At 60.8% G+C, this 115,343-nt stretch carries 105 protein-coding genes; 29 read left to right on the top strand and 76 right to left on the bottom strand.

Features of this window, described 5'->3' with window-relative positions; genetic code table 11:
• Positions 1-20: 20 nt before the first annotated feature.
• The gene (gene hrcA, locus G1C98_RS04030; RefSeq protein ID WP_169079494.1) at positions 21-1,193 is read right to left on the bottom strand and encodes a heat-inducible transcriptional repressor HrcA; all 1,173 of its coding nucleotides are present in this window, start codon (positions 1,191-1,193) and stop codon (positions 21-23) included.
• A 258-nt stretch (positions 1,194-1,451) separates the two neighbouring features.
• Here hrcA and tkt point away from each other — a divergent pair, with 258 nt between their 5' ends.
• Both tkt and tal read left to right on the top strand, forming a co-directional pair.
• Positions 1,452-3,560 (top strand): transketolase, encoded by a 2,109-nt coding sequence (gene tkt / locus G1C98_RS04025; RefSeq protein WP_169079492.1) that lies wholly within the window; start codon positions 1,452-1,454, stop codon positions 3,558-3,560.
• Between the two features lie 88 nt (positions 3,561-3,648).
• Entirely contained in the window at positions 3,649-4,752 is a 1,104-nt protein-coding gene (gene tal / locus G1C98_RS04020; protein ID WP_169079490.1) for a transaldolase, read from the top strand.
• A 190-nt stretch (positions 4,753-4,942) separates the two neighbouring features.
• Here the strand turns inward: tal and G1C98_RS04015 are convergent, their stop codons facing one another.
• The 18 genes from G1C98_RS04015 to G1C98_RS03930 form a co-directional block, all read right to left on the bottom strand.
• On the bottom strand, positions 4,943-6,472 hold the full coding sequence (locus G1C98_RS04015; protein ID WP_277347563.1) for an aminotransferase class I/II-fold pyridoxal phosphate-dependent enzyme: 1,530 nt from the start codon (positions 6,470-6,472) through the stop codon (positions 4,943-4,945).
• Positions 6,473-6,602: 130 nt separating this feature from the next.
• A complete protein-coding gene (locus G1C98_RS04010) occupies positions 6,603-7,442 on the bottom strand; it encodes an HAD family hydrolase (protein WP_169079488.1) in 840 nt (279 codons plus the stop codon).
• Positions 7,443-7,456: 14 nt separating this feature from the next.
• Positions 7,457-8,407 (bottom strand): L-lactate dehydrogenase, encoded by a 951-nt coding sequence (locus tag G1C98_RS04005; protein ID WP_169079486.1) that lies wholly within the window; start codon positions 8,405-8,407, stop codon positions 7,457-7,459.
• Positions 8,408-8,492: 85 nt separating this feature from the next.
• Positions 8,493-8,741, bottom strand: a complete 249-nt coding sequence (gene secG, locus G1C98_RS04000) for a preprotein translocase subunit SecG (protein ID WP_169079484.1) — start codon at positions 8,739-8,741, stop codon at positions 8,493-8,495.
• 98 nt (positions 8,742-8,839) lie between these two features.
• A complete protein-coding gene (tpiA, locus tag G1C98_RS03995) occupies positions 8,840-9,634 on the bottom strand; it encodes a triose-phosphate isomerase (protein ID WP_169079482.1) in 795 nt (264 codons plus the stop codon).
• 93 nt (positions 9,635-9,727) lie between these two features.
• Positions 9,728-10,933, bottom strand: a complete 1,206-nt coding sequence (locus G1C98_RS03990; protein ID WP_169079480.1) for a phosphoglycerate kinase — start codon at positions 10,931-10,933, stop codon at positions 9,728-9,730.
• Positions 10,934-11,057: 124 nt separating this feature from the next.
• Positions 11,058-12,005: a DNA-binding protein WhiA gene (whiA, locus tag G1C98_RS03985; protein ID WP_169079478.1), complete on the bottom strand. Its 948-nt coding sequence runs from the start codon at positions 12,003-12,005 to the stop codon at positions 11,058-11,060.
• A gap of 181 nt (positions 12,006-12,186) precedes the next feature.
• Complete coding sequence (rapZ, locus tag G1C98_RS03980) at positions 12,187-13,143, bottom strand: RNase adapter RapZ (RefSeq protein WP_169079476.1); 957 nt, start codon at positions 13,141-13,143, stop codon at positions 12,187-12,189.
• Complete coding sequence (locus G1C98_RS03975) at positions 13,143-14,084, bottom strand: shikimate dehydrogenase family protein (protein WP_169080126.1); 942 nt, start codon at positions 14,082-14,084, stop codon at positions 13,143-13,145. The genes rapZ and G1C98_RS03975 overlap by 1 nt, the downstream gene beginning before the upstream one ends.
• 68 nt (positions 14,085-14,152) lie before the next feature.
• Positions 14,153-16,471 (bottom strand): excinuclease ABC subunit UvrC, encoded by a 2,319-nt coding sequence (gene uvrC, locus G1C98_RS03970; RefSeq protein WP_169079474.1) that lies wholly within the window; start codon positions 16,469-16,471, stop codon positions 14,153-14,155.
• Positions 16,468-19,476: an excinuclease ABC subunit UvrA gene (gene uvrA / locus G1C98_RS03965; protein ID WP_169079472.1), complete on the bottom strand. Its 3,009-nt coding sequence runs from the start codon at positions 19,474-19,476 to the stop codon at positions 16,468-16,470. Before uvrA ends, uvrC begins: the two co-directional genes overlap by 4 nt.
• Positions 19,477-19,640: 164 nt before the next feature.
• Positions 19,641-21,494, bottom strand: a complete 1,854-nt coding sequence (locus G1C98_RS03960) for an AMP-dependent synthetase/ligase (RefSeq protein ID WP_169079470.1) — start codon at positions 21,492-21,494, stop codon at positions 19,641-19,643.
• Between the two features lie 110 nt (positions 21,495-21,604).
• Positions 21,605-23,206 (bottom strand): ABC-F family ATP-binding cassette domain-containing protein, encoded by a 1,602-nt coding sequence (locus G1C98_RS03955; RefSeq protein ID WP_169079468.1) that lies wholly within the window; start codon positions 23,204-23,206, stop codon positions 21,605-21,607.
• 92 nt (positions 23,207-23,298) lie between these two features.
• On the bottom strand, positions 23,299-24,048 hold the full coding sequence (locus G1C98_RS03950) for a carboxymuconolactone decarboxylase family protein (RefSeq protein WP_169079466.1): 750 nt from the start codon (positions 24,046-24,048) through the stop codon (positions 23,299-23,301).
• A gap of 258 nt (positions 24,049-24,306) precedes the next feature.
• On the bottom strand, positions 24,307-25,356 hold the full coding sequence (locus G1C98_RS03945; RefSeq protein WP_169079464.1) for a zinc-dependent alcohol dehydrogenase family protein: 1,050 nt from the start codon (positions 25,354-25,356) through the stop codon (positions 24,307-24,309).
• Between the two features lie 67 nt (positions 25,357-25,423).
• A complete protein-coding gene (locus G1C98_RS03940) occupies positions 25,424-25,894 on the bottom strand; it encodes a MerR family transcriptional regulator (protein WP_169079462.1) in 471 nt (156 codons plus the stop codon).
• 74 nt (positions 25,895-25,968) lie between these two features.
• Complete coding sequence (locus G1C98_RS03935; protein WP_169079460.1) at positions 25,969-26,679, bottom strand: SGNH/GDSL hydrolase family protein; 711 nt, start codon at positions 26,677-26,679, stop codon at positions 25,969-25,971.
• Positions 26,680-26,767: 88 nt separating this feature from the next.
• Positions 26,768-27,106 carry a GtrA family protein gene (locus G1C98_RS03930; protein WP_240944922.1) on the bottom strand — a complete coding sequence of 113 codons (339 nt, stop codon included), beginning with the start codon at positions 27,104-27,106 and terminating at the stop codon, positions 26,768-26,770.
• Between the two features lie 265 nt (positions 27,107-27,371).
• Here G1C98_RS03930 and G1C98_RS03925 point away from each other — a divergent pair, with 265 nt between their 5' ends.
• From G1C98_RS03925 to G1C98_RS03910, 4 genes are all read left to right on the top strand, one after another.
• Positions 27,372-28,493, top strand: a complete 1,122-nt coding sequence (locus tag G1C98_RS03925) for a 5-methyltetrahydropteroyltriglutamate--homocysteine S-methyltransferase (protein WP_169079456.1) — start codon at positions 27,372-27,374, stop codon at positions 28,491-28,493.
• A 219-nt stretch (positions 28,494-28,712) separates the two neighbouring features.
• Entirely contained in the window at positions 28,713-30,500 is a 1,788-nt protein-coding gene (locus tag G1C98_RS03920) for a bifunctional ADP-dependent NAD(P)H-hydrate dehydratase/NAD(P)H-hydrate epimerase (RefSeq protein ID WP_169079454.1), read from the top strand.
• Positions 30,501-30,582: 82 nt separating this feature from the next.
• Positions 30,583-31,560 carry an AEC family transporter gene (locus tag G1C98_RS03915; protein ID WP_169079452.1) on the top strand — a complete coding sequence of 326 codons (978 nt, stop codon included), beginning with the start codon at positions 30,583-30,585 and terminating at the stop codon, positions 31,558-31,560.
• A 137-nt stretch (positions 31,561-31,697) separates the two neighbouring features.
• Entirely contained in the window at positions 31,698-32,693 is a 996-nt protein-coding gene (locus G1C98_RS03910; RefSeq protein WP_169079450.1) for a nuclease-related domain-containing protein, read from the top strand.
• 8 nt (positions 32,694-32,701) lie between these two features.
• Here G1C98_RS03910 and G1C98_RS03905 read toward each other — a convergent pair whose 3' ends face one another.
• Entirely contained in the window at positions 32,702-33,946 is a 1,245-nt protein-coding gene (locus tag G1C98_RS03905; RefSeq protein WP_240944901.1) for an MFS transporter, read from the bottom strand.
• Positions 33,947-34,140: 194 nt separating this feature from the next.
• Here G1C98_RS03905 and G1C98_RS03900 point away from each other — a divergent pair, with 194 nt between their 5' ends.
• Together G1C98_RS03900 and G1C98_RS03895 are read left to right on the top strand one after the other, a co-directional pair.
• On the top strand, positions 34,141-34,776 hold the full coding sequence (locus G1C98_RS03900) for an HAD family hydrolase (protein ID WP_169079446.1): 636 nt from the start codon (positions 34,141-34,143) through the stop codon (positions 34,774-34,776).
• Positions 34,777-34,881: 105 nt separating this feature from the next.
• Positions 34,882-35,805, top strand: coding sequence for a LysR family transcriptional regulator (locus G1C98_RS03895; RefSeq protein ID WP_169079444.1), 924 nt, complete (start codon positions 34,882-34,884; stop codon positions 35,803-35,805).
• Between the two features lie 142 nt (positions 35,806-35,947).
• Here G1C98_RS03895 and pyrE read toward each other — a convergent pair whose 3' ends face one another.
• The 7 genes from pyrE to pyrB all read right to left on the bottom strand — a co-directional run bounded on the left by pyrE (position 35,948) and on the right by pyrB (position 42,339).
• A complete protein-coding gene (gene pyrE, locus G1C98_RS03890; protein WP_169079442.1) occupies positions 35,948-36,643 on the bottom strand; it encodes an orotate phosphoribosyltransferase in 696 nt (231 codons plus the stop codon).
• Positions 36,644-36,749: 106 nt separating this feature from the next.
• The gene (locus G1C98_RS03885; RefSeq protein WP_045919846.1) at positions 36,750-37,703 is read right to left on the bottom strand and encodes a dihydroorotate dehydrogenase; all 954 of its coding nucleotides are present in this window, start codon (positions 37,701-37,703) and stop codon (positions 36,750-36,752) included.
• A 2-nt stretch (positions 37,704-37,705) separates the two neighbouring features.
• Positions 37,706-38,530: a dihydroorotate dehydrogenase electron transfer subunit gene (locus tag G1C98_RS03880; protein WP_169079440.1), complete on the bottom strand. Its 825-nt coding sequence runs from the start codon at positions 38,528-38,530 to the stop codon at positions 37,706-37,708.
• Between the two features lie 16 nt (positions 38,531-38,546).
• Complete coding sequence (gene pyrF, locus G1C98_RS03875) at positions 38,547-39,494, bottom strand: orotidine-5'-phosphate decarboxylase (RefSeq protein WP_169079438.1); 948 nt, start codon at positions 39,492-39,494, stop codon at positions 38,547-38,549.
• A gap of 26 nt (positions 39,495-39,520) precedes the next feature.
• The gene (locus G1C98_RS03870; RefSeq protein ID WP_169079436.1) at positions 39,521-40,954 is read right to left on the bottom strand and encodes a dihydroorotase; all 1,434 of its coding nucleotides are present in this window, start codon (positions 40,952-40,954) and stop codon (positions 39,521-39,523) included.
• 3 nt (positions 40,955-40,957) lie between these two features.
• Positions 40,958-41,377, bottom strand: coding sequence for an aspartate carbamoyltransferase regulatory subunit (locus G1C98_RS03865; protein ID WP_026645904.1), 420 nt, complete (start codon positions 41,375-41,377; stop codon positions 40,958-40,960).
• The gene (pyrB, locus tag G1C98_RS03860; RefSeq protein ID WP_205831901.1) at positions 41,377-42,339 is read right to left on the bottom strand and encodes an aspartate carbamoyltransferase; all 963 of its coding nucleotides are present in this window, start codon (positions 42,337-42,339) and stop codon (positions 41,377-41,379) included. The genes G1C98_RS03865 and pyrB overlap by 1 nt, the downstream gene beginning before the upstream one ends.
• A gap of 214 nt (positions 42,340-42,553) precedes the next feature.
• Here pyrB and G1C98_RS03855 point away from each other — a divergent pair, with 214 nt between their 5' ends.
• Positions 42,554-42,808: a hypothetical protein gene (locus tag G1C98_RS03855; protein ID WP_169079432.1), complete on the top strand. Its 255-nt coding sequence runs from the start codon at positions 42,554-42,556 to the stop codon at positions 42,806-42,808.
• Between the two features lie 137 nt (positions 42,809-42,945).
• On the opposite strand, the gene G1C98_RS03850 is transcribed toward G1C98_RS03855, so the two are convergent.
• The 8 genes from G1C98_RS03850 to G1C98_RS03815 form a co-directional block, all read right to left on the bottom strand.
• On the bottom strand, positions 42,946-46,050 hold the full coding sequence (locus G1C98_RS03850; RefSeq protein WP_169079429.1) for a bifunctional [glutamine synthetase] adenylyltransferase/[glutamine synthetase]-adenylyl-L-tyrosine phosphorylase: 3,105 nt from the start codon (positions 46,048-46,050) through the stop codon (positions 42,946-42,948).
• Between the two features lie 69 nt (positions 46,051-46,119).
• Positions 46,120-46,965: a methylenetetrahydrofolate reductase [NAD(P)H] gene (metF, locus tag G1C98_RS03845; protein ID WP_169079427.1), complete on the bottom strand. Its 846-nt coding sequence runs from the start codon at positions 46,963-46,965 to the stop codon at positions 46,120-46,122.
• Positions 46,966-47,119: 154 nt separating this feature from the next.
• The gene (metE, locus tag G1C98_RS03840) at positions 47,120-49,426 is read right to left on the bottom strand and encodes a 5-methyltetrahydropteroyltriglutamate--homocysteine S-methyltransferase (protein ID WP_169079425.1); all 2,307 of its coding nucleotides are present in this window, start codon (positions 49,424-49,426) and stop codon (positions 47,120-47,122) included.
• A 166-nt stretch (positions 49,427-49,592) separates the two neighbouring features.
• Positions 49,593-50,150 carry a SixA phosphatase family protein gene (locus G1C98_RS03835; protein ID WP_169079423.1) on the bottom strand — a complete coding sequence of 186 codons (558 nt, stop codon included), beginning with the start codon at positions 50,148-50,150 and terminating at the stop codon, positions 49,593-49,595.
• A 74-nt stretch (positions 50,151-50,224) separates the two neighbouring features.
• Entirely contained in the window at positions 50,225-51,259 is a 1,035-nt protein-coding gene (locus G1C98_RS03830; RefSeq protein WP_169079421.1) for a tRNA (adenine-N1)-methyltransferase, read from the bottom strand.
• A 3-nt stretch (positions 51,260-51,262) separates the two neighbouring features.
• Positions 51,263-52,141 carry a transporter substrate-binding domain-containing protein gene (locus G1C98_RS03825; protein WP_169079419.1) on the bottom strand — a complete coding sequence of 293 codons (879 nt, stop codon included), beginning with the start codon at positions 52,139-52,141 and terminating at the stop codon, positions 51,263-51,265.
• A 28-nt stretch (positions 52,142-52,169) separates the two neighbouring features.
• A complete protein-coding gene (locus G1C98_RS03820) occupies positions 52,170-53,120 on the bottom strand; it encodes a magnesium transporter CorA family protein (protein WP_169079417.1) in 951 nt (316 codons plus the stop codon).
• Between the two features lie 151 nt (positions 53,121-53,271).
• Positions 53,272-54,465 carry an Mbeg1-like protein gene (locus tag G1C98_RS03815; RefSeq protein WP_169079415.1) on the bottom strand — a complete coding sequence of 398 codons (1,194 nt, stop codon included), beginning with the start codon at positions 54,463-54,465 and terminating at the stop codon, positions 53,272-53,274.
• A gap of 82 nt (positions 54,466-54,547) precedes the next feature.
• On the opposite strand from G1C98_RS03815, the gene G1C98_RS03810 reads away from it, so the two are divergent.
• Positions 54,548-55,750: a THUMP-like domain-containing protein gene (locus G1C98_RS03810; RefSeq protein WP_169079413.1), complete on the top strand. Its 1,203-nt coding sequence runs from the start codon at positions 54,548-54,550 to the stop codon at positions 55,748-55,750.
• Between the two features lie 91 nt (positions 55,751-55,841).
• On the opposite strand, the gene G1C98_RS03805 is transcribed toward G1C98_RS03810, so the two are convergent.
• Positions 55,842-56,246: a pyridoxamine 5'-phosphate oxidase family protein gene (locus G1C98_RS03805; RefSeq protein ID WP_169079411.1), complete on the bottom strand. Its 405-nt coding sequence runs from the start codon at positions 56,244-56,246 to the stop codon at positions 55,842-55,844.
• A 288-nt stretch (positions 56,247-56,534) separates the two neighbouring features.
• On the opposite strand from G1C98_RS03805, the gene G1C98_RS03800 reads away from it, so the two are divergent.
• Positions 56,535-57,590 (top strand): hypothetical protein, encoded by a 1,056-nt coding sequence (locus tag G1C98_RS03800; RefSeq protein WP_169079409.1) that lies wholly within the window; start codon positions 56,535-56,537, stop codon positions 57,588-57,590.
• 117 nt (positions 57,591-57,707) lie between these two features.
• Here G1C98_RS03800 and G1C98_RS03795 read toward each other — a convergent pair whose 3' ends face one another.
• The 6 genes from G1C98_RS03795 to G1C98_RS03770 form a co-directional block, all read right to left on the bottom strand.
• On the bottom strand, positions 57,708-59,021 hold the full coding sequence (locus tag G1C98_RS03795; protein WP_417852291.1) for a chloride channel protein: 1,314 nt from the start codon (positions 59,019-59,021) through the stop codon (positions 57,708-57,710).
• 266 nt (positions 59,022-59,287) lie between these two features.
• Positions 59,288-61,561, bottom strand: coding sequence for an alpha-galactosidase (locus G1C98_RS03790; protein WP_169079405.1), 2,274 nt, complete (start codon positions 61,559-61,561; stop codon positions 59,288-59,290).
• 204 nt (positions 61,562-61,765) lie between these two features.
• Positions 61,766-63,436 (bottom strand): peptide ABC transporter substrate-binding protein, encoded by a 1,671-nt coding sequence (locus G1C98_RS03785; RefSeq protein WP_169079403.1) that lies wholly within the window; start codon positions 63,434-63,436, stop codon positions 61,766-61,768.
• Between the two features lie 318 nt (positions 63,437-63,754).
• Positions 63,755-64,264, bottom strand: coding sequence for a phosphohydrolase (locus tag G1C98_RS03780; protein ID WP_205831881.1), 510 nt, complete (start codon positions 64,262-64,264; stop codon positions 63,755-63,757).
• Positions 64,265-64,275: 11 nt separating this feature from the next.
• Positions 64,276-65,703, bottom strand: coding sequence for a C1 family peptidase (locus tag G1C98_RS03775; protein WP_169079401.1), 1,428 nt, complete (start codon positions 65,701-65,703; stop codon positions 64,276-64,278).
• The gene (locus G1C98_RS03770) at positions 65,696-66,451 is read right to left on the bottom strand and encodes a nucleoside triphosphate pyrophosphohydrolase (protein ID WP_169079399.1); all 756 of its coding nucleotides are present in this window, start codon (positions 66,449-66,451) and stop codon (positions 65,696-65,698) included. The genes G1C98_RS03775 and G1C98_RS03770 overlap by 8 nt, the downstream gene beginning before the upstream one ends.
• A 130-nt stretch (positions 66,452-66,581) precedes the next feature.
• Between G1C98_RS03770 and G1C98_RS03765 the strand changes: the two genes are divergently transcribed.
• The gene (locus G1C98_RS03765; protein ID WP_169079397.1) at positions 66,582-67,583 is read left to right on the top strand and encodes a GmrSD restriction endonuclease domain-containing protein; all 1,002 of its coding nucleotides are present in this window, start codon (positions 66,582-66,584) and stop codon (positions 67,581-67,583) included.
• Between the two features lie 194 nt (positions 67,584-67,777).
• Here the strand turns inward: G1C98_RS03765 and G1C98_RS09445 are convergent, their stop codons facing one another.
• Positions 67,778-67,906 (bottom strand): hypothetical protein, encoded by a 129-nt coding sequence (locus tag G1C98_RS09445; RefSeq protein WP_277347562.1) that lies wholly within the window; start codon positions 67,904-67,906, stop codon positions 67,778-67,780.
• Positions 67,907-68,115: 209 nt separating this feature from the next.
• On the opposite strand from G1C98_RS09445, the gene G1C98_RS03760 reads away from it, so the two are divergent.
• The 7 genes from G1C98_RS03760 (at position 68,116) to G1C98_RS03730 (ending at position 74,154) form a co-directional block, all read left to right on the top strand.
• A complete protein-coding gene (locus G1C98_RS03760; RefSeq protein WP_169079395.1) occupies positions 68,116-68,934 on the top strand; it encodes a potassium channel family protein in 819 nt (272 codons plus the stop codon).
• A gap of 5 nt (positions 68,935-68,939) precedes the next feature.
• A complete protein-coding gene (locus tag G1C98_RS03755) occupies positions 68,940-69,407 on the top strand; it encodes a D-aminoacyl-tRNA deacylase (RefSeq protein ID WP_169079393.1) in 468 nt (155 codons plus the stop codon).
• Positions 69,408-69,538: 131 nt separating this feature from the next.
• Complete coding sequence (locus tag G1C98_RS03750) at positions 69,539-71,692, top strand: UvrD-helicase domain-containing protein (protein WP_169079391.1); 2,154 nt, start codon at positions 69,539-69,541, stop codon at positions 71,690-71,692.
• 421 nt (positions 71,693-72,113) lie between these two features.
• Positions 72,114-72,581, top strand: coding sequence for a macro domain-containing protein (locus G1C98_RS03745; protein ID WP_169079389.1), 468 nt, complete (start codon positions 72,114-72,116; stop codon positions 72,579-72,581).
• A 535-nt stretch (positions 72,582-73,116) separates the two neighbouring features.
• On the top strand, positions 73,117-73,479 hold the full coding sequence (locus G1C98_RS03740) for a VOC family protein (protein WP_169079387.1): 363 nt from the start codon (positions 73,117-73,119) through the stop codon (positions 73,477-73,479).
• Positions 73,480-73,619: 140 nt separating this feature from the next.
• Complete coding sequence (locus G1C98_RS03735; protein WP_169079385.1) at positions 73,620-73,880, top strand: type II toxin-antitoxin system RelB/DinJ family antitoxin; 261 nt, start codon at positions 73,620-73,622, stop codon at positions 73,878-73,880.
• A complete protein-coding gene (locus G1C98_RS03730; protein ID WP_169079383.1) occupies positions 73,873-74,154 on the top strand; it encodes a type II toxin-antitoxin system YafQ family toxin in 282 nt (93 codons plus the stop codon). Before G1C98_RS03735 ends, G1C98_RS03730 begins: the two co-directional genes overlap by 8 nt.
• Before the next feature lie 11 nt (positions 74,155-74,165).
• Here G1C98_RS03730 and G1C98_RS03725 read toward each other — a convergent pair whose 3' ends face one another.
• The 6 genes from G1C98_RS03725 to G1C98_RS03700 form a co-directional block, all read right to left on the bottom strand.
• Entirely contained in the window at positions 74,166-74,321 is a 156-nt protein-coding gene (locus G1C98_RS03725) for a hypothetical protein (protein WP_169079319.1), read from the bottom strand.
• Between the two features lie 55 nt (positions 74,322-74,376).
• Positions 74,377-74,673, bottom strand: a complete 297-nt coding sequence (locus tag G1C98_RS03720) for a type II toxin-antitoxin system RelE/ParE family toxin (protein WP_026646052.1) — start codon at positions 74,671-74,673, stop codon at positions 74,377-74,379.
• A gap of 2 nt (positions 74,674-74,675) precedes the next feature.
• A complete protein-coding gene (locus tag G1C98_RS03715; RefSeq protein ID WP_169079381.1) occupies positions 74,676-74,948 on the bottom strand; it encodes a type II toxin-antitoxin system RelB/DinJ family antitoxin in 273 nt (90 codons plus the stop codon).
• Between the two features lie 128 nt (positions 74,949-75,076).
• Positions 75,077-75,250: a DUF6019 family protein gene (locus G1C98_RS03710; RefSeq protein WP_169079379.1), complete on the bottom strand. Its 174-nt coding sequence runs from the start codon at positions 75,248-75,250 to the stop codon at positions 75,077-75,079.
• A 189-nt stretch (positions 75,251-75,439) separates the two neighbouring features.
• The gene (locus G1C98_RS03705; protein WP_033509668.1) at positions 75,440-75,637 is read right to left on the bottom strand and encodes a hypothetical protein; all 198 of its coding nucleotides are present in this window, start codon (positions 75,635-75,637) and stop codon (positions 75,440-75,442) included.
• A 74-nt stretch (positions 75,638-75,711) separates the two neighbouring features.
• Positions 75,712-78,177 (bottom strand): GmrSD restriction endonuclease domain-containing protein, encoded by a 2,466-nt coding sequence (locus tag G1C98_RS03700; protein ID WP_169079377.1) that lies wholly within the window; start codon positions 78,175-78,177, stop codon positions 75,712-75,714.
• Between the two features lie 141 nt (positions 78,178-78,318).
• On the opposite strand from G1C98_RS03700, the gene G1C98_RS03695 reads away from it, so the two are divergent.
• The 4 genes from G1C98_RS03695 (at position 78,319) to G1C98_RS03685 (ending at position 83,654) form a co-directional block, all read left to right on the top strand.
• On the top strand, positions 78,319-79,293 hold the full coding sequence (locus tag G1C98_RS03695; RefSeq protein ID WP_240944900.1) for a restriction endonuclease subunit M: 975 nt from the start codon (positions 78,319-78,321) through the stop codon (positions 79,291-79,293).
• On the top strand, positions 79,290-79,679 hold the full coding sequence (locus G1C98_RS09265; RefSeq protein ID WP_205831880.1) for an Eco57I restriction-modification methylase domain-containing protein: 390 nt from the start codon (positions 79,290-79,292) through the stop codon (positions 79,677-79,679). The genes G1C98_RS03695 and G1C98_RS09265 overlap by 4 nt, the downstream gene beginning before the upstream one ends.
• A 250-nt stretch (positions 79,680-79,929) precedes the next feature.
• The gene (locus G1C98_RS09260; RefSeq protein ID WP_205831879.1) at positions 79,930-80,295 is read left to right on the top strand and encodes a hypothetical protein; all 366 of its coding nucleotides are present in this window, start codon (positions 79,930-79,932) and stop codon (positions 80,293-80,295) included.
• The gene (locus tag G1C98_RS03685) at positions 80,295-83,654 is read left to right on the top strand and encodes a DEAD/DEAH box helicase family protein (protein WP_169079373.1); all 3,360 of its coding nucleotides are present in this window, start codon (positions 80,295-80,297) and stop codon (positions 83,652-83,654) included. The genes G1C98_RS09260 and G1C98_RS03685 overlap by 1 nt, the downstream gene beginning before the upstream one ends.
• 79 nt (positions 83,655-83,733) lie before the next feature.
• Here the strand turns inward: G1C98_RS03685 and G1C98_RS03680 are convergent, their stop codons facing one another.
• The 3 genes from G1C98_RS03680 to G1C98_RS03670 form a co-directional block, all read right to left on the bottom strand.
• Positions 83,734-84,597: a hypothetical protein gene (locus G1C98_RS03680; RefSeq protein WP_205831878.1), complete on the bottom strand. Its 864-nt coding sequence runs from the start codon at positions 84,595-84,597 to the stop codon at positions 83,734-83,736.
• 846 nt (positions 84,598-85,443) lie between these two features.
• Entirely contained in the window at positions 85,444-85,815 is a 372-nt protein-coding gene (gene mntA, locus G1C98_RS03675; protein WP_169079371.1) for a type VII toxin-antitoxin system MntA family adenylyltransferase antitoxin, read from the bottom strand.
• A 53-nt stretch (positions 85,816-85,868) separates the two neighbouring features.
• Positions 85,869-86,993, bottom strand: coding sequence for a hypothetical protein (locus tag G1C98_RS03670; RefSeq protein WP_169079369.1), 1,125 nt, complete (start codon positions 86,991-86,993; stop codon positions 85,869-85,871).
• A gap of 115 nt (positions 86,994-87,108) precedes the next feature.
• On the opposite strand from G1C98_RS03670, the gene G1C98_RS03665 reads away from it, so the two are divergent.
• The 3 genes from G1C98_RS03665 (at position 87,109) to G1C98_RS03655 (ending at position 90,811) form a co-directional block, all read left to right on the top strand.
• A complete protein-coding gene (locus G1C98_RS03665) occupies positions 87,109-88,431 on the top strand; it encodes a hypothetical protein (RefSeq protein ID WP_169079367.1) in 1,323 nt (440 codons plus the stop codon).
• A 769-nt stretch (positions 88,432-89,200) separates the two neighbouring features.
• Complete coding sequence (locus G1C98_RS03660) at positions 89,201-89,989, top strand: hypothetical protein (RefSeq protein ID WP_240944899.1); 789 nt, start codon at positions 89,201-89,203, stop codon at positions 89,987-89,989.
• Between the two features lie 51 nt (positions 89,990-90,040).
• On the top strand, positions 90,041-90,811 hold the full coding sequence (locus G1C98_RS03655) for a YdcF family protein (RefSeq protein WP_335341282.1): 771 nt from the start codon (positions 90,041-90,043) through the stop codon (positions 90,809-90,811).
• A gap of 26 nt (positions 90,812-90,837) precedes the next feature.
• Here G1C98_RS03655 and G1C98_RS03650 read toward each other — a convergent pair whose 3' ends face one another.
• The 13 genes from G1C98_RS03650 to G1C98_RS03590 all read right to left on the bottom strand — a co-directional run bounded on the left by G1C98_RS03650 (position 90,838) and on the right by G1C98_RS03590 (position 105,498).
• Positions 90,838-91,494 (bottom strand): GNAT family N-acetyltransferase, encoded by a 657-nt coding sequence (locus tag G1C98_RS03650; protein WP_169079365.1) that lies wholly within the window; start codon positions 91,492-91,494, stop codon positions 90,838-90,840.
• Between the two features lie 18 nt (positions 91,495-91,512).
• Positions 91,513-91,992, bottom strand: coding sequence for a D-aminoacyl-tRNA deacylase (gene dtd, locus G1C98_RS03645; RefSeq protein WP_169079363.1), 480 nt, complete (start codon positions 91,990-91,992; stop codon positions 91,513-91,515).
• A 220-nt stretch (positions 91,993-92,212) separates the two neighbouring features.
• Positions 92,213-93,577 (bottom strand): trigger factor, encoded by a 1,365-nt coding sequence (gene tig, locus G1C98_RS03640; RefSeq protein WP_169079361.1) that lies wholly within the window; start codon positions 93,575-93,577, stop codon positions 92,213-92,215.
• A 54-nt stretch (positions 93,578-93,631) separates the two neighbouring features.
• Positions 93,632-94,939, bottom strand: coding sequence for an HRDC domain-containing protein (locus G1C98_RS03635; protein ID WP_169079359.1), 1,308 nt, complete (start codon positions 94,937-94,939; stop codon positions 93,632-93,634).
• Positions 94,920-95,561, bottom strand: a complete 642-nt coding sequence (locus G1C98_RS03630) for a DUF3000 family protein (protein ID WP_169079357.1) — start codon at positions 95,559-95,561, stop codon at positions 94,920-94,922. Before G1C98_RS03630 ends, G1C98_RS03635 begins: the two co-directional genes overlap by 20 nt.
• A gap of 162 nt (positions 95,562-95,723) precedes the next feature.
• Positions 95,724-96,605, bottom strand: a complete 882-nt coding sequence (gene pflA, locus G1C98_RS03625; RefSeq protein WP_169079355.1) for a pyruvate formate-lyase-activating protein — start codon at positions 96,603-96,605, stop codon at positions 95,724-95,726.
• Between the two features lie 124 nt (positions 96,606-96,729).
• Positions 96,730-99,105, bottom strand: coding sequence for a formate C-acetyltransferase (pflB, locus tag G1C98_RS03620; protein WP_169079353.1), 2,376 nt, complete (start codon positions 99,103-99,105; stop codon positions 96,730-96,732).
• A gap of 256 nt (positions 99,106-99,361) precedes the next feature.
• A complete protein-coding gene (locus G1C98_RS03615) occupies positions 99,362-99,550 on the bottom strand; it encodes a hypothetical protein (protein ID WP_033508195.1) in 189 nt (62 codons plus the stop codon).
• Positions 99,551-99,564: 14 nt separating this feature from the next.
• Positions 99,565-101,262 (bottom strand): NAD+ synthase, encoded by a 1,698-nt coding sequence (locus tag G1C98_RS03610; protein WP_169079351.1) that lies wholly within the window; start codon positions 101,260-101,262, stop codon positions 99,565-99,567.
• 39 nt (positions 101,263-101,301) lie between these two features.
• Positions 101,302-102,450, bottom strand: coding sequence for a M20 metallopeptidase family protein (locus G1C98_RS03605; RefSeq protein ID WP_169079349.1), 1,149 nt, complete (start codon positions 102,448-102,450; stop codon positions 101,302-101,304).
• Between the two features lie 144 nt (positions 102,451-102,594).
• The gene (locus tag G1C98_RS03600) at positions 102,595-103,275 is read right to left on the bottom strand and encodes a methionine ABC transporter permease (RefSeq protein ID WP_205831875.1); all 681 of its coding nucleotides are present in this window, start codon (positions 103,273-103,275) and stop codon (positions 102,595-102,597) included.
• A gap of 11 nt (positions 103,276-103,286) precedes the next feature.
• The gene (locus G1C98_RS03595) at positions 103,287-104,405 is read right to left on the bottom strand and encodes a methionine ABC transporter ATP-binding protein (protein WP_169079345.1); all 1,119 of its coding nucleotides are present in this window, start codon (positions 104,403-104,405) and stop codon (positions 103,287-103,289) included.
• A gap of 127 nt (positions 104,406-104,532) precedes the next feature.
• Positions 104,533-105,498, bottom strand: coding sequence for a MetQ/NlpA family ABC transporter substrate-binding protein (locus G1C98_RS03590; RefSeq protein WP_169079343.1), 966 nt, complete (start codon positions 105,496-105,498; stop codon positions 104,533-104,535).
• A 304-nt stretch (positions 105,499-105,802) separates the two neighbouring features.
• Between G1C98_RS03590 and G1C98_RS03585 the strand changes: the two genes are divergently transcribed.
• A complete protein-coding gene (locus G1C98_RS03585) occupies positions 105,803-106,606 on the top strand; it encodes a Cof-type HAD-IIB family hydrolase (protein ID WP_169079341.1) in 804 nt (267 codons plus the stop codon).
• Between the two features lie 157 nt (positions 106,607-106,763).
• Here G1C98_RS03585 and pcp read toward each other — a convergent pair whose 3' ends face one another.
• From pcp to G1C98_RS03535, 11 genes are all read right to left on the bottom strand, one after another.
• Complete coding sequence (pcp, locus tag G1C98_RS03580; RefSeq protein WP_169079339.1) at positions 106,764-107,414, bottom strand: pyroglutamyl-peptidase I; 651 nt, start codon at positions 107,412-107,414, stop codon at positions 106,764-106,766.
• A gap of 52 nt (positions 107,415-107,466) precedes the next feature.
• Positions 107,467-108,411 (bottom strand): DUF979 domain-containing protein, encoded by a 945-nt coding sequence (locus G1C98_RS03575; RefSeq protein ID WP_169079337.1) that lies wholly within the window; start codon positions 108,409-108,411, stop codon positions 107,467-107,469.
• Between the two features lies 1 nt (position 108,412).
• The gene (locus tag G1C98_RS03570; protein ID WP_169079335.1) at positions 108,413-109,117 is read right to left on the bottom strand and encodes a DUF969 domain-containing protein; all 705 of its coding nucleotides are present in this window, start codon (positions 109,115-109,117) and stop codon (positions 108,413-108,415) included.
• Positions 109,118-109,314: 197 nt separating this feature from the next.
• The gene (locus tag G1C98_RS03565; protein WP_169079333.1) at positions 109,315-110,184 is read right to left on the bottom strand and encodes a putative ABC transporter permease; all 870 of its coding nucleotides are present in this window, start codon (positions 110,182-110,184) and stop codon (positions 109,315-109,317) included.
• A 302-nt stretch (positions 110,185-110,486) separates the two neighbouring features.
• On the bottom strand, positions 110,487-110,903 hold the full coding sequence (locus tag G1C98_RS09330; RefSeq protein WP_335341291.1) for a DUF4417 domain-containing protein: 417 nt from the start codon (positions 110,901-110,903) through the stop codon (positions 110,487-110,489).
• Positions 110,904-110,924: 21 nt separating this feature from the next.
• Complete coding sequence (locus G1C98_RS09325) at positions 110,925-111,158, bottom strand: hypothetical protein (protein WP_240944897.1); 234 nt, start codon at positions 111,156-111,158, stop codon at positions 110,925-110,927.
• Entirely contained in the window at positions 111,155-111,538 is a 384-nt protein-coding gene (locus G1C98_RS03555; RefSeq protein ID WP_169079331.1) for a hypothetical protein, read from the bottom strand. The genes G1C98_RS09325 and G1C98_RS03555 overlap by 4 nt, the downstream gene beginning before the upstream one ends.
• A gap of 15 nt (positions 111,539-111,553) precedes the next feature.
• Complete coding sequence (locus G1C98_RS03550) at positions 111,554-111,901, bottom strand: hypothetical protein (protein WP_205831874.1); 348 nt, start codon at positions 111,899-111,901, stop codon at positions 111,554-111,556.
• A 2-nt stretch (positions 111,902-111,903) separates the two neighbouring features.
• Complete coding sequence (locus G1C98_RS03545) at positions 111,904-112,272, bottom strand: hypothetical protein (RefSeq protein WP_169079327.1); 369 nt, start codon at positions 112,270-112,272, stop codon at positions 111,904-111,906.
• Between the two features lie 198 nt (positions 112,273-112,470).
• Positions 112,471-113,037 (bottom strand): ImmA/IrrE family metallo-endopeptidase, encoded by a 567-nt coding sequence (locus G1C98_RS03540; RefSeq protein WP_169079325.1) that lies wholly within the window; start codon positions 113,035-113,037, stop codon positions 112,471-112,473.
• Positions 113,038-113,074: 37 nt separating this feature from the next.
• Complete coding sequence (locus tag G1C98_RS03535; protein WP_169079323.1) at positions 113,075-113,422, bottom strand: helix-turn-helix domain-containing protein; 348 nt, start codon at positions 113,420-113,422, stop codon at positions 113,075-113,077.
• Positions 113,423-113,837: 415 nt separating this feature from the next.
• Here G1C98_RS03535 and G1C98_RS03530 point away from each other — a divergent pair, with 415 nt between their 5' ends.
• Positions 113,838-114,482, top strand: coding sequence for a hypothetical protein (locus G1C98_RS03530; RefSeq protein ID WP_169079317.1), 645 nt, complete (start codon positions 113,838-113,840; stop codon positions 114,480-114,482).
• Positions 114,479-114,973, top strand: a complete 495-nt coding sequence (locus tag G1C98_RS03525; RefSeq protein ID WP_169079321.1) for a hypothetical protein — start codon at positions 114,479-114,481, stop codon at positions 114,971-114,973. The genes G1C98_RS03530 and G1C98_RS03525 overlap by 4 nt, the downstream gene beginning before the upstream one ends.
• Positions 114,974-115,343: the final 370 nt, after the last annotated feature.

Below are 115,343 nucleotides of genomic sequence, written 5' to 3'. Positions count from 1 at the left end.
AATTCTGTCACAAGGCACGGTCACTCGCCGGGGTCCTCGTGCGCAAGAAACGATGTCAGGTACCGTGCCACGGCATGCACCGCGGCGATGGTGGTCGCGTAATCCATATGGGTCGGTCCGATCGAACCGACGAAGGCGACCGGATCGTCCGTGGCATCATGGACGGCGGCCACGGCCGGTTCCTTCGCGCTCGCAGCGGCGTCGGCTTCTCCCGAGGCCGGATGCGATGCACCGCCGTCCGCGGCATCATGCGCCGTAACGGTAGACGCCGCGGCGTGACCGGCATGGCCGTACCCGCTGGTCACCACGGCCGCGTTCAGCAATCCCGGGGTATGGGTCTCCGAGCCGATGGCGACATTGACGCCGTCGCCGCGCAGGGATTCCTCGCTCAGCGCGCTCATGAGCTTCATGAGCACCACCTGCTCCTCAAGCGCGTCGAACAGCGGCGCCAGATCCGCCGCCGAACGCTGGTGGGCCAGATGGGAGGCACCCGACATATACAATTCGCTTGCGTTTTCGTCATCCGCCATCGAGACGAACGCATGTTCGAGCTGCACCGTCAACGGGGCGAGCCCGACGAATCGTTGGTCGTTCTCCAACGTCTGCATCCGCTGGGCGGCCTGGGCGAAGGAAAGCCCCGAGCATGCGGCGTTCAGCGCCTCGGTAAACCGCGTAATGGATTCGGTGGACGGCATGACCGCCACCGACAAGGTGTGCTGGGCGACCCTGCCGGTATCCGTGACCACTACGGCAAGCAGCACGTTCATGGCCACCGGCACGAGCTCCACATGGCGCAGCGCCGATTTCGACAGGGACGGCGAGGCGATCACGGCGACCTGACCGGTGATCTGGGCAAGCAGTCGAGCCGCGCGTTGCAACGTATCCTGCAGATTCGCCGACCCGGACAGGAACTCCCCTATCCCCCTGCGCTGGGCTTCGGAAAGCGGCACCACCGTGGCCAACTGGTCCACGAAGTACCGATACCCCTTCTCGGTGGGCACACGCCCGGCCGAGGTGTGGGGCTGGGTGAGATAGCCCTCATCCTCCAATGCCGCCATATCGTTGCGCACCGTAGCCGAGCTCACACCGAGATCATGTCTGTGCGCAATCGCATTCGAGCCAACAGGTTCCTGCGAACGAATGTAATCCTCGACGACGGCACGCAGCACCAACAATCTTCGGGATTGCCGCATGCGTACCTCCTTATGTATTAAGACCATCGTTCATTGTAGGCGAACATCTTCTCGGTCAGGGGAAAAAGTTCGTTCGCAGCGAAGCGCGGCCCGAACGAGAACGCTAACAGAACATGAATTACCAAAACACGCCAAATAGTGCACGATATTGCACGCAACGTCGTATCGCGACGCTAGCATGGTAACCGCAATGTGAGGGCGTCGTGCGCCCGGCACAAGCCGGATACGCGGCCCGACCAATTGGAAGGAAAGTAATCCATGACCGAATTCAAGGAGACCGAGCTCGACGAGCGTGCCATCAAGATGGCCAAGGTCCTCTCTGCTGACGCGGTTGAACGCGCGGGACACGGCCACCCCGGTTCCCCCGTTTCTCTGGCGCCGATTGCCTACACGCTGTACCAGCATTTCATCAAGCATGATCCGAACGATCCCAACTGGGAAGGCCGCGACCGTTTCATTCTTTCCGGCGGTCATGCCTCCCTCACCCAGTACGTTCAGCTCTACTTCTCCGGCTACGGCCTGACCCTGGACGATCTGAAGAACTTCCGCGGCGGTGCCGACACCCGCACCCCGGGCCATCCTGAGTACGGCCTGACCCCGGGCATCGAAATGACCACCGGTCCGCTGGGCCAGGGCTTCGCCTCCGCTATCGGTTTCGCCTATGGCCAGCGCTTCCAGCGCGGCCTGCTTGATCCGGAAGCCCCGGCAGGCGAGTCCCCGTTCGACCACAAGATCTGGGTCATCTGCGGTGAAGGCGATATCGAAGAGGGTATCTCCGGCGAAGCTGCCTCCCTTGCCGCCAACCAGGAACTCGGCAACCTGACCGTGATCTTCGATGCCAACCGCATCCAGATCGAAGGCGACACCAACCTGGTGCTGGCCGAGGACGTGCTCAAGCGCTTCCAGGCCTACGGCTGGTACACCGATGAGTTCAGCTTCATCCAGCCCGACGGCTCCTACAAGGAGGACGTTGAGGGCCTGGCCGACACCATCGCCAAGGCTCAGAAGGCCGCTCCGAACCAGCCGAAGCTGATCAAGGTCGACACCCTGATCGCTTGGCCGACCCCGGGCAAGACCAACGATCCGTCCGCTCATGGCTCCAAGCTGGGTGCCGAGGCCGTTGCCGGCCTCAAGAAGCTCCTGGGCTATGACCCGGAGGAGTCCTTCCACGTGGACGAAGAGGCCCTGGCTCACGCCCGCAAGGTCGCCGAGCGCGGTCTGGAAGCCCACAAGGAATGGGACGAGAAGTACAACGCATGGCGCAAGGCCAACCCGGACAAGGCCGCCCTGTACGACCGCATCAAGGCCGGCGAGCTGCCGGAAGGCTTCGACAAGGCCATCGATGACCTTGAGGCCACCTTCGAAGTCGGCAAGAACGTCGCCACCCGTGGCGCCTCCGGCTCCACCCTGAACGCCATCGCCGCTGTCATGCCGGAACTCTGGGGCGGCTCCGCCGACCTCGGTGGCTCCAACAAGACCGACCTCAAGGGCGCCGCGACCTTCGCCCCGGCGAAGTGCGCCACCAAGCAGTGGCCGGTCTGCAGCCCGTACGGCCGTCAGCTGCACTTCGGCGTGCGCGAGTTCACCATGGGTACCATCACCAACGGCATCCTGCTGGGCTCCCACACCCGTCCGTACGGCGGCACCTTCTTCATGTTCTCCGATTACGAGCGTTCCGCCGTGCGTCTGGCCGCCCTCATGCAGATCCCGAACCTGTATGTGTGGTCCCACGACTCCGTCGCCGTCGGCGAGGATGGCCCGACCCACCAGCCGGTGGAGCACCTGGCTTCCTTCCGCGCCATCCCGCAGCTTGAGGTCGCTCGCCCGGCCGATGCCTACGAGACCGCCGAAGCCTACCGTTACTTCTTCGAGAAGAAGAACGCCCTGCCGACCGCTATGGTCCTGACCCGTCAGGGCGTCCCGGTGCTCGCCGAGACCGCCGAGAAGGCCAAGGATGGCGTGCGCAAGGGCGCTTACGTGCTCGTCGACACCGAGGGCACTCCGGACGTCATCATCATGGCCACCGGTTCCGAGGTCCAGTGGGCCGTGGCTGCCGCCAAGACCCTGGCCGGCGAGGGCGTCAAGGCCCGCGTCGTGTCCATGCCGTGCCTCGAATGGTTCGAGGAGCAGGACGCCGAGTACAAGGAGGCCGTGCTTCCGGCCGCCGTCAAGGCTCGCGTGTCCGTCGAGGCCGGCGTTGCCATGCCGTGGTACAAGTACCTCGGCTCCTACGGCAAGCCGGTGTCCATCGAGCAGTTCGGCCTGCAGGGTGACGGCGCTCAGAACATGATCGACCTCGGCATCACCGCCGAGCACGTGGTGGAAGCCGCCAAGGCCTCCATCGCAGAAGCCGAAGCCGCCAAGTGATTCCACGGAGGGGCGTCACACGCAACGACGCCCCTCCCCTTCTGATATAACAGGATTTGTTCCATAACGGAATATAAGGAGAAAACAAATGACTGAAGCAACTCAGCGCACGTCCGATTCCGGCGTTTCCATCTGGCTGGACGATCTGTCCCGCTCCCGCATCGAGTCCGGCTCCCTGCAGGACCTGATCGCCAACAAGAACGTCGTCGGCGTCACCACCAACCCGTCCATCTTCCAGAAGGCTCTGCACGAGGTCGGCCCGTACGACCCGCAGCTGAAGGAACTGGGCAAGGTCGACGTTGAGACCGCCGTGCGCGAGCTCACCACCACCGATGTGCGTAACGCCACCGATATCTTCCGTGAGATCGCCGAGAAGACCGACTTCGTTGACGGCCGCGTTTCCATCGAGGTGGATCCGCGTCTGGCTCACGAGACCGAGGCCACCGAGAAGCAGGCCGAGGAACTGTGGGCAAAGGTCGATCGTCCGAACGCCATGATCAAGATCCCGGCAACCCTCGAAGGCCTGCCGGCAATCACCGCCACCCTGGCCAAGGGCATCTCCGTGAACGTCACCCTGATCTTCTCCCTGGAGCGCTACGAGCAGGTCATCGACGCCTACATCGAGGGCATCGCCCAGGCTGCTGCCAACGGTCACGACCTGAAGCACATCGGCTCCGTCGCTTCCTTCTTCGTCTCCCGCGTGGATACCGCCGTGGACAAGCTGCTGGAAGCCAACGGCTCCGACGAGGCCAAGGCCCTCGAAGGCAAGGCCGCTGTCGCCAACGCTCGCCTCGCTTACGAACTGTTCGAGAACAAGTTCGCCAACGATCCGCGCTGGGCTGAGCTCGAAGCCAAGGGTGCCAAGAAGCAGCGTCCGCTGTGGGCCTCCACCGGCACCAAGAACGCCGCCTACTCCGACTGCAAGTACGTCGACGAGCTGGTTGCTCCGTTCGTCGTCAACACCATGCCGGAGAAGACCCTGAACGCTCTCGCCGATCACGGCAACGGCGCTCCGTCCATCAAGGGCACCTACGAAGAGTCCCACGCCATCATGGACAAGCTGGCCGAGCTGGGCATCAACATCAAGGATGTCACCGACAAGCTGGAAGCCGACGGCGTTGCAGCCTTCATCAAGTCCTGGGATACCGTCCTCGCCGACGTCCAGGCTGGCATCGACCGCGTCAACGGCTGAATCATTCGCTGATGCAGCTCCGTTAAACGGTATATAAGAAGAATCCCGTCATCATTCGATGGCGGGATTTTTCTATATGAAAAAGCTGCGGAGTGCTCCGGAGGCAATTCGTCATTACACTCTAAAAAACAGCTTGCCGTTCAATCCCCTCTTTCGAAGCGATTGAACGGCAAGCTGGCAAAGCGGCCGATTACTGCCGATAGTACCCGAGGAAATCGGTCAGCTTTTCGGTAGCGTCCTTCAGGACCTCGATGCGCGGCAAATACACCACGCGGAAATGATCGGGATTCTTCCAGTTGAATCCACCGCCGTGCACCACCAGAAGATGCTCATCCTTGAGCAGGTCAAGGGCGAACTGCTCGTCATTGGTGATGTTGAATTTCTTGACATCGATCTTCGGGAAGATATAGAACGCGGCCTTTGGCTTTTTTGCGGAAATGCCCGGAATGGAATTCAACGCCTCGTAGATGTAATTGCGCTGCTCATAGATTCGGCCACCAGGGACAATATAGTCATTCACGCTCTGATGCCCGCCCAAAGCCGTCTGCACAATCGACTGCGCCGGAACATTGGAGCAGATGCGCATGTTGGTCAGCATGTTCAGACCTTCGATGTAGTCCTTCGCAGTACGCTTGTTACCGCTCAGCACCATCCAGCCGACGCGATATCCCGCAATCATATGGGACTTGGACAATCCGGAGAACGTCACGCAGAACAGATCCGGTGCCAGGGACGCGATGGAGGTATGGGTGAGACCATCCATGACCAGACGATCGTAGATCTCATCGGAGAAGATGATGAGCTGATGCTCCCTGGCGACCTGGACGATCTGCTCCAACACCTCCTTCGGATACAACGCACCGGTCGGATTATTCGGATTGATAATCACGATGGCCTTGGTCCTGTCGGTGATCTTGGCTCGCATATCGTCGATATCCGGATACCATTCGGATTCCTCATCACAGATATAATGTACGGCGGTGCCTCCCGCCAGATTCACGCATGCCGTCCATAACGGGTAATCCGGTGCCGGCACAAGAACCTCGTCACCGTTATCGAGCAAGGCGGACATGCTGAGATTGATGAGCTCGCTGACGCCATTGCCGGTATAGATGCCGTCGATGCTGACATTGGGCAGATTCTTCAGCTGGGCGTACTGCATAATCGCCTTGCGTGCAGCGAACAGTCCTTTCGATGGGGAATACCCCTCCGTATCGGGCAGCTGTTGCGCCATATCGTACACGACTTCGTCGGGGGTGCGGAATCCGAAGGGAGCCGGATTGCCGATATTGAGCTTCAGAATGTGGGTGCCAGCCGCCTCCATGCGGTCGGCCTCGTCCACGACCGGGCCACGGACATCATACAGTACATTGTCAAGCTTGTGGGATTTGGTAAAAGTACGCATGGGCTTGTGCTCCTCCGATTGCGGTGTCGTTTCAAATGGCTCGTCTGTCTGTTCCGTCGGCTCAGGCAATGCGGCGATATCGTGTTCCATAGGGACGTCCTCCCCCATCAGCCATTGCTCATTCACCCGCAGCACTGCGGCGAGAAAATGCGCGATATCAGGTCGGGGCACCGTCTTGCCACTGACATACTGGCTCATGTGGCTTTTGCCGAGTTTGACGCCGGATTGCTCGGCAGCGTGCACGAAATCAATCTGCTTCAGACCTCGGAGCGCCATGACTTCGTTGAGCCGTGTGGCAAAGGACTCATCAGCCATACTGTTCCTCCAGTTCAATTTGATGGAAACACTGGTTCAAAGTCTAGCACCGCGCTAACTTGCCGCACCGCAAAAGTTCAATTTTCAATGAATTTGAACTTTCAGAGGGACTGTGCCGGCGCATTTTGCGCTATAGCAGGTGGGTCTCAATCCATTGCGCCACGCCATCATCGTTATTGGCGGGGCAGACCTCGTCGGCGATGCTCAGCACCTTCGGATTGGAGTTGGCCACCGCCACTCCCCTGCCAGAGCAACGAAGCATGTCGATGTCGACCAGATCGTCACCGAAGGAAGCCGTCTGTGACAACGGCACGCTGAAATGATCGGCAAGAACCTGAAGCGCATGTTCCTTGTTAGCCTGCGGATTCATCAGCATCCACAACGATCCTTCGGAAATATGCACGTCGAAATCGGCGGGAATCAGCGTCCGCAGACGGTTCCACTGCTCCGGTTCCGGGAACATGATGATCTTGTCGCTGACGCCGTCGGGCACATCCTTGAAATCGGTGTATCTCCAGGTCTGCGTCTTCCAGTACACGCTGACATCGAAGTTGGTGTACCGCACATCGTCCATGACGATGCCGATCTTGAGTCCCGGCATCTCGCTCAGTAGGAACCGGCACACCTCGCAGGCCCGGCTTGAAGGGAAACCGATTTTCATCAAATGCCCGTCGGCCGGCATCTCGCCGCTGGTGAGCATCCCATAGTCAGACGATACGGGGGCGAAATCGATCAACGCGCCGTTGAGATAGGCCACGCCATCCACAGGGAGCTTTTCAACGAACTGATAGCCGGTGCTCACCGGACGCGCGGTCTCGATGATGAATTTCACACCGGTATCATGCAATCTGCGAATCGCATCGACCGACCGCTGCGTGATGAACCTGTCCTCGAACACCTGGGCGTCATGCAGCAATGTGCCGTCGAGATCGGCGACCAGCATCGATGTCGCGGCGGCATTCCCCCGCATTGAACCGTTCGTCGTCACAGCAACCCCTCGCAGTAGGAACGCACGATCTGCGCGGAACGATGAAGCTTGGCCTGCTCGTCATCGGTCAGCGTCAGTTCCACGATCTCATTGGCGCCGTTGGCACGCAGCTCGGTGGGAACGCCAAGGAACACGTCATGTTCGCCATACTCGCCATCGAGCAATGTGGAGACGGGGACGATGCGCCGTTCATCCCACAGAATGGTCTGGACGATTCCGGCAACCGTGGACGCGATACCGAAATTCGTTCCGCCCTTGGCATCCTTGATGACATTGCCGCGCTCACGGGTCTTGGCTTCCAGATCGGCAGTGGATACCGAGGAGAAACGGTCCTTGTTGTCGGCAAGGAACTGCGCGAAAGGCTTGCCGCCGAGGGAGACCGCAGACCATGGGACGAACTGGGAGTTGCCATGCTCCCCCATGACGAAACCGCCGACATTACGGGGGTCGAGTCCGGTCTCCTCGCCGATGATGGTTTTCAGACGGGAGGTGTCAAGTGCCGTTCCGGTGCCGAGCACCTGGGTTTTGGACAGCCCGCTCCGCTTCCACACGTACCACGACATCACATCCACCGGATTGGACACGACCACGATCACGCCATCGAATCCACTGGACATGATGCCGTCGGTGATGCCGCCGATGATATCCAAGGTGAACTGAAGCTCGCCCATCCTGTCGGAATTCTTCGGCGGGCGACGCCCAGCGGTGATGACGACGACATCGGCGTCCTTGCAATCGGCGTAGTCGCCCACACGCACTTTGACATGCCGGTTCAGAAACTCGCTGCCATCGTCAAGGTCACGGCACTCACCCATCGCCTTGGTCGTGGCGGGGTCGATGAGCACCAGTTCGTTGCACAGACCTTGTGTGATGATGCTGAACGCCGTGGTCGAGCCGACCTGACCCGTTCCGACCACGACAACCTTGTTGCTATTCACGGAAACCATCTGATACCTCTCTTCAATGACAACGGACAAACAAAAACGTCGGTTCACGGTAAATACCGCAAACCGACGCTTCACAACGAACGACTCAGATAAGACCGAACTTGGACATCAGGCCAAGGGCGATGATGATCGCCACCCACAGCAGCGCGATGATGACCGTCCAACGATTCAGGTTCTTTTCCGCAACGCCGGAAGTGCCCGCGTTTTGGGTCAGGCCGCCGCCGAACATGTCGGAAAGGCCGCCGCCCTTGCCCTTATGCATAAGAATCAGCAGTGTCAGCAGGCAGCTGAGCAGCACAACAACAATCTCCAGTGTGATCTTGACAGCAGTCACGAGTCGATTACCTCCGCGTTCCAATACAACTGTGCTCTAGCATAGCGCAACGTATTGAACAATATGGTTTTTGGTTTATATGTTGGGAACGGTCGCGATCATGCGCGCGATTCGACCGCTATACGGCATATCCTGGCGAATTCGTTCGCGTCGAGCGAGGCGCCGCCCACCAGGAACCCGTCCACATCCGGTTCCCCGATAAGCTCCGCGGCGTTCTTCGACGTCACCGAGCCGCCGTAGAGGATGCGCACGCTGTTGGCCACATCGGCATTGAACGTCTGCTCCAGATCCGCGCGGATCGCATGCGCGGCATCCTGTGCGGAATCGGGCGTGGCGACCATGCCGGTGCCGATGGCCCACACGGGCTCGTAGGCGACGATCAGCTTGGCGGCCTCATCCTCGTTGAGATCGCGGGTGACGTCACGTACCTGGCCGACAGCGAAATCAAGCTCGATGCCCTGCCGACGTTCCTCGAAGCTCTCCCCCACGCATAGAATCGGGCGCATGCCGGCAGCCAACACGGCCCTTACCTGATCGACGATGTTGGCATCGTCCTCGGGATGGTATTTTCTTCGTTCGGAATGGCCGATGATCACATAGGAGCAGCCGAGATGGGCAATCATATCGGCTGAGATATCGCCGGTGAACGCTCCCTGGTTGGTCACGGAAACCGCCTGGGCACCGTATTTGATGTGGATCTTGTCCGCTTCGACAAGAACCTGGACGCTGCGCAACGAGGTGAAGGAGGGAAACAGCGCGACCTCGCAGCGTCGGTAGTTGAATCGCGCGTCCTTGAGCAGCCAGGAAAGCTTCTGCACGAAATATGTGGCTTCGAGATGATCGAAGTTCATCTTCCAGTTGCCCGCCACCAGTGGCTTGCGCTTCGCCGCCATACGCACGACTCCTTCAACGGTAAAAGGGTGAGGGGCAGTTCGGAGAGCCGCCCCTCAGCCAATCACATCAATGGTTCCTCAGAACCGTTCTTTTCAGTCGAGCACCTTCAGGCCCGGCAGCTCCTTGCCCTCAAGGAACTCGAGGGAAGCACCGCCACCGGTGGAGATGTGGGAGAAGCCGTCCTCCGGGAAGCCGAGGTTGCGCACTGCGGAAGCGGAATCGCCGCCACCGACGATGGTGAACGCGCCGGCTGCAGTGGCGTCGACCAGGCCCTGGGCCACGGCCTTGGTGCCTTCGGCGAAGGTCGGGACCTCGAACACGCCCATCGGGCCGTTCCACACGACGGTCTTGGAATCGACGATCTTGTCGTGGAACAGCTTCTGGGACTCCGGACCGATGTCCAGACCCATCTTATCGGCCGGAATGGCGTCGGCGGCCACGACTTCCGGAGCGATGTCCTCATCGGACTTCGGGAAGACGGGGTTGATGACGACGTCGGTCGGCAGCACGAGTTCGACGCCGTTCTTCTCGGCGCGCTCCATGTAGCCCTTGACGGTCTCGATCTGATCCTCTTCCAGCAGGGAGGTGCCGACCTCGTAGCCCTTGGCCTTGAGGAAGGTGTACGCCATGCCGCCGCCGATGACCAGACGGTTGGCCTTGTCCAGCAGGTTGTCGATCACGCCGAGCTTGTCGGAGACCTTGGAACCGCCGAGCACCACGGTCAGCGGACGATCGGGGTTCACGGTGGCACGAGACAGCGCCTTGACTTCCTTCTCGACCAGCAGGCCAGCGGCGGCCGGCAGATCGGCTGCGACGTCATAGTTGGAGCCCTGTGCACGGTGCACGACGCCGAAGCCGTCGGACACGAAGACCTCGCCGAGAGCGGCGATCTTCTTGGCGTATGCGGCGCGCTCCTCCGGATCCTTGCTGGTCTCTTCCGGGTTGAAGCGAACGTTCTGCAGCAGCACGACATCGCCGTCGTTCATCGCGGCGACCTTGGCCTGCGCATCCTCGCCGTAGGTATCGGCGGCCAGCGGAACCTCAATGCCGAGCAGCTCGCCGAGACGTGCGGCGACCGGAGCCAGGGACAGTTCCGGAACGACCTTGCCCTTCGGGCGGCCGAGATGAGCCATCAGAATGACCTTGGCGCCTTCTTCGCGCAGAGCCTTGATGGTCGGCAGAGCGGCCTTGATACGGCCGTCGTCGGTGATGGTGGTACCGTCCAGCGGGACGTTGAAATCAGCGCGGACCAGAACGCGCTTGCCCTTGAGATCTCCAAGATCCTTGAGTGTCTTCATGTGTATCCTTTCCTAACCGCGTAATGCGGAAAGCGGCGAATTCTTGCCACTTCGCATAATACAACAGACCCACCACTCGGGTGGGTCTGAAACAGGGGCGTGCCCCAAAAAATTTCCGAACCGTTCAGGAAAGCGAACGGGAGGTCTTCTCCGCCAGCTGCAGCAGGCGACGGATACGACCGGCGATGGCATCCTTGGAGATCGGCGGCTCGGCCAGACGACCAAGCTCCTCGAGGCTGGCATCGCCATGCTCAAGACGGAGCTTGCCGGCGGCGCGCAGGTTCTCCGGCACATCGATGCCGTTCTTCTCGAACATATCGAATGCCTGACGGACCTTTTCGCATGCCTCGGCGGCGGCCTTGGCGCTACGGCGCATGTTCGCGTCATCGAAGTTGGCCAGACGGTTCGCCTTGGAACGGGTCTCGCCGTCGGAGCGCTTGCCGGTCCAGTCGCGGGAGGAATGCACGGCTCCCATGGAATTGAGCATGCGTTCGATGGAATCGGGATCGGTGAGCGTCACACGGAAGGATTTGCTGAGCTGACGAGCCTTGGCGGTGATGCCCAGACGCCGGGCCAGCCCCGACAGAGCCATGGCGGCCTCGTTGCTCGGACAGATGATCTCCATATACGGGTTCTTGCCGAGATCGGAAAGAATGCCCCTGGCCATGAACGCGCCGCGCCAGGCGGCACGGACCTGGGCGATCTTGCCCTGCACGATCTTCGCCGGCAGACCGCGCACCGCCCTGTTGCGGTCGATAAGCCCGGTCGCGACGGCGAGATTCACCGCGCCGCGCTCGACCTTGACATCGTGATACTGATGCGTTCCCTTGGGCGTGGTGCGCGTGGAGGTGACAAGCTGGGCTTCGAGGTTGTACAGCTCCTCGATGTTGTTCTTCAGCCACTGGGCCGCCACGAGGGAATCGAACCTGGCAAGCATGATGATCTGCTTCTGGGCGTTGTTCGTAAAGCCGCCGGCGAAGCGAATCATGGTAGTGATCTGCGCCTTGCGGGCATCCACTTTCTCGTCTTCCAGCTCAGCGAGCTCGCCCTTCACATCATCGATAAACGCCAAGAGCAGACCTCCTCAATCCTTCTGTTCCATTACATTATGCAGACCTGTCGCGGCCGGAGCACGCGACTTCACCGAAGTTCTGTGATACCGACCTACTTGGACAAGGCTCTCTCAAATTTCCCTATTTTAAAACCACTCGTCTCGCCATGTGAGCATTAACGCTGTTGCATGACGGACGCGATCATCGGTGGCGACGCAGCTCGCGGGCGGAAACGGTGACTTCCAACCCGTGGGCACGCAATCGTCTCGCCAGTTCCTCGCTCATCGCCACCGACCTGTGCTGGCCTCCGGTGCACCCGACGGCAATGGTCACGAAATGCTTGTCCTCCTTCGCGTACCCGTCGATGGCGATCATCAGCGCCTTCTCGTACGCGTCGAGGAATTCGACCGCGCCGTTGCTGGAGAGCACGTAATCGGACACCGCCTTGTCCTGACCGTTCAGCTCACGCAGACTCGGCACCCAGTACGGATTGGGCAGGAAGCGCACATCCGCGATGAAATCGGCATCCGTGGGGGTTCCGTATTTGAACCCGAAGCTGAAGATGTGGACGGAGACCGTCGAAGGACCGGAACCGACCATGGCCTCGTACAGCTTGGTCGACAGCTGGTGGATGTTCAGGCGCGAGGTGTCGATGGTCATGTCGGCGTGCTCCTTGAGCCCACGCAACAGCTGACGCTCCTCCATGATGCCGTCGATGAGGCTGTTGCCATGCTGCAGCGGGTGGGGACGCCTGACCTTCTCATACCTGGTGACCAGCACATCGTCGGACGCATCGAGGAACAGGATGCGGGTGTGGACGCCAAGGTCGTCGAGATGGCTGAGGACTTCGTTCAGATCGTCGAAGTAGGCGCGCGAACGCACGTCGATGACAGCCGCGAGCTTGTGCACCGCGGCATTGCCCGCCTCCCCATGCGATGAGCCGGCGGCGTTGGTCATCATATCGACCAGCGGCACCAGCAGCTTGGGAGGCAGATTATCGACCACGTACCAGCCCATATCCTCCATGCAGTCGGCGGCATGGGAACGGCCCGCGCCGGACATGCCCGTAATCAGCATGACCTCGAAGTCGTTGGCCGGCGCCGGCATATTCGCCTCGTCGATGGTGGGTTGCACCGTATTCGTGGACTTGTCGCTCATCACAATGCCTCCTCAAGCGCTTCGCGCATGGCCGATTCCAACACTTGGTCACGTTTCCGATCACATGCTCCCGCGCTTGGCGGATCGGCGTCCCAGATGCCGGTCATCAGCCATACCTGGATCATGGCCTGGTACAGCAGCATCTCCTCGCCGCCGATGGCCGTGCCGCCATGTTCTCTCCATGCCGACATCAGTCTAGTCGGGCGCGGATCGTATACGACATCCAGCAGCGTGCCGCCAGTGGTGCAGGTCTCGCCGTTCAGCGCATCGGCGATGCCGTCGGCGGCGTGGCCGGGAATGGTGTTGATCGCCACGTCCGCCCGGCGCAAAACCTCGATGGCCCGTTCCATACCGACGATATCGATAGGGCGCTCCCCCGGCAGGAACTTTCGGGCCAACGGTTCAAGATCGACGTTTTTGCCGGGGTGACGGGCCACAACCGTCACATGCCTGATATCCGGCATCATCGTACACGCCGCAAGAGCCGAGGTGGCGGTGTTGCCATTGCCGATGATGACCGCCTCTCTCGTTCGCTCTCCCGGTACGGCAACGCCGCGCAGCTCATAGGAATGCTCGAAGGCCAACTGGATCCCCTGCACATCGGTGTTGTAGAGCCTGATCGCCGGAAGGTCGTGGATCCCGGCGCGATTGGGCTTTGACCAGTCGAACACGGCGGTGTTGGCGACGCGCAGCTCCCTCGCCCACATATTCGACGGCTCGCCGTATGGCTGGATCGTCTTCTTCAACGGCATGGTCAGGCTCAGGCCGGCCCACTGGGAATCAAGGGAGTGCAGGAATCCGTCAAGATCATCCTCGCCGACCTCATGCTTGTCGTAATGCCAATCGTCAAGCCCCAGGGCGCTGTAGGCGGCATTATGCAATACAGGCGACAGCGAATGCGCGATCGGCTTGCCCAGCACAGCGCAGCGATGATTGATCATGGTCATGCCCTATCTCCTTCTCTCTGCATCCATGGTAGCGTCACCACACGCCGTTGCCGCCGCATCGTTCATTCATCGACGTGGCCGTCATGCGATTCATCGGCATGCAGCGCCTCATACAGCGCCTGCGCCTTGGCATGCCCTATGCCTTTCACCGCTTCGAAGTCTTCCACGCTTGCCGCGCGCATGGCCTTGACCGAACCGAAATGCGCGAGAAGGCGCTTCTGGTATTGCTCGCCGATGCCGGGGATGGCGTCGAGCGCGCTGCGCAACGCACCTTTTCTTCTCATCTGGCGATGATAGGTGATGGCGAAGCGGTGGGATTCATCACGGACACGCTGCAGCAGATACATTCCCTCGGACTGCCGCTTGAGGATGATCGGGTAGTCGTCGTCGGGCACCCAGACCTCTTCGAGGCGCTTGGCCAACCCGCATACCGCGACGTCGGTGACGCCGCAATCCGCCAATGCCCTGGCCGCGGCCATGGCCTGTGGTTTGCCGCCATCGACCACCACAAGATTCGGCTTGTATGCGAAATGACGGCGATCCGTATTCTGCTGGACGACCGACGCATCCTCGTTCGCAGCGAATGATTCGGCGGCATCATCGACCGCCGCCGAGGAAGCCGTTCGCTCCGCCTCCATGCTCTCTCCCGAATCACCAGCGATATTGCCGTGACGGAACCGACGGGTCAGGGTCTCATACAATGCGGACAGATCGTCAAGCGCCCCCTTGCCATCGTCCCCTCGTATGGCGAAACGACGGTATTCGCTCTTCTTGGCCACCGCGTCCTCGAAAACAACCATGGAGGCGACCTGGAACGCACCGCCCACCGTATTCGAGATGTCGTAGCATTCGATGCGCAGCGGGGCCTCCTCCAGCCCCAATGCATCCGCCACTTCGTTCATGGCACGGGTCCGCGCGCCCATGTCGCTGATGCGGCTCATCTTGGAACGCTGCAGCGCCTGGGTCGCGTTCTCGTTCGCGCGATCCATAAGCTGCTTCTTATCGCCGCGTGCGGCGACTCGGATCGACACCGCCCCCCCACGCAATCCCGTAAGCCACTGCTCGATCTCCTCGCGCCGGCTCGGCTCGAAAGTGACGATGACCTCGCGCGGCACCGGTGCGACAGGTGCCAGCAGATCGGCGCGGCCCGTCTGTTCCTGGCGCAGATTACGCTCACGCGTGGCCTGCGCGCGGGATGCGGCATCCGTGGCGGTGACCGTCTGCGTCGGAGCCAGCGCATCCCTCGACGTAACGATACGGGTACCGTCCGCCACCGGAGCGTCAGCCGGAGCAGCGGCACCTGCGGCATCCGCATACACCTGTACGAGAAGATCGGCCAGCAGGTCGGCGTCATCGATGTCCTCGACACGTTCGACGCTCCAGTTACGTTCACCGCGAATCGAGCCGGCACGAACGAAGAACGCATGCACCGACGCCTCAAGCTCATCGGTATCGAAGCCGAACACATCGGCATCCACCTGATCGTCCATCACCACCGCATTGCTTTGCACCACCGTGGACAGCAGCTGGATCTCGTCGCGCAGACGCGCCGCCTTCTCGAACTCCAGATCGGCGCTGGCCGCCTTCATGTCGCGGGTGAGCTGCGCGATATAGGATTTGCCGATGCGCCCCGTCATCACGCCGACGAGTTGCTCGACCATATGCCGATGCTCCGCCTTGCCGATCCGCCCGACGCAGGGAGCGGAGCATTTGCCGATGGAGGCCAGCAGACATGGACGATTCGTCAGCTGCGCCTTGTGGAACGCATTGGTGTTGCATGTACGCACAGGGAACGTGCGCAGCAACGCGTCAAGGCTGTGCCGCATCGGCCACACCTTGGCGTAGGGGCCGAAATACCTGCTGTCCCTGCGATTGCGGCTGCGTGTCACCCAGACGCGTGGGTAGTCCTGGCCGACCGAGACCGCCAGATACGGGTAGGTCTTGTCATCCTTGAACTGCACGTTGAACCGCGGATCGAATTCCTTGATCCACGTGTATTCAAGCGTCAGCGATTCCAGCTCGCTGCCGACCACGGTCCATTCAAGGCTCCGGGCGGTGAGCACCATGGTCTGCGTGCGGGGATGCAGCTGGTATAGCGGCTGGAAATAATTGGTCAGACGATTGCGCAGATTCTTCGCCTTGCCGACGTAGATGACACGGCCTTCGCCGTCGCGCCATTTGTAGACGCCCGGTTCGGCCGGGATGTCCGATGTCTTCGGCCGGAAGAGGTCGCGGGTATCCCCCAGCAAAGGCGCACCGTTCCTGTTCACGCCTTTGCCGTTGCCGGCAGCAACACCTCCCTCGCCCTGCTGCTCCTGCAACAGGGCGGAGGCGGTTTTCTGCCATTCGCCAGGACTGTGCTTTTCGAATACCGAACTCATAGCATCGTCTTCAGGAACTTGCCTGTCCAGGAATCCTCGCATTGCGCGACCTGCTCGGGTGTGCCTTCGGCGACGATGGTGCCGCCGCCGTCACCGCCCTCCGGGCCGAGGTCGATTATCCAATCGGCGGATTTGATCACGTCGAGATTGTGTTCGATGACGATGACCGTATTGCCTTTATCCACCAGACCCTGCAATACCTTGAGCAGCTTGTTCACGTCCTCGAAGTGCAGACCGGTGGTCGGCTCGTCGAGAATGTAGACGGTCTTGCCGTCGGAACGGCGTTGCAGTTCGGTGGCGAGTTTGACGCGCTGCGATTCGCCGCCGGACAGCGTCGGCGCGGGCTGGCCGAGACGGATGTAGCCGAGACCGACGTCCACGAGTGTCTTGAGATAGCGGGAGATGCCGGTGTAGGCCTTGAAGAACTCGGCCGCCTCCTCTATGGGCATGTCGAGGATATCGGCCACGGTCTTGCCGTTATACGTCACCTCAAGGGTCTCGCGGTTGTATCGTTTGCCGTGGCAGGTCTCGCATTCGACGTAGACGTCGGGCAGGAAGTTCATCTCGATCTTCAGGGTGCCGTCACCGTGGCATGCCTCGCAGCGACCGCCCTTGACGTTGAAACTGAAGCGTCCGGGGCCGTATCCGCGCACCTGCGCCTCGGGGGTTTTGGCGAACAGGGTGCGGATCTTGTCCCATACGCCGGTGTAGGTGGCCGGGTTCGAACGCGGCGTGCGCCCGATGGGGTTCTGATCGACGTGGATGACCTTCTTCACCTGATCGAGGCCTTCCACGCGGGTGTGCTTGCCCGGCACGATGCGTGCGCCGTTGAGCTTGTCGGCCAGCACCGGGTACAGGATCGTGTTGACCAGGGAGGATTTGCCCGACCCGGAGACGCCGGAGACGACCGTGAACACGCCGAGCGGGAAATTGACCGTGAGGTTCTTGAGGTTGTTCTCACGTGCACCGACGACGCGCAGCTGCGCGGTCTTGCGCACTTTGCGGCGATGCTGCGGCACGGCGATCTCACGGCGATGGGCGATGTAGTCCCCGGTGATCGAGCGCTTGGCCTTCGTCAGCTGCTTGGCGGGGCCGGAATAGACGACCTCGCCGCCATGTTCGCCGGCGCCCGGGCCGATATCGACCAGCCAATCGGCCTCACGGATCGTGTCCTCGTCATGTTCGACGACGATAAGCGTGTTGCCAAGATCGCGCAGATGGTGCAGCGTTTCGATGAGACGTTCGTTGTCACGCTGGTGGAGACCGATCGAAGGCTCGTCCAGCACGTACATCACGCCGACCAGACCAGACCCGATCTGCGTGGCGAGACGGATGCGCTGCGCCTCGCCGCCGGACAGCGTGGCCGCGGCACGGGAAAGCGTCAGATAATCGAGACCGACATCGTTGAGGAATCCCAGACGCGCCTTGATCTCCTTGAGCACCTCGCCGGCGATCAGCGCGGCCGAACCGGTGAGCTTGAGTCCCTGCACCCATTCCAATGCTCGCGCAACGGGCATGTCGCACACGTCGAAGATGGACTTGCCATCGATGGTGACCGCCAGCACCTCGGGCTTGAGTCTGCGCCCCTTGCACTCCTGGCAGGGCACCTCGCGCATATAGGACTCGTAGTACTGCTTCATGGATTCGGAGTCGGTCTCCTCGTGGCGGCGCATCAGCGTGCGGACCACGCCCTCGAAACCGGTGGAATATTCGCGCAGCCGCCCCCAGCGATTGCGGTAGGAGACATTAACCTTGAAATCATGGCCGAACAGGATGTCGTGCCTGACGTCCTCGGGCAGATCCTTCCACGGGGTGTCCATGGAGAATCCCATCTCTTCGGCCAATCCCTCAAGCACGTGCCTGTAGTACTGGGATGTCATCTTGGTGTTCGACCACGGTTCGATGACGCCCTCGTTGAGCGATTTGTCCGGATCGGCGATGACGAGTTCGGGGTCGATCTCCAGCTTGAAGCCGAGACCGGAGCATACCGGGCAGGCACCGTACGGCGCGTTGAAAGAGAACGTGCGTGGCTCGATCTCGTCCAATTCGAGCGTATGCCCGTTCGGGCAGCTGCGATGCTCGGAGAACGGCTGGCGGCGGGACTTGCTTGATTCGTCCTCGTCCACGTAGTCGATGACGATGCTGCCGTTGGCGAGCTTCAGCGCGGTTTCGATGGAATCGGTGAGACGCTGACGCACGCCGTCCTTGACGACCAGGCGGTCGACCACGACCTCGATGGTGTGCTTGCGCGTCTTCGCGAGTTTGATGTCGTCGGACAACTGGCACATCTTGCCATCGATCAGCGCACGGGCGTAGCCGTCGGAACGCAGCAGTTCGAGCATGTCCACGAATTCGCCCTTACGCCCCTTGACCACGGGCGCAAGAATCTGGAAGCGCGTGCGCTCCGGCTTGTCCAGCAGCGTGTCCACGATCTGCTGAGGCGTCTGGGCCTGTACCGGCTCGCCGCATTCCGGGCAGTGCGGGACGCCGGTGCGTGCGAACAGCAGTCGCAGATAGTCGTAGATCTCGGTGATGGTGCCGACCGTGGAGCGCGGATTGCGATTGGTGGTCTTCTGATCGATGGACACCGCCGGAGACAGTCCCTCGATGAAATCGACGTCCGGTTTGTCCATCTGCCCGAGGAACTGGCGCGCATAGGCCGACAACGATTCGACGTACCGGCGCTGGCCTTCGGCGAACAGCGTGTCGAACGCCAGCGAGGACTTGCCCGAACCGGACAGGCCGGTGAACACCACCATGCGGTTTCGGGGAATAGAGAGATCCACATTCTTGAGATTGTGCTCGCGCGCCCCCTGAATGGTGATCTTCAGATCATTGGGGATGTGAGAGATGTCCGCCACCAGACACCCGTCGTGCTCGACAAGCGGCGCTTTGGCTATCTCCCTGGAAAGGAACGATTCGCTGGTCATCACCTTCTCCACGACCACTTCCCCGTTCCTGCCTCGGCTGCCACCGTTTGCTCTGGCCACACGCGCCTCCCTCATACGCCGGACGTTCGTTCGCTTGACTCAGAATACATCAACCTCATGGTTTTTTCGAACAGATGTTCGCCTGCGGCGTTGCGCTTGCCGAACCCGCAACCAAGGAGGGCCATCCCCTTTGGGATGGCCCTCCTTGTCACCCCGGCCTTCCGCCGGTGCGGCTCGTGCTATTTCTTGCGCGGCACGTAGATGACGGTATCGATCAGCTCACGGTAATGGGCGATGATCTGCGCGCGACGGGTCTTCAGACTCACCGTCAGCATGCCGTTGGCCTCGGTGAACTCGTCGGGCAGGATCTCGAACTTGCGGATTGACTCGGCACGGGAGACGCCCTCGTTCGCCGCGTTGACCGCACGTTCGACCTCGGCGTGGATGATCGGATTCTTCGCCAAGGCCGCCAGATCGGGTTCGCCCCGAGCGCCCTGGGCCACCAGCCAGGCGTTCGCGTCGGCGAGATCCAACGTGACCAGCGCGGCGACGAACGGCTTCTTGTCGCCGATGACCAGGCACTGGTTCACCACAGGCGAGGTCATGACGGACGCTTCGAGAATGCCCGGAGAGACGTTCTTGCCACCGGCGGTGATGATGAGATCCTTCTTACGGCCGGTGATGGTCACGAAGCCATCCTCGCCGATGCTGCCAAGGTCTCCGGTGTGCAGCCATCCGTCGACGATCTGCTGTTCGGTGACTTCGGGCTGGTTATGGTAGCCCTTGCAGACCAGCGGACCGCTGATGCACAGCTCGCCGTCCTCGGCGATGCCTGCGGTCACGCCGTTCAGCGGCTTGCCGATCGTACCGATGCGGTTGTCCTCGGGAAGGCTCACGCACACGGGCCCGCAGGTCTCCGTCATGCCATAGCCTTCCAGCAGCTGCATGCCGATGCCGTTGAAGAAGTGCGACAGCTCGGCGTCCATCGGAGCGCCGCCGGTGATGGCGCACTGCGCGTTCGGACCGAAGATGGTGCGGATCTTCTTATAGACGAGCTTCTCGTAGAAGACGTGCGCCAGGGCAAGACGCCACGACGGGCGCGCACCGGACTGCTGCACGTGGGACCATTCGCGAGCCGCCTTCGCACCACGAGCGAACAGCTTGCCGGCGACGCCGGAACCGGCGCGCTGCGAAGCGGCGTTGTACACCTTCTCGAAGACGCGCGGTACGGCCAGCAGCAGCGTCGGGCCGAAGCTCTCGAAATCCTTGACGATGGTCTTCATGCTTGAGCTCAGGCCAAGCGTCAGTGTGCTGGCATAGCTCAGCAGCGACATGTAGCGGGCGAATACGTGGCTCAGCGGCAGGAAGAGCAGCAGACGGCGGCCGGGCGCGTCGACCACGCCGGGCATGTACTGCTTTGCGGACTGGCACAGGAAGGCGAAGTTGCCGTGGCTCAGCTCCACGCCCTTGGGCGTTCCCGTGGATCCGGACGTATACACGATGGTCGCCAGGTCATCGCCGTGCACGGCGTTCTTGCGATCCCAGAACTCCTTGTCGCTGACATCCGTGCCGAAGGCGATGATCGCGTCGACGGCGCCGGCCTCCATCATCAGGACGCCGCGCAGGCTCGGCACCTCGTCCTTGACGCTTTCGATCTTGTCACGCTGCGTATCGTCCTGCGCGATGGCAAGCGCCACCTTCGAGTCGTTGAAGATGTTCCTGATCTGCTGCGCGGAGTTGGTCTCGTAGACGGGGACGGTGAGAGCGCCGACCGCCATGATGGCCATGTCGAGCGCCGTCCACTCCCAGCAGGTGCGGGCGATGATGGATACGGCATCACCCTTCTTGACGCCCCATCCGATTAGTCCCTTGGCAATGTCGATGACCTTCTGGCGGAACTCGCGGGCGGTGAAGGAGTGCCATTGGCCCTGCTCGTCCTTGTATTCCACCATCGAGCCTTCGGGGTCGCGCTGTGCGCGGCCGTCAAGGAAGTCGAACAGATTGATGTCGCTGTCGATCGGTTGTTTCAACGGATTGGTGAACTTCTCGACCATCACGGTCGCGTTCACCTTCTGATCTGCATGTTCAGCCATACCACTATTGCTACCCCACGCCGGATACAATTCCACGGCCATATGGCATGAACGATATGGGCCGGCCCTTACGAGATCTTCGCAGGACCGGCCATGCTATGCAAATGGAATTACTCCTCGGCCACCAGGTCGAGATAGGAATCGTTCCACAGATCCTCGTCGCCGTCGGGCATCAGCAGCACACGTTCCGGGTTCAGTGCCTCCACCGCGCCCTCATCGTGGGTGACGAGCACGATCGCGCCCTCGTACTTGGCGATGGCCTTGAGAATCTCGTCTCGCGACGCGGGATCGAGGTTGTTGGTCGGCTCGTCGAGCAGCAGCACGTTCGCGCGGGAGGTGACCAGCATGGCCAGGGCGAGACGGGTCTTCTCGCCGCCGGAAAGCACTCGTGCAGGCTTCATGGCATCGTCCCCGGAGAACAGGAACGAGCCGAGGATGCTGCGGGCCTGGGTGTCGTTGAGCTCCGGGGCGACGTGCACGAGATTCTGCAGCACGGTCGCGTCGAGATCGAGCGTATCGTGCTCCTGCGCGAAATAGCCGATCTTGCATCCATGACCGTATTCGACGGAGCCGGTATCAGGCTCCTCGATGTGGGCGAGCAGACGCAGGGTGGTGGTCTTGCCGGCACCGTTGTAACCGAGGATCACCACGCGTGACCCCTTGTCGATGGCGAGGTTCACGCCGGCGAACACGATATTCGAGCCGTACGCCTTGGAGATGTCCTTCGCCATGATCGGCGTCTTGCCGCAGGGCGCCGGCTCCGGGAAGCGGATATCGGCGACCTTCTCGGCCTTGGTGGCCTCGGAGGTGTTCTCCAGCAGCTTTTCGGCGCGACGCATCATGTTCTGCGCGGCGACGGCCTTGGTGGCCTTGGCATGCAGGCGAATGCCCTGCTTCATCAGGCGATCTGCCTTCTTCTCGGCCACCTCGCGCTCGCGGCGGCGACGCTCCTCGTCGACCACACGCTGGTGCAGGTATGCCTTCCAACCAAGGGAGTACATGTCGATCTGACCAAGCTGGGCATCCAGATGCCACACCTTGTTCACCACTTCGTCAAGCAGCTCCGTGGAATGGGAGATGACCAGGAATCCGCCCTCGTATTTCTTGAGGTAGCCGCGCAGCCAGTCGATGGAGTCGGCGTCCAAGTGGTTGGTCGGCTCGTCGAGGATCAGGGTGTCGGCATCGGAGAACAGGATCCTGGCCAGTTCGATGCGACGGCGCTGGCCGCCGGAGAGCGTTCCCAACTGCTGTTCCATGACGTCCTGCGGCAGGCCGAGGGACGCCGCCATGCTGATGGCCTCGGACTGCGCCGCATACCCGCCGGCCTTGTCGAAGTCCTGCATGGCCTTGTCGTAACGGTTCATGGCCTTGGACATCACGTCCGGATCAGGGTCGGTCATGTCCTTTTCGGCCTTGCGGATACGGCTGATGATCGAGGCGATGTCGCGGGCGCTCATCATGCGGTCGAGCGCGGTCTGGGTCGGATCGGCGGCATGGGTGTCCTGCGGAAGGTACCCGAGCTTGCCGGATACGCGCACCTTGCCCGCGGTGGGCAGCATGTCGCCCGTGATGACGCGGGTTAGCGTGGTCTTGCCGGCACCGTTGCGACCGACCAGACCGATCTTGTCCCCCTTGGACACGTGGAAGTCGGTGGGATGAAGCAATGTACGCGCACCGATCTGAATCTCCAGGCCCTTTGCCTCAATCGCCATGCCTCATCCTTCTCTTTCCGATATCGTGATGTACTTAAAGCCAAGGGAATACTATAGCAATACCGCGAACCGTGGCGTACGGGAAGGGTCTTTCAGCCTTCGGCGGCCTCGTTGATGCAGCGGATGGCGTTGAGCGTGCGGGGGTAGCCGATATACGGCATGCACTGGGACACGACCGCGATGAGGAACGCCTTCTCGTTGCCGACCGCCAGATTCGCCTTCGCATGGGCCACGAGCTGCGGCTCGCAGCCGCCTTGGGCGAGCAGGAAGCACAGGGTGATCATCTCGCGTTCGCGGGTGGTCAGCCCCTTGCGGGTGTAGTAGTCGCCGAAGCAGTTGTCGGCCAGCCACTTGTTGATGTGACGGGTTTCCTCCGGGCCGGACTGCGCGAAGCCGCGCATGCCCTCGCCGAAGATCTCGACCTGGGAGCGCTCCCCCGCCTCGGCACGCGTCTGCGGCGTGGTGGTGGACTGGCCTTCCAGCGGCAGGTTGATGTCCTTGTCGACGAACACCTCGTTGGTCGTCTTCAGGAACGGCAGCACGCGCCCGAATCCAAGATATGCCGTGGCCTGATAGACCACTTCCTTTACCTGCACCGGAGTGACACCGGTCTCCAGTGCCACGGGCAGCATCATCTCGTACGCGTCGACGCCCTGACAGCCGATCAGCGTGGCGAGAATCGCCATGGAACGGGTGGAGTCGTCAAGGTCGGGATGCTGTGCTCCGGGCTCGTTGACCACCTCGCCGTAGGCGAAATTGGAGAAGAATTCGATGAACTCCGGATCGGCCTGTTCAAGGGTGATCTTGCCATCGGAGAAAAATCCGTTCTTTTTGCCGAACATGCGTTGCCTTTCCTGTGATGCTTGCTACAGGCGCGACCGACGACCGGGAGATGGCCGCCTGTCTGCCCTGCTCATACCTTATGCCCGTCCGAACACCGCTTCAAATGATTATGGAAGATGCTTCACCATGCGCATATTGCATGAAACCTGTCATCCACGCCGAACACACGAAGGGTGCGCCGCTTCTTGCGAAACAGGCGCACCCCACACATTGCGGCATTACGGAGGACATCCGTTGGATGGCTCCTCCGCCCTCGCTCAGACCTCGCTCACCCGAAGCAGCGACTTGATGGTCCTGCGCCGATCCATCGCATCGTAGGCGGCCTGGATCTCGTCAAGGGTGAATTCGGCGGTGAACACACGGCCGGGATGGATCTCACCCTTCAGCACCAGGTCAAGCAGATGGTCGACTTCGGTGTCGTAGTGGCGCACCGGAGCCGGGCCGCCACGCAGGCCGACATTGCGGTAGAAGAGCCCCGGAATATCCGCCTCGACGTCATGCGGCAGGCCCACACGGCCGACGACGGCACCGCAGCGGGCGACCTTCATGGCCGTATCGTTGGACAATGCGGAACCCACGCATTCGAGCACCGCATCCGCACCGTAGCCGTCGGTCATCTCCATAACGCGGGCCACGGCCTCGTCGCCACGTTCCTCGACGATGTCGGTGGCACCGAACTCACGAGCCAGAGCCTGGCGGTCGGCGTGACGGCTCATGGCGATGATGCGCTTGGCACCGCGGATCTTGGCGGACAGCACGCCGCACAGGCCCACCGCGCCGTCACCGAACACCACTGCGGTATCGCCGGGCTTGACTTCGGCGGAGGCGGCGGCATGGTAGCCGGTCGGCATCACGTCGGACAGTGCCAGCAGGTCGGCGAGCTTCTCGTCGGAGAAGGACTTCGCATCGCCAGGCACCACGACGAGCGTGCCGTTCGCGTGGGGCACACGCAGGTATTCGGCCTGGCAGCCAAGCCCCTCGCCGCCGAAGTAGCCGCCGTGCGGGCAGGAGGATTCGAAGCCGGCCTTGCATACCGGGCACTCGCCGCAGGAATACGGGAACGGCACGATCACAAAATCGCCCGGCTGGGCGATGGTGACGTCGCTGCCGACGGATTCGACCACGCCGATGGCCTCATGGCCGGTCTGGGTGTCGGCCTCGCGTCCGTCGCGGAAGAACCACAGGTCCGATCCGCACACGCAGGCGTGCACCACACGGATGATGGCGTCATCCGTCTCGATGAGCGTCGGCTTGGCATGCTCCTCGCAGGCCATGGTCTTGATGCCTTTATAGATTGCTGATTTCATATCCACTCCTTCATGGGTCGACGGGAATCATAACTGGACAATACGGTGCCGTGGCATGCAAGGCGCGTCAGACGGCCGAGGGATCGTGCTGCTGGCGTTTGACCGCATCGACGATGTCCCGGTTCTCCTCCAGCAGACGTTTCGCCTCGTCCTGACGCCCCTCCGCGATGGCGCGCCAGTACAGGGTCTTGAACGACACGTACGCCTGCTGCATACGGATGCTTTCGGCCTTGGCCGCCAATCGCAACGCCTGCGCGTCCAACAGCTCCACCTGCCTGCGAGCGCCTTGTGGTCCGTCGGTGGAGTTGGCGAGGTATTCGCGCATGGAGTCCAGCGGCATGCCGGTTGCGGCGAGGCAGGAGATGGTGATGAGTGATTGCAGGTCGTTGTCCGAGTACATGCGGTGCCCGGAGCTGGGGTCTCGTGCTATCGGTTTGATGATGCCGATTTGTTCGTAGTAGCGCAGTGTGGTTTCCGGTAGTCCTGAGATCATCGAGGCTTGTCGGATGGTGTGCCAGGTGCTTGTTGTGTTGCCCATGGTTCGCACTCTATGAACTTCGAGTGCTTGAAGTCCAGTGTCGGTGTGTTGCGTGTCGTGTGGTTTGAGGTCTGTCAGCCTAGGTGTGCTTTGAGCCATGGTTCGGTGAGTTCGCCGATGCGTTTGGCCATGTATTGGTAGCCGTAGTCGCTGGGGTGGAATCGGTCGTGGGCGTAGAAGCGTTTCTGGTCGGCGTGTACGTCTTCGTGGGTCATGTCGAGGAAGAGTACGTTGTTCTTGTCGCAGACGGTTGTGCTGATGGCGGTTTGTTGGTTGGTCATGCCTTCGATGACTTTGCGTAGGCTGGCTCCGAGGGATGGGCTGCGGTAGAGTTGCGCCGCGCTGAATACGATGATGTTGTTGCTGATGGCTTTGGCCTCGTTGATTGTGGCGGTGAGGTCGTTTTCCCATTCCTGTGGGGTTCGTCTGGCCATGAGGTCGTTGGATCCGGCGCAGATGATCAGTAGGTCGGCGGTGCCGTTGATTTCGGGCAGGAGCCGGTAGCGTACTCGTCTCATGGTGGCGCCGAGTTTGCCGTGCGCTTCCCAGGTGATGGGTTTGTCGAGGATGCGTGAGAATTCGGTTGCCATGTCCGGGGTGAATCCGTGGGATTGGTTGTCTACGCCGCATCCGGCGATCATGGAGTCGCCGACGGTGATGAGGCGTAGTGGTTGTGTTTGGCTGTCGGTGGCGTTTATGGTGCCGGTTCGTTCGCCTTCGGGTTCGGGGTCGAGGTGGATGGCGTGCTGGGCCCACCATGCTTCGGCGAGTGCCAGGATGTTCATGTTCCCTTCTTTCTGCTGGTTGCTGTTGTTGTGCCGTGTGGGCGTTCGGGTCGTTGTGTGGGGTCGTGTGTTGGCTTGGCTACGGCTGTTAGCGGAAGATGACGTGTTTGCATAGCGGGTAGCCCCATGCGAATTGGCAGCCCATGGTGAGGAATTTCACGAGGATGGGGTTCCATTCGAGGGTTTTCGGCAGCCAGGTGAGCATGGTCGAGCCGAAGAGGTAGTTCCATAGCCATAGTGCGATGAACAGTGCGACGCTGCGTGTGAAGTTGCTGGATGATTTGAAGGTCACGTTGCGGTTCATGAGGAAGTTGTATGACGCGGACAGCACGATGGCGACGGCGTTGGCTGCGGCGGATGGCACCGAGATCAGGTGCAGGATGGTGAACGATCCGAATTCGACCAGTGTCTGTGTGGCGGAGACCATGAGGTATGGCAGCAGTGTTCTGCGTTGTGGCTTCTGCCGTTGCTCATGGCCGTTGTCGTCTGTGTGTTGTTCGTGTTCGTTGCCGCTCATTCGTGTGCACCTTGTGTGTGGTTCGTTTGACCGCAGCTCAGTATAGGCAGGTCCCGGTATCGGCGGACGGCGGCGTGCAGGTGGCGGTTGCACGGGTTTCGTGGGCTTCGGGTAGTCTGCTGTTGGTTTTGCCAGTGACCGCAAGGTCACTATCGAATGTCGAAGGAGAACAAACATGGCATTTTCGCATAATGCGCCGTTCCGCGCCGATGTGGTCGGATCCTATCTTCGCCCGGCCGAGCTCAAGCAGGCACGCGCCGATTTCGCCGCCGGCACCATCGATGCCGCCGCGTTGAAGGCCGTCGAGGACAGGCTTATCACCGAGCTTGTGGCCAAGCAGAAGGCCGCCGGCCTGCATGTCATCACCGATGGCGAGTTCCGCCGCGGCTGGTGGCATTTCGATTTCATGTGGGGCTTCAACGGCGTGGACCACGCCGCCGCCGCGCATCGTGTCGCATTCCATGACGAGGTCACCCCGGCCGACACCGCCACGGTGACCGGCAGGATCAACGGCGAGAACCATCCGTTCGTGGAGCATTTCAAGTTCGTCAAGCAGTTCGAGGACGAGAACACCGTGGCCCGTCAGACCATGCCGTCCCCCGCGCAGACCCGCTTCGTGCTCACCGGCAACAAGGCCGCCTACCCGTATGACGAGTTCTACGCCAGCGACGACGAGCTGACCGCCGACATCGTGGCCGCCTACCGTCAGGTGATCGCCGACCTGTATGCCGCCGGCTGCCGCAACGTGCAGTTCGACGACTGCACCTGGACCCGTCTGTGCGACAGGAGCGTCCGCGAGCGCCTGGGCTGGAGCGATGAGGATGCGCTGCGCCTGCAGCAGGAGAATCTTGATGTGATCAACGCGGTGATTGCGGATCAGCCTGCCGATCTGGCGATCAATACGCACGTCTGCCGTGGTAATTTCCATTCCACTTGGCTGTCTTCGGGCGGTTATGCGCCGGTTGCGGCCAAGCTGTTCGGCGAGGAGAACGTGAACGCCTATTATCTGGAGTTCGATGATGATCGTTCCGGTGATTTCGCCCCGTTGGCCGAGGTGTCCGGTGATAAGAAGGTCGTGCTTGGTCTGATCACTTCCAAGAAGCCCGAGCTTGAGGATGCCGATACCATCAAGGCGCGTATCGAGGAGGCTTCCAAGTATGTGCCGTTGGATCGTCTGTGCCTGTCCACCCAGTGCGGTTTCGCTTCCACCGAGGAGGGCAATAAGCTGACCGAGGATCAGCAGTGGGCGAAGATCGCGCTCGTGCAGTCCATTGCGAAGGATGTCTGGGGCGAGTGATTCCGGCCTGTGGACGGTATTCGTCCAACGTATAGCTCTCCCCCTATGGGATTGGGGTGCGCGTGGCCGCCTATTCGGATCGGCCCGTGCGGCGATGCTGGTTTTCCGGCGTTGCCGCACGGGCCGTTTCTTGTGTCCTGTCATCGGATTGCGCCATCGTGCACGCAGGCCAGCGTACTAGAGTGGTTGTTGTATTCGTCTTATCAGGGAAGGGGTTCCATGGACACCGCCAATGATGCCGACCGCCTGCAGATGCTGTTGTACAGCGCCTATGATTCCGATACCGTGCGCGATATGGAGCGTCCGCTGTTGGACGATGGCGTGCCGTTGATGCGTATGGCCGCTTCTGCCACGGCAAGGGTGACGATGAAGCTGCTCGACGATGAGGGTCTTGCCGTGGAGGATTCGCGTATCGCCGTGCTGGCCGGCGCCGGGGATAATGGCGGCGACGGCCTGTATGCGGGGGCCATGCTTGCCCAGGAGGGTGCGCAGGTCACCGCCATCGCCGTGGGGCGTTCCCTGCATGATGCCGCGTTCGCCGCGTTCGTCCACGCCGGCGGGCGTGTGCTGGTGCTTGATCCGAACGCCGATATTCCCGGTTGTGCCACGGGCTTCTCCGCGGGCGAGGCCGGCGAGCGCCTGCAGGCCGCCGTCGAGTATGCGCGCGGTTCGCATGTGGTGCTTGACGCGATGACCGGTATCGGTGTCAATGGCGCGCTGCGGGGCATTCCGGGCACGCTTGCCGCCTCTCTGGGCGAGACGTCGCGGCTGCCTGACCGTCCGGCCCTTCCCCATAACGAGCCTTCCGGCGATCTGCCGCTGGTCGTGGCCGTCGACACGCCATCCGGCGTGGGCGTGAACGACGGCACCCTTCCGGGCGCGTATATCCCCGCCGATGCGACGGTGACGTTCGGCGCGATAAAGCCGTGCGCTATGGTGCCCCCGGCATCCTATGCCTGCGGCAGGCTCGTGCTGGTCGATTTCGGGTTCGATATTGACGAGCCGGATCCGACGGTCGAGATGACGGACAGCGATTTCGTATCCGAGTCGATTCGTCTGCCGCGCTTCGAGGACGGCAAGTATTCGCGTGGCGTGGTCGGCCTGGTGACCGGTTCCACGCGCTACCCGGGGGCCGCGGTGCTGACGGCCAGGGCGGCGGCACGGTCCAATGTGGGCATGATCCGCTACATGGGTCCCCAGCGCACGCAGAACATGGTGCTTGACGCCGTGCCGGAGGCGGTACTGGGCAAGGGGCATGTCCAGTCCTGGGTCGTTGGCTCCGGCGTGCCGTGCGGCGGTGACGGGACGGGCGGCGAGGATATCCAGCGTGAGACCATCGCGGCACTGCTCAAGCATTACGCGTTGGCCGACGGCGAGACCGATGACGGTGCGCGGCGCGACGATGAGGCGCGCGCCATGCCGCCGATCGTGGTGGATGCCGGAGCCTTGGATCTGCTGCCCGCGCATGTGCCGGCGCAGGTGGTCGTCACTCCTCATGCCGGCGAGCTGGCGACGCTGCTGAACCGTCTGCGCGGCGAGTCCGAACTGTCGCTGACCGCACGGGATATCCAGGCGGAGCCATTGCGGTATGCGACGCTGGCGCACACGCTGACCGGCGCGACCGTGCTGTTGAAGGGCGCCGTCACCATCGTGGTCGGTACGGACGGCGAGGGACGGGATCGCATCATGCTTTCCGGGCGTGCTCCGGCCTGGATGGCGACGGCCGGATCGGGTGACGTGCTGGCCGCCCTGTTGGGGGCGTTGCTTGCGCAGCAGGGCGATCTGCCGGTAGCGGACCCGGCTCGCATGCCCGAAATCGCCGCGGCCGCGGCATACCTGCACGGCTTGGCGGGGGCCGACGCCTCCGAATCGGAGCAGCGTGGATGGAACAGGCCCGAACTCTACGGGCATGCCGAGAAGCGCACGTTCTCGTCGCTTGGCCATCCGATCATCGCCACGGATGTCATCGCCGCCATCCCCCAGGCCTTCGACGAACTGATCCGCTAGATCATCGCCACCCCGTGCACGCACCGCCGGCCGTTTTCCTGCCCGCTTCTTATGTTGGATGCCTGACAAGAGAGGTGGGTGCATGCAACAGTTTTCCGTGGTCCTGAACCAGCTCATCGGCATGGGCGTCATGCTGGTCGTGGGCGTGGTGTGCGTCAGGACGAAGCTTTTGAACGAGGACTCCCTGCAGGGGGTGTGCCGTCTGATCCTGAACGTGGGCATTCCGATGCTGGTGTTCTCCAACGCCGTGTCCGGCACCACGCGCGAGGACCTGTTCGGCTCCGCCGCGGTCATCGGCATCACGATCGCGCTGTACGCGCTGCTCATCGTAGCGATGTGGCTGCTGGCGAAGATGCTCCGTCTGCCGGGCGAGCGCGGGCGCATGTTCCAGGGCGCGTTCATCTTCGGCAATGCCGGGTTCATCGGCTTGCCGCTGATCCTGGCATTGTTTCCCAAGCAGGGCGCATTGTATTTCGCGTTGATGTCGCTGACCGACCAGTTCTTCTTCTGGACCTACGGAGTGTGGATCACCAAGCCGAAGTCGAACCGGCAGACGTATATGGACGAGCATCCGGCGAAGACGCTGGGGTCGAGGATTCTCGGCATGCTGAGCCCCGCGCTGGTGGCGGTGATCCTCGCGATCGCGATCGTGCTCATCGGCATCCCGGTACCGCAGGCGGTGATCGCTCCCCTGCATTCGCTGGGCGCGATCTCCACGCCGTTGTCGATGATCTACCTCGGCGGCCTGTTCGTGCTGCGCGACTGGGCCGGCGTGCTGAAACGGTACGAACTGTACGTGGGCATCGTGGTCAAGATGGTGCTCTTCCCCATCGCGTTCCATGCGCTGCTCGTCGCCGTGCCGCCGATGCTCGGCCTGGGGGCGATCCCGCGCAGCATGGCGGACATGATGACGATCATCGCGGGGCTGCCGACCATGAGCGCCATCGTCATGTTCTCGGAACGCGAGCATAACATGCCCGAATACGCGGTGGGACTGGTGCTGGCCACCACCGTGGCGAGCCTGTTCACGCTGCCGGCCGTATCGTATCTGACGTTCTGAGTCTTCGGGGCGACGTCGGCATCCCGCCGATGCCGCCCTTTCTCGTATTTTCCCCTGTATACTGAACAAGGTTGTGCAAACGTAATCAGTGATGAAAACGTAGTCAATGCTGACGGTATCAGAGGGAAGATCATCGGATGGACATCTTGACGAACATCGTGTACACGATACTCGACTATTCGCCGGAACTGCTGCTCGCATACGTAGTCGTGGCGGCAATCGTAAGCCTGATCAAACGAGTGCGGCGCGGCCTGCGGGACGACCGTTCGCCCATCGGCCTGATGACGGCCCGGCTTACCGGGCGCGAACGGGAGGACGAGGATGACGACGTGCCGGCGCACGACCCGTACACCGCCGCGAATCTGCTGAACGGATACACGCAGGGCGAAAGCCCCACACTGGGCGACGACGCGCCGATACCGCCGCAGTCGCTGCGCACCCCCACCCCGCTTCCGCCGGGGTTCGTGCGCCTCGACCAGCAGACCCGCCGTCAGCCGGCGGAGCATGTTGCAACGGCAGGCACCGATCCTGCAGCCACCTCTTCCCTGGCATCGACCGGATCCAGCGTCGCCGAAACACTGCGCGGCCTGCCGGGCGAATACCATGTCATCGACGACGTGGTGATCGCCGACACCGCCGGCCCCACGACAGCCCACGCCTCCACCGCCATGCTCGACCACGTCGTGGTCTCGCCATACGGCGTATTCGTCATCGATGAGAAGGAACTCATGGAGGAACGCATCGAGGGCGACGTGCAGGACGCGCATTGGCGTGCATGCTGGGGCAACGGACGGGACCCCTCACGCCCCGACGCCGATCTGTTCAATCCGATCATGGAGAACATCCGGCATATCCAGGCGCTCGCGCATATCACGGGGATTCCGATCGGCCGGTTCGTCTCGCTCATCGTGTTCTGCGGGGACGGCATCGACCTTGACGGCATCACCGGACGCGGCAGACTGCTGTCGAGCACGCGCGGCATGCCGTACCCGACCCGCATCATCACACGCGACGAATTGCCCGGCATCCTCGCCCAATACCGCAAACCGCAATTGGACGAATTCATCTGCCAGTCGAAGACCGCGATCATCGAATCGCTGAGCGCCAGCCGACCCGCGGACCAGGACCGCTGAACAGATCCTCACCGACCGGCGCGACCGGCCAGCACGGCGGCCACGCACTGCACCAAGGCGACGGCGGTCATCACGCCCAACGACACGACATAGCCGCCGGTCGCCTGATACAACGCGCCGAACAGCAGCGGACCGGCCGAGGCGATAAGGTAGCCGATCGACTGGGCGAAACCGGACAGCAGCACCGTCTCCACGGCACTGCGGCCGCGCATGGCGATCAGGGCCAACGCCACCACCAGCGACGCGCCCTGCGCCACGCCGCCGACGAACGCCCATACCGGCATGAGCGAGGGGCAGGCCAGCATGCCGATACCCGCAACGACCATGGGAACGCTCGACGTCAGCGCCGCGCAGACCTGACTGCCACGGATCTGCATGAGCCTGGGGATCAGCAGGCCGGAGAAGATGCCGGTGAACTGGAAGACGAACAGATGCACGCCCGCCGCCGAGGCACCGAACCCCGCATGCTCGGAAACGCTCGGCATCCAATTCGACATGGTGTAGAACGCCGAGGATTGGGTGCCCATGAACAGCGTGACCCACCATGTCATCGGCCGGCGCAGCAATGCGGCCATGGTCCCCGCCGACCCCTGCCGGGCATGTCCGCCGCCTTCACCCAGCACCAGCGTCTGCGCCGACCCGGTCGTATTGCACGTCTCAACGACTGCCTTGCGCCACGAATGCGCCATCCTGACGATCCACAGCACCGCCACGGCAAGCGGGGGAATCGCCCAGAACGCGAGCGCGTGACGCCATCCGCCCCAGGCCTGCGCCATGGCGGATGCCGTGAGCCCGGCCACCGCCGAGCCGCACGTGATGCATGCGGAGTATACGCCCGTCGCCGTGGCGACATGGTCCGCATAGTCACGTTTGGCGATGACGGGCACCAGCACGTTGCCGACCGCTATGGCCGAGGCGAATATCACCGTGCCGACCCATATGCCGGCACCGCCGGTGAATGAGCGGATCACGTCACCCACTGCGATGGCGATGAGCGCAAGCAGAATCGTGCAGTCGAGGCCAAGCCGCGAAGTCAGCAAGGAGACCAGCGGGCTCACCGCGGCGAACGCCAGCAGCGGGATCGCGGCCAAGAGCCCCTGCAGCCCGCCCGCCCATCCGAAGTCGGCACCGATGTGTTCGAGTACGGGGCCGACCGCGGCGATGGAGGGTCGCAGGTTCAGCGAGACCAGGAAGACCAGTGCCGCCCACACTCCCGTCGATCTGCGGTTCGAGACAAGACGCAGCCGTTCCATTCCCATCGTTCCTCCCCAGGTAACAGGTCATGCCGTCGCCGTCGCGATGCCCCGCATCCGGCGTGCCCTCATGACAACGGTATTGTTATACGCGCCGGCATGAACCTGCCACATGTGGGACGGAAGCGTTCTCGCCGTGCACGGGTACGGTACACTGGCGGTGCCGATGTTCCATTGTTCAGAAGGGTGTTCGCATGGCTTCCGCTTCCCGTCCCATTACCGATGTGATCTTCGATTTCTGCGGCGTCGTGCTGGACTGGCAGTGCCGCGCGGCCCTGGAGGGGCGCTACCCGGCCGAACTGGTCGACCGGATCTGCGCGGATGACGACCCGTGCGGTTTCTTCGACTATGAGGATCGTATGGATCACGGCGAGTTGCTGGAGCAGGTGCTGCCCGATGTGAGGCGGGAGCAGGGGGAGGAAATCGCCGATATCTTCGCCGATTACATCGCGCGCTACGATGATGCGCTCCCCCGCATGATCCCCGGCATGGAGGAACTGCTAAGCGATCTGCGCCAGGCCGGATACGGCGTATGGGGATTGACGAACTGGTCGTGCGAGACGTTCCATGTCGCCTTCGAGAAGTTCCCGCAGCTCGAACGGCTATTGGACGGCACGGTGGTGTCCGGCGTGGAGAAGAAGTTCAAGCCGAACGCCGATTTCTACGAGCTGGCGCTGCGGCGTTTCAGGCTGAAGCCGGATTCGTGCGTGTTCTTCGACGATACCGCGAAGAACGTGACCGGCGCCCGGCAGGTGGGCATCCACGCCTTCCGGTTCGTCGACGCGCAGCAGGCGCGCAGGAACCTGGAGTCCATGGGCGTGCGCCTGTAGAACCTCTGACGATCCCGTATAACGCCCCGTATCACGATTCCGTATAGCGGAACGGCTCGTTATCAGCCTGCCTTCGTTGTCAGCGCTCCGTCATAGATTGAGTTTATGACCCTTCTGCAGTTGAAGTACATCGTCAAAATCGTCGAATGCGGCTCGATGAACGAGGCCTCCCACGAGCTGTACGTGTCGCAGCCCGCATTGAGCTCTTCCGTCAAGGAACTGGAGAAGGAGCTCGGCATCGAGATCTTCACCCGCTCCTCCCAGGGCATCGCCCTGACCGTGGACGGCGCCGAATTCCTCACCTACGCGCGTCAGGTGCTCGACCAGGCGTCCCTGCTTGAGGAACGCTACAAGAACGCCAAGCCCCGCAAGCAGCTGTGCACCGTCTCCACGCAGCATTACATGTTCGCCGTCGAGGCGTTCGTGGAGATGATCAACTCCATCAAATCCGACGAATACGAGTTCACGATCCGCGAGACCCGTACGCGCGACATCATCGACTCGGTCGCCAACATGCGCTCCGACCTGGGCATCATCTACCTGTCGGACTTCAACAAGGACGTGATCGGCAAGCTGCTGCGCGAGAAGCACCTGGAATTCCATCCGCTGTTCCGCGCGCCGCTGCACGTGTTCATCTCACGTGACAATCCGCTCGCCACGAAGAAGCTCATCACCATGAAGGATCTGAAGCCGTTCCCCTTCATCCAATACGAGCAGGGCGAGGACGGCAGCTTCTACTTCGCCGAGGAGGCGGTCTGGCCCGACTACTCCCCCAAGCAGATCAACGTGACCGACCGCGCCACCATCCTGAACTTCATCATCGGCCTGAACGGCTACACGGTGTGCACCGGCATCGACAACGGCGATCTCAACAACGAGAAGATCGTCACCGTACCGTTGGATTCCGACGAGACCATGCTGGTCGGCTGGATTACCAACGAGCGCGCGAAACTGTCGACCGCGGCGGAGAACTACCTGGAGAAGCTCAAGTCGGTCGTCGCCGACCACGGCTACAAGCTGATCGACTGATCGGAGCAGCGGCTTCAAGGAAGCCGGCTTCCGCATCATATAAGCGAGGGGCGTCGCACCATTCCCGGTGCGACGCCCCTCGCTCGTCTATGCCTATACGATGCCTATACGATGCTATGCGCGTATAATCGCGCCGAATCGGTCAGGCGCCGTATTGCGCAAGATACGCCTCGGCTGCCGCGGCGATCTGCGGCGTCACGTACGGGGTGCCGTCGGCGGTCTCGATGTGCTGGCCGGCCTCGAAGATCTCCTTCACGTTCGCGATGGAGAACACGGGGAATCCGAACTCGGCCTCGACGGCCTTCACCGCGGAGGTGTCGGAATCCTTGGTCTTCTCCATGCGGTCCACGCTCAGCACCAGGCCCACCACCTCGACGTCGGCTTCGGCCTTGAGCTTCGGGATGACCTCGCGCACGGCGGTGCCGGCGGTCATCACGTCGTCGACGAGCAGCACCTTCATGCCGTCGACGAGCTGCGTGCCGACCATCATGCCGCCGTCGCCATGATCCTTCTTCTCCTTGCGGTCGAAGGTGTAGCCGACTTCCATGCCGTGCGCGGAGGTCAGCGCGATGGCGGTGGAGACGCCCAGCGGAATGCCCTTGTACGCCGGGCCGAACACGGTGTCGATGTCGTTCGGCAGGTTGCCGGCCTCGATCTCGGCGGCGATCTTCTCCGCATAGAATGCGCCGAGTGTGGCGATCTTCCTGCCGTCGTTGAATGCACCGGCATTGATGAAGTACGGGGACTTACGGCCGGACTTGAGCGTGAACTCGCCGAACTTCAACGCCTTGGATTCCAACAGGAACTGTGTAAAACGAATATCGAGGGATTCAGCCATTGCTTTCCTTTCCCGTTTCTGTATCGAAAACTCAAATATGCCTCGGCATCCGGCGGGAGTCGGCATGCCATATGTATCCGTCTGCCGCCAGATGCCCATCGGACTCTTAGCGCCAGGTCTGCCCGGCGGCGAGCTTGGCCGCAAGCTCCGGACGATCGTCAAGCAGATCGTCAAGCTCGCGCGCCACGCGCAGCGGAGCGACCGGATCGAACAGGGCGGCGGCGCCGACCTCGACCGCGTTGGCACCGGCGTACAGGTATTCCAACGCCTTCTCGCCGGTGTCGATGCCGCCGATGCCGATGATCGGCACCTCAGGCAGCGCGGTGCGCACGCGATAAACGGCAGCGATGCCCACAGGCAGCACAGCCGGGCCGGACACGCCGCCGGTACGATTGGCGATGATCGGCTCGCCGGTCTTGATGTTCAGCCTCATGCCCAGCAACGTGTTGATCATGCTCAGCGCGTCGGCACCATGTTCGACGGCGGCACGGGCAGGCTCGGTGATGTTGGTGACATTCGGGGTGAGCTTGACGATCATCGGCTTGTCGGTCATCGGGCGCAGCTTGTCCATCAGCTTGGACAGAGCGACCGGATCGGTGCCCACGCTCATGCCGCCATGCGTCACATTCGGGCAGCTGACGTTGATCTCCAGCATGTCCGCGTCGCAGTCGGCGAGCTTGGCCACGACCTCGCAGTAATCCTCGTCGCAATGGCCGGCCACATTGGCGATGACGGTCGCACCGATCTTCTTAAGCTTGGGCAGATCGTCGACCAGGTAATGGTCGACACCCGGATTCTGCAGACCGACCGCGTTGAGATTGCTGGCAGGGCCTTCAGTGGTACGCGGGCTGGGATTACCCTCCCACGGCACCGGGGAAACACCCTTGGTGCATACCGCGCCGAGCTGGCTGACATCATAGAACCAGCGCACGGCGGCATACTGGAAGGTGCCGGAAGCAGTGCCCACCGGATTCTTCCACGGAACACCGGCCACCTTGGTGGGGTGCTTCCATTCATGGTCCTCATACAGATTGATGTGATTGGTATCGTTTGCGGTCATGATCACTCACCCCATCCCAACTGTTCACGAGAGAAAACCGGGCCATCGGAGCAGACCTTGAGTCTGCCGTCCACGGTGTCGATGGTGCACAGCACGCAGGTGCCGTAGCCGCAGCCCATACGCTGCTCCATGCTCAACTGGCAGGCGAGGCCACGCTTGGCGGCCCATGCGGCCACGGCCTTCATCATCGGCAGCGGCCCGCAGGCCAGCAGCACGGTGTCCAGGCCTTCGGCGGTGAGGCCGCCATTGGATTCCAGCTGGTCGAGCAGGGTCACGACGTTGCCGTGCTCGTTGTCGATGCTCAGCAGCGAATCCACGTACGGTGCCACGATGTCGTCCGCGAACTTCTCGTCACGGTAGCCGAACACCGCGGTGACCTTGGACTCGCCGGCATCATGCAGCTTCTGCGCCGCGCAGATGAGCGGCGGAACGCCCAGACCGCCGGCGACCAGCACGTAATGCGCCTTGTCCTTGATGGAGAAGGGCTTCGTGCCGAGAGGTCCGAGCACGTCGACGCTGTCGCCCACATGCTTGGCGGCGAGGTTCTCGGTGCCCTTGCCGACCACGGCGAAGATGATGCTCACCTCGTCGCCGTTCACCTCGCTCACGCCGAACGGACGGGGCATGAGCATCATCTCGTTGTCGGTGAACAGGTTGACGAACTGCGCCGGACGGGCGTGCTCGGCGATGTACGGGTCCTTGAACGCCATACGGACAACACCCGTGGTGAGCTCTTCGATGGCGGTGATGGTAACGGGGTGACGCGGCGGGAAATACCCTGCGGCGACGGCCTCGTCCACCACATCATATGTGCGGGTGAACGTCATGTTCTCTCCTCTTCGCTTACAGTACTGCTCTCAGATTATCGCGCATGTCGATCGCCGCGGCCTGCGCGGTCTCACCGACCAGTTCGAGCGCCTCGGAGGCGCTCATCGTGTCGCTGTATTTGCCGCTCTTCCTCCACGCGCCGATGATGCCGCGCGAGGAGTTGACGATCGCGCCGGAACCGTCCGCGTCGAACATGCCGCGCACATCGGCGGCGGTACCGCCTTGCGCGCCATAGCCCGGCACGAGGAAGAACGTGTGCGGCATGCGCTTGCGCAACGCCTTGCCTTCCTCCGGATGGGTGGCCCCGACCACGGCACCGACTCGGGAGTAACCATACTTCCCGATTGTTTCGGCGCCCCAGCCTTCCACCAGATCGCCCACATGCTCGTACACCTTCGTGCCGTCGGCGAGGTCGAGCATCTGCAGCTCGCTGGAGGACGGGTTGGAGGTGCGCACCAGCACGAACAGGTCCTTGTCGGTCTGCGCCGCGGCGTCGACGAACGGCGTGATGCCGTCGGTGCCGAGGTACGGGTTGACGGTGATGGCGTCGATGTTCCACGGGTCGTGCTCCCCCACGCCGGTGAGCATGCGGGCATAGGCCGCGGCCGTGGAGCCGATGTCGCCGCGCTTGGCGTCGGCCAGCACGTACAGTCCGCGTTCGCGCGCGTATTCGCAGGTCATGGCGTACACGTCCACGCCAGCCGGGCCGAGCGCCTCGTACATGGCGATCTGCGGCTTGACGGCGGGAACGATCCCCGCGACGGCGTCGATGATGGTGCGGTTGAACTCGAAGTAGGCGACGGCCAGCTGGGCTGCGGGCAGTTCCTCCTCGCTTTCGACGGATTCACGGACCTCGTCGGCGAAGGATGCCACCACTTGGGCCGGCACCAGCGCTTCGGTCGGGTCGAGGCCGACGACGCTGGGGTTCTGCGTCTCGGCGATCGCTTCGATAAGACGATCCATATTCTTTTTCCTTTCGCTGGTTCGGCTTACAGGCGGCTGAACGCCAGTGTCGAGCCGATGACGGTCGCGAGCGGGCGGCCGGAGACCTGCCATCCGCCGAACGGGGTGTTGCGCGCCTTGGAGTGGAAGCGTTCGGGGTCGACCGTCCACTGCTGCGCCGTGTCGAGCACGACCAGGCCGATTTCCGTACCGTCGTCGCACCCGCGCAGGTCGAGCACCCGCTTGCCTGTGCCCTCGGCGTGCGCGGCATCCTGCTGCGCGTCGAGCAGCGCGGCGATGTCGGTGGGCGTGTGGCCCATCAGCTTCGTCGGCTCGGTCGCCATCAGTTCGATCAGACGCTTGTCGGAGATGAAGCCGCCGTCCACCAGCACCTTGTGGCATACGCCGTACGCGCATTCCAATCCGATGATGCCGTTGGGCGCTTCGAGGAAGCCGAGCTGCTTTTCCGCGAGCGTGTGCGGCGCATGATCGGTGGCGAGCATGTCGACGGTGCCGTCCGCGATGGCCTCGATGGTGGCCTGACGGTCGGCTTCGCTGCGCAGCGGCGGGTTCATCTTGGCGAGCGTGCCGTACTTGAGCAGCGCCTCGTCGCTCAGCGCGATGTAGTGGGGCGCGGTCTCGCAGGTGATGGGCAGTCCTTCGGCCTTGGCGGCGCGGATCGCCTTGAAGGAGATCGCCGTGCTCACATGCTGGAAGTGCACATGGACGCCGGTCTCGCGCACCTTCTCGATGTCGCGCGCGACGATGGCGAGCTCGGTGTCCTCGGGGATGCCCGGCACGCCGAGTTCACGGGATACGGGGCCCTCGTTGACGGCGCCCGTATCGTGATGCTCGCAATGCTCGATCAGGTACAGGCCGGATTCCTTGGTGTTGGCAAGCACCTGGTCGAGGATCGCCGGGGTGACGGCGGCGCCGTCGTCGCTGATGGCGGTGACGGGATGCGCGAGCTGGTATTCATCCTTGTTCGCGGTGTCCTCGCCGGGCATATAGCGACGCCACTTGGCGACCTCGGTGGCCTCATGGCCCGCACGTCCCTTGGATGCGCACACACACAGATCGTAGTTGACCGGCAGCTTGACGCCGTGCGCGGCCTCGTAATGCTGCAGATAGTCGATCACACCGGTATAGCCGGCGTCCAGCACCTCCTTCGCGCCGGGAGCCATCGGATCGTCCAGCGTCTCGCCGTCCATCGCGGGCACGGTGTTGGGCATGACGAGCACGTTCGTGTAGCCGCCCGAGGCGGATGCCGCGCACCCGGAGACCATGGATTCCTTGTAGGTCTGTCCGGGGTCGCGGAAATGCACGTGCGGATCGGCGAATCCCGGCGCCAGCGTCAGCCCGGAGGCGTCGACGTCCGTACCGACCGGCTTCTCGGCCAGCGCATCGGGCGAATCGTCGACGATGAGGTCGATGCGCTCACCGGTGTCCCAGACGGTGATGTCGTGAAGGGTGATGGCCATGGATCAGAACTTCGCTTCCTCGTCGCAGTAGTCACAGCGGTATTCCTGGCGGTCGGAGTGCACCAGGTGGAACATCTGCACGGCGGGTTCGGTGGTGGTCACGCAGCGCGGGTTCACGCATTTGATGATGTTCACCACATGCTCGGGCAGCGTCGGCTTCTTCTTCTCGACGATCTTGCCGCCGCGCACGATGCCGACGGTGGCGGTGCGGGCCACGAGGCCCAGCACGTCGAGATCGATGGACTCGGTCTCGTCCTCGATCTTGATGATGTCCTTGGTGCCATACAGATGGCTGTCGGTGTTCATGATCAGCGCGAGCTTGGTCTTGGACGGGTCGATCTTCAGGTATTCGAGCACCTTGAGCGCGGTGCCTGCCGGCACGTGATCGATGATGATGCCGTTCTGGATGCTGGTGACTTCCATCAGGCCTGTACCTCCTTGGCTTCCAACGGTTCGTATCCCGGCAGTTCGTCGCCGACCACCGAGCTTTCCAGCGCCATGCGCATGAGCATGCCGTTCTTGACCTGTTCGAAATAGGCGGCGCGCGGGTCGTCGTCCACCTCGACGGCGATCTCGTTGACGCGCGGCAGCGGGTGCAGCACGGCCATGTCGGGCTTGGCCTTCTTCATCTTGGCCTCGTCGAGGATGTAGGTGTCGCGCAGGCGCAGGTAGTCGTCCTCGTTGAAGAAGCGTTCCTTCTGCACGCGGGTCATGTACAGTACGTCAAGATCGCCGATGACGGAGACGAGATCCTTGACCTCGACGTAGGAGCAGGACGGCGTCGCGTCGATGCGGTCGAGCACGTACTGCGGGGTCTTGAGCTCGTCGGGGCTGATGAGCACGAAGTTCACGTTGCCGAAGCGGCACAGCGTCTCGATCAGGGAGTGCACGGTGCGGCCGAAGGTCAGATCGCCGCACAGGCCGACGGTCAGGTTGGTGACGCGGCCGAAGCGGGACTGCAGCGTGGCCAGATCGGCCAGGGTCTGCGTCGGGTGCATGTGACCGCCGTCGCCGGCGTTGATGACCGGGACCGAGGCGGCACGGGCCGCGACGAGCGCGGCACCTTCCTTCGGGTGGCGGATGGCGACCACGTCCACGTAGTTGGAGACGGTCTTCAGGGTGTCGGCGATGGTCTCGCCCTTGGTCACGGAGGCCAGCTGGGCGCCGGCGAATCCGATAACCTTGCCGCCCAGGCGCAGCATGGCCGTTTCGAAGCTCAGGCGAGTGCGCGTGCTCGGCTCATAAAACAAAGTGGCGAGCACCCTGCCTTCGCAGGTGTGCGCCACTTCCTTACGATGAGAATCAATGTATTGCGCTTTATGAAGCATCTCCCGAATCTGCCCCACGGACAAATCATCAAGAGTGATAACGCTTTTACCGACCATCGGCGTTTCGATCGCCGGTTCGAGTTCTGAAGACAACGGCTCACCTTTCATGCAACTTGTGGTTGAAGGTGGCCACTCGAAGTGACCTAGCCAACTATAGGGCGAGCCACTGACCCACGATGTTCACCGCGTGTTCACCGCGCATCCGGTCCCTGAACCCCGCGCCGGTGCGGGCGAGACACGGATGTCAGGGGAAAGTTAAATCATTGAAGATATGAAGAAGCCATTGTCGAAAAGTTCCATCACGGCCATCGTGCTTGCGATCCTGGCCATTCCGCTGGCGTTCGCGAAATCCGCGATAGCTTCCCAGTTCTTCTGCTCCATTCTCGTGGACCTATCCATCGTGTTCGCGCTCATCGGCCTGATCACGGTGTTCGGCACGAAGAAGCACGGAACACGTCAGCTGGCCGTCGCGACCGCCGTGCTGGTAGCCGCGGTGTCCATCGTGCTGTCGATGTACGTACGCTGACGCAGAGCAGCCAGGACGCTGCCCATATGCAGACGCCGATGGGCGTCCGCCCCCGTTCGAGGGATGGACGCCCATCGGCGTCTTTTGTCAATGGTTTTTCAACGGCGCGGCGCATCGCCCCGCCATATGGCGCTCGTTTACTCGCGCCCGTAGAACAGCCGTTCCGTCACATCGCGGCTTTTGCGCATCATGGCCAGCAGGTCGTTCTCGAAATGCTGGCCGCGGTTCGCGTCATACCCGAGATACACGGCGATGCCGCCCAGTGAATAGATGTCGTCGGGCAGAATATCCGCCTGCGTCACGCGCCCGGACCACAGGTAGTTGCCGTTGCGGGCCGCCGTACACATGCACCATGCCTTGCGCAGCACCGCCGCGTCGGCAGCATCGATGAGCTTGAGCCGTTCGAGTTCGCCCAACGCCGGCAGCGTGGAGTTCACGCGCAGACCCTCATGTCCTGCGGCATGCCGCAATTGCATGAGCTGCACGGTCCATTCGATGTCGGACAAGCCGCCCTTGCCGAGTTTCAGATGGCGATCCCGGCGCACGCCTCGCGGCAGACGCTCGGCCTCCATACGCGCCTTGAGCTTGCGGATCTCCCCCAGCTGCGTCTCGGTCAGATCGGACTGCGGGTATCTCAGCGGATCGGCGATGTTATGCAGGAAGTCCTTGGCCAGCTGCTCGTCGCCGGCGGCGTACCGGGCGCGAAGCAGCGCCTGATGCTCCCATGTGCTGGCCCAGGAGCGATAGTACTCCTCGCAGGAGGCGTACGAGCGGACCAGCGGACCGTTCTTGCCTTCCGGCCGCAGGTCCATATCCAGCTCGATCTTCGGCTCGATGGTGGTAGGCCCCTGCAGGATTGCACGCATGTTCTCCTGCACCTTGCGGGCGAAATCGAAGGCGTCCTCATCGGCAACGCCATCCGCGGGACGGTAGATGATGATCACGTCGGCGTCCGAACTGAAGTTCACCTCGCCGCCGCCATACCGGCCCATGCCGATCACGCTGATCACGGCCGGCTGCTCGTCGACGCCCTTGTCGCTCATCACATGGCGGACCGACCAGCGAAGGGCCGCGTCGATGATCGCGTCGTACACGTCGGTCATGCCGCGCAGGCTCACGTCGTCGGCAATCACGCCGCTCATCCAGCCCAAGCCGATGCGTTCGATCTCGTGTCTGCGCATGGCCCTCATGGACGTGGCGAAATCGTTGATGTCCCATGCATTGCGTTCCAGCGAGGAATGGCATTGCACGTCGAGGCTGGCGCGGCTGCGGCACGTCAATTCGTCGTCCTCGCCCATCCAGGTGACGGATTCGACCGATTTGTTCAGCGCGTCGCCGAGGAAACGCGAATTGGACAGTACGTGGCACAGCCGCTGGGCGGCGGACGAGGAGTCGCGCAGAAAGCCCAGGTAGTCGCTGTCCGAGCCGAAATGCTCTTCAAGCTTGCGCCAGTTCAGCAGACCCATATCCGGGTTCTGCCCCTCGCCGAGCCATTCGAGCACGGCAGGAAGGATGATGCGGTTGATCTTCGCCGCGCGGCTGATGCCGGACGTGAGTGCGGCCACATGGCGCATGGCGGATTGCGGGTCGCCGAAGCCGATGGACGAGAAGCGTTCCTCCGCGGCCTGGTCGCTCAGCTGCACCTGATCCTCGTCGAGCTGGGCGCTGATCGGCAGCATCGGACGGTAGTAGATGTCGAGATGCAGGTGGCGCACCTCGCGGCGGGTCTCGTCATAGCGTTCCACAAGCTCCTCGGGGTGCAGGTGGAACGCACGTGCCACGCGGCGCAGTTCCTGATTGCGGCTCAGCTCGTCCACGTCGATGTCGCGCTTGCGCTCCAGACCGCCGATATTGGCCGCGCCCATATCGGGGAACAGATGCGTACGCTTCAACGCCCACATCTGCTGGCGATGTTCGAGCACGCGTTCGAAACGGTAGTCAGCGGCAAGACGCGCCGCCTGCTTGCGGGACACATAGCCGCCGTCGGACAGCCGGCGCAGCGATTCGAGCGTGGAGCGGGTGCGCAGGCTCTCGTCTGATCTGCCATGCACCAGCTGCAGCATCTGCACGGTGAACTCCACATCGCGCAGGCCTCCCCTGCCGAGCTTGATCTCCCTGTCCTTGAGCGGCGGCGCGATCAGGTTCTCCACGCGCTTGCGCATCTGCTGGCAGTCGTAGACGAAGTTGTCGCGCCTGGACGCCGACCAGACGAACGGGCGCGTCATGTCCATGTAGGCCTGGCCGAGTGCGCGGTCGCCGGCCACCGGACGCGCCTTGAGCAGGGCCTGGAATTCCCAGCTTTCCGCCCACTGCTCGTAGTAACCCTTATGCGATTCGATGGTACGCACCAGCGGGCCGTCCTTGCCTTCCGGGCGCAGTCCACCGTCGATCTGCCATAGGGCCGGTACCGCCACCCCCATGATCACCGACTGGCATACGCGCTGCATCGTGGTGCCCATTTTGGTGCCGATGCGGAACAGCTCCTGGCTGCCGACGGCATCGTCCGCCGGTTCCACGGCATAGATCAGATCGACGTCGGACACATAGTTCAGTTCCTGCGCGCCGAGCTTGCCCATGCCGATGACGACGAATCTCACATGCTCGCTGCCCTCGACCTCGTGGCGGGCGATGGCCAGCGCCCCCTCAAGGGCGGCATCCGCAAGATCGGACAGTTCACGGCTGATGGTGGGCTGGGCGATGCACGGGTCGGGCGCGGTGGCGTCCTGGGCCATAATCGCCGCGAGTTGGCGGTAGTAGGTCACACGCAGCGCCGTGGCGGCGTCCGCAAGCTCCATGGACGACTCCGGGGCGTCCATCTCGTCGGGATCTGCGCCGATGGCGCGGAGCATGGATGCGCGTCGTTGCGCGTGGTTGTACAGATAGGTGTTGTCGACGTCGGATGACGCGGCCTGCACGAGGTCGGGGTGGAACCGCATGAGCTTGCCCATGGCGTCGGAGACACCGAGCACGGTGATCATGCGTTCGAAGGCCTGCTGATCCGGCATGATGCCGTCGAGCGGTTCGCCGCGGCTGATCGTGGCGTTGACGATGGTGACGAGATTGGTGAGCGCGGTATCCGGGTCGCAGGCATTCGACAGCGAGGCGAGCACCGTTTTCAGATGCTCTTCGGATATGCCGTTGGCACCGAGCTGGCCGAGCAGCCGCCGGGCCGCTTCAAGATCCTGCAGCCCTGCGCGAATCAGATCCATGGAGGAAGGTTGGAAACGCTCATTCACAGTCATGCCACCAATCTACTCCGCACGGCTAACCGCGGGGCGGTCACCTGCCGAAAGCGGCCGCCCCGCAACGGCTCAGTTCCGGAACAGTGCGGAGACGTTGTTCCAGATACGACGGGTGACGGCCGGATGGTTCATCGTGTACAGATGCACGCCGTCCACGCCGTGCGCGACCAGATCGGCCACCTGCTGCGACGCGTATGCGATGCCGGCCTCGCGCAGCGTCGCGGAATCGTCGCCCCAGCGCTCGAGCATCGTCTCCACCGGCTCCGGCACACGCGCCTCGCAGGTGGTGCTCATGCGGCGCACCGACTTGGCGTTGGTGACGGGCATGATGCCGGCTTCGATGGGCACGTCGATGCCGGCCGCACGGGCCTTGTCCAGGAAGCGGTAGAAGTCGTCGTTGCTGTAGAACAGCTGGGAGATCAGATGCGTGACGCCGGCGTCGACCTTGCGCTTGAGGTTGTCGATGTCCTCATCGAGCGTCCTGGCCTGCGGGTGCTTTTCCGGGTAGCAGGCACCGTACACCTTGAGTTGGGGCCTGTGCTCGCGGATATAGGAGACCAGGTCGCTGGCGTATTCGAACACGCCGGCCGGGGTCTCGCCTTCCACGCTGTCGCCGCGCAACGCGAGCACGCCCTCCACCTTGGCGGCCTCGAACATGTCGAGCGCCTCGTCGGCGGCTTCCTTGTCCAGGTACTGGGCGGTCAGATGGGCCACGGCGGGAATGCCGTACTCGCCGCGAATCGTGTTCGCGATGCGCGCCGTGGCGGTGCGGTCCTTGGACTTGCCGGTACCGTAGGTGACGGAGATGAAGGCCGGATCAAGCCCCTGCAAACCGTCAAGGGTGTCGTAGATGGTGCCGACGGGAGCGTTCCTGCGCGGCGGGAACACTTCCAGCGAAAACAGCGGTGTGGTCATTCGTGATTCTCCTCTTCACCTCATCGAGCGCAGCCGACTGCGCTGCGCGATGATTCGCGCCAGCCTTGGCGCGAAGTCGAACGATATGCGAACAGGGCCATTCCCATCGAAGGAACGAACGGGAACGGCCCTGCCTGTGATGTGTTTCTTCGCCTTACTTGGCGAGCTTGGCGCGCACGGCCTTGGCCGCTGCCACCAGATGCTCCAGGCTCGGCCAGGTCTCCGCGTTGCCACGGGTCTTCAGACCGCAATCCGGGTTGATCCAGACCTTCTCCACGTCCATCTTCTTCAGGATCTCGTAGATGCGGTCCTCAATCTCCTGCTCGGAGGGGATGCGCGGGGAATGGATGTCGTAGACGCCCGGGCCCGCCTCGGTCTCGAAGTTGGCGTCGTGGATGGCGTCGAGCACCACCAAATCGCCACGGGAGGCTTCGAAGGAGATCACGTCGGCATCCATCGCGTCGATGTCCTTGATGATGTCGTTGAACTCCGAGTAGCACATGTGGGTGTGGATCTGCGTGGTCGGCTTGACCGCGGAATGCACCAGGCGGAAGGCCGGGATGGCCCAGTCGAGGTACTTCTTGTGCCAATCGGTCTTCCTCAGCGGCAGCTTCTCGCGCAGTGCGGCCTCGTCGATCTGGATGACCTTGATGCCGGCCTTCTCCAGATCGAGCACTTCGTCGCGGATGGCGAGGGCGAGCTGCTGGGTCTGCTGCTCGTGGGTGATGTCCTCACGCGGCCAGGACCAGTTGAGGATGGTCACCGGGCCGGTGAGCATGCCCTTCATCACATGGTCGGTGCGGGACTGCGCGTAGGCGCTCCACTCCACGGTGATCGGGTTGGCGCGGGACACGTCGCCCCACACGATCGGAGGCTTCACGCAGCGGGTGCCGTAGGACTGCACCCAGGCGTTCTTGGTGAACAGGAAGCCGTTGAGGTTCTGGCCGAAATACTCGACCATGTCGTTGCGCTCGAATTCGCCGTGCACGAGCACGTCGAGGCCGATTTCCTCCTGATGCTTGATGCAGGCGTCGATCTGGGCCTTCATGAACTCGTCGTATTCAGCCTTGCTGATCTCGCCCTTGCGCAGCTTGGCGCGCTCGGCACGGATCTCCCTGGTCTGGGGGAAGGAACCGATGGTGGTGGTCGGCAACAGCGGCAGGCCAAGGGCCTCACGCTGCTCCTTCTGACGCTCGGCACGGGCCGGCTGGCGGACGAAGTCGTCGGGGGTCAGCGCGGCAAGGCGGGCGGCCACGGCCGGATCGGGAGCGACGCGGGTGCCGTCGAACAGCGCCTGATTGGCCTTGAGCTCGGCGGATTCCTTCTTGGCATCCTCATCGGCATCGGCCAGAACCGCGACCTCGTGCAGTTCGCCGAGCTTTTCGACGGCGAAGGCGAAGTGCTTGCGCACGTCGTCGGCAAGGCCGGTCTCGCCCTCGGTGCTGAACGGCACGTGCAGCAGGGAGCTGGCGGTGGAGACGGCGACGTTCCTGGTGACCTGCTTGAGCGCGTCGACCAGGCCGAGGCTCACGGCGTAGTTGTTGCGCCAGATGTTGCGGCCGTTGATCACGCCGGCGAAGATGGTGGTGTTCTCGGCGACGCCGTACTGCTTGACGGCGGCAAGGTTCTCCTCGCGGCCCTCGTTGAGGTCGAGGCCGATGCCGTCGAAGCCGAGCAGGTTGACGGTCTCGTAGGCGTCTGCGATATGGCCGAAGTACGTGTTGAGCAGCACCTTGACGGCACCCTTACGGGCGGGCAGGATCTTGGAGTACAGGGACTTGAACAGGGAGAGGTCGCCTTCCTCCTTGTCGAGCACCAGATACGGCTCGTCGATCTGGATCCACTCGGCGCCCAGCTGCGCGAACCTGGTGACGACCTCGGCATACACTGCGGCGACGGCATCGATCAGGCCCTGGTCGTATTCGAGCTCTTCGGCCTGCGGGTTGCGGGCGAGCTTGAGGAAGGTGTACGGGCCGATGAGCACCGGCTTGGTGAGGATGCCCAGCTCCTTGGCCTCGTTGAACTCGTCGAACGGCTTGGTGCTGCCCAGCTTGATCTCGGTGGCCTCGTCGATTTCGGGAACCAGGTAGTGGTAGTTGGTGGTGAACCACTTCTTCATCGGCAGGGCGGTCACGTCGCCCTTGTCGCCCTGGTAGCCGCGGCCCATCGCGAACAGGGTCTCCTCGGGGTTGTCGAAGGCGAGACGCTGGTAGCGCTGCGGGATCACGTTCAGCAGGATCGCGGTGTCGAGCATCTGATCGTAATAGCTGAAGTCGTTGCTCGGAATCAGGTCGATGCCGGCTTCCTTCTGGAGATTCCAGTGCTTGGCGCGGAGTTCCTTGGCAGTGGCACGCACCTCATCCAGAGTCGCATTGCCCTTCCAATATGCCTCGATGATCTTCTTGAGTTCTCGGTTCTGACCGATGCGCGGGAACCCGGACACGGATGTGAGTGCGGACATGAATCCTCCAAATGCCTATTTCGGATACGTCATTGAACCCGTCCACCCTATCAGCAATGGCTCGAAACAAGGGTATCAAGACCGCTAGGGTGTCGTTATAGGCCATGCTTATATAGGCAATCCGCACGCATTCGTCTATTCAAAAAACATGCGAAATCACATGAAATCATTCGAAATCAACAGGCGACATGACCGCCAGCAGGTCGCCGTCATGCAGCTGCCACTGGGCGAACGGCTTGTCGGAACCCAGTATCACCAAACCGGCGGTCTGTACGCCGAGATTGAGCAGATCGACCCGATCCGCCTTGGAATCCTCCGAGGCAAGCCACCGCCCGCAGATCGATATCGTCGGCTCGTGCCCGAGCACCATCATCACATGGGTCTTGCCCTTGGCATGGGCCAGCTCGTCGAATATGGCCTGCATGCCGCCGTCATACAGGCTCTGGTGGTAGTCGACCTGCGTCTTGTCGCCGAACACCTTGAGCAGCCTGCCACAGGTCTGCTGCGCACGCAACGCCGTCGAGCAGCCGATGGTCTCGGGCACAAGCTTCATGTCGCGCAGCCCTTTGGCGACCTTCTTGGCCTGCTTCAGTCCCTTCGGCGCCAGCGGACGATCGTAATCGCCGTGCTCGCCCATGGCCTCGGCCTTGGCGTGGCGCATCAGGATCAGAACATGGTCGTACTGCTTGGCCTTCTTCGCGGTCTTGCTCATTCGGCTGGACATCGTGCACCTCTATCGAACGTCATTGTTGCGGGCCGGGCACGTTCAACGCCCGGCCATCACCATCATCTTATCGGCTATTCGCCGTCGATCTCGCCCAACTGGCGGTCAAGGTCGCGCAGCACCTTGCGCAGCTTGCGGTCGGAGATGTCGCGCAGCTGCAGATCCTCCAGCTGCGCCTCGCGCTCCTCGGGGGTCAGGTCGTCGATATCGGTGACCGTGTCCTTGGTGGCGCGGTCCCTCTTCTTGAGCGCCTGGAATCCTTCGGCCATGGCGCGCGAGACGATCAGGAAACCGGTGTGGCCGATCATCTGATGGTCCGGACGGACGGCCAGCCCCTGCGCCTTCCAGCTGCGTTCCAGCGTCTCCTGGATGTCGGGTTCGGTCCACACGCCGGAATCGCGCAGCGCCTCGGCAAGCCTGCTCATCTGCGTGGTGGTGGTGACGTAGCATACGAGCACGCCGCCGGGGGCAATGACGCGATAGGCCTGTTCCAGTCGATTCCACGGGTCGAGCATGTCCAGCATGATGCGGTCGTACGAATGCTCCTCCAGACCGGCCGCCACGGTGTCGAAGTCGCCCACCTTGAGATCCCACCATTGGGGTCGCCGCCCGTAGTAGAGCGTGGCGTTCGCCTCGGCCACGCGCGCGAAGTCGGCGCGCAGCTCGATGGTGGTCAGGGAACCGTCTTCGCCGACGGCATCCAGCAGGTTCACGCTCATCGCGCCGGACCCGGCACCCGATTCCAGCACGCGGTGGCCCTTGCGGATGTCACCGAGCTGGATGACCTGCGCGATGTCCTTCGGATACATGATCTGCGCGCCGCGCGGCATGGACAGCACGTAGTCGGCCAGCCTCGGACGCATGACCGCATACTGCCAACCTCCGATGGCACGGGCGGCCTTCCATGGCTTCGCCGCATCGGTCTGTTCGCGCTTGGCGGTGACCGTGGTGACGACCACGCCTTCGGTACGGCCGATCACATCGTCATGCAGGATCAGACCATGCTCGGTCTGGGTGACGCCGCCGGGCGTCAGCTGCTCGGTGATCTTCTTGCCTTTGCGGTCGGAGAACTGCACCTTCTCCCCCGCCTGCAAAGCCCCTCGTCTCATCCTTCACTCCTTCCAGCCGGTTTCGGCGCCCAATCGCGCCACGTATGTCTTCCACGTCCCGTCCGACCTCATATCCGACAGGGCGTCCGCCACGTTTCTGGCCAGCGTCTTCGACGCCTTCGGCACCGCTATGCCGTAGCGTACGGTTCCGTATGCGACGCCATCGGCCGGCACCGCCACATCGCGGGCCTGCGCACGTGCCAGGCCGGCGAGGATCGCGGCATCGCCAGCCACGGCCCTGACCGTGCCGGTCATCAGATCGGTGACGCACTGCGAGTAGGAGCCACGGCGCTCGATATGCGCCTTCGGCTGTTTGGCTAACAGATGTTCGCCTGCGTTGCTGCCGGTCACCGCGCACACGTTCCAGCCTTGCAAGGCCGCGGTATCCGTCGCTGCCGCGGCGTCCCGGCCACGCACCAGCACGCTCTGCGCGGTCGTCAGGTACGGGCCCGCGAACTGCGCGGAATCATCCGATGCGACGATCGGCTTGCCCGCCGAATACGCCGCATCTTCGGGCATGGGAACGCCGGCCACGACCATATCCACCTCGCCGTCGGCAAGACGCTGCAAGCGGTTCGCCGACGAGACCTGCCGGAACACGATCTGCTTGCTCGCATACCCGAGCTTGCCCGCCACATATCGGGCGACGTTCACCTCAAGCCCCTCATAGGACCCCTCGTGCCAGAATCCCAGGCCCTTCTCGTCGGAAGCCACACCGATGGTGAGCATCGGCCCGTTCGGCTGAATGACCGAGGAATCCGCCTGCCCGGCACCACAGGCGGCCATGCATGGCAGCCCCAGGGCCAAGGCCGTGCAGGCCGAGACCGCCCGGCGGACGAACGCCCGGCCCTGGCGGCGCTTCACTGCATCGATGATCTTCACGAAGGCATGTTCCTATCTGGTTATCCGACTATCTGAAATTACGCGAACGGGTCAGGAACCATGTGACCAGCGCGGATAGCACGACGGACAGCACGACGACCAGCGCGAAACCCCATGGCTTGTCGGTGAACGGCATGCCGAGCATCCCCTCCTGGAAGTTCATGCCGTACATGGAGAAGATGAGCGTCGGCACGGACAGCGTAATCGAGATGATGGTGAAGATGCGCATCACGTTGTTCATGTTGTTCGACACGATCGACGCGAAGGCATCGGTCATGTTCGCAAGAACGCCGCTGTAGATGTTGGCCATCTCGATTGCCTGCTTGTTCTCCGTGATCACGTCGTCGAGCAGGTCCTCGTCGTCCTGGTACTGCTTGATGCGCTGCAGGGTGGTGAGCTTCTCCATCACGATTTCGTTCGATTTGAGCGATGTGGTGAAGTACACCAAGGTCTTGCTCAGCTCCATGAGCATCATGATCTCGCGGTTGTGCATCGAATGGCGGAGTTTGAGTTCGAGCTTGTCGCTTTCGCGGTCGATGATGCGCAGATACCGCAGGTACATGGTGGCGTTGCGGTACAGGATCTGCAGGATGAAGCGCGAGCGCATGAAGGTATTGAACCCGCGTATCGTCCCTTCCATGAAGGGGTGCAGTACCGGGGTGTCCTGCATGCAGACGGTGACGATGAGCGTTTCGGTGACGATGATCGACAACGGGATGGTCTCGTACCAGTCGCGTCCGCCGCGTTCCTCGACGGTGGGGATGTCGACGATGATCATCGTGTAGTCGTCTTCGACGTCCACGCGGGAGCGTTCTTCGTCATCCAGCGGGGCGCGCAGGTCGGCCAGATCGATGCCGGTTTCGGAGGCGACGGAGGCGAGTTCGGCGTCCGTGGGTTCGCTCAGGCATAGCCATGAGCCGCTTTCCGGTTTCTGTAAACGCTCCACTTGGCCGTTAATGGTGCTGAACATCCTCAACATCGTCTCTCACCTGCCTTCCAGCATCCTCCGCGCCGCGCGTGGTTCCCTTCCACGCCGGTCGTCTTTCATTGAACCGAGCCAAGTCTAGCCCTATGGGCACGACTTTGGGCGGGGTGGCTTGGGAGTTGTTCACTTCCTCGCCATGCTCCGTTCATTGTCGCTGTTCGTCGCGCCGTGTGCGCGTGCGTGAGCCGGTTTCGTCGGACCATTCCTCGAACAGCGATTTCGCCGCGGTGGCCGGCAGTGCCTTGATGATGTTGACGATCAGGCTTCGTGTCGCCTCGTCGGTTTTTCTTGCCGCTTCTGCGATGGCGGGCAGGGCTTCGCCCATGTGGTCGGCGATTTCGGCGAATGACGTGTAGCCTGCGGAGGCGATGATGTCGTAGCACTGGTCGACCGCGCGTGCGCGTTCCTCGTTGGTGAATTGTTCCATCCATGCGTCCAGGGTGCGGTCGAGGAGCCGTGAGACGGGGCTGAGTTCCGGTTTGGTGACGAATTCGCCGTTGTCGATGCGCCAGTTCAGTCCCATGTGCTGCATGATGCCGGACACGTTGGTTTCCACGATGTCGTATCGGCTGACGGTGCTCATGAGCATGCCGATGACGGAGGCTTCCGGAACGGTTTTCTCCACGTGCGGCTCGATCGCCTTGAAGGCGGCGCTTTGCGTGACCTCGCGCATGAATCCGGGGCCGTCGTGGGAGAATATGCGCGCGATGTGCGGCGATTGGGTCTGCATGGCTGTGTATACGGCGAGGTTGCCGCCTTTGGAGTGCCCTCCGAGTGCGATGCGCGCGGGGTGCGCGGCGTAGGGGCTTGATGCGCGTTCGTCTATGGACCGGTAGTATTCCACCGCCTGGGTCTGCGAGGGGACGGGGCATCGCACGCTCATGTTGAAGTCCTCCTTCCAGCCGACGAGGGAGTTGTCGGTTCCGCGGAAGGCCACATAGAGCGTGGGGGCCGGCTGCCCGTCTCCACGCATGCCGGCGCAGTCCGTCAGGTCAAAGGTGACGGCGGCGAACTGTGTTTCGGTGCGTTCGTCGCTACGCTGCGCGTATTCGCCGACGCGCAATCCGCGGAATCGTGGACTTTCGGCCATGGCGACCAGCAGGTCGTGGCGTCCGGCGTCGTATTCGGAACCCGTGCAGAACATGGATCCGTAGTGTTCGGCCTGCAGCAGCCGCCATATCGGCACGGTGGCAACGCTTCGTGCGGAGCCGAATGCGGGCACCGTTGCCGGCATTCTGATGTATGCCAGTTCGGAAAGCACCAGCGAGTCCACGGCGCTGAACCGTTTCCGATCGAAGGTTCGGAATTCCGTGCGGACGTAGTCAACCATGTTTCCCATACCCACACTGTATATCCTTCGCGCCTCTCCGCCGCCCGCGCCCCGCCGTGCCCGGGCCGTGCGACTTTACAATGATGGGGTGATGAATGAAGAGACCCGTGCGTTCGTTGCGGCGCACCGTATGGAGAATGTTCGAGATCTGGCGTTGCATGCGAAGCGCGGCGGCCCGGTCGATATGCCCGTGGCGCTCGACCAGATCGCCGGTTGGCAGACCGCCCGCGTGAAGCTTCCGGACTGGGCGGCGTGCGATGGCGTGATCTATCCGCCGCATCTGTCGATGGAGCAGTGTTCGTCGCAGGCGACGGCACGGTACAAGGCCGAGGTCGCGCGGCGGGTGACCGGCGATGACGCTGCGGCGAACGGTTCGCTGGTCGATCTGACCGGTGGGTTCGGGGTTGATTGCTCGTATATGGCGCGCGTGTTCGCCCATGCGACGTATGTGGAGCGGCAACCGCATCTATGCGAGCTGGCCGAGCATAATATGGCCGCGCTGGGATTGCGGAACGTCGCCGTTGTGAACGATGAGGCCGAACGTTTCGCCGGTGCCATGGATCCGGCGACGCTGGTCTTTCTCGATCCGGCGAGACGCGACGCGCACGGCGCGCGTACCTATGCCATCGCCGATTGCACGCCCAACGTGCTGGAGCTCATCGATACGCTGCTGGAGAAGGCGCCGCATGTCATGGTCAAGCTCTCCCCCATGCTGGATTGGCACAAGACCTTGGAGGATTTCGACGGGCTGGTCCACGAGATCCATATCGTCTCGGCCGGTGACGAATGCAAGGAGCTGCTGCTGGTCATCGGCAGGGAACGCCGCACGTCGCCGCGCATGGTCTGTGTGGACGACGGCAGTGTCATCGACTATGCCATTGATTCGGCAGACACTTGCGCGCCCGCCGAGAATGCTCCTGCCCTTGCCGAGGCGCGGTTCCTGTACGAGCCGAACGCGTCGATCATGAAGGCCGGCTGCTTCGCCCTGATCGAGCGACGGTTCGGCGTGCGCCAGATCGCGCCGAACAGCCACCTGTTCACCAGCGTCGAGCCCGTGGCCGACTTCCCGGGGCGTTCGTTCGCCATCGACGCGGTATGCACGATGAACAAGCGCGAGCTGCGCAGTGCGCTCGAAGGCGTGGCCAAGGCGAACATCGCAGTGCGCAACTTCCCGATGCCCGTCGCCGCATTGCGCCGCAAGCTCAAGCTGAAGGACGGCGGGGATACGTATCTGTTCGCCACCACATCACCATCCGGAGAGCATCTGTTGTTCCGCACCCACAAGCAATCATGACGATTCCGGCCGTTCCGCTCCGAATCGATCCTCGTGGGATCGCCATCTCAAGCGGACCGGCCGGAATCCATGCCTAGACGTTCGGCGGCGCTCAATCCTTACTGATGGTCTTGCCCGCCGTGGCACCGGGCGTCAGATCCTGGATCTCGGTGACTTCAAGCACCGGGATGACGGCGGGCTTCTTCGTGCCCCTGGCCTCGGCCACACGGACCTGCTCCTCGTACAGAGCGTCGTCATCGTGCAGGGTGACGGTGCCGCGGAAGCGGTATCCCTTGCGTTCCTCCAGATTCGCGTAGGCGATGACCAGCGGCGACCCGTTGCGCAGATCGCTCATGATCTGGCCGGCCGTGCGCTCGTGGTAGCCGATATGGTTGTCGTCGATCACGAACGTGGACATCTTCGGACCGAGATCCACCTGCCCTTGCGGCGAGACGGTGGCGACCCAGCCAAGGTTGTGCTCGATGAATTCCTTCATTTCGGGGGTGATGGTTGCCATGATGTTCCTTTCGTCGTTGAACTGCATCTACGCCAAGCCTATCGTTCCTGGGGATTCGCCGCACGGCATGGCGGTGTGACAATATTCACGTTGCAGGAAGCCACCCACAGGATGCCTGCCACCGTGGGAATTCGGCCTTGGGAACGGGCCTCGGAGCGCTCCCCTGCCATGCCCGAAAAGGGTCCCGTCTCCGCCGTCATGTGAAAGCCCATGCAGGTTTGCAAAGATTGCAAACTTTTCACCTTTGTCTCAGTGTCGTTCCAGTACCGCTGGCTATGGTCGGGTACCGTGAAGAAGTTTTTCGAAGGCATATCCATATCGCAGATCATCGCGGGCTCACTCGCCGCGATCACCTCGTTCTTTCTGGCCGGCAAGATCGGCATCGCCGGTTCCACCATCGGTGCCGCGGCCAGCTACATCATCTCCACGGTGGCCGGCAAGGTCTACCAGAACGTATTGAAGGCTTCCGGCGAAAAGCTGCAGGAGGCGAACCCGCTGAGCGGTTCATCGGATAAGACGGACGCCACGGATTCAGCCGACTCGCCTGACAAGGCGGAACAGACGAGTGCCGCCGTATCCGAAGGCGCGGCACAGGCCGGAGACGAATCGGACGGGCAGTCCCCGCAAACTCAGGACACGGCCGACATGGCCTCGGTGGAGCAGCCCCGCACCGTCGTATCGAGCGGAACGCTCCCCTCCGCCTCCGGCGAGGACGGCAAGGTGCAGACTTTCGCCCAGGTCCGCCATCACAACGTCAAGCGCATGGCCATCGTGGTGTCGTTGATCAGCGGCCTGGTCGGCGTGGCGATCACCGCCGGCGTGGTGCTGCTGTTCACGCAGGGCAAGGGCACCGATACCGTGGTTCGCGACATGACCGGCAAATCCTCCGTCGTCGAAAAGCCGGACAGCGGCACCGATCAGGACGATCAGGAAACCGACGGTTCGGACCCGAACGAGTACGGCACCCATAGGCAACACAACGGCTACGGCGACGACACGCAGTACGGCTATTCGAACTCCAATGGGCAGAACGGCACCGGCACGGATTCCACCTCCGGGTCGACGAATTCCAACAAGGGTTCCACCTCCGGCACCAGCGGCAACTCCGGGTCAAGCAGCTCCGGCAATTCCAGCAGCTCCGGCAGCTCCACGAACTCCGGCAATTCCGGATCCTCCAGCTCCGGGTCCTCCAGCTCCGGCACCAGCGGATCCGCCGGATCTTCCAGCTCCACGAACTCCGGCACCAGCGGCAACTCCGGGTCGACCTCCGGCACGGATTCCGGCAGCACCGGAAGCACGAGCAGCGGTACCGGCGATTCCTCATCGTCCACCGGTTCCAACTGATTCCAATGAGATGAACGCGTTCGGCCCCCATACTCACCCGAGTATGGAGGCCGAACGTATATCGCCCTATTTCTGGAATCGCCGGGCCACGCCTGAATCCGCGGTAGTCCTCCGGCTTCAGCGGCGTTCCAGCGGATGCCATGCCGAAAGCCTGGGCGACAGCACACAGCTCACCAGCCCGGCAACGGCGACGGCGCACCCCACGGGAACGAACAGGTTCAACGGCGCATCGGCCAGCTCCATCACCAGGCACATGGCCATCAGCGGCGCCTTCTGCGAGGCCGCAAGCAACGCGCATGCGCCGACCAGCGCGTACACGCCGATCGAATTGGAGTGGAACATCATCATCCAGACCACGCCGAGCAGCGCTCCCATCGAGGCGCCCAGCGCGATGCCCGGCTGCAGCACGCCGCCCGATGCGCCGGCCCTGATGGTGAGCAACGTCACCACGGCCTTGGCCACGAACGACAGCGCCAGCACCGGAACGACCGACCATTCAATCGCACTGGAGAACCCCATCTGGGCCGTGGCACGGCCATTGCCCATGACCTGCGGCACCCAGAGCGCCACCACGCCCGTCAGCAGACCGGCCAACGGCAGCGTCCACAGAATCGCCGTACCCGAGGATTGGTGGCTTTCGGCCCACGACGACCCCCTGCGGAAGAGCGCGCCGAACAGACCGCACACGAGTCCGGCCACGATGGCGAATCCGATCAGGTCGGAGGTGAACAGGCCATCCACCTGCCCGATGGCATAGAACACGTGCGTGCCTTTGACCAGGGACGCCGTCCACGACGCCAACGCCGAGCAGCCGAAGGCAAGCGAGACGGTCTCCGCGCTGATGTCGGCAAGCAGGATCTCCGTGGCGAAAAACGTACCGGCCAATGGCGCGTTGTATACGCCGGCGAGACCGGCGGCGGCGGTGATGGCCACGAGCATGCGCGTATCGCGCGGGCCGAGACGGATCCACCGCGCGAAACGCTGACCGAACAGTGCGCCCAGTTCGCGAGGCGCGACCTCACGACCGATCGAGGCGCCGGTGCCGACGATGAAAATCTGCAGCAGCACGTGCACGACCGTCTGCCATGCCGGCATGCGATCGCCGTTCACGGCCTTCTTCACGGACGGCACCCGTGCCGTGCGGGTGCGCAGCAACCACCAGGCGACGGCGGCGATCGTAAGCCCCACGAACACAGAGAGCGCGCGACGCCATGCGGGAACGCCGAATGGCCCAGGCATGTCACCGCTTTCGACGTATCCGAGGAACAGGTGTTCGACACCATACAACATCATCGTGAGCAGCCCTGCGGCCACGCCGATCAGCACACCGATCACCGCCACCGCCACGATCAGCGACGGCAGCCTGCCGAATCGTGGTTCCTGCCGTTCGCCTGCCTCCGCAGTGCCATCGCCGTTCGGCTCTGTCCGCATACTTGCCATTCCCTCTCCCACTGTCGTTCTCCACCGTGCTCTCTCTTTTACTTTCATTCGCGCACGGATGCCGGCTTGTACCGGGTTCCCATCGTTCCACTGCGCGGGGACGCGCGCCGTGCATTCGCCGCTCAGCCCATCCGCTTGCAGCGAACCCAGTAGAACCCGTCGCAGGAACCGCCGGAATATGCGAAGCCCCTACCCTGCTCCACACAACGGCGGAACCGGGTAGGGGCGAGCAAACGCTGACGGCACGACGGCTGGAATTATTCGGCGGTGAGCACGAACAGTCTGGACGAGAAGTCGCTGGCTTTACCGAGCGGTTCGTCATCGCTCATTTCGCCGCATGAACCGTCGGAAGTGACCATGCCGATATGCATCAGCTCGGCCCCGGTGAACGTTCCGCCGTCGATGGAAGATGCCCCGCTGCACGAAACACGGTATTCCGTGTTGCCGTCGAGGCCGCGCAGACGCAGTCTCGTATACCTGCTGTTCGGGGTGAGCAGGATGCGATAGTCCGCCACGATAGCGGTTCTGCGGTCACGGGAAACCACCATCCATGCGGCCTGTTCGTTGCCGTCCGGTGAGATGAGGCGGTGGAAGTCGCCTGTATGGATGATTTCACGGTAGTGCTTGAAGAATTCGACCTGACTGCGCACCTTGCCGAATTCCTCTTCGCTGAGAGTGTTCAGGTCGAGTTCGTAGCCGAATGTGCCGAACATGGCCACATTCGCCCGCGTCTCGATCGGCGTGATGCGATTCGTCTGATGATTGGGCACAACGGATACGTGCGCTCCCATGGCGGACAACGGGTAGAAGTAGCTGGTGCCGTATTGGATCTTCAGACGTTCGATGGCATCCGTATCGTCCGAGCACCAGATCTGCGGCGTGTAGTACAGCATGCCCATGTCGAAACGGCCGCCTCCCGAAGCGCATCCCTCGATGATGAGGTCCGGGAAGCGCCGCAACAGGCGCTCGAGCAGATCGTAGACGCCCAGGATGTAGCGATGATAGGCCTCGCCTTGGCGTTCGGCGCTGCGTGTCACATCGTAGCCTTCGGAAACGAACCGATTCATATCCCATTTGATGTAGGCGATGTTCGCCTCGTCGAGCAGACGGCTCATCTGCCCGTAGATGTTGTCGACCACTTCCTTGTTCGCGAAGTTCAGCAGGTATTCGTTGCGCCCGTGATCCATGCGGCGCCCTGGGGTGTGGACCGCCCAATCCGGGTGCGCACGGTACAGGTCGGAATCCTTGTTCACCATCTCCGGTTCGAACCATAGACCGAATTTCAGGCCGAGATCGTTGATTCTCTTCGACAATCCGGCCAACCCATGCGGCAACTTGCTCAGGTTCGGCGTCCAATCTCCCAGGCCGGCGGTGTCGCCGTTGCGCGCGCCGAACCAACCATCGTCGAGCACGAACAGTTCCACGCCGGCCTGCTTGGCCGTACGTGCGATGTCGACGAGCTTGTCCTCGTCGAAGTCGAAATACGTCGCCTCCCAGTTGTTGATCAGGATCGGACGTTCGCGCCGCTTCCATGGCCCGCGCACAATATTGTCCAGCACCAGACGGTGGAAGGTGCGGCTCATACCGTCGTAGCCCTCGTCGGAATAGGCGATCAGCGCCTCGGGCGTCTGGAAGGTCTCCCCAGGATCAAGATGCCACGCAAAGCCACGTTCGTTGATGCCGACCTGCAATCGCGTGACGTCATAGGTGTCCACTTCGGCGTGCAGGTCGAAGTTGCCGGAGTATTCGAATGCCAGTCCGATGACCTCGCCGCGCTCCTCGGTGGTTCCGGGCCTGGCGAAGGCCGCGACCGGATTGGCGAAGTGCCCGCTGGCGTTGCGCAGCGATTCGATCTGTTGGGTACCGTGGTGCAGATGCTGGGTGTGCGGGTGGCGTTCCCTGGACCAAGCCCCGGTGAATTCGGTCATGTCATAGTCGCTGTCGGGCAGGTCTAGGCTCAGGCTCATGGCTCGTTCCACGCTCAACGCTCCGGGGCCCTTGTTGCCGATGACGACGCTGCGCGCCACTGCCGGTTTGTCGGCGAACACCGTGTAGTTCAGGGTGACGGTCAGACCGATAAGCTTGTCGACAAGGTCGATGCTCAATGTCGCAGCATCATCTTCGCTCTCCACGTAGGTGGCCGGCAATCCTTCGAGCTTCGGCTTGCCCGCACGCACACGATAGCCGGCATAGGTCAGGTCCACCATGTCGGATCCGTTGGGCTGACGGACGGCGATGGCCGGCGTGCGGTAGTCGCCGGTGCCGTATTCGGGGTATTCCTGACGCAGATGCTCGAGTGAGTAATGCAGATCGCCATCGATACGGCATGTCGATGTGGGTCTGTGGGCGAGTTCCACCAGGTAACCGAAGTCCTCACGGTCGGGCACGGCCTTGCCGAAATACAGGCTGAGCAACGTCCCCTGTTCGTCCGCCTTGATGATGTAGCTGATACGCCCGTTGGTCAGATGGAATTGCCGGTTCTGCTCGTTTACGAGGATCGCAGCCCCGCGATCGGTCTGCATGGCTTGCATGTCTTCTCCTTTGAATGATGCGGCATCCACTGCGATGCCCGCTAATCATATGGTAAACATGCCTCCGTTTTTTCTAAACGTTTTACTCTTTTTTACCAATACGTCCTAGATACGCATAGGGCGCATCGTTACCTACCTTTCTTCAGGTGGGAGACGATACGCCCTATGAATCCGACATGGAACCGGCCGTCAATTGCCCAAGGACTACCGGGACTTGGTGATGGTCACGTAGTCGGGAACGCCCATGTAGTTGAAGTCCGCGTTCACGTGCTTTCCGGAGGCGGCGGTGACGTTCTTGTACCACAGCGGGATCACGGGCAGGTCCTTGAGCAGCACCTTCTGCGCTTCCTGATACGTGGACACGGCCTTGTCGAGGTCGGGCTGCGCGGAAGCCTTGTCGATCAGGGCGTCGAACTCGGCGCTCTTGTAATCGCCGTTGTTCAGCCCCTTGCCGTCGGCCTGCGAGGAGTCATAGCCCTGCACCAGGTAGCCTTCCGGGTGTGGGTAGTCGGATTGCAAGCCCGACTTGAACGCCGCTCCCACACTGCGCTCGTTGATGGCGCTGCTCAGCTCCTTTGACGTGGAGAACGGGTACGACTTCGCGTCGATGCCCAGCACGTTCTTGATGGAGTTCACCGTGGCATCGACCCATTCCTTGTCGGTCGAGTCGGCACCGTAGGCGATGCGGAACTCGCCGCTCCACGGGGAGATGGCGTCGGCCTGCTTCCACAGTTCGCGGGCCTTGGCCGCATCGTAGGAGAGCACGCCGTCGGTGTCGAGCTTGGTGCTGTGCCCCTTGATCACCGGGGCCAGGAAATCGGTGGCCGGCGTGACGGTGTTGCGGAATATGGCCTTGGAGATGGACTTGCGGTCGATGGCGCGGCTGATGGCCGCGCGGCGCAGGCGGCCCTCCTCGCCTTGGAAATGCTTGAGGCTCTGCGGGATGGTGAACGACACGAACGACGGGCCCTGCTTGTTCACCGCCTTGATCCGGCTTTCCTTGCGGTAGCTGCTCAGCGCCACCGTGGGGATGCTGTCGAGCACGTCCAGGTTGCCGGCGAGCAGGTCGGAGTAGGCGGCGTTGAGGCTTTGGTACACGCGGAAGTCGATGCCGTTGTTCTTCGGCTTGCGCGGACCGGTGTATGAGGGGTCCTTCACCAGTTCGAGGTCTTCGTTCACCGTCCAGGACTTCAGCTTGTACGGGCCGTTGCCGACGGGCTTCTTGCCGTAGGTCTCCGGGTCCTTGATCGCCTTGGAGCTGATCGGCAGGAACGCGATGTCGCCCACCTTGTACGGGAACGACGAATCCGGCTGGTTGAGTTCGACCTTCAGCGTGCTGCTGTTGACGACGTGCAGGCCGGACAGCTGGGCGTTCTTGTCGCCGTTGGCGTTCTGCAGCTCGTCGTACCCCTTGATGGTGGCGAGCGTGGACGCGCCGACCTGGCCGTTGGCGGCGTTCGCGGCGAACGACCACGACTTGGCGTAGGTGGAGGCGGTGATTTTCTCGCCGTCGCTGAACTTCAGATTCGGCTTGAGCGTGATGGTGTACTCGGTGGCGTCCTTATTGGCGGTGATGCTCTTCGCTTCGACGTACTGCAGCTCGCCGGAGGTGCTGAAGGTGACCAGTCCGTCGTAGATCAGCGAGGCGATGCGCCAGCCTGCCATGTCGTTAGTGTTGCTGGGGATCAGCCCCTTGGTCGGCTCGGTGCTGTTCACGGTGATGATCGAGCTGCGCGAGTCGGAAGAGTCCGCGGCGTTGCCGGAGGTTCCGCACCCGGCCATCATCGTCAGCGTGCAGCACACCGCCACAAGTGCCGTCGCGGCGCGGCGCACGCGACTTCCGGCGGTTTTGGATGCGGTATCGACTTGGGGCATGTGAACCATGCGTAATTGCCTTTCGCTGTGTTCCCGGCGTCCCGGGTTCCGGGCATAGCCGGATGGTGGATGTATATGCTGCCGCCCGACTCTCATCGACTCTCATCGGCTGCGACCGCCGTGACGAAACGAGCGCCGATAACGGGAATCGCGGTTAGTTGGTGTACAGATTAACGGTTTTTGTTGTGCACACGCGGATATCGCTATACGCGAAACTTTGACGAAGACATTGATTTTCCTCATGACGTCGCGTATATGCGGGAAGTCTTCAAGAAGGATCAGCAAAGGCACAGCGGAGAGGACTTTTGAACAGCAGCGCTACGCGCGCCCGGGCCATGCCGCGAGCAGCGCATAGGCCCTGCGGTATTTCGCCTCGCGTCTGCGGTCGGCTTCGCGCACCACGGTCAGGCGCGTGAGATCCATATTGTCCCGCAGGTCGCTCATCTTGACCTCGCGGGCGATGCGCCCGGCATGACGGGTGGCGGGATCGGCGGCATCGCAGGCGGCCAGGATGGCGCGGATATACGCCATGTAATCCTCGCCGTCCCGCCTCGTGTCCAGTTCGACGGCACGCACCACCGCTTCGGAAAAGCCGAGCTCCAGCAGTTCGTCGGCCGTGGTGCCGGTGTCTTCAAGCAGGTCGTGCAGCCATCCGGCGATCTTCGCCTCGCCCGACCTGCACCCTGCAGACACCCGCGCCGGGTGCCGCCAATATTCCGCGCCACCCTTATCCGTCTGACCGGCATGACGGAGACGGGCCAGGCGTTCGGCCCGTTCCAGCATCGCAGGCAATCCGGCGTCCTGCACGCCAACACCCGTCTCCGTCATCGCCGATCCGTTCAGCGGGAGCGCTTGGTCAGCGGCTCCCACGGCTCAAGCTCAACCGGCTCGGCGGTGAGCAGCGCACGTGTGGCGTCGTCAAGGTATTCCTTGCGGATGATGATCTCGGTCACGTAGCGGTCGAACCATGCGTCGGACGCGACATAGTAGCCGTCCTCGCCATTGTCCTTGCCCCAGCTGTTCTCGACCTTCCAACGGTTCGGCTTGCCGTCCTCCCCCAGGTTCACGCCGGTCAGCGTCATGGCGTGGTTGCTCGGGCAGTCGCCGTATTCGAGGCCCTGCCCCTTGTCGAAGGTGAACTCGGTGCCGAACAGCTGGTCGACGCGCACGGTGTCGCAGTCGAAGTAGCCCGCCCCGCGCAGGGAGAACTGCATGCAGTCGCAGGCGAACCAGATGGGGTGACCGGCGCTGATCTGGTCGACGGCGGCCTTCTTGAACACGTCGAGCGGCACGTTCACGAATTCCATGTCGCCGGCCTCGGCCACGTTCGCGGTGAACTTGATGCGGTAGCGCTTGCCGTAGGGGCGGCTCGCCATCGGCACGTTGCACAGGGTGGCCAGGTCGTTCACGTCGACCGGCACGTACTTGGTGTAGAACTCCATCGGGGTGATGCCGAACTCGCGGATCTGCTTGCGCTCGTCCTTGCCGGTCTTCGGCTCGCTCTTGCCGTTCTCGGCGTTCTCCTTCGCCTTGGCATCGTCCTTCTTGTCGGACTTGTCGTCGTTCACTCGGGCCAGGAAGTCGAAGCGCTCCGGCGGCTCGCCGAGCGAGATCGCGCAGATGCGGTACACGGTGGACATGTCGTCGTTCTTGGCCGCGCGCAGCTCGTCCAGGGTGGCCCCGGCGGTGTGACGGGCGCGCAGATCGGCGGCGAATTCGCGCAGCTTGGAGTTCAGGTACTGCTTGAACGCGTCGGAATCCTTGGAATTGGCGGATTCGGGGTATGCGGACTTCGGCACCAGACCGTACTTGTTCACCAGCGCGGCGAACATCTGCCACCAGCCGCCGTCATCGGCCGGCCCGTAGTTGATCTCCTGGAAGATGCGGCTGTCGGTCGGCTCGTCGAGCGTGGCAAGCACGTTCTCCAGGTAGGTGTTCGACTTCTCCATCGCGTCCCAGAAGAACAGGTAGGTTTCGGAGAATTCGAAATCGTCGAGGTTCCACTTGTGCATCACCTCGTAGCGCAGGGTGTTGAGCGCGGCGAACATCCAGCAGCGGCCGGAATGGCGCTGGTTGGTGATCGAGCCCTGCTTGAGTTCGATGGAGAAATCCCTGGGCAGCGAGCGCGCGCCTTTGTAGTCGGTCGCGGCGGTCAGCACTCCGGAGGCGACGGCCGCGTTGGCGGCGACGAGGTTCGCCCTGTCGGCGTTGAAGTCCTTGGCGTATTGGGTGAGTTGTTGCGGGTCCAGTGCTCGTGTGTCAGTCATGGTTGTTGTCCTTCTCTATGGTTTCGATGGTCTGTTCGATGCCGCGTAGTCGGCATCGCAAGTCGGTTTCGATGTCCACGCCGTTGCGGTGCGCGTCTCGGATGATGGCGATGATCGCGTCCGCGTATTGGTGGTTGTGGGCCGTGTCCGGTTCGAATGCTTGTTCCAGGCGTTCGTGTTCGGGTGATTTTGCGACGCGGGAGATGATTTTGGCGGCGCGTGGCAGGGCACCTTGCGCGTGGGAGATGCCTTCGAGGACGGAGGTGCGGTGTTTTTCCTTCTGCTTCATCCGTTCCCAGAGCGCGAGTGTTTCCTCGGCGCTTTGCGGGGCCTGTTCGCCGTCCGCGTTGTTGCCGCTGCTTGCGAATACGTGCGGGTGGCGGGTGATGAGTTTGTCTACCAGCCGGTTGCATACTTCGTCGATGTCGAAGGGGTCGGCCGGGTCGTGTGAGCAGACCTGTGCCTGGAATACGGATTGCAGGAGCGTGTCTCCGAGTTCCTCGCGCATGTTGTCACGGTCGCCGGTTTCCACGGCGTCGATGTATTCGTAGGTTTCCTCCAGGAGGGGTTTGAGCAGGGATTCGTTCGTCTGCTTGCCGTCCCAGGGGCATCCGCCGGGCTCGTTCAGGATGCGTACCACGGCCTTGACGCGGTCGAGCGCGGATGGCGCCTCTTCGACCGGCGCAAGCTTCGGGCAGTGCTCGTAGCCCTCCGGCAGTTCGTAATCGTCATGTGCTGCTTGGGTCATATCTTCCGTATTGTTGTCTCATGTGCAGACGCCTTCGCCGTGCCTGTTTTCCGTGTTCCGCGGGCGGCGGCGCATGCGCCTATGATGTTCTGTTGACGTTATATACAGCGAAGAAGAGGAAGAGTCAACGATGTTCCGTGTATCGTCCCGTTTCCGCCCGTTCGCGGCGGTTGGTGCCATGTTGCTGTCCGCCTGCCTGGTCGCAGGCGTGCAGGCGGATCCCGCCGTGGCGTCCGAGCCCACCGACAATACCGGTGCCGGCCAGTCGGCCACCGCGGTGCTGGATACGTTGCAGGTGAAGGGCCGCGCGCCGAAGACCGGGTACAAGCGCACGCAGTTCGGCAAAGCGTGGTCCGATGTGGATCATAACGGCTGCGATACGCGCAACGATATTCTCAACCGTGATCTGACCGGGGTGAAGCACAAGTTCGGCACGCATAGCTGCGTGGTCAAGTCCGGCACGTTGCAGGATCCCTATACCGGCAAGTCCATTGCGTTCAAGCGTGGGCAGAAGACCTCCACCGCGGTGCAGATCGACCATGTGGTCGCGTTGAGCGACGCCTGGCAGAAGGGCGCGCAGAAGCTCTCGAAGAGCGTACGCGCCGAATTGGCGAACGATCCGTATAATCTGCTGGCCGTGCAGGGCAGGGCCAACCAGCAGAAGTCCGACGGCGACGCCGCCACGTGGCTGCCGTCGAACAAGGGGTTCCGCTGCGAATATGTGGCGCGGCAGATCGGCGTGAAGCACAAGTATTCGCTGTGGGTCACCAAGTCGGAGAAGTCGGCGATGCAGCGGGTGCTCGCCTCCTGCCCCGCGCAGACCGTTCCGGATTACACGGGCGTGAAGGCATCCTCCGCAGCGAATACCGCGCAGCAGGACCAGCAGACGCAGGAGCAGGCCGATCAGCAGGCCGCACAGGAACAGGCCGAGCGTCAGCGTCAGGCGGAGGCCGAGGCCACGCAGTCGCAAGCCCAGGCACAGCAGCAGTCCCAGCAGCAGGATTCCGGCTCGAACGTCTATTACAAGAACTGCACGGCGGCGCGTGCCGCGGGTGCGGCACCGATCTACCAGGGGCAGCCCGGCTATCGTTCGGCGCTCGACAGGGATCACGACGGGGTCGCCTGCGAGTAGAGCACCTATCCCCTGATAAATCCCCTTACAAAGATCCCCTACAAACCAAAAAACGGACCTCATCGTCCGTTCCAGTGCCATCGGGCCATATGGATCATTCCACCTCGAATGTTTTCGTATGGCTCGTTTTTATTTTCGTATTGCCTTGATCCCATGCATGGCGTGTGGTGACGGGACGGCTATTGCTCAACGGTTCAGCGCTTGCTCATGCCTTCCAGGGCTTCCACCATGGACTCGCTGTAGCCGGCTTCGCCGATGGCGTTCATACCGCTGACTTCCAGACCACGCTTGATGGCGGAGAACAGCTTGTGCTTCATGGACATAATCGATCCTTTCCTAGATCCTGCTATATTGCCACGGTCTTGCTCCGTGTTGCCACCCATCATACAATCATGAAAAGACTTTTTAAAAATAGTTTTACTATTTGGTCATCGTGTCGCGAAAGCCCGCACGGGACCCGCATGCCACCAGCACGCACAGCGGCGGACGCATGCGTACCATATGGAAGACACCCGAGAAGAAAGAGACGCACATGCCGCTGAGCAAATGGGAACGCATCACCGAATGGCCGATGACCGCACTCGCACTGATCTTCGTCTTCGCCTATTCGTGGGAGGTGATCGTACGGACGCACATGGCGCTATGCGACAACGTCATCAACATCATCTGGGTCCTGTTCATCATCGACTACGTGGTCTCCATCTCGCTGGCACGGAACAAGAAGGCCTGGTTCAAGAACAACCTCATCATGCTGCTGTCGATCGTGCTGCCGATGTTCCGTCCGTTGCGCCTGGTGCGTCTGGTGGCCGTGCTGAACGTGCTCAACCGCACCAGCGGCATGGCGGTGCGCGGGCGCATCACCATGTACGTGTGCGGCAGCGCGGTGCTGCTCATCTTCATCGGTTCGCTGGCGGTACTCGACGTGGAGCAGTTCGCGCCCGGAGCGACGATCACGGACTTCGGCAAGGCGCTGTGGTGGACGTTCGTCACCGTCACCACGGTCGGCTACGGCGACCTCTCCCCCGTGACCTGGCAGGGCAAGTGCATCGCGGTGGGCCTGATGATCACCGGCATCGCGCTCATCGGCGTCGTCACGGCCACGTTGGCATCGTGGATCGTCGACCGCGTGGACAACGAGACCAGCAAGCGGGCCAAGGAAAACGACGACGAGATCAAACAGCTGCAGCACAGCATCTCGCAACTGGCCGGAACCGTCGCCGAACTGCGCGATGAACTGCATGCGGCACGTGCCGATGCGACTTCCTCCGCGTACCCTGGCCACGATGACGCTCCGGGCAACGTTCCGGGCGCGGCCCCGGCAACCGCCGCATCCGCGGCCCCAACGAGGTGACGGCGATGCGAGTTCTTATGCAACGCGTACGGGAGGCGAGCGCCGTGGTGCTCAACGAGCTGGACGGCATCGACCCCACCTTCGACCCGCAGTACATCGGTCCGGGGCTTGTATTGACCGTCGAGATCGAACCGGGCGACGGCGAGCGCGAGCTGGCGCATATGGCGCATCGGATTCTCACGGCCCAGTGCTTCGACGGCCCGGCAGGCCGCCTGTGCGCCTGCATTCAGGATATCGGCGGAGAGATCCTGTCCGTTCCCCAGCCATTGGCCGGATTTGAACGCTCCGCCACAGGCAGGCCCCGGCTGACGAGCGGGGATGGGGACGGCGAGCATGCGAACATCATGTGGATCAGATTGAACGAGGCGTTGCGTTCCGGTGGCGTGCCGGTGCGCGAGGGCCGGTACGGTTCGCATATGCGGGTCGGCATGGTGGCCGATGGGCCGTTGAATGTCACGCTGACCAGCGATTAGCCCGACCCTTCCTCTCTCTTTTCGGCAAGCCGTTCCTGGGCGGGGTGCCAGAGGGCCGCAATGCAGTCGTGCGGAACCGCGGAAGTATAATTGCCTGCGCATACGAAACGGAGGGCACATCGATGGGATTCATGCAGCGTTTGAGGCAGGCTCTGCTTGGCGAGGCGGCGGAGCGTGAGGCTCCCGAACGTCCCTCCGCTTCCACGGGCAGGACCGGCACAGCCGCGCAGACGGCCCGTAATCCACAGACGCAGCAGCAGCGTTCCGCACGCCCTGCACAGTCCATGAAGCCCGCACAACCCGCGAAGTCCACGAAAACGGCACAGCCGGATCGCACTGCACAGTCGGCCAGTCCCACACAATCGAGGCAGTCCACGCAGGTACGCTCCACCCCGGCACGACAGGGCGCTCAATCGCAGCGACCCGCACGCCGCAATACGCCGCAAACACAGCAGCATGGCAACGAAGCGCTCCCCTCGCTCGATCTCGTCGGGCGTCGCTACGGCGCGGAACGACGCGACGACTCCAGCCGACTCGCCCCGCAACCGCTGCTGGACGCCGACACCATCGCAAAGGCCCGGTCCGTGATCGGCACCATTGAGAAGAACGAACTGAGCGACGAGCAGATCAGCGCCATCGCGGGCGCGGCGCACAACACCCTGGTGCTGGCCGGAGCGGGAACCGGCAAGACCACCACCATCGTGGGCTACATCGCCTGGCTGCTGAAAACCGGAAAAGCCAAGCCCAATGAGATTCTTGTGCTCTCGTTCACGCGGAAGTCCGCGGACGAGATGTCCGGGCGTATCCAGGCGCAGACCGGCGAAGCCATCCGCGCCTGCACCTTCCACAGTCTCGGCCTTGAGATCTGCCGCAATTCCACCATCGCGAACCGGCCGATCATCGACGAGAACACGGCGAACAAGGCGATCGGATCGGCATTCGGACAGCTGCTTGCCACAAGCATCCCCTACCGTCTGCTCGCCTTCAAGCTTATGCCCAGGCATCTTCTGGAGAAGTACGGGGCAGCCGCGCACACCGAAGCCTTCCGCATGCCGGAGAAGGACTACGAGTTCAACCAGTACGCGCAGCATCTGGTAGACACTGCCAAGACCATCATCCAGCAGATGCGTTCGAACAACATCGATGTCAACGGCATGCGCGCGCTCAACCGCCGCTACGGCGGCACGCATGCTGGGCGCAACGCGGAGATGCTCGACCTGATCGAACCGCTGTACCGCGCCTACATGGATTGCTTCCACGCCAACAACGGCATCGACTTCCCTGGCATGATCATCGACGCCATCGACTGCGTGAAGACCGGCAAATACCGTCATGAGTACCGTTACGTGCTCATCGACGAATACCAGGACATGTCGCGGCCAAGATACGAACTGATCCGCGCGATGCGCGAGCAGCGGGACTTCTCGCTGTTCTGCGTGGGCGACGACTGGCAGTCGATCTACCGGTTCGCGGGCAGCGACATCGGCCTGATCCTCGACTTCGACAAACTGTGGAGCGCATGGGGCAAGACCCGCATGTTCCAGATCACCACCACCAGACGGTTCCGCGCCAGCCTGATCGAGGCCAGCGGCGCCTTCGTGATGTCGGATCCAAGCCTGTACGTCAAGCACCTGCACAGCACCAACGAGAAGAAGGACTACTCGCTGAAGGCTTTGGGAGGCAAGACCCCGGAGGAACGGTTCACCGTGATCGTGGAGCAGCTGCGCAAGCTGCCGAAGAAGGCGTCCGTACTGCTGCTGGGCCGCTACCACAGCGATCTCAACCTCATCACCAAGTACGACCGGGAAGGGCTGTTCCGTTGCGAGCGCGACCACATCACCTTCCTGGAAAAGCCGGAGATGACCATCGAGTTCATGACCGCGCACAAGTCCAAGGGCCTGCAGCGCGACTTCGTGTTCCTGCTGTGCTGCTCCGGCGGGCTGAAGGGGTTCCCCAGCGCCATTCCCGAGGAGCCGTTGCTGGGTCTGCTGCTGCCCGAGGTGGAGCGCTACCCGTATGCGGAGGAACGCCGCCTGTTCTACGTGGCCATGACCAGGTGCAAGAAGAAGGTGTTCTTCGTGGTCGATCAGGCTCGGCCGTCGAAGTTCATGTACGAGCTGCACGACCATATCTGCCCGAACATCTTCCGCGGCGTCACATTGCCGCCGCAATGCCCCATGTGCGGCAGCGCGCTGGCGGAACGCCATCCGAGGAACAATCCCGACCGCGCGTTCTACGGGTGCACCGGGTACCCGGCCTGCAACTACATCAGGAACATTCGCTAGCGGTCGGCGGGGTTGCTTTGTACGCTGGCTTTGCCCTGTGCGGCGATGTATGGCTCGCTGGGCTGGCTGGCGGCCACCTGACCGAAACGAAACCACCGGTATTCGCCTTACGTGTGGCAGATTTAGTATGCCGACCGGGTATATCTCGCTTACGTGTGGCAGCTCATAGTAAGAAGCCGCGGGCAACGCATCGCCGTTCCGCCATTCCTGCGCGCCGTAACCACGCTTTCATGCCACACGTAAGCGAAATACATGTGGGCAAAGCCGAAAATCTGCCACACGTAAGCGAGATAGCACCACCATGTGTGCCATGGCTGCGAACCGGTTGCCCAAGAACCTGCCGATGTGCGGGTAGCATACCTTGTAGGTACGGGAATCCTGCTCAGGGTTCCGAACCGTTCAGCCGAACAAGGAGATGATCATGCCGTTTTCCGTGGTGCGTCAGGACATTACCGGCATGCATGTGGACGCAATCGTCAACGCCGCGAACACCGATCTGCTGATGGGCGGCGGCGTGTGCGGCGCCATTTTCAGAGCCGCCGGCCAAAGCCGGATGCAGGAGGCGTGCGACAGGCTCTCCCCCATCCGAACCGGCGAGGCCGTGATCACCCCAGGGTTCGATCTGCCGGCAAAGTACGTGATTCATACCGCGGGACCGGTCTGGCGCGACGGGGATCACGACGAGGAGGCCGCGCTGCGCTCCTGCTACCGCAGCTGCCTGGCCATCGCGTCCGTGCATGGTTGCGAAAGCGTGGCGTTCCCCCTGATTTCGGCTGGCATCTACGGCTACCCGAAGGACGAGGCTCTTGACGTGGCGGAGGACGAGATCCGCTATTGGCTGCGGGAGAACGATTCGCCCATGGAAGTCTCCCTTGCCCTGTGGCCGTGAGCGGGGGTGACTTCCTCGCTTGTAACGACGTTGCGGCTGCCTGTTGACGCCCTTGAGCGAAGGGCTGGATACTCTGACGCATCCAAAAAGCCACATCCGCCTTATTCGTGCGGTAGGTTTTCATCTTCCGGCGGCTATCTGCCCTATTTGTGGCAGATTTAAGGGGTCGGCGAAATCTATCTCGCTTATTTGTGGCACCTGCCGCGCGATATGCGAAGTATGGGCGTTGGAATTCCAACGCTCATACTCGCGATATGCCCGATCGAGTGCCACAAATAAGCCACATAGCTACAGCAGAGGGCAAGAATCTGCCACATGCAACCGCAATCCAGTATCCCGGAGGATGACGTACTAAGCGACACGCCGCAAGAATATTATTCAGGCGTGCAGGCCCACGCCGAACGGCGGAATCGCGCAAAGGTTTCCTTGAGGTAACCAAGGCACTTTATTGTGCGTTCTTCCGCCGAGCGTTGTTCCGTCCTACGATGCTGTGGTGAAGGGCCTGCACGGGCCACCTGCTACGAAAGGACATGGCATGATCAATCATGTGACCGTCAAGGTGAAGGATTTCGAGAAGGAAGAGGCGTTCTACGAGGCCGCCCTGGCGCCGCTGGGTTACGGCAAGGGCCCGGCTTTCCCGGGTGTTCAGGCTTTCGTGGCCGAGGATGGTTCCGCCGTGTGGGTGAGCACCGCCGCCGAGGGCGACGCCGTCGCGCCGATCCATGTGGCGTTCCAGGCCGCCGACAATGATGCCGTGAAGGCGTTCTATGAGGCCGGCCTTGCCAACGGAGGCACCGACAACGGCCAGCCTGGCCCGCGCCCGAACTACGGCCCGACCTACTACGCCGCCTTCGTGCACGATCCGGAAGGCAACAACATCGAGGCCATGCTCGTCTGAAAACCGTCTGCCAGACAGCGATAGAAAACAGATCCCGCCATACGCAATGCTCGTATGGCGGGATCTGTTGTATAGACAACAGCATGACATTCGCATTACAATTGCTTGTAATTGATGCTTTCATATGATTAGGAGCGACTATGAGCGACACTGCGATGATTAGTTTCCGCACTGATCCCACGATCAAGCGGGAGGCGAAGGAACTGTATGCCGATATGGGAATGGATCTATCGACGGCGATCAACATCTTCCTGCGCCAATCGATCCGTGAGAACGGTATGCCTTTCAAAATCACCAGGGAGAACCCCATCAACGTCGAGGCACGCCGCCAAGCGGAAAACCATGACGGGGAATCCTTCACCAGCACGGATGCGTTGATGAAGGACCTGTTGGATGCTTAAATCGGTTTTTCGCACAACGCAATTCAAAAAAGATTTCAAAGCTCTGCTTAAAAAGCATTACGATCCCGACAAGCTTAGACAAGCCATCGACACGCTCATGGCTCAAGACAGACAGCTGCTCAGCACAAAATACCGCGATCATCAACTGACAGGGAACTGGAAGGGATACCGCGAAATCCACATCGAAGGCGATTGGCTCGTCATTTACCGCGTGGAAAAGCAAAAGCTACAGCTCGTGCTCACACGCACCGGATCGCACGACGACTTGTTCTAGTATGTCCCTGACTACTTGAACAGGTCGAATAGGCTGAACGTGGTCTTCTTGTAGACCGTGTTGTACAGCTTGCGCTTGGAATGCAGCCTCTCCACCGCACCATCAAAAGAAGCAACGCATGAGATTCTGCCGCCGACCCGTATTTGGTAGTCTGCGTAAAAAGGCATGGCTTCCATTCATCGCCCGCTACAGAACAAATCGACGATGTTAATGGGATCCTTATCAGTTACCGAATATCTCCTCATGGGTACCTGTACGGAGAAACCATGCAGTGCCATCTTCCCGAATCCAAACGGCAAGCCAGTCGCCAGCGTTGCCTACATGGCATTCGACCACACGCTCCCACTCGCCGCCTTGCAAACGATGTGCACGATGACGTCGGCGGAGCGTCTCCTTTGCCTCATCCGTATCTTCAAGCACCAAACGGATAACGTTCTTCAACTCTGTGAAGTCGACATGCTTGCGTTTCAGACGCTTGATATCACGCTGGAACGCCTTTGTATATTCCGCATTGAGCATAATCAGATGCCCAGGGATTCGAACATCTCATCAGCAGTATGGAACCGCGGATCGCTTTTCACGGAACGTTCGCGAACCTCCCGCAAGGCAGAAAGCGTTTCGGCCGGAACTTCATTTTGATATGAAAGATTCAACGGGATGCGCTTTTCACGGACAATTTGCCGGTAGAAGGCACGGGTCACGCTAGAAAGGTCGAAACCGAAATCCTCCGCGATGTCGGAAGCCCTCTGCTTGGTGTCCGAATCCACACGAACAGTCACCGATGACATGGCCATATTTTTCTCCGTTCCCCAAATACCCAACATCGTAAGACAAACAACTACTATTATCTTACATCATTCAGCAGTGACATGTTGCATTCCATCTGTTCATCTGCATATGGCGCATCACACTGTAATAGCATTCAGGCCTCAGACTCCTCGATTGCCTCGGCTTGGTCGCCTTGCTCGGCCTTCTCTTTTTCAATGCCGCGCAAAGCTTCCTTCACGCCATTTCTCACAGCCCATTTGATGATGTAGTACATCGTGACGAGCACGATGATAGCGGTGCCACCACTAATGCCGAGTTCTTCCCACATGGCTCTCTCCAGTCGGACGATGTCTTCCCTTGGCTGCGCTACGGCGCGTTACGCACATTCTACAGTCTCGCGACGAACGACGGGAGGGAAGGGAGCGATGGTTTCAGCCACCGGTATTACCAAATCCAACGGGAGTTTGAGACCCACACATCTGGATCGGAACACATGTGTTTTCCCCTTTAGTCCGGATTACTTGAACAGGTCGAACAGGCTGAACGTGGTCTTCTTGTAGACCGTGTTGTACAACTTGCGCTTGGGGTGCAGCCATCCCATGCCCTTCTTGCCATAGCCGGGGATCAGCGCCCGCTTGACCGCGCGGGTGGCGCGGCCTTTCGTGCGCGCAGACAGGCTCTTCTTCCAGCTGGGTTTCCTCATTCCATATTTCATAGCGGCCTCTTTTCGAGTGGTTACGTTCATTCTATAAAGCGTTGAACGCACAGCAGTCGGAACAATCACAGCGCTCAGACGAGCAGATCGTACACGTTGCGCATGGCGAGTAGACTATCCGTCATCCATTGGTAGGCTTCCGTCATGTCGCCGGAGAAATCCACATCATGCCGTACCCAGAGATGTCGGTTCTTCTTGTCGGCATCCGGTTCGTCCCAGATCACCTTGCCCAAATCCAACAGTATCCGTTCAACGGAATCCTTCATACCGTACAGCTTCGAGTACTGGAACGTGTCGGTGAAATACAGGTCGACCGTAATATAGCCTCCACGGATATTCAAAGTTCCGTCTGGGTGGCAGAATTTGGAGCCGACCCCGAAGCTTGCCCATGTAGCGCTGTTCGGTTTGCGGTCGGACGGATCGCCGTATACGGCGACAAAATCGGCTCGCGTTGCGGCATAGTTGTACATCTCGTTCCATAAATCGCGTCGCAGTGCGGGATTGCCGGCAGCTTGCCGTAGCTCGTTCAGTGTTCTTCCGTCCGCGATCTTCCATACGGTCCATCCGTTGATCTGCTTGTCCTCGCCGGTTTCGAGCATTCTGGCGCGGCGGAATGCGCCGGATGGGCTGTCGAACAGCTCGCCGTTGGACAACCGGATACGGTGGTCGGCAGTTACGGTCGCGGTGGCGTTTACGCCGGCATATCGGCTTTCCAACACATCACCGGCGGAAAGAATTCCCCGCCTGCACAGGTCGGCGAAATCGATGGCGTTCCGTTCACGTTCTCTCTGGCTCACGTTCCGATTGCACAGGAGCCTCATAACCCGCTCCCCCGCTTTGGGGCTCGCCCACACCTGCAATGCGAGATCGGCGAGTCGAACACCGCGTTGCGCGATAGAGTGCTCATCCCACTGTGTAGCGTCGTGCAGCTCGGCGGAAATGGACAGGTACTCGCTGTCGTATCCGCCGATCGCACGGCTTTTCTTCTGGTCGAATGTTCCGTCGGAAAGTTCCGAATTGTATGCGGTCAATGTCAGATTGCCCAAGCTGTTCACCAACAGCGGGAACCGGTCGGGGTCGCCGAGCATGTCACGCCATTCGGCATGTGCCATGGCGTTCTGCGGCATGATGTGTTCGATGGTGTACCCGTTGAAGGATCTTGGATCCTTGGGATGGTTGCGGTTTTCCAATCCGGCAAGCAGATATTTGCATCGCGGGGTTGGGCGGTACAGGTCCTCGCCGAGCAGCGCCTGCTTGAATTCCTCGTCCGTGGGCATGCGTGTGGCTTTGGCGGTTTCGGTGAGGAGCAGCGCGGCGAAAGTTTCGGCCGGATCGCCTTCGACTGATTCGAGTCTGGCGATCAGCGACGGAACAAGCTTGTTCAGTCCATTGCTGGATACCGAGCAGACCATTCGGCGGAACAGATACGATTCGACATCCGCAAGCACGCGCATTAGCCCGTCACGATTTACACGATCATGCTTCCATGCCGCGAACATGTACAGGAGCAGCGGATCCGTAACCGTGCTGTCCAAGGTTTGGATAGATTCGAGACGGTGATCCACATCCACGTCACCACTGCCGGCGGTCACGGCACCTTTGACGGCGGCATAGTATCTGGCGTATTCCAGCATGTTCGCCAACAGATCGCGTATGCGTTCCATACGCGGCAGGGAGCTGTCGGCTGCGAAACGTTTGAATTCCGAGTACATGGCCCGACCTTTGACAACGGGGCTCTTCAAAGTGACGACCATCCAGTCATGCAGGAACGTGTCGAATGAGAGATTGCCGAGTACACGTTCCATGGGCAGCCAGTAGTCGTCGTACAGGGTTTTCTGTTCGGCCATGGGACATCCCATGAGCATGTAGTTGCGTACCAGGTCGGAAGTATCCAGGTCCAGTCCGGTGGAATTCATCGATTCGAATACCAGCTGCGGCTCGTCACGCCCCTGGTCCAGGGTGACGGACACGACCTCGAGACGCTGCAAGCCGTTCCATACCACGTTCACGTCATCGATGGCCGCGACCAGCGAGCGGAACAGATTGAGATTCGCTTCCAGCTTGGAACCCGCTTCTTCATGATTCGGCCGGCTGGGGTCGACCGCATGGTCGCATAGACGCTGCAGCATATCCCGGTCATCGCCGGAAAGCGTCAGCTTGTAGCGGCCTTCGCCGGCCACATACTTGTCGACGATATAGCCGCGGTCGATAACCATGTCTGCGGAGAAACGGTGGTTCTCCGGGTGTTCGCGGGCGTATTCCGTAAGCGCGATGAGCAGCAGAGTAACCGAGGTAAGGCGCTGCTGGCCGTCGATGAGCAGGCAACGGCTGACGCCGTCCGGGCTTATTCCGCCTTCCTGCATCCATACGATTGACCCGGTGAAATGCGTTCTGTCGGGATGCCTGCCGGCGGTTACGATGTCGGACCACAATTGCCGGCACTGAGCCTCACCCCACGAGTATCTGCGCTGGTACACCGGCACAACGAACCGAAGCGAACCGGTGAATAAGTCCAGCAGGATTTTCTTGCCAGCGTCCATGGTGTTTCCTCTCTTCACCCTTGAAATTATCTTTATCCACTATACGTATTAGACAGAAAATCCCTTGCAAAAGCAGCCATTCCCCGACTCCCCCTCCTATATACTTGAACAAGCAATGAGTGACCTACCCTTAGGATGAGTATGACCGATAGCAACAGAAACCGATACACGCTCATTGACTTCAATGCATACCCAGTGAAGAACGTACTGGGCATCCTTCTGCAAGACAAAAGCACAAAGCAGAACATCATCTACGCAACTGATGCGTATGTGAGCGCCGAACCGACCGCCACGGAAACAGCACCCATACTTGCCCGGCAGATTTCAGGCGAAGCCCCCACCGTATGCATTGTGCCACGAGTACAGAAAAGCCTGGATGAACAAACAGGCCGCACCAAAGCAAAAGCCGAGGTATTCACACCATCATGGATGGTGAACCAGATGGTCAATAACCTTGATGAGGAATGGTTCGGCAGAAAGAACGTGTTCAATACGGAGCAGGAAGACCATTCGTGGATTCCCACGAAAGGGAAAATCGCGTTCCCGTCTATAAAAAAGCACGACTGGCACAACTACGTGGACAGCCGACGATTGGAAATCACCTGCGGCGAAGCACCATTCCTTGTATCGCGTTACGACGCCGCTACAGGAACAATACTGCCTATCAGCCAACGCATTGGCTTGCTCGATCGCAAGCTACGCATCGTAGATGAGCACACGGAAGATGACCTGATGTGGTGGAAATGGACATTGCGGGCATTCCAAAGCGTATACGGCTACGAATTCCAGGGCGACAGCCTGCTGATCGCACGCGCGAACCTGTTGCTTACCTTTGTGGACCATTACCGCGATAGATTCAATACCGATCCGGATAGGAAGCATCTCAAGCAGATCGCGAATGTAATCGCATGGAACCTGTGGCAGATGGACGGGCTTACCGAGACGATACCATTCTGCAAACCGCCCGAGAAAGAGGTCGGATTCGACATGCTCGACATGCTGAGCATGCTTGATGAACCAAGCTCGCCGGAAGTACCAGTATTTGTCCGGTTATACGACTGGAGAGCAAAAACTTCGTTATCATATAGCCAACTGCTGAAGGGAGCAAAACAATGAAGTTCGATTACATAATCGGCAATCCTCCATATCAGGAAATGACTGCATCTGACAGCTCAAGACTTCCTCCTATCTACAACAATTTCATGGACAGCGCTTATGAAATAGCAACAGTCGTCGAGCTAATCACCCCAGCCAGATTCTTATTTAACGCAGGATATACCCCTAAAGATTGGAATAAGAAAATGCTGAATGACAAGCATCTAAAAGTCATTCAGTACGAATCTGACAGCAAGAAAATTTTCCCCGACAATGACATTAAGGGCGGAGTTGCAGTCACCTACCGCAACTCCCAAAAAACATTAGGTCCCATCGTTATTTTCACTAAATATCCAGAACTTAACACAATTATTCATAAAATCAGCAAGACCCCCCCGATTCCTTAGTGAAGTTATCTCATCACCGTTAAGTTTCAAATTATCTAATACGTTCAAAGACGAACATCCTGAATTACCAGACAGACTTAGAAGCAGCGCATTCGCATCTCTTTCCACAATTTTTTTCGATAAAGAGCCTGATGACGACAACTCATACATTGCTATAGTCGGTTTAGAAAAAGGAAAACGAACAACTAAATATATTCGAAAAGACTATATTGAAGACACGGGAACAACCCTCAATCACTACACTCTTCTGATGGCGAAAGCAATTGGCTCCGGCGCATTCGGAGAGGCCTTATCAAAAGGACAAATAGCCCAGCCCGGCACTGGATATCTCCAAACATTTATCGGCATAGGATCATACCAAACATATGAAGAAGCTGAAAACACTGGCAAATACATTAAAACCAAATTTTGTCGCGCGCTTCTCGGAGTTTTAAAAATTACTCAAGACTGCCCAGGACCTAAATGGGCCTTCGTGCCACTTCAGGATTTCACCAACGAGTCCGACGTCGATTGGTCGAAATCCATTCCAGAAATTGACCAGCAACTGTACAAGAAATATGGCCTCGATGATGACGAAATCGAGTTCATCGAATCACACGTGAAGGAGATGAACTGATGAGCATTTCCGATATCACCGGGAAGGTCAAGAGCACACGCCCGGCACTCCCCCAGATTTACGCCTACACCACTCCGGAAATCCGTCGTCATGACGGTTGGACAAAGATCGGCTACACCGAGCAGGATGTGCATAAGCGCATCGCGCAACAAACGCATACAGCAGACGTCATCGCAAAACTCGAGTGGCATGGAAACGCCACGTATGAGGACACTGGCGAAGTGTTCCACGACACCGATTTCCACACGTATCTGCGTAATCTCGGCATCAACGATCAGCCTGGCACCGAGTGGTTTGAGATCAATCCACCGAGCGCAAAGGACAAGTTCCATGAATTCCGCGAGAATCATGGGATTCTTGAAGGTCTTGGTGCCTCCGATTATGAGCTGCGTGCAGAGCAGGAAGCTGCGGTCAGCAAGACCCTGGACTATTTCCAGTTGCATGAGCAGGGCGAGTTCCTATGGAACGCGAAGCCGCGATTCGGCAAGACCCTCGCCACCTATGACCTGTGCAAGCGTCTTCCCATAACAGGAAAGGACGGCAGAGCGAAGCGCATCCTTGTTGTAACGAACCGTCCTGCAATCGCGAATTCCTGGTACGACGACTATGTCAAGTTCGTCGGCACCGATTCCGGATGGCGGTTCATCAGCAGCGTGGACGCTTTGGCAGGCAGGCCGTACTGTATCAGCCACGACGAGTACCTACATCTTGCGAGCAAGGGCAAGCTTCCGAACTCCATCGAGTTCATCAGTCTGCAGGATCTGAAGGGCTCCATCGAATTCGGCGGCCATTACGACAAGCTGAAGTATGTAGCGGAATACGAGTATGACCTGCTCGTCATCGATGAGGCACACGAGGGTGTGGACACGTACAAAACGGATGTGGCGTTTGACCATATCAAGCGCAGGAACACTCTGCACCTGTCTGGAACGCCGTTCAAGGCCATCGCGAACGACAAGTTCCCCGAAAACGCGATCTACAACTGGACGTATGCGGATGAGCAGCAGGCCAAGAGGGATTGGAACGATCCGGAACGGCGCAGCCCGTACGAGGACCTGCCGAAACTCAATATGTTCACGTACCAAATGTCCGACATCATCGAGAGCGAGGTGGCGCAGGGCATTCAGATCGATGGCGAGCAGACCGAGTACGCATTCGACCTGAATGAATTCTTCGAGACGAAGGACGGACGGTTCGTTCACCATGACGACGTGAAGCGTTTCCTCGACGCCCTAACTACACAGAAGAAATATCCGTTCTCCACACCGGAACTGCGCGACGAGTTGCGCCACACGTTCTGGATGCTCAACCGCGTGGATTCCGCCCGCGCCCTTGCCAGAATGCTCCGACAGCATGAAGTGTTCAAGGACTACGAGATCATCCTTGCGGCCGGAGACGGCAAGATCGACGATGACGAGGAGAACGAGAAATCCTTCGACAAGGTCCGTGACGCCATTGCCAAAGCAGAAAAGGGCGGAGAAGGTGTCAAGACGAAGACCATCACCCTGTCGGTGGGTCAGCTGACCACTGGCGTGACGGTTCCCGAATGGACGGGCGTGCTCATGCTGTCGAACATGAAGAGCCCGGCACTGTACGTGCAGGCCGCGTTCCGTGCGCAGAATCCGTGCCTGTTCAACAGGAACGGCGAATACCAGCGCAAGGAGAACGCGTATGTGTTCGACTTCGATCCGGCACGTTCGCTGACCGTGTTCGAGGAATACGCGAACGACTTGTATTCCGGCACCGCGTGTGGCGGCGGCGACAGCAACTCGCGTAAACAGAACGTGCGCCGCCTGCTGAATTTCTTCCCCGTGATCGGCGAGGACGAGAACGGTGAAATGGTGGAGCTGGACGCCGAACAGGTGCTGTCCATCCCGCGCAAGATCCATTCACGCGAGGTTGTACGCCGTGGTTTCATGTGCGATTTCCTGTTCCAGAACATCAGCAACATCTTCCGTGCTCCGGCCGAGGTAATCGAGACTCTGCAGCAGCTGGAACCGTACAAGGCTCCGAAAGAAAATCTCGGGGTCAAAGCGGGGACCGCCGATGACCTCGATCTCGATGAGAACGGCGAAGTGTCCATCCCGGACGAGCAGGTCATCGGCAAGTCCAAGGACCTGTTCGGGGACAAGGTGTATGGCGATATCGATCATGAACTTAATTCCGTGATCGACTCCATCGTCTCCACGAAACCGGAGGATCCCGCTGAGAATCTCCTCGCCGACCTTCAGAAAGCCATCGGTGCCAGCGTCGCTGAACCATTGGTCGAAGCTGCCAAACAGGACTATGGTTCCGATATGAAGGCTTCCCAACAGAAAAAGGTCGAACGTAAAATCAAGGCCGATGTGAATAACCGTATCAATCGTGAGTACGGTGACTACACCATCGAGAAGAACCGTATCGAACGTGACCGCGCACAGGCACTCGAAAATGCCGAAACCCAAGCCGAGGAAGAGCAGATCAATCAGGAACATGACGAACGAATCGAAACCGCTCGTCTGGCCCTTATCGATAATCTCAAGCAGTCACGCAGCGAAATGGTCCAGTCCGCCGGCGAAACCGTGGTGCGCGAAATCGAGACCGCGAAGAAGGAAGCTCAGAAGAACAGCATCGAAGATGGTATCCGCGACCATCTGCGTGGTTTCTCCCGTACGATTCCTTCATTCCTGATGGCCTACGGAGATGAGAACACCACCCTCGAATCGTTCGACAGCATCATCCCGGGCTACGTGTTCAAGGATGTGACCAGCATCACCGTGGATCAGTTCAGGCTCCTGCGTGACGGCGGAGATGTGACGAACCGTGTGACCGGCGAGAAGGAACATTTCGACGGCCATCTGTTCGATCCGGTCGTGTTCAACGATTCCGTACTCGAGTTCATCCACCTGCGCAGTAAACTCGCCAATTATTTCGACGAGTCCCACAAGGAGGACATCTTCGACTACGTGCCACCGCAGAAGACCAACCAGATCTTCACCCCACGCAAGGTTGTGGTGGAAATGGTCGATATGCTCGAGCAGGAGAATCCCGGATGCTTCGATGACCCGACCCACACATTCGCCGACCTATACATGAAATCGGGCATGTACATCACCGAGATCATCAAGCGCCTGTACAACAGCGAGGCGATGCGCCGCTACTTCCCGGATGACCATATCCGTCTGGCGCATATTCTCGAACATCAGGTGTATGGTATCGCGCCAACCGAGATCATCTACCAGATCGCAACCCACTACATCCTCGGATCCAACAACGAATTGGGCAAAGACCTGCACACGCATTTCGCAATGGCCGACACCGCCCAGCTCGCGAAGGAAGGCAAGCTCGCCGAGTTCGTGGACAAAGCGTTTGAAGAATAACGATCTCTTCGGCAAGCCACAACGATAATGGGCTGGGAAGTGACAGAAATTTATCCGTCACTTCCCAGCCCATCACTGTTCAGTCGTCTATCTCAATCGCATGAATCGTGACTTCGCCATCTTCCGAGGATTCGGCCTTCCTGAATTCCGGACGGAGTTCCATGCCGGTCTCGTCGAACTCACCGCTCAAGTTGCGTACCAGCGTATCGGCCAATCGACCGCCCATGGGCTTGAACGTCGCATAGGTTATCGCTCCGGAAATCGCACCACCAACAACAGGCACAACCTTGGTGACGGCCTTACCGACCGACTCCTTCACTACCTGTTTGCCGACCATCGCGCCGGCTTTCTTAAGCAGCGGATACCAGACTGTTTTCGTCAAAGGCTGTTGTGTGATCTTCTTGCCCATGTTCTTGCCGACTTCTCTGGCGATTTTCCCGACCACCACCGTCGATCCTGACGCACCAAGCATCACACCCAAATATGCAAGGATGCGAACTTTGGCACCTTCGTTCAGCTCCGATTTACCAGAGAACAAATCGTCCTCGCCAAAGAGATAGGCGATTTTCTGCGCCAAGTTAATCGCGAAGCCAAAGTACTGGGCCACATCGGCGCTTCCAGCGGCAACCGCGGCGACCCCACCAGGGATTCCTGCCACAAAAGCAGCAAGAGTGGTTCGGTTCGTCGACTGCTTGATCACCCCGTCCGCTTTTCTCCGCAACGATTCCACCGTATACACGTGTTGCGGGCCATATTCCAGAATTTCGTCAAGATATTCGGAATCGGCGAATTGCTGACGCAGGAACGCATCTCTATCGACCCTGATAGCCGGAAGCTTCGTAACGCTCCCAATCATGGCTATCGCCGCATCATAAAGTTCCTCATCGTTTTTCTTGGCTATGTTCTCTCCACTCTGATAAGACGCGCTACGCTTAACGCCCATGGTATCTGCTCCTTCACTTGTTTGATGGATGACATGCGGTTATCCGCATTCACCATGGGCCATGTTTTCTTCGCGAGCGCGAGGGAGTTTCCGGAGATGCCGCCTGCGCTCAAGTCAGCAAATCAGCCAAGGCAGGTTCGGGCACTTCTCTCGCGCACTTTTGCGCATTCTCACGCATTTCCGCGCACCCAGATCTCGATTACACGCTTCGTGCTCATGCGGCATAGGTTCCAACACAATCGCCAAGGGAATCAACGATGCCCATGAGACTCCTCGGCAGCAAGACGCCCAACGAGGTGCGAAACCGGGGAATAAGCAAGCTACAATCGCGTCATCAGAAACCGAATCCCGTCGCAATCGCGTCATAATCGCGCCATCGTAATCAGAATCCCGTCATAATCGTGTCATAATCCCGCCATGAGCAGGCAGACGCCAGAAGCCGAGGCAGCCATCAGCCGGCCGGGCTTGCGCACTCTCACGCATCCAGCATCATTACATACTTTGCTACTCATGCGGCATGTCCAAACGCCAAGGGATGTACAGTTTTTTCGCATCAGCGCCCACCCAAGGCTACGTTTACGTCCTGAAATGCGGTGGGCCTCTTTCGTCTCTTACTACTATGAGCAGCAACAGCCGTCTCCAAGCCTCTTAGCAATGCTCAATTAGAGACTCTTTCTTATCAAGCTTCACACATCACATGAAGGCGGGAGCCGGCATAGCGGGCGGAGCGTAGCAGCTCGGCAAAGGCATTGCCAACTGATTGAAGCAGCTGAAGTGTTACCGTCAGAAGCTTTTTTCTCTCAAATTCGTAGCACACCGAAAGCCCCATCGTTCCTATAACACACCTCAGATAATGCGGAACATCGGCTTAGACGTGATGGAATTGACGAATAGTACACGCTGCATTTCAGCCAGTCTATCCTGCAATTCAGTGGTGATGTATTGCTTTTTCACCAAGTCTATCTCCCGACCAAAAGTCGATGCGAGATCATCGCGCAAAGCCCACTCATCAATCATTGGATCGGCCGCGTCATCAAACTGGTAGATGAAATCGATATCCGAATCCGCACGTCCCTCGCCACGAGCCATGGAACCGAATAGATACAGTTCATTGACATGATGCCTCAGCGCGATAGGACGAGCGATGTCCGCTATCTGCTGCGGTGTAGTGACCTCAGAAATTCCAATCCGAGTAGTTCGGTTTTCATCCCTCTTCATCCGCAATCATCCTCTTCGACAAGTCAACAGCGGTATTCAGTCTCTCCGCCGACTCAGCGATTCCAGCCTATCTGCTGCGCCAAGCGGAGCAGCGCCATGGATAGGATGCGAGCGCGAAGCTCGTCATAGCGGATATCGCGCGGAATCCACATCTGCTTCCCTATCTTGTATTTGTGCTTTTCCGGGTTGCTAGGCCATACCAGCATTCCCCAGCCTTGCGGCAGCCGCGCCCTCGCCTCTTGCTCGAGTTCCTGGGGAACCGCTATGCAGTGTCCGTCCACGAACGCGTCGATGGCAGACGATTTCGCAGAGTCTATGCAGTGGAGTTCTTCATGCGTCGTTCTGATGTCAACCGCATACATATGGACGTCCTGCGGGTAATCGCAATCGATGTTCGTGACCACCAGAAGGTATGCGGAGGCAGGTGGGTTTTCCGAGCGCGTCAGGTCATCGAAGGGAAAATCCGGAATCACTTGGAAAATCCGCCGTTCTGGGCCTCTATGCCACAGTACGAATGGAAAAAGACTCTGATTGTTCCGGCTGTTCTGATCATCCTGATTGAAAAAAGTCTCGATGGTCAGTCCGGCCACCATATCCGCAACAAGCTGGGACCGCTGGAAGGCATCCATCTCATCGACCTTCGGCATGTCAACGGCATTGCCTGTCCCCCGCCGCTCTGCAGTCGACTCCGAAAGCGCCCACTCGCGGTGGTAGCCCACCTCTCCCCGTGAGACGCCTCGTTTGACGGCCGCAGCCGCACGAACCATTCCTTTGATCTGACTCTTGGTCAACTGACGATCCAGCACCTGCTGCATGTACCGGGATGCTCGTTCCATATCCCCCGCGCTGAGCCGGTCAAGATCGGCCAGGATCTCGTCTCCCACAGGCAGATCCCGCATCTCTACAGGCTTGCGCTCGTGGTCTTCCTCATACTGCTCGTACTGCTCGTAGAACCGCCCTGCCTTCTTCACACGCCACAGATATTGCCGACTGCAGCCCAGGCGCGACGCCAATTCCCCGATGCATTCCGTCATGCTTGAGTACCGCGGCGCCCACATCCTCTTCTTTTCGATCTCGTTAAGCAGTTCGTAGACATCTACCCAATTGCGGGTCTTCTCCCCGGCTTTCCTGGTAAGGACATCGATCCGCTCATCCAATGCATAGGCTTTTTCCGACACACCGTCATCCTACACGACAAGAGTGTTACTCTACTTGTAGTAGAGCACGCGCGTGTGGCGCTGCTGGTCGACACACATAAAAAACCGCCACACAGAAAGAGAAAGGACCTCTACTATGACCACCACGACTTCCACTCCAACTACCACCGAGCAGACAAGCTCCACCTGCGAGCTGCTGCGAGGCTCCCACGCCTCCACCCTCGACGATTTCCTCAAACTCAACACCGATCTTCAAGGTCTTGACTTTGAAATCATGGCATGGAGCAAAAAGAACCTGCGCAAATACGGCTCGGACATCCCCCGGCTGGGAGTTTCCTACCTCTTCGGGAAAAACGGCCTGATCGCCCCCACGCTCCAGACGAACTGCTTCAGCAGGCCGTCGTTCGAATACACGCCGTATCACCTCGCACGCGGCTTCTACTCCCCCAGGCTCACCATGTACGTGCCATGCTCTTCCGACGGGGAACCCAACGGCATACCGAAATTCACGGAAGGCGCGTTCTTCACGACGCTTGATGATCTTATACGAGGCGGTAAGATGCGCAGGCTCTACGAACGCTCATCGATGAACGACACCTTCGCACTGGGCATACTCATCGAGTGCCACACCGGCCTTGTCCTGCCCTTCGCGCGAGACACACGGATGGAAGTCACCATCACTCCAGCTGATAACGGCAAATATGTCAGCTTCCGCGTGAAGAATCATCTGCTGCCGCTTGATGACACCGGTCTCTCGGAGCCGTGGTGCTGGTATCTGTACAAAGACAACCAGGAAGCCCAAGACAGCCAAAACGCCAAGGCGCGCAATAGCGTCACCGGGCAGACCGATGAGGAGATCCACGAACGCATCATGTGCAAGATGAGGGAAGTCGCGCAGGGAGCAGCCAGATATCGCGAAGCCACAAGGCAACCAATCCTCACACTGCCTTCGGCGTCCTCGCAGGAGAACGGCATTGCGCGTGACGAACTCGTCCAGCAGAGCGACGAGGCGTGCCTGTTCAGGACGCAGACACAGGCGGACACGCCCAAAGAAGATCCGCTTCCGCAGTATTTCAACGGCATCGCCTTCGATGGCGGCGTCGGCGAATGGCGTAACGAATCCGACACGGGGTGCAGGTTCGGCAACACGCATCCCTGCGAGGAAGAGCCCCGGTATTACATCGACATCCTATGCGCGGATAGCGAATGCATGGATCTACACCATGCGACATATTGCCCAAGGCACATGGAAGACATACTCAGCTACTACCTGAACATGCTGCGCCGGTGGGAATACCTGAGTAAAAAACCGAAATATCAAGCGCCGAAGTACCGGGACAGCGGTTTGGTGCCCTGTCTATGGCGCATATTCGGATGCGGCGAGATCAAGCGACCTTCGCGTTGCATGGCCGCTCCTGATTCAGCACGCCAAAGCACTGTGGAGGCGGAGCAAAACTAAGACTTTGCCAATCAACCATGGGTAAGGCGGCTTACTATTCCGTTTCACACACATCCCATTCATTCAATGCAAAATTCGGCCCTATTCCGCTTACGTGTGGCAGATTCGCCGGTTCGACGCAATATATCTCGCTTACGTGTGGCAGAACAAACACGAATCAGCGCGCGCAAACATTGGAATTTCAATGTCGACATTCGCCATACCAGGAACCGCCTGCCACACGTAAGCGAAATAGAACCGGGGCAGACCAAAAATCTGCCACACGTAAGCGAGATAGGACGTTCATGAACGACACACCCAACTCATTGAAGCCAAGGCGAAGGATACTTCGCCCCGTGGCATGTCATCTCATTCATAAATGATGCAGTCAGTATATTCCCATCGAAATCCGTGTAGATCATCGCCTGAACCATCGTGTCTTCTTCGTGCATCCGTCATGCCGCGAAAATCATGTCACGGCATGCTTGGTCGTCAATATGTATTTACCGGACAACCGGGACGAATCCTGCTTGCGCCGGCATGAATCCCAGACGATATCGGCCATTGCGGGGTCGTAAAAACGCTACTTCGCTTATTTATGGCATGCAAACGCCAAAACCCGAAGTACGGGCGTTGGAATTCCAACGCTCATACTCGCCATAATCGGCAAACGGTGCCACAAATAGGCCAACTGGCGTTTCGCAAGCACCCAAACGCCGCCCACACAGGCACCCGCGCCTATTATTGAAAGAGCATTAAGCATCACCGGCCGCACAGCGTAAGGAATCACATGCGTTATTTCATTTCGGACACGCATTTCGGGCATCCGCTGGTCACCGCATTGCGCGGATTCCTGAACAACGGCAGGCTCCGCGCCGAATACCATGGCATCTGGCAGGCACAGGGCTGTGCCGCAGCTCACGCGTGGATCAAGCAGTACGTGCAGGACAATCAGACGTCGTTCAAGGCCATCTGCGATATCGAACGCCATGAGAACGCCATCATCGGCAATATCAACGATGTCGTCGGGCGCGATGACGAACTGTGGATTCTCGGCGACCTGTCCTACCGATGCACCGTCGAGCACACGCTTGACTGTCTGCGCCGCATCAACTGCCGGCATCTGCACATGATCATCGGCAACCACGACCGCAACTTCCGGCTCCGCGACAACGACGTGCTGTATGCGGACATGTTCGAGACCATCGACGATTACCGTGAGATAGACATGGAGATGCCGCTGCTTGGCGATTCGAGCGAGTCCACGGGCCAAGCCAAACCGCAGACCGCGCTACAGACCGTTGGCATGAGCCATTTCCCACGCTTGTCATCATTGATGCAGGAGCATGACAACTGGCCTGGGAACTGGAACGAGTTCGCGGACGATGCGCCCGACTGCGAGGGCTGGCTGCTGTATGGCCACACGCACCAGGACGTTCCCGGCGGCACCGACCCGCGTTGCGTGAACATCGGTTTGGACGCGTGGGATCTCAAGCCCGTCAGCGAGCAGCGGATTCTCGAATGGTTCGCCGGCTCGGCGTCAAGGGATGCAGCGCCTCCTACGTCGATACGGCAGTAGACGCGCGTCGGCGAATTGCGGGGTATCGGCCCAAGGCATTGCAAGGATTGGATGGACAGGATGAGAGAACACGGCATGGGCACGTACATGGCATCGGGAATCTGCCTGATTGCGGCGCTGGCGAGCGCGGCGTACGGCGTGCATGTGTGGGCGGCGCATTCGGGCACGGGGTTTTGGATGATATGGCTCGCCATTGCCTGCGTGTTCGTGGCTGTAGGGCTGTCCGCCTGGTTCGGCTGGTGGAAGGCCGTGCCGAAGGCGGCGCGACGGGCGTGCGCCGTAGTGCTGTGCGCTGCTCTGATCTGTTTCGGCACGGTCGAGGGTTTCGTGATCAGCGGTATGGGTGCCGCCGGCGAGCCGGGATTGGATTATGTGATCGTGCTTGGCGCGCAGGTGCATAGGACCCGCCCAAGTCTTGTATTGAAGTACCGGCTTGATAAGGCCATCGACTATCTTGAGGCCAATCCGAAGACCGTCTGCATCGTGTCCGGCGGCAAGGGCGCGAATGAGCCGTTCCCCGAAGCGCAGGGCATGGCCGACTATCTGGAACGGCATGGCATTGCCAAGTCGCGCATTATCCGGGAGTCCAGGTCGGAGGATACCAGGCAGAACATTGCGAACAGTCGCAGGCTCATCACGAAGCATGATGCGAGCATCGGCATCATCACCAGTGATTTCCATGTGTTCCGCGCCTTGCAGATCGCACGCGACCAGGGTCTGGCGGATGCGAAGGGCATTGCCTCGGGTTCGCCCAAGGATATGCTGGCGAACAATATGCTGCGCGAGTTCTTCGCCGAGATCAAATACCTAATCAAGCGCTGACGGCGTAGCGTTTCGCACCGATCGTCTCAGTTGTCCACGTTTCCCTCATACAGGAAGCATTCCAGTGCCTCGCCATGCTCGGAGGGAAGGCTTCTGGATGCCACGCGCCGCAGCCCCTTATACTCGTAGAAACCATAATTGCACGAGGTGTCGGTGAAGAGGAAGTATTCGCGGATGCCGGATGTGCGGAATCGATCGAGCATGCGGTCAAAGAGCTGACCGCCCACCCCAAGGCCACGGGCTTCCGGTGCAACGAGGAACAAAGCGATTTCAGCCGGGTAGTCCTTGCCGGCGTCGCGTGCAAGCATTCGGTCGGTACACAGCAAAGCCAGCTGCTCGCACAAACCGTTTCTGCCAGCCCGGCTTGCCAGCATGGGCAGCCCCAGTCGTAGTTGGCGCAGCCGATGACGCAGCAGCTGCATGCGCGTCGTGCGTTTTGGATTCGACCCCAATATCATGCCGATGACATGGCCGTCACGCTCGGCCACCGCGGCATATGTGGCGCGCGACAGGCAGTCCTGTGCGTCGATGGCGGCAAGACGCCATGCGATGTTGCGGCATTGCATGTCATGTCCCACCTCCTGGTCGCCAGGAGCGTCCGCGTACCATGTCCGGCGAATCAGATCGACCATTTCCGAATAATCGGCTCGCTTCAACCGACGGATACATACCGTGCCGCCCATATGCGTTCCCTCCTGCGGTTATTTCATGAGTTCGTCGGTATCCATCACAATGGTGACGGGCCCGTCGTTGGCGATGTCCACGCGCATGTGGGCGCCGAAACGTCCCTCCTTCACGGTCAGCCCTTCCGCGCGCAGCGCTTCGTTGAAGCGTTTCCACACCTGCTTGGCATGGTCAGGAGCACCGGCCTTGACGAAGCTGGGACGGTTGCCCTTGCGCACGTCGGCGAACAGCGTGAACTGCGAAATAGAAAGAATCGAACCGCCGACGCTGCCGATGGACAGGTTCATCTTGCCGTTCTCATCCTCGAACACGCGAAGATTGGCGATCTTGTGCACGAGCCAGGCGATCTGCTCGTCGCCATCCGCGTCGCTCACGCCGACCAGCAGCACATATCCCCGACCGATGCTTTGCGGTTCGAAGGTCGGGTCCTGCTCCCCCGTCGACTCGTCAAGCACATCCACCGAACCGTGACTGACCCGCTGCAATACGATTCTCATTCGATCTCCTTCGTCCATGCCGAGCGGCTGCGTCTTCGAACATCCTACGCGCAACACGCACCTGCCTGAGGAAGCGTTCCCTGGACCGGCTGGGTCGCCGAGCGGCCATGGGCAACGGCAAGACGTGTAATAGGCATGAAGAAAGGGCTGGAATCACAAGGATTCCAGCCCTTTGCATACGCATTACGTCAGTGCGACGCCTGCATACGGTCTATGAGACTCACTTCTCGTCGGAAGAGATCTCGTCGGCCACGGCAGCGGCGGCGGAGGCAGCCTCGACGGACTCCTCTTCCTCTTCTTCAGCGGCGTTGCCCAGGAAATCGGACAGGTCGACGACTTCGCCGTCGGCGGTGAACTTCACCGCACGCATGCCGGCGAGCAGACCCTTGGAGCGGGCGACTTCCTGCACGGCGGAGCCGAGCTGGCCGTTGCGCATGATGGCCTGGATGAAGGCGTTCGGATCCATGCCGTACTGCTGGGCGATGGAGGCGAGGAAGTTGAACACGTCGGCCTGGGAGACCTGCACGTCCAGCTTCTCAGCCAGGGCGTCGAGAACCATCTGGTCACGCAGTTCCTTCTCGACGGTCTCCTCGGCTTCGGCCTTCTGCTCCTTGGTGGCCTTCTTCGGATCGGCGGCAACGTTCTTGAGCTGCTGCTCGACCATGTTGTTCTTCACGCCCTTCGGCACCGGAATCTCCAGGCCTTCCTGCAGCTTGGCGATGAAGGCATCGCGGGCTTCGGTGGCCTGACGGCCCTTGGCGTCCTGAGCGGCGGCCTTGCGGATGTCGGCCTTGAGCTCGTCCAGGGTATCGAATTCGGAGGCTTCCTGAGCGAAGTCGTCGTCGAGCTCCGGCAGTTCCTCGGCCTTGACGGAGTTGACCTTGACCTTGATCTGAGCCTTCTGGCCTTCGTGCTCGCCTGCTTCCAGGGTGCCTTCGAAGGTGGTCTCCTCGCCTGCGGACAGGCCGTCGAGAGCCTCATCCAGGCCGTCGAGCATGGTGTTGGAGCCGAGCTCGTAGCTCACGCCCTCCTGGGAGTCGACGGATTCGCCGTCGATCTCGGCGTTCAGGTCGATGTTGGCGAAGTCGCCCTTGGCAGCCGGGCGATCGACGCTCACCAGGGTGCCGAAGCGCTGGCGCAGAGCCTCGAGGCGCTTGTCGACGTCCTCATCCTTGATTTCCGGGGCGGCGATGGCGATCTCCATGCCTTCGGTCTCCGGCAGGTCGAAATCGGGGCGACGCTCGACGGTGGCGGTGAACTTCAGCTTCTTCTCGTCCTTGGCGGATTCCGGGATGTCGACGACGTCGAACTCCGGCTCGGCCATCGGGCGGATCTTCTTCTCTTCCAGAGCCTTGGAGTACAGCTGCGGGACGGCGCCATTGACGGCCTCGCCGGCGACGGCACCGAAGCCGAAACGCTGCTCAACAAGCTTGCCGGGAACGTGACCCTTACGGAAACCGGGGATGTTCACTTCCTTGGCGATGTTCTTACGGGCTTCATCCAGATACGGGTCGAACTCTTCCTGGTCGACGGTAACGGTGAGCTTCACCTTGGTGGGTTCGAGGTTACGAACGCTGATCTTCACGCTAAACGCTCCTGCAAAGTCGTGTTTGTTCTTTTTTGCCGTTAGGCACAACTCTCATACTATAGCGTGGCTTAAGGACGCTGCGATGAGTCGCACCTGCCAGTCGCGCGCGCCCTGCTTGGCGAGGAACGCCGCGACGTCACGCTGCCCGGGGTTATCGGTCCAGCACAGATTCTTGAGAACCTGCGGTTTGAGCAGCACATCGGCCGGGGTATGCGTGTCTTCGGCGATCTGGTTGAGGGCGCGTCTGGCCTTTTTCAAGGTCTCCACGCGCTTGGGGTGGCGGGTGGCCCATATGCGCATCGATTTGGGCGCGTTCGCCTCGGCACCGTCCTTGTCGTGGGCCGGGGCCGGCATGACCGGCAGCTCGTCCTCCGGAAGGGCGAGCGCGTCCTGGATCTCATGCTTCCACACGGACGGCTTGATCGCGCGCTGGATCGGCGCGTAGCGTTCGAACATCTTGTCCTGCTCGCTACCGGTCTGGATGCGTACGCGCTCGTTGAGCGAGCGGATGGCACGGAATTCGCGGGCGTTATGCGGCTTCTTCAATGCCGCTTCGATAATCGCCTGGTCGGATAGCAGCAGCGTCGGCGCGATGTCGTGCTGGCTGGCCAGCTCGTCTCGCTTGGTCCACAATGCGCGGGCCACGGCCAGGGCCCTGCGGTCGCCTTTCAGCGAGGTGATGTGGGAGATGCGCAGCCATGGCACGGGGTGCACGTGGCGGGGCTTGCCCGAGGTGCCTTCGGCGAGGATATGGCCGAACTCCTCTTCGGCCCATGCCTCCTTGCCGCTGGCCTTCAGATCGGCGCGCATCCGGTGTTCCAGTTCGATGAGCAGCTCCACATCCAGCGCGGCGTAGTTGCGCCAGTCGCGGGGCAACGGCCTGTACGACCAGTCGGCGGCGGAATGCTCCTTGGCGAGAGTGATGCCCAGGTAGTGTTCGGTGACGGCCGCCAAGCCGAATCGGCTCAGGCCCAGCATACGTGCGGCCAGTTCGGTGTCGAACAGGCGTTTGGGCGTCATGCCGATCTCGGCGAAACCGGGCAGGTCCATCATGGCGTCGTGGATGATCCAGGTGGCATCGCCCACGGCACGGTTGAACCTGTCCCAGTCGGCACCGGCGGCGTCGAGCGCGATCGGGTCGAACAGGAAGATGCCCGCGCCCTCGCGTTTGAACTGCACCAGCCAATCCTCGTGTCCGTATCGGAATCCCGAGGCTCGTTCGGCGTCTGCCGCCAGAGAGCCCGATGCGGCCGCGAGTTCGGCGCATGCATCGTTGAAGCCCTCCACGGTATCGATCACATCGGGGACTCCCCCACGTGGCTCGGATTGCAACCGTGGCTCATGCATAATTTCGCTCAACGCGTGATTCTCCTTCACCGCGAACGGTGGATTTCAGAAATTCGGCCCATGCCTCCACGCACCCGCCAGGATCGAAACCGCAAGCGGGCAGGATCGTGGGCGTGTAGGAGACACGTATCTCACAGCCTGCAAACGTATCAGCACCCTGCGAACCAAACGCCGTGTTCTGCGTGATGCTTACCGTGCCGCCGACGCTGTCCGGCACCACATCGCCCAGATACCCGCACATGTCGTCCCAGTACATGGATGGTGCGAGCCCGTCGTTTTCGTTCGATTCAAGGGGCAGCTGCGCGAAGCAGACGCATCGCCACCTGCTGTTCCATTCCTCGCGAAGATGCCGGCTGTACAGCAGCATGATCCAGCCGGACACCTGCTGGGAGGGATGATGGGAGTACGCGTCGCCGGCCTCGATGCCAAGCGCGACGCCGATGCCGTAATCGGCCAGAGTGGAGGGAACGGGGATTTCTCGGTAATGGACGCCGGGCACGGTACGCATGGTACGCACGGATTCCACAGCGCGCCAGACCTCATCCGGCACGCCTTGCGGACGAGGCGGCAGGTGCGCTTGCGAATCCTGAGCCAGCGGAGCGATCCCCTCAGGAAAAGAGAAAATCTCGGCCATGAATCTAGGCTACGCGCCGAAAGGCCCTTCGCCACGGATTGACGCGCGGTCGCGTCGATTTTTTACCGTACGGCGCCGGGCAAACGCTGACCCAGACAGCCGTATGCCGCATACCGGGGGCGTTCGGCCACACGGCATACGGCATAGAACAAAATCAAGTCATCAGTACACGACGAAGCCGTGCGCCTTGAACTGGTCGGCCACACGCTTGCGCATGGCCTCGTTCGGCCCCTTCTGGTTCTCCAGCGGGTAGTCGATGCGCAGCTCATGCCATTTCGGCCTGCCGAGCTGATGGAAAGGCAGCACGTCGATATGCTCCACCGCCTCGCCGAAGCTCTCACAGATCCTCGCCACGTTCTCGACGTTCTCCTCGCTTGAGGTGAGGCCGGGGACCAGCACGAAACGCACCCAGATCTTCTTGCCGGCCTTGGCCAGCCGCTGGCCGAAATCGATGGTCGGCTGCAATAGGCCGCCCGTCACCTTGCGGTAGGTCTCCTCGTCGCCGGATTTGACGTCCAGCAGACACAGGTCGATGTCGTCCAGCATCTCGTCCGTGTAGTTCGTGTTCAGGAAGCCGGATGTGTCGAGGCAGGTGTGCACGCCCATCTCCTTGGCCGCGTGGAATACGCGCGAGACGAACGCGGGCTGCATCATCGATTCGCCGCCGGAAAAGGTGATGCCGCCGCCGGTGGCCTTGAACAGGTCGGCGTACCGGTCGATCTTCTTGATCATCGCCTCGAGGTACACCGGCTTGCCGTCGCGCATCTTCCACGTGTCGGGGTTCTGGCAGTACTGGCAGCGCAACGGGCATCCGCTCATGAACACCGTCATGCGCGTGCCGGGGCCGTCCACGGAGGTGTTGATGTCCCATGAATGCACGAAGCCGATATCGCCGGTCTTCAACGCATGCAGTCTGTCGCGTCGGTCGAGTCCTATCGGCGACTCGAATCCGGAAAGGCCTCCCATCAGCGTCTGGGACGCGTATTCCTTCGATTCGCGAAGCATATGGCGTGTGGTACTGCGGAATTGCGAGGTTTCGGGCATCGTTGCACTCCTTGGTCATCCATGGGTGGGGTTCGTGTTCATGAACAAAGGGGCGGAACCATCCAGCTCCGCCCCTTGTCTTCGCCGCGCAGCGGCGGTATCGGCTATTCAGTCAGCCATCGGATCAGTCGACCACTGCACCCTGGTGGAAGGTACGGCTGATCACATCGAGCTGCTGCTCCTTGGTGAGCTTGACGAAGTTCACCGCGTAGCCGGAGACGCGCACGGTCAGGTGCGGGTACTTCTCCGGGTGTTCGACGGCGTCCTCAAGCTGTTCCTTGCGCAGCACGTTGATGTTGGCGTGGTACAGGCCGTGGCCGTTGCCGGCGTCCAGGATGCCCACCAGGTTGGTGATGCGCTCGTTCTCGTCGCGGCCCAGGCCATCGGGGGTGATGGTGTTGGTCAGCGAGATGCCGTCGAGCGCGTCGTTGTAGTCGATCTTGCCGACGGAGAACATGGACGGCAGCATGCCGTGGGAGTCCATGCCGTTCTCCGGGTTGGCGCCCGGAGCGTACGGGGTGCCCTTCTTGTGGCCGGACGGGAAGGCGCCGGTGGCCTTGCCGTACTCCACGTTGGAGGTGATGGTCAGGATGGACTGGGTCGGGACGGCGCCACGGTAGACGGGCAGACGCTTGACCTGGCCCATCACGGTGGAGACGACCCACTTGGCGATGTCGTCGGCGCGGTCGTCGTCGTTGCCGTAGATCGGGAACTCGCCTTCGGTGCGGTAGCCGACGATCAGATCGTCATCGGCGCCCTCGACGTACTCGTTCTCGTGGCCCGGCGTGGTCTTGGCGTCCTTGTTGTAGATCGGGTAGACCTTGGCGTACTTGCATGCGGACAGGGAGTCGGCCGCGATGGACAGGCCGGACATGCCGCAGCCGAGGGTGCGGTAGACCTCCTTGTCGTGCAGGGCCATCTCGATGGACTCGTATGCGTACTTATCGTGCATGTAATGGATGATGTTCAGCGCCATCACATAGGTCTCGGACAGCCATTCGAGGGCCTTCTCGTAGTTGGCCTTGACCTTCTCGTAGCTCAGGGTGCCGTCGGCTTCCGGCTTGATCGGGTCGATCACGCCCTTGTCGATGACCTGCATGCCGGTCATCTCGTCGCGGCCGCCGTTGATGGCGTACAGCAGGGCCTTGGCGGAGTTCACGCGAGCTGCGAAGAACTGCATCTGCTTGCCCACGCGCATCGGGGACACGCAGCAGGCGATGGCGGCGTCGTCGCCCCAGTGGCCACGAATCTCCTTATCGGACTCGTACTGGATGGCGGAGGTGTCGATGGAGATCTTGGCGCAGAAGCGCTTGTAGGCTTCCGGCAGCTTCGGATCCCAGAAGATGGTGATGTTCGGTTCGGGGCCGGGTCCAAGATGCTCGAGGGTCAGGGTGTTGAGCAGACGGAACGAGGTCTTGGTGACCAGGGTACGGCCGTCGTCGCCGAAGCCGGCGTCGGACCAGGTCGCCCAGTACGGGTCGCCGGAGAAGATGGCGTCATAGTCCTTGGTACGCAGGAAGCGCACGATGCGCAGCTTCATGACCAGGTTGTCGATGATCTCCTGCGCGCCTTCCTCGGTGAGCTTGCCGGCCTTCATGTCGCGCTCGATGTAGATGTCGAAGAAGTCGGAGACGCGGCCGAACGACATGGCGGCGCCGTCCTGGCTCTTGACGGAGGCGAGGTAGCCCATGTAGGTCCACTGCACGGCCTCCTGCGCGGTCTGCGCCGGGCGGGACAGATCCAGGCCGTACTCGTTGCCGAGGTTGATGAGCTGCTTGAGGGCCTTGATCTGCTCGTCGTGCTCCTCGCGGAAGCGGATCCAGTGCTCGATCTCCGGCTCGGTGAAGTCGTTGCGGTACGGCACGGAATCCTTGTCGCGCTGCTTGAACTTGATCAGGGCGTTGACGCCGTACAGGGCCACACGGCGGTAGTCGCCGATGATGCGGCCGCGGCCGTAGGCATCCGGCAGGCCGGTGAGGATCTTGTTGTGGCGGGCGACCTTGATCTGCTTGGTGTACACGCCGAAGACGCCGTCGTTGTGGGTCTTGCGGTACTTGGTGAAGATCTTCTTGATCTGCGGGTCGGGTTCCTTGCCGGCCTCGCGGATGGCCTGCTCGACCATGCGCCAGCCGCCGTTCGGCATCATGGCGCGCTTGCAGGGCACGTCGGTCTGCAGGCCGACGATCACGTTATCGACCTCGGGAGAATCGATGTAGCCCGCAGGGAACGCGTCGATGCCGGCCGGTGTGTGGGTGTCCACATCGTATACGCGCTGCTTGCGCTCGACGGCCAGGTAGTTGTCGTCGAGGTACTTCCACAGATGCTTGGTCTTCTCGGTGGCGTTGGCGAGGAACGTCTCATCGCCTTCGTACGGGGTGTAGTTCTTCTGGATGAAGTCGCGGACATCGATGTCCGACTGCCAGTTGCCACCCGTGAAGCCATCCCACGCCTTTGCGTTCAGTTCTTCCTGGGTAGGTGCAGATGCTTCGACTGTTGCCATATCCACTCCTTGGTGTTGCTTAGAGGCGGCACTCCTGTATGCCGCGCTACTTCCACCAGTGTAGTGGCTCGCAGCGGGCAAACCCCGAAATAGCGAAGTGAACTATCTCACATTTTGCGCCCCGCCCGCCAAATAACGCCGTTTCCAAAGCCTGCGCAACGCCTCGCGACACCCCGAATACCGACGTGCGGGGAGCCGGTTTCCCGACTCCCCGCACGATATAGGGGTTCCATATGGTTTTGGCCAAGCGCTCGAATCAGTCGGCGCCGCCGGACCAGTTGCGGTCCTGTTCCTCCCAACGACGGTTGCGCTCATGCACGATCTTCCACGCGTTCATGGCGTCCTCACGGCTCTCGTAGGGCCCCATGCGCCTGTCGATCGGTGAGAGCGGGCCGAGTTCCGGCTCGCCGGTGACCATGTTGAAATACCATTTCTTGTCGCTCATGCGTTGCTCCTGCATTACTCCCTGAACGCGCTGGTGATGGGAAGCCTGCGGTCGCGGCCGAAGGCCAGCGCGGTCACCTTCGGTCCGAGCGGGTACTGGCGGCGTTTCCATTCGGCGCGGTCCACGAGGCGCATCACCGTGTCCACGGTCGCCTCGTCGAAGCCGTCGGCCAGCAGGTCGGCGCGCCCGTGCGCCTTCTCGATGTATGCGGCGAGCACCTGGTCGAGCAGCGCGTATTCGGGCAGCGAGTCCGAATCCTTCTGGCCGGGGCGCAGCTCGGCGGACGGCGCCTTCTCGATCGAGTTGACGGGGATCATCACGCCGTCCTTCAACGGGACGCCGGCACTCCCCCGCTCGTTGCCCACGATCTTCAGCCCGCCGATGCCCATGCCTTCGGCGGCGGCCTTGTTGCGCCAGCGGGACAGTTCCCACACGCGGGTCTTGAGCAGGTCCTTGATCGGCGCATAGCCGCCCACGGCGTCGCCGTAGATGGTGGAGTAGCCGCAGGCGAGCTCGGACTTGTTGCCGGTGGCGACCGCCAGCAGGCCCTTCGCGTTGGAGTACGCCATGACGATCACGCCGCGGATGCGCGCCTGGAGGTTCTCGGCGGCCACGCCTTCGAGATGCAGCTGATGCTGGTATGCCTCGAACAGCGGCTCGATCGGCTGGATGTCGTAATGAGCGCCGAGGTTCCGCGCCAGGTCGGCGGCGTCGTCCTTGGAGCCGTCGGAGGAATACATGCTCGGCATGGAGATGCCGTGCACGTTGCTTCCGCCGCACGCGTCGGCCGCCATGGCCGCGACCAGGGCGGAGTCGATGCCGCCGGACAGGCCGAGCGTCACGCCGGTGAAGTGGTTCTTGGCCATGTAGTCCTTCAGGCCGAGCACGCAGGCGGTGTACACCTCCTCGTCCGGGTCCGGCTTGGCCGCGATGCGCCCGGCGAGCTGCTTGTCCGCCGCCGTGTTGAGGTTGATGTACGCCAGATCCTCCATGAACATCGGCGAGCGCTCGAGCAGCGTGCCGTCGGAGTCTACCACGAAGCTGCCGCCGTCGAAGACGAGGTCGTCCTGGCCGCCCACCTGATTGACGTAGATGAGCGGTGCTCCGACCTCGGCCGCGCGGCGTCGCGCCAGTGCGAGACGGGTGTCGGTCTTGCCCTCCTCGTATGGCGAGCCGTTGATGGTCAGCAGCACGTCGATGCCGCGTTCCGCGAGTTCGGCGACGGGGCCGCCGTCCTGCCAGATGTCCTCGCAGATCGCCACGCCGATCCTGACGCCGTCGACGTCGAGCACCACCGACTTGTCGCCCGGGGTGAAGATGCGGAATTCGTCGAATACGCCGTAGTTGGGCAGGAAGTGCTTGTCGTAGCCGGCCCATACCACGCCGTCGTGCAGTACGACGAGCCGGTTGAGAGGCTTGCCGTGCGCGCGGTCGGTGCCGACCGTGCCGACGACCACGAACAGGTCGCCGAGTCCGTCGGCTTCGAGTTCGGTGGCGAGCCAGTTGGCCTTGTTCCATGCGGCGGTGCGGAAGGTGGCGCGCAACGCGAGATCCTCGATGGGATAGCCGGTGAGCGTCATCTCGGGGAACGCCACCACCCTGGCATGGTTGGCGGCGGCGTTGCGCGCGTATTGGAGGACCTTTTCGGCGTTGCCGTCGAGGTCGCCGACGCAGGTGTCGATCTGTGCGAGTGCGAAGCGAATATCAGTCATGTCTGTAAGCATACGACGTGTCGTGCTACGACCGAACGTTCAGGCGAGTTCGTCGAGCAGGCGCAGGGCCGCGTTGACGTAGAACTCCGCGCCGGCCTGCAGCGCCTCGTCGAAGCCGACGAACTGCGGGCTGTGCCAGTCGTGGTGGTCGGGCGTGCCGTTGGAGCCGATGAAGGCGAACACCGGGCGGGTCACCTTGGCGAATTCGGCGAAGTCCTCGCCTGCCATGGACGGGTGGATCGGCTGGAGGTCGGCGTAGCCGGGCACGTCCGCGGCCACGATCTTGGCCAGGTCCGGGTCGGAGACCATCGGGTCCTGGAAGTCGTCCCAGTCGATGTCGGCGGTGATGCCGTATCCGGCAGCGATGGATTCGACCTGCTGTCGGAAGCGGCGTTCGGCGAGCTGGCCGTCCTCCTTGTAGAAGTAGCGCACCGTGCCCATGAAGCCGGCTTCGGCGGGGACCACGTTCCATACGTCGCCGCCGTGCACTTCGGTGATGGAGAGCACCAGCGGGTGGAACGGGCTCGTGTTGCGGCTCACGATGGTCTGCAGGCTCAGGATCATGGAGGCGAGCGCCTCCAGCGGGCCGGTGCCCATGTGCGGGTAGCCGGCGTGGGTGCCTTCGGCGTGGAGGTTCACGTGGAATTCCACGCAGCCGGCCATCATGGGTTCGACGCCGACGGCGACCTGGCCGGGGGCGTAATCGGGGTTGTTGTGGGTGCCGATGATGGCGTCCACGTCATCGACGACGCCGGATTTGATCACGTAGCGTGCGCCGCGTCCGGTCTCTTCGGCCGGCTGGAACAGGATCTTGATCGATCCGGCGATGCGGTCGCGGTGGTCGGCCAGCCAGAAGGCCGCGCCCAGCAGGAAGCTCATATGCAGGTCGTGGCCGCAGCCGTGCATCGTGCCGTCGTTCTTGGAGCTGAATTCCAGTCCGGTGTTCTCCTGGATGGGCAGTCCGTCGATGTCGGCGCGCAGCGCGATGCGCGGGCCGGGCTTGCTGCCCTCGATTAGCCCGACGAGGCCCGTCTCCAGCGGGGTGTCGAGCACTTCGATGCCGTGGGCGCGCAGCTGGTCGGCGAGGTATGCGGTGGTGGCGTGCTCCTGGAAGCTGCGTTCGGGGTGCTCGTGCAGGTAGTGGCGGATTGCCGTCAGTTCCGGTGTGATTTCGATGTGTTCGCTCATGATGGTTCCTGATTTCTGTAGTGGATGGTTGCCGGGCGCGCCCGATCCGTCGCCGCCGATATGCCGGCGGCGGGTGGCTGGACGCGCGCGAAGTGTGGAATATGATTCTGGCTCCCGTTGCGGGGAGCCAGAGTGGGTGTTGCGTCAGCGCTTGAGCAGGTGCTTGGCCACCGAGTTGGCGATGCCCTGCACCACCTGGACGAGCACGATCATGATGATCACCGCTGTCCAGGTCACGGTCTGGTCGAACTTCTGGTAGCCGTAGGCGATGGCGAAGTTACCGAGGCCACCGCCTCCGATGTAGCCCGCCATGGCGGACATGTCGAGCACGCTGATGAACAGGAAGGCGTAGGCGAGGATGAGCGGTGCCAACGCCTCGGGGATGAGCACGGTGCGCACGATGGTGAACTTGGAGGCGCCCATGGAGCGTGCGGCCTCGATGATGCCCGGGTCGACGGGGACGAGGTTCTGCTCGACGAGTCGCGACGTGGCGACGGTGCACATCACCACCATGGGGAAGATGGCCGCCATGGTGCCGATGGAGGTGCCCACCACCTTGATGGTCAGCGGCTGCATGGCCGCGAGGAAGATGATGAACGGGATCGGGCGGATGATGTTCACGATGATGTCCAGGATGCGGTACACCACGGCGTTCTCGAACAGGTTGCCGGGGCGCGTGCCGTACAGCACCACGCCCAGGACCAGACCAAGGAAACCGCCGACGACGAGCGTGACCAGCACCATTTCGAGCGTCTGGCCTATGGATTGGAACAGCAGCGGGCGCAGGACGCTCCAGTCGCTGCGGCTTGCAAGTGTGATCGTCATTGCCTCTCCTCTCATGCGTCCTGGCCGTCGCGTGCCACGGCCTGCTCATACGGGACCGGATTCGCGGCGGTGCCGAAATCCACGATGTCGCTGTTCTGCTGCAGCTCGGCGAGGAACGCCTCGACGCCGTCTCCCCTGAACTCGTAGGTGACCGCGCCGATGGCCGATCCCTTCACCGTGTCGATGCCTCCGTACAGCAGGCTGCTGTCAATGCCATGCTTGGCGATGAGCTGCGAAATGTTCTGCCCGGATGCGGTGACGACGCCGTCGTCGCCGGTCACGTCGTGCTGACGGATCAGCACCGTGACCAACCGGCCTGGCCACTGCTCGTGCATGCGCTCCACGCGGGAGCGTTCGGGCACGCCGTTCAACGCGGTGGCGATGAAGCGCTTCGTGACCTGCTGGCGCGGCGCGGCGAACACGTCGTACACGTTGCCCTGCTCCACGACCTTGCCGGAGCTCATCACGGCCACGCGGTTGGCGATCTGCTGCACCACGTTCATCTGGTGCGTGATCACCACGATGGTGATGCCCAGTTCCTCGTTCACGCGCTTGAGCAGCGACAGCACCTCGGTGGTGGTCTCCGGATCCAGGGCGCTGGTGGCCTCGTCGGCCAGCAGGATCTTCGGATTGGTGGCCAGCGCGCGGGCGATGCCGACACGCTGCTTCTGGCCGCCGGAAAGCTGCGACGGGTACTTGTTCGCGTGCTCGCTCAGCCCCACGAACTCCAGCAGCTGCTTGACGCGCCTGTTCTGGTAGTCCTTGCGCCAATGGTCCAGCTTCAGCGGGTAGGCGATGTTCTGTGCCACGGTCTTCGTGGAGAACAGGTTGAACTGCTGGAAGATCATGCCGATCTTCTGACGGATGGGACGCAACTTGGCCTCGCCAAGCGCCGAAACCTCGGTGCCGAGCACCGTGACCCTGCCGGACGTCGGCTTCTCCAGCGCATTGATCAGACGCACCAGCGTGGACTTGCCGGCGCCGGAGTACCCGATGATGCCGAAAATGTCGCCCTCGTTGATGGTCAGGGTCACATCGTCCACCGCCCTGGTGGTCTTCGCGGCCTTGCCCGCCTGTTTGAATTCCTTGACCACATGGTCGAAGGAGATGATGGGAGTTTGCTCTGTCATACCGTCACTTTCATTCAGCTATTTCACGCCGTTGTAGAACTTACAACCACACCTTGTCGAATGCCGTGATATGCGCGAGCGCCCTGTCCTGGCTTGAGGAGAGGGCGCTCGCATGCCGTGCCGATCCTTACTTGGCGGACTTGGCGTCCTTCTGGATATCGGCCAGGTAGCTTTGCAGCTGCGCGGGGGTGAACTTGTTCGCGTACACCGCGGTGCCGCCGGAGTTCTCCTGCAGCTTGTCGAGCACGCTCTTGGTCTGGAAGATCTTGACGACCTTCTTGTAGACCTCGTTGTTCACGTCGCCCTTGCGGGTGACGAAGACGTTGATGTACGGGTGGGCCTCTTCGGATTCGGCGTTGTCCTGATAGATGGCGTCGGTGGGCTTGAGACCTGCATCGGAGACGTAGTCGTTGTTGATCACGCCGGCGGAGACCTGCGGGTCCTTGAGGGAGTTGGCGACTTGTTCGGCCTTCAGCGGGGTCACCTTCACCTTGGACTTGGCGGTGTCGATGTCCTGCGGGGTGCTGAACGCGGTCCAGTCGCCCTTGAGCGTGACCAGTCCGGCGGCCTTCAGCACGCCGATGGCGCGGGCCTGGTTGGTCTCGTCGTTCGGGATGGCGACGGTGGTGCCGGCCGGGATGTCCTTGATGTTCTTGTACTTGCTGGAGTAGACGCCCAGCGGGTAGATGGCCACGCCGCCGATCGGCTGCAGATCCTTGTTGTTCTTGACGTTGTAGTTGGCGAGGTACAGCAGGTGCTGGAACTCGTTGATGTCGAGCTCGCCGGTGTCGACGGCGGGGTTCTCGGAAGTGTAGTCCTGGAAGTCGACGATGTCGACGTACAGGTTCTGCTTTTCGGCCTGCTTCTTGAATTCGACCCACTGCGGATCGGTGGCGCCCACGACGCCGATCTTCACCGGGTTGTTCTTGGTACCCTTCTCGCCGGTCTTGCCGCTGTTGAATGCGCGGACGCCGAAGAACGCGCCGACCGCGATCAGCGCGATCACGACCACGGCGATGATGATGTTGCGTGCGGTGTGGTTCACGCGCACCGGCTCGTCGCCGTTCACCGGCTGGGGAGCTTCCTGAGTCATGGTTCTTTTCCTCTCTCATGAACATGTGTCGTCCGGCATGTGCGTGTTCTCGACTCACGCCCGCCGAACATTGCCGTGTCCCACCATAAACGACGTTCGGCCCCGGACTCGGCGAAAACGCCGAATTGGCCTATCGGCGTTCGTTATAGCCCGTGTTCAATCGCCGCAATGCCGCGTATGGGCGCGCATGCACGATCGTCCATGTTCCGCGGACGAAAATGCCATCGCTTACGCGCTTCGCTCCCCCGCCTGCCCGTAGAATGTTGCACGGCAACGTATTCGCGATCATGTGAAAGGCGAGTTCATGACTTCGACCGATATCAAGGCGGCATTCTTCGACATCGACGGCACGCTGACCAGCTTCGTGACGCACATCGTGCCCGAGTCGACCATCGAGGCCCTGCGGCAGCTTCGGAGCAAGGGCGTGAAGCTGTTCATCTGCTCGGGGCGCGCGCCGTCCGTCATGAGCGTCGTGCTCGATACCATCCCCGTGAAATTCGACGGCATCGTCGGCCTCAACGGCCAGTACTGCGTCGACGACAACGGTTTTCTGGACAAGCGCCCGCTTGCCGATGCCGATGTCGCCGTCATCCTCGACTGGCTGGACGCGCATCCGAGCGTCGTCTCCGATTTCTGCGAATCCGACTACGTCTACTTCAACCATTCCAATGAGATACTGGACGGCACCTGGCGCAGCCTCGGCAAGACCGCGCCCAAGGTCTACTTCGACGACCCGCGCGAACGCACGCGCACGCATGAGACGTTCCAGATCAGCCCGTACATCGATGAACGCACCGAAGCCGAGCTCGTGGCCCTGTGCCCCAACGTGCGCGGCGTGCGCTGGCACCCCGATTTCGTGGATCTGATCGCAGGAGACGGCGGCAAGGCGCAGGGCATCGAACGCTTCCTGAACCATTACGGATGGGACCGCAGCCAGACAATCTCCTTCGGCGACGGCGGCAACGATGTGGACATGCTGGAATACACCGGCATCGGCGTGGCCATGGGCAACGCCACCGAGGAGCCCAAGCGCGTGGCCGACTATGTGACCGACGACGTGGATCATGACGGCATCATGAACGCGCTGCGGCATTTCGGCATCCTCTGACCCGCACCGCGCGGTGCGATACGATACCGCGCAATCGGCCGCAGCAAAATGCGAGGCGCCGGCCCGCTCCCCCATTCGGCGGGGTGCGGGCCGGCGCCTCGCATTCGGTTATGGCCGGATCGGCGGGAACGAACCCCTGCCAATACCGGCCAGCTTCTTAGTGAAGGCTTCCCATCGCGCTTCCGGAAACGCTTTCCGTGCCGTTCACGGCGGCCTCGATGGCGTATTCCAGGGCCTTCGCCATATCCGGCAGCGGCATGAACGGCGTGCCGTTCGGCTTGCCTACCACCTGCTCGGACGCGTACGGGACGTGGATGAAACCGCCGCGGACGCCCGGGAACTTGCGGTCCAGCAGATACAGCACGTTGTACATCACGCTGTTGCACACGAACGTGCCCGCGGTGTAGGACACGAATGCGGGCAGTCCGTGGCTGCGCACGTTCTCGACCATGGCCTTGACCGGCACTGTCGCGAAGTAGGCGGTGTCGCCGTCCTCGCGCAGCGGGGCGTCCAGCGGCTGTTCGCCGTCGTTGTCGGGGATGCGGGCCTCGGCGAGGTTGATGGCCACCTTCTCGATGGTGAGCGCGCTGCGGCCGCCGGCCTGGCCGACGCTGATGACGATGTCGGGATGCTCGCGGGTGATCGCCTCCTCGACCACTTCGGCGCTGCGCGTGAACACCGTCGGGATCTCCATCTTCACGATGCGTGCGCCGGCGATCTCGTCGGGCAGCAGCTTCACGGCCTCATAGGCCGGGTTGACGCTTTCGCCGCCGAAGGGGTCGAAGCCGGTCACCAATACCGTTGTCATATCGTTATCTCCATTTCCTTGCTATTGGTTCTTACCTTCACGCTACTCGCGCTCAGCTCGCTATGAGCATATAGATGATCTGCACCACGATCATGACGAGCGCCGTCACCACCTGGTTCTTGATCACGCCCATGCGGTCCTTCATCTCCAGCAGCGCGACCGGCACGATGTTGAAGTTCGCGGCCATCGGCGTGAGCAGCGTGCCGCAGTAGCCGCAGGTCAGCGACAGCACGCCCACGACGGCGGGGTCGGCACCGAAGGCCAGCACGAACGGCGCGCCGATGCCGACGGTCAGCACCGTGATGGCGGCGAAGGCGTTGCCCATGACCATGGTGAACAGCATCATGCCGATGGCGAACACGATGATGCCGATGACGACGTTGCCCTTGGGGATCAGGCCGCCGACCAGCTTGGAGATCACATCGCCCACGCCGGCAGCGGTGAAGATGGCACCCAGGCTGGCCAGCAGCATCGGCAGCATGCTCAGCGGTCCCATGGCGCTCAGCAGGCGCTCAGAATCATTGAGGAACACCAACGGCTTGTTGGCATGGTTGAAGGCCATGAGGATGATGGCGGAGACGATCACGCCGATCGAGCAGCCGGCAAGCGCGCCGATCTGGGTGAACAGCGCGCCGATAATCGCGCACACGCCGATCGCCAGAGCCGGGATGAAGATCTTCATGCCGATCTTCTTGAAGTTGCGTTCACTCTCATCCTTGGACGGGCCGGCCGACTCGCCCTTCTTCACACGCTGGAGAATGGCGGGGATGACCATAAGCACGATGAGCACGCCGTCGATCATGGCGGGGATCCAGCGGCCGAACGCGATGACCACGCCCAGAAGCCCCCAGAACATGCAGGTACCGTAGCGCGACGGGTTCGTCTTGTCCTTCAGGTTGCGCACGCCGGTGTAGATGACCATCAGGCCCATGACGATGTAGAAGACCTCGAGGATCTTCGTGCCGATGGTGACGGAAGGATCCATGAAGAACGACATATCAGGCCTCCTTAACGTTGGCGGATGCGGACGCGGCACCGTAATACTTGGCGCGCAGACGATGATCCTTGAGGATGTAATACACAGCGGTGACCACGACGGCGATGATTGCGACGGGAAGCTCGATCAACGCCATGCGCAGCAGATCGACATCGTAGCCCAGCGGCTTCAGCGTGGACTGGACCAGCAAAGCGCCGGCGGTGCCGACGAACAGCATCTGGCCGAAGAACCAGGCGACGTTCTCCATGCCGGAGGCCATGCCCTTGAGTTCCTCGACGTATTCGTCCTTGGGCTCATGGCCGGACGCCTCGATGGCGCCGATGGCCATCGGCATGATGATGGGGCGCACGAATCCGGCCACGCCGCCGAAGCTCACGTTGAAAGCGGCGAACACCACGCGCATCACACCGTACAGTGCGATGATGATGCCCGGCGTGGCGTTCTTCGCCTTGCCGATCAATGCGGCCGCGGCGTCCTTCAGACCATTGCGCTCCAACGTACCCACCACCAGCAGGATGATGATGAACACGGCCATGCTGCGATTGCTGACGAACGAGGTACCAAGCGTGGTCAGGAACCCGTCGATACCGATGCCTCCGACAAGGGCCGTGACGATCGCGGCCGCGAATATGATGAGAATCGAATCAAGCTTCAACGCGAAGCCCACGATGACGATCACGATGCCCAACAGCACCAGATAATCCATTTACTTCTCTCCTTCCAACACGCCATGCGTGCGGAACACACGAAAAAACGACTCGGCACAGCATACTCGCCGATGCTGCCAAAAAGAGTCCGAATGGCGAAGGTTCGCCCATACGGGGAAAACCCCGGAGCCGTGCGGACCCTCAATCAAACCGAATCGCACACGCCCGAGAAGCAGCCGAAAAAGACGAAAAACCGTCAGCGCTCCAGCAGATCGTGGATGCGATCGGTCAACTCACGATGCGTCGACGAACGCAGCGAAGGGAACGCCCGAAGCAGACGAACCTGCTGACGGCTCAACGCACGACGCACATGATCCTTGGTAAGCCTGTCCAACGCGGCGGACTCGTCCCTACGCCGAGCCGCACGAATATCGGCGATCGTATCGTCGATGCGCTCGCGGGTCTGGTCAAGACGTTCCTGAGCGGACCGCTGGACCTGTGCAAGACGCTGCTCCATGCGCGCGTTCGCCTCAGCCATATCGTCGTTCGCCTTGTCGATCGCCTCCAGACGCCCGGCCTTGACGTCCTCGCCAAGCCGCGCAAGCCTGTTGTCCATGTCGGCCATGCCCATGGTGCTAGCCATCCAGTCGACGAACGCCACGGCCAGGAGACCCCATGCCGCGATATGAAGCCACGGTTGGGGTATGGTGGCGGTGAGCTGCGCCAGCCAGGGCTGCACGACCAGCTTGACCAACGTGGCACCCGCGCCGAACGCCAGAAAACCGTTCAGATAGACGCGACCGTTGATGTTGAACGGCTTATCGGTGTAATCCCACAGCCGGATATGGAACATGCGCTCGTACTGCCACGACACCACGTATTCCAAGGTGCAGGCGATGACCCCGCTTCCCAGAAACAGCGCCACCGGATTGGTCACGTCGTGCAGCAGCAGAAGCACCAGCAGCGCGCCGTTGCCGTAAATCGGGCAGATCGGGCCGTTCAACGCACCGCGATCCACCCACTTGTGCTTCAGCACCAGGTTAAGCCCGGTCTCCCACACCCAGCCGATGCAGGAGTAGCACATCCACCACAGGACCACCTGTTCCGCAAGATTCAACAAACCCATACCATGACCTTACGTTCCCGACGCGCATTTTCCAACATGCAGTCGCGAAACCCGCCACGAATGCCTCTCCCCCTGGTCTCAAGCCCATGAATCACTGTGGTCAATTGTTTTGAGGCTTTATTCCGGGGTTTCCACTCTTGGGCAATCTGCCGGTTACGCTTGTTTTCCACAAGACATCTACAGGCACCCGAAAATAATTGGGGAATATTCCGCCGGGACCTAGCATCTTTGCCTACCAGAACCGACCGCATACCCGCATTACGGATATCGCACACATAGCAACACCATCGGAAAACCATTCTTCAGATTCGTGGCTGCCGCTTATACAGCGTATGGACATCCGGATAAACCTTGTAGGGCACTCCGGCCACGTCGGACTGATGCTCCATGATGGGGTCATGCTTGCCATATAGCAGTAGCTTGCCAGGTCTTGTTGCAAAGAGTTTTTCGGCGAAAGACAAATCCAATTCGGATTCGGTATCAGCACATCCCAATGTGCTGGTGGCGCACATTACTCCGTCAGGAACACAGTTCAAGCATGCGATGGTGTCAGGGGATCCGCATCTGAGGTTCTGCACGACCTTAACACCGTTCACTGCCAGTGTCGTCATATACAGCTGATTGAGCAGCATAATCGTTTGCTGCCATTCCAAGTCCATGTCCGAAGTGACGGTGAGATCCGAACCAACGACACCTAAATATCGCCGATATTCCGGAATATCATCGAGGACCCTCTCTAGTCACGGGTATATTCGCGCATCACCGGTGAACAGGCAAAGCACGGTGTGTGCAGGATCATGGACAAAACGCGCCTTACGGTCTCGATATGGCACCATGAGCTTTGGCCATTCAGCCAAATACATCTGCGGCTGGAGGATTGGGAAGCCCTGCGGATTAAACTGGATGCCCTTGTTGCTAAGGTAGCCGGCGTAATGGTCGATGAGACTTTCGAATGCTGCTATGGATCGGTTCATGCGGCTCTTTCTATGAGAGGAAGCTTCATGACATGGATCTGCGCTTCAGGGACTTCATTTTGCAGAAAATGCAGTGCTTGATGTAGACGATGTTCGTGGAAGCGTTGTACGACCGCGCCCTGGAACCGCGGGCGGCAATCGTCGGTCACGGCGATTTGACAGCAGCCGGCCAGCGATGTCTTGACCCGTTCCCAGTCCGCTTCATCTTGTACGGCAAATAATATCGAAAGTCGGATGCTGCGCCGTTTGCCGTGGATATCGAACAGGCAGTAAGGCGTTCCCGCTTCCGGCATCAGCGAATCATAGGATACCGTTTCTACAATGGTGTCGGCAGGTCTGCCGTCCCAAAATGTACCGATGAGATCATATGTGGATTTCATACTCGCCGCCTTGCCCTAGAGATTGAAAACTATGCCAGTGTTCAGTTCGATGGCCCTGTTGGCAAACTCGACAAGCTTGCGGTAGATCGTTTCGAGCCGTGAAGTGACCGGTTCCGTCAGCCGTTGCTCCAGCCAGCCGAGCATGAGTTTGCATTGTTCGGCGTTGAGGTAGTCCACATCTCCGAGATCGATGAGTGAATTGCACAGTCTGTCTATCGGGTTGATGAAGTCCTGATCGAGGAGATTCTCATCCTCGTCAGTTAGTTCAAACGATTCTGTCTGCCCCGGCTTTGCGTGGAAAGTTTCGGGAATATAGCCGTAGTAGTCGAGACCTTCAAGGCTGAGAACAAGGATAAGCTCCATAATCACATTTCCTTCCTCTTGAGAATTTTGAAGTGGGTTTCTTTGTTGCTCCCAGGCAGGCCGTTGAGCTTGACGTTTTTCTTTGCCTTTTTGTCGTATATGCGCAGGTATCCGGCTACCATGTCGGCATCGATTCTCCACCGGTCGTTCTCGAATACGTACTTGACACCGCGTCTACGTCCTTGTGCGCTAGGTGTGAATCTGTTGACAATCTCATTGAGATTGACCGGCTGTTTTTCCCAACTCTCGTTCCATTTTGCTTCACGGTCTTTGCTTCTGCTATAGCGACCCTGATCCACCATGGAATTGGGGACGTCGTTATCAATGTAGCTGTGTGAGCTGTCCGAATATCGTTGCTTGCTGTCTGACATATGCCACATGTCCTTTCCTGCGGCGTCTTGCCGTCGCATATCGTCTTGAAAAGTGCACTCATGTTGTGAAAACGCGGTGCGCTTCACCTGTTTGTATAGATGGGTGATTCAAACGGTGACATAATGGCATGTGCAGGATGATCCATTTGAGACCGTCTGATCCACGGTGCGCGAACTTGCCGGTTCGCGCACCGTTTTTTATTGCGCGATTTGTGCCAGATTGGCTGGTTCCTCTTCTCGTTGTTTCAGCAACAAACCCCGGTGATAAAGTTCGAGAATGCTGTTATCAATCGCCTTATCCTCTTGACGATGCCGGAGCCAGTTCAAGTGCTGCTGGAGAATGTTCGATGCGCATTGTGCGGAAGTACCGAACTGCCGGACGATTTCTTCGGCCGTAGTGAGTCCCAGCTCCTCAACAAGCACTGGAGGAGCAATAGCGTATTTCGCCCAGAAATTCGCTTCGATCTCCGCAAGCTCGCTGTCTTGGAGATGACCACGCAGAAGATGGCCCGCCTCATGCAGCTTGGTGAAACGAACCCGCCCCGGGGGCTCCTGCAGATTGCATGCGACGAAACGAAAGTCGTGTCCGTTTACGGTGAGCGTGAACGAGATGCCACTCGGGCTCTTGCACAGTGCCATCAAGCCGTCCGTGGACAACGAATCGTAGGCGGACTGGTAGGCCAGCGTCTGGATTCCATGCGCCTCCAGCAATTCCGATGGCTCGACGGGCAGCCTAATGTAGCCGAGTTGTCGGAACGCATTCACCACGCTCCATTTCAGCTCTTGATAAAACGATGGGTCATCAATCCTGTACCCCGTGATCTCCTCCTTGCTCCCTAGCTGCCAGCAGCGTCATGATGAGCTCCCGAGTCTCTGCCTCGCTGAGTTCACCGCCATGCCTGGCGCAGTATGCCTTGATTGTGCCAAATGGCGTATTGTCGTTTGATTCGGGCAGTCCCAGCAGGAATTCCGACGTGGTGTGCAGAACGGTGGCTATGTTCGCGAGCGTACTCGATGCGGGTTCCCTCTCCCCCGCGAGATATTTCGAGATATTCGGCTGGGTTGTCCCGGCTCGCGTGGCGAGCTGGGATTGGTTGATGCCATGCTGCTGCATAAGCCTGCGCATCCTATCTCCAAGTGCCGCTGTCATCCAATGTCCTTTGTTTTCGAGTCATTGAGACCCCTCTCCAATTGCTCCATGACAATAATCATACCACAAATATTCCAAAAGGAATACTTGTGAGCACGACAACCGATACAGCGATACTCCCCGAACCGGATTCCCCGATCAGCGCAAGCTGCGGCATAGGCCCGCGCCCGGGGGAACTGAAGCGGAAGACCGCAGCCGGTCTCAAGCCCATGAGACACTTAGGACCATGACTACAGTTATCATGCGCACCTCTGATGATAACCGTAGCCAACTGTTTTTGGCTTTATTCCAGGGTTTTCCATCCTTGGGAAACCTGCCGGTCACGCTCGTTTTCCACGAGGCACCTACAGGCACCCGAAAATAATCCGGGGACACTCCACCGTCCTGTCGGCGCTCAGCGTCTTCGTCGACCGGCATGGAAAAGAACAATACACCCTGTGGTTTCATGATGTTCAGCATGGGTGACGCCCAAAAGCATTCATCCGGCAGCACGCCTCCGCGTCGGACAACAGGCAGAACGATACGCGTCCCGCGCAACCGTCCCGGCCGTCACAATGGCATCCCGATTCATTCCTGCGCTATCCCCGCATACCTCGCCGCCGCGCCGATCGCGTTCACCCTCGACGAATATGAGGCCCTGGATTCCGTCAGCAACCGGACGGCCTTCACCTTGAACTCGCCCGCGCATCAAGTGCCCTTTGCCATAATCCCATCATCTCCCATCGAGCTAAGGGAATGCGGAACAAAAAATCAGTTCACATCACTTTTTCTGTTCCTTGAACTGAGCCTGGTCTCTCCAGCAAGTCCTACTACAATAGGACTCATTCCTCCGCAGTTCGAGAATCGAGTCAATATGCGCCGAATTTGCCACATTCTTGTAGGTCTCCTAGTGTGTGCCGGACTCCTACGCACAGTAAGCGGCTTTATTTTTGACTACCTACATCCAGAATACGTGTCCAGCTTTCCTTCATACCTTTATTTTTTACGAGCAGTTCCCTTCCTTATCACTGCTGGTGCCGTCGAAACTATTTTATTCGTGATAAAAAGGAGAAATAAATGAAGAAACTCAAACAAATTGCCGCTACTCTAGTATCTGTAATATTGGCTGGAGCTGTGACAGTAAATGCGTCGGCAGCAGAATCTAGGAGTCCTACCCTATCTAGCTTTCCGTCTAATGCTTCTCTGGAAGATCTTGAGAAAGCCTCAGATAACGAAGATCTGAGAATTATCTCATCTCCTTTTCGGGGCGCTAATTACAAAACGCGCGCTGCAGAGGCTGTAGCTTTACTGCGGATTTATTCCACTACAGGATCTGGCTCATCATCTAGTTTCACGAATCTCGGTCATTCTTGGCTTATGATCACAAACCTGTCTGGTTCTACGGTAAACATTGCTGGGATTAACGTTGCTGATGGTAAATCTATAACAGCAAGCACTTGGGATGAATCTGTAGATGTCAGTAGAGAACATAAGGGTCTGTGGCTCAATCTTGATTCGAAGCTTAATTCCAATGGTATTAATCTTCAGAATGTTTCATTCAATTACCCTTAAGGCAAATTGATTTAAATACAGTAAATACTAATATTAAAAATAACGATAAATGGGGTTATCTTACCAACTGTTCTACTTTCGCTTCAAAAATTTGGAATTCAATTGCCAGTAGCAGCAGTAAAGTTGACGCTGGGGCCATCAATACACCAGCCAGTCTAGCAAAAAGTATTACAAAAGTTGGTGAGGCAGAATCATACACGTTGTTAAAATACAATACTTCTTCACCGCATTACGATTCCGTATAGATAACGTCCGAAATCTTGCGCACTTTCGGATTCCGGCCCTGACGCAGGAGGGCATGGCCCGCGTCCTGTGTACGATTTTCATTCGCCAAAACAAAAAACCGCGATTGGAAGCCAGGAGACGGAAC

Source organism: Bifidobacterium erythrocebi, assembly GCF_012932675.1.
Lineage (GTDB): Bacteria > Actinomycetota > Actinomycetes > Actinomycetales > Bifidobacteriaceae > Bifidobacterium > Bifidobacterium erythrocebi.
Note: the sequence above shows the minus strand (reverse complement) of the source record. Positions and strands in the feature narration are given on the sequence as shown.

Bases quoted from the DNA above. Each gene is read 5' to 3' on its own strand.
- hrcA (WP_169079494.1), bottom strand. From the start codon at position 1,193: ATGCGGCAATCCCGAAGATTGTTGGTGCTGCGTGCCGTCGTCGAGGAT.
- tkt (WP_169079492.1), top strand. From the start codon at position 1,452: ATGACCGAATTCAAGGAGACCGAGCTCGACGAGCGTGCCATCAAGATG.
- tal (WP_169079490.1), top strand. From the start codon at position 3,649: ATGACTGAAGCAACTCAGCGCACGTCCGATTCCGGCGTTTCCATCTGG.
- G1C98_RS04015 (WP_277347563.1), bottom strand. From the start codon at position 6,472: ATGGCTGATGAGTCCTTTGCCACACGGCTCAACGAAGTCATGGCGCTC.
- G1C98_RS04010 (WP_169079488.1), bottom strand. From the start codon at position 7,442: ATGCGGGGGAATGCCGCCGCGACATCGATGCTGGTCGCCGATCTCGAC.
- G1C98_RS04005 (WP_169079486.1), bottom strand. From the start codon at position 8,407: ATGGTTTCCGTGAATAGCAACAAGGTTGTCGTGGTCGGAACGGGTCAG.
- tpiA (WP_169079482.1), bottom strand. From the start codon at position 9,634: ATGGCGGCGAAGCGCAAGCCACTGGTGGCGGGCAACTGGAAGATGAAC.
- G1C98_RS03990 (WP_169079480.1), bottom strand. From the start codon at position 10,933: ATGAAGACACTCAAGGATCTTGGAGATCTCAAGGGCAAGCGCGTTCTG.
- rapZ (WP_169079476.1), bottom strand. From the start codon at position 13,143: ATGAGCGACAAGTCCACGAATACGGTGCAACCCACCATCGACGAGGCG.
- G1C98_RS03975 (WP_169080126.1), bottom strand. From the start codon at position 14,084: ATGATCAATCATCGCTGCGCTGTGCTGGGCAAGCCGATCGCGCATTCG.
- uvrC (WP_169079474.1), bottom strand. From the start codon at position 16,471: ATGAGTTCGGTATTCGAAAAGCACAGTCCTGGCGAATGGCAGAAAACC.
- uvrA (WP_169079472.1), bottom strand. From the start codon at position 19,476: ATGAGGGAGGCGCGTGTGGCCAGAGCAAACGGTGGCAGCCGAGGCAGG.
- G1C98_RS03960 (WP_169079470.1), bottom strand. From the start codon at position 21,494: ATGGCTGAACATGCAGATCAGAAGGTGAACGCGACCGTGATGGTCGAG.
- G1C98_RS03955 (WP_169079468.1), bottom strand. From the start codon at position 23,206: ATGGCGATTGAGGCAAAGGGCCTGGAGATTCAGATCGGTGCGCGTACA.
- G1C98_RS03950 (WP_169079466.1), bottom strand. From the start codon at position 24,048: ATGTTCGGCAAAAAGAACGGATTTTTCTCCGATGGCAAGATCACCCTT.
- G1C98_RS03945 (WP_169079464.1), bottom strand. From the start codon at position 25,356: ATGAAATCAGCAATCTATAAAGGCATCAAGACCATGGCCTGCGAGGAG.
- G1C98_RS03940 (WP_169079462.1), bottom strand. From the start codon at position 25,894: ATGGGCAACACAACAAGCACCTGGCACACCATCCGACAAGCCTCGATG.
- G1C98_RS03935 (WP_169079460.1), bottom strand. From the start codon at position 26,679: ATGAACATCCTGGCACTCGCCGAAGCATGGTGGGCCCAGCACGCCATC.
- G1C98_RS03930 (WP_240944922.1), bottom strand. From the start codon at position 27,106: ATGGTCTCCGCCACACAGACACTGGTCGAATTCGGATCGTTCACCATC.
- G1C98_RS03925 (WP_169079456.1), top strand. From the start codon at position 27,372: ATGGCATTTTCGCATAATGCGCCGTTCCGCGCCGATGTGGTCGGATCC.
- G1C98_RS03920 (WP_169079454.1), top strand. From the start codon at position 28,713: ATGGACACCGCCAATGATGCCGACCGCCTGCAGATGCTGTTGTACAGC.
- G1C98_RS03915 (WP_169079452.1), top strand. From the start codon at position 30,583: ATGCAACAGTTTTCCGTGGTCCTGAACCAGCTCATCGGCATGGGCGTC.
- G1C98_RS03910 (WP_169079450.1), top strand. From the start codon at position 31,698: ATGGACATCTTGACGAACATCGTGTACACGATACTCGACTATTCGCCG.
- G1C98_RS03905 (WP_240944901.1), bottom strand. From the start codon at position 33,946: ATGGAACGGCTGCGTCTTGTCTCGAACCGCAGATCGACGGGAGTGTGG.
- G1C98_RS03900 (WP_169079446.1), top strand. From the start codon at position 34,141: ATGGCTTCCGCTTCCCGTCCCATTACCGATGTGATCTTCGATTTCTGC.
- G1C98_RS03895 (WP_169079444.1), top strand. From the start codon at position 34,882: ATGACCCTTCTGCAGTTGAAGTACATCGTCAAAATCGTCGAATGCGGC.
- pyrE (WP_169079442.1), bottom strand. From the start codon at position 36,643: ATGGCTGAATCCCTCGATATTCGTTTTACACAGTTCCTGTTGGAATCC.
- G1C98_RS03885 (WP_045919846.1), bottom strand. From the start codon at position 37,703: ATGACCGCAAACGATACCAATCACATCAATCTGTATGAGGACCATGAA.
- G1C98_RS03880 (WP_169079440.1), bottom strand. From the start codon at position 38,530: ATGACGTTCACCCGCACATATGATGTGGTGGACGAGGCCGTCGCCGCA.
- pyrF (WP_169079438.1), bottom strand. From the start codon at position 39,494: ATGGATCGTCTTATCGAAGCGATCGCCGAGACGCAGAACCCCAGCGTC.
- G1C98_RS03870 (WP_169079436.1), bottom strand. From the start codon at position 40,954: ATGGCCATCACCCTTCACGACATCACCGTCTGGGACACCGGTGAGCGC.
- G1C98_RS03865 (WP_026645904.1), bottom strand. From the start codon at position 41,377: ATGGAAGTCACCAGCATCCAGAACGGCATCATCATCGATCACGTGCCG.
- pyrB (WP_205831901.1), bottom strand. From the start codon at position 42,339: ATGGTCGGTAAAAGCGTTATCACTCTTGATGATTTGTCCGTGGGGCAG.
- G1C98_RS03855 (WP_169079432.1), top strand. From the start codon at position 42,554: ATGAAGAAGCCATTGTCGAAAAGTTCCATCACGGCCATCGTGCTTGCG.
- G1C98_RS03850 (WP_169079429.1), bottom strand. From the start codon at position 46,050: ATGACTGTGAATGAGCGTTTCCAACCTTCCTCCATGGATCTGATTCGC.
- metF (WP_169079427.1), bottom strand. From the start codon at position 46,965: ATGACCACACCGCTGTTTTCGCTGGAAGTGTTCCCGCCGCGCAGGAAC.
- metE (WP_169079425.1), bottom strand. From the start codon at position 49,426: ATGTCCGCACTCACATCCGTGTCCGGGTTCCCGCGCATCGGTCAGAAC.
- G1C98_RS03835 (WP_169079423.1), bottom strand. From the start codon at position 50,150: ATGTCCAGCCGAATGAGCAAGACCGCGAAGAAGGCCAAGCAGTACGAC.
- G1C98_RS03830 (WP_169079421.1), bottom strand. From the start codon at position 51,259: ATGAGACGAGGGGCTTTGCAGGCGGGGGAGAAGGTGCAGTTCTCCGAC.
- G1C98_RS03820 (WP_169079417.1), bottom strand. From the start codon at position 53,120: ATGTTGAGGATGTTCAGCACCATTAACGGCCAAGTGGAGCGTTTACAG.
- G1C98_RS03815 (WP_169079415.1), bottom strand. From the start codon at position 54,465: ATGGGAAACATGGTTGACTACGTCCGCACGGAATTCCGAACCTTCGAT.
- G1C98_RS03810 (WP_169079413.1), top strand. From the start codon at position 54,548: ATGAATGAAGAGACCCGTGCGTTCGTTGCGGCGCACCGTATGGAGAAT.
- G1C98_RS03805 (WP_169079411.1), bottom strand. From the start codon at position 56,246: ATGGCAACCATCACCCCCGAAATGAAGGAATTCATCGAGCACAACCTT.
- G1C98_RS03795 (WP_417852291.1), bottom strand. From the start codon at position 59,021: ATGCGGACAGAGCCGAACGGCGATGGCACTGCGGAGGCAGGCGAACGG.
- G1C98_RS03790 (WP_169079405.1), bottom strand. From the start codon at position 61,561: ATGCAAGCCATGCAGACCGATCGCGGGGCTGCGATCCTCGTAAACGAG.
- G1C98_RS03785 (WP_169079403.1), bottom strand. From the start codon at position 63,436: ATGCCCCAAGTCGATACCGCATCCAAAACCGCCGGAAGTCGCGTGCGC.
- G1C98_RS03780 (WP_205831881.1), bottom strand. From the start codon at position 64,264: ATGACGGAGACGGGTGTTGGCGTGCAGGACGCCGGATTGCCTGCGATG.
- G1C98_RS03775 (WP_169079401.1), bottom strand. From the start codon at position 65,703: ATGACTGACACACGAGCACTGGACCCGCAACAACTCACCCAATACGCC.
- G1C98_RS03770 (WP_169079399.1), bottom strand. From the start codon at position 66,451: ATGACCCAAGCAGCACATGACGATTACGAACTGCCGGAGGGCTACGAG.
- G1C98_RS03765 (WP_169079397.1), top strand. From the start codon at position 66,582: ATGTTCCGTGTATCGTCCCGTTTCCGCCCGTTCGCGGCGGTTGGTGCC.
- G1C98_RS09445 (WP_277347562.1), bottom strand. From the start codon at position 67,906: ATGTCCATGAAGCACAAGCTGTTCTCCGCCATCAAGCGTGGTCTGGAA.
- G1C98_RS03760 (WP_169079395.1), top strand. From the start codon at position 68,116: ATGCCGCTGAGCAAATGGGAACGCATCACCGAATGGCCGATGACCGCA.
- G1C98_RS03755 (WP_169079393.1), top strand. From the start codon at position 68,940: ATGCGAGTTCTTATGCAACGCGTACGGGAGGCGAGCGCCGTGGTGCTC.
- G1C98_RS03750 (WP_169079391.1), top strand. From the start codon at position 69,539: ATGCAGCGTTTGAGGCAGGCTCTGCTTGGCGAGGCGGCGGAGCGTGAG.
- G1C98_RS03745 (WP_169079389.1), top strand. From the start codon at position 72,114: ATGCCGTTTTCCGTGGTGCGTCAGGACATTACCGGCATGCATGTGGAC.
- G1C98_RS03740 (WP_169079387.1), top strand. From the start codon at position 73,117: ATGATCAATCATGTGACCGTCAAGGTGAAGGATTTCGAGAAGGAAGAG.
- G1C98_RS03735 (WP_169079385.1), top strand. From the start codon at position 73,620: ATGAGCGACACTGCGATGATTAGTTTCCGCACTGATCCCACGATCAAG.
- G1C98_RS03730 (WP_169079383.1), top strand. From the start codon at position 73,873: ATGCTTAAATCGGTTTTTCGCACAACGCAATTCAAAAAAGATTTCAAA.
- G1C98_RS03725 (WP_169079319.1), bottom strand. From the start codon at position 74,321: ATGCCTTTTTACGCAGACTACCAAATACGGGTCGGCGGCAGAATCTCA.
- G1C98_RS03720 (WP_026646052.1), bottom strand. From the start codon at position 74,673: ATGCTCAATGCGGAATATACAAAGGCGTTCCAGCGTGATATCAAGCGT.
- G1C98_RS03715 (WP_169079381.1), bottom strand. From the start codon at position 74,948: ATGGCCATGTCATCGGTGACTGTTCGTGTGGATTCGGACACCAAGCAG.
- G1C98_RS03710 (WP_169079379.1), bottom strand. From the start codon at position 75,250: ATGTGGGAAGAACTCGGCATTAGTGGTGGCACCGCTATCATCGTGCTC.
- G1C98_RS03705 (WP_033509668.1), bottom strand. From the start codon at position 75,637: ATGAAATATGGAATGAGGAAACCCAGCTGGAAGAAGAGCCTGTCTGCG.
- G1C98_RS03700 (WP_169079377.1), bottom strand. From the start codon at position 78,177: ATGGACGCTGGCAAGAAAATCCTGCTGGACTTATTCACCGGTTCGCTT.
- G1C98_RS03695 (WP_240944900.1), top strand. From the start codon at position 78,319: ATGACCGATAGCAACAGAAACCGATACACGCTCATTGACTTCAATGCA.
- G1C98_RS09265 (WP_205831880.1), top strand. From the start codon at position 79,290: ATGAAGTTCGATTACATAATCGGCAATCCTCCATATCAGGAAATGACT.
- G1C98_RS09260 (WP_205831879.1), top strand. From the start codon at position 79,930: ATGGCGAAAGCAATTGGCTCCGGCGCATTCGGAGAGGCCTTATCAAAA.
- G1C98_RS03685 (WP_169079373.1), top strand. From the start codon at position 80,295: ATGAGCATTTCCGATATCACCGGGAAGGTCAAGAGCACACGCCCGGCA.
- G1C98_RS03680 (WP_205831878.1), bottom strand. From the start codon at position 84,597: ATGGGCGTTAAGCGTAGCGCGTCTTATCAGAGTGGAGAGAACATAGCC.
- mntA (WP_169079371.1), bottom strand. From the start codon at position 85,815: ATGAAGAGGGATGAAAACCGAACTACTCGGATTGGAATTTCTGAGGTC.
- G1C98_RS03665 (WP_169079367.1), top strand. From the start codon at position 87,109: ATGACCACCACGACTTCCACTCCAACTACCACCGAGCAGACAAGCTCC.
- G1C98_RS03660 (WP_240944899.1), top strand. From the start codon at position 89,201: ATGCGTTATTTCATTTCGGACACGCATTTCGGGCATCCGCTGGTCACC.
- G1C98_RS03655 (WP_335341282.1), top strand. From the start codon at position 90,041: ATGGACAGGATGAGAGAACACGGCATGGGCACGTACATGGCATCGGGA.
- G1C98_RS03650 (WP_169079365.1), bottom strand. From the start codon at position 91,494: ATGGGCGGCACGGTATGTATCCGTCGGTTGAAGCGAGCCGATTATTCG.
- dtd (WP_169079363.1), bottom strand. From the start codon at position 91,992: ATGAGAATCGTATTGCAGCGGGTCAGTCACGGTTCGGTGGATGTGCTT.
- G1C98_RS03630 (WP_169079357.1), bottom strand. From the start codon at position 95,561: ATGGCCGAGATTTTCTCTTTTCCTGAGGGGATCGCTCCGCTGGCTCAG.
- pflA (WP_169079355.1), bottom strand. From the start codon at position 96,605: ATGCCCGAAACCTCGCAATTCCGCAGTACCACACGCCATATGCTTCGC.
- pflB (WP_169079353.1), bottom strand. From the start codon at position 99,105: ATGGCAACAGTCGAAGCATCTGCACCTACCCAGGAAGAACTGAACGCA.
- G1C98_RS03615 (WP_033508195.1), bottom strand. From the start codon at position 99,550: ATGAGCGACAAGAAATGGTATTTCAACATGGTCACCGGCGAGCCGGAA.
- G1C98_RS03610 (WP_169079351.1), bottom strand. From the start codon at position 101,262: ATGACTGATATTCGCTTCGCACTCGCACAGATCGACACCTGCGTCGGC.
- G1C98_RS03605 (WP_169079349.1), bottom strand. From the start codon at position 102,450: ATGAGCGAACACATCGAAATCACACCGGAACTGACGGCAATCCGCCAC.
- G1C98_RS03600 (WP_205831875.1), bottom strand. From the start codon at position 103,275: ATGACGATCACACTTGCAAGCCGCAGCGACTGGAGCGTCCTGCGCCCG.
- G1C98_RS03595 (WP_169079345.1), bottom strand. From the start codon at position 104,405: ATGACAGAGCAAACTCCCATCATCTCCTTCGACCATGTGGTCAAGGAA.
- G1C98_RS03590 (WP_169079343.1), bottom strand. From the start codon at position 105,498: ATGACTCAGGAAGCTCCCCAGCCGGTGAACGGCGACGAGCCGGTGCGC.
- G1C98_RS03585 (WP_169079341.1), top strand. From the start codon at position 105,803: ATGACTTCGACCGATATCAAGGCGGCATTCTTCGACATCGACGGCACG.
- pcp (WP_169079339.1), bottom strand. From the start codon at position 107,414: ATGACAACGGTATTGGTGACCGGCTTCGACCCCTTCGGCGGCGAAAGC.
- G1C98_RS03575 (WP_169079337.1), bottom strand. From the start codon at position 108,411: ATGTCGTTCTTCATGGATCCTTCCGTCACCATCGGCACGAAGATCCTC.
- G1C98_RS03570 (WP_169079335.1), bottom strand. From the start codon at position 109,117: ATGGATTATCTGGTGCTGTTGGGCATCGTGATCGTCATCGTGGGCTTC.
- G1C98_RS03565 (WP_169079333.1), bottom strand. From the start codon at position 110,184: ATGGGTTTGTTGAATCTTGCGGAACAGGTGGTCCTGTGGTGGATGTGC.
- G1C98_RS09325 (WP_240944897.1), bottom strand. From the start codon at position 111,158: ATGAACCGATCCATAGCAGCATTCGAAAGTCTCATCGACCATTACGCC.
- G1C98_RS03555 (WP_169079331.1), bottom strand. From the start codon at position 111,538: ATGAAATCCACATATGATCTCATCGGTACATTTTGGGACGGCAGACCT.
- G1C98_RS03550 (WP_205831874.1), bottom strand. From the start codon at position 111,901: ATGGAGCTTATCCTTGTTCTCAGCCTTGAAGGTCTCGACTACTACGGC.
- G1C98_RS03545 (WP_169079327.1), bottom strand. From the start codon at position 112,272: ATGTCAGACAGCAAGCAACGATATTCGGACAGCTCACACAGCTACATT.
- G1C98_RS03535 (WP_169079323.1), bottom strand. From the start codon at position 113,422: ATGACAGCGGCACTTGGAGATAGGATGCGCAGGCTTATGCAGCAGCAT.
- G1C98_RS03530 (WP_169079317.1), top strand. From the start codon at position 113,838: ATGGAAAAGAACAATACACCCTGTGGTTTCATGATGTTCAGCATGGGT.
- G1C98_RS03525 (WP_169079321.1), top strand. From the start codon at position 114,479: ATGAAGAAACTCAAACAAATTGCCGCTACTCTAGTATCTGTAATATTG.